Source organism: Caballeronia humi, assembly GCF_001544475.1.
GTDB classification, from domain to species: Bacteria; Pseudomonadota; Gammaproteobacteria; order Burkholderiales; family Burkholderiaceae; genus Caballeronia; species Caballeronia humi.
The window spans coordinates 1-114,549 of record NZ_FCNW02000011.1 but is presented as its reverse complement, the minus strand read 5'-3'; the positions used below and the strand labels follow the sequence as shown (position 1 = coordinate 114,549).

At 63.1% G+C, this 114,549-nt stretch carries 100 protein-coding genes, 3 tRNA genes, 2 pseudogenes and 1 riboswitch (1 of these 106 only partly in view); of the genes and pseudogenes, 40 read left to right on the top strand and 65 right to left on the bottom strand.

Going from position 1 to position 114,549, the window contains the following annotated elements; translation table 11 throughout:
- The 6 genes from pyrG to AWB65_RS13605 form a co-directional block, all read right to left on the bottom strand.
- Nucleotides 1-1,450: the 5' portion of a CTP synthase gene (pyrG, locus tag AWB65_RS13630; protein WP_087667655.1), read on the bottom strand. The gene continues 248 nt to the left of window position 1, outside the view; 1,450 of the gene's 1,698 nt are visible here — the first part of the coding sequence; its start codon is at nt 1,448-1,450; the stop codon falls past the left edge of the window.
- 101 nt (nt 1,451-1,551) lie between these two features.
- Nucleotides 1,552-2,379 carry an alpha/beta fold hydrolase gene (locus AWB65_RS13625; RefSeq protein ID WP_087667654.1) on the bottom strand — a complete coding sequence of 276 codons (828 nt, stop codon included), beginning with the start codon at nt 2,377-2,379 and terminating at the stop codon, nt 1,552-1,554.
- Between the two features lie 156 nt (nt 2,380-2,535).
- Entirely contained in the window at nt 2,536-5,004 is a 2,469-nt protein-coding gene (locus AWB65_RS13620; protein WP_087667653.1) for a DNA internalization-related competence protein ComEC/Rec2, read from the bottom strand.
- Nucleotides 5,005-5,085: 81 nt separating this feature from the next.
- On the bottom strand, nt 5,086-5,874 hold the full coding sequence (locus AWB65_RS13615) for a TatD family hydrolase (protein WP_087667652.1): 789 nt from the start codon (nt 5,872-5,874) through the stop codon (nt 5,086-5,088).
- Between the two features lie 4 nt (nt 5,875-5,878).
- A complete protein-coding gene (gene lolD, locus AWB65_RS13610; RefSeq protein ID WP_087667651.1) occupies nt 5,879-6,586 on the bottom strand; it encodes a lipoprotein-releasing ABC transporter ATP-binding protein LolD in 708 nt (235 codons plus the stop codon).
- Nucleotides 6,579-7,832: a lipoprotein-releasing ABC transporter permease subunit gene (locus tag AWB65_RS13605; protein WP_087667650.1), complete on the bottom strand. Its 1,254-nt coding sequence runs from the start codon at nt 7,830-7,832 to the stop codon at nt 6,579-6,581. Before AWB65_RS13605 ends, lolD begins: the two co-directional genes overlap by 8 nt.
- 289 nt (nt 7,833-8,121) lie before the next feature.
- Between AWB65_RS13605 and AWB65_RS13600 the strand changes: the two genes are divergently transcribed.
- The 8 genes from AWB65_RS13600 (at nt 8,122) to AWB65_RS13565 (ending at nt 18,030) form a co-directional block, all read left to right on the top strand.
- Nucleotides 8,122-8,517 carry a hypothetical protein gene (locus tag AWB65_RS13600; protein WP_125474127.1) on the top strand — a complete coding sequence of 132 codons (396 nt, stop codon included), beginning with the start codon at nt 8,122-8,124 and terminating at the stop codon, nt 8,515-8,517.
- 218 nt (nt 8,518-8,735) lie between these two features.
- Complete coding sequence (locus tag AWB65_RS13595; protein ID WP_087667648.1) at nt 8,736-9,998, top strand: FkbM family methyltransferase; 1,263 nt, start codon at nt 8,736-8,738, stop codon at nt 9,996-9,998.
- 111 nt (nt 9,999-10,109) lie between these two features.
- Complete coding sequence (locus AWB65_RS13590; protein ID WP_087667647.1) at nt 10,110-11,219, top strand: acyltransferase family protein; 1,110 nt, start codon at nt 10,110-10,112, stop codon at nt 11,217-11,219.
- A 197-nt stretch (nt 11,220-11,416) separates the two neighbouring features.
- The gene (locus AWB65_RS13585) at nt 11,417-12,514 is read left to right on the top strand and encodes a regulator (RefSeq protein WP_087667646.1); all 1,098 of its coding nucleotides are present in this window, start codon (nt 11,417-11,419) and stop codon (nt 12,512-12,514) included.
- 8 nt (nt 12,515-12,522) lie between these two features.
- Nucleotides 12,523-14,229 carry a single-stranded-DNA-specific exonuclease RecJ gene (recJ, locus tag AWB65_RS13580; RefSeq protein ID WP_087667697.1) on the top strand — a complete coding sequence of 569 codons (1,707 nt, stop codon included), beginning with the start codon at nt 12,523-12,525 and terminating at the stop codon, nt 14,227-14,229.
- 95 nt (nt 14,230-14,324) lie between these two features.
- A protein-coding gene (prfB, locus tag AWB65_RS13575) for a peptide chain release factor 2 (protein WP_125474126.1) occupies nt 14,325-15,429 on the top strand; the annotation gives its coding sequence in 2 pieces (ribosomal slippage) (nt 14,325-14,405 and nt 14,407-15,429; 1,104 coding nt in all).
- Between the two features lie 107 nt (nt 15,430-15,536).
- Entirely contained in the window at nt 15,537-17,063 is a 1,527-nt protein-coding gene (gene lysS / locus AWB65_RS13570) for a lysine--tRNA ligase (RefSeq protein WP_087667645.1), read from the top strand.
- Between the two features lie 253 nt (nt 17,064-17,316).
- Complete coding sequence (locus AWB65_RS13565) at nt 17,317-18,030, top strand: glycine zipper 2TM domain-containing protein (RefSeq protein ID WP_087667644.1); 714 nt, start codon at nt 17,317-17,319, stop codon at nt 18,028-18,030.
- An 88-nt stretch (nt 18,031-18,118) separates the two neighbouring features.
- Here the strand turns inward: AWB65_RS13565 and iscX are convergent, their stop codons facing one another.
- The 10 genes from iscX to AWB65_RS13515 form a co-directional block, all read right to left on the bottom strand.
- Nucleotides 18,119-18,316, bottom strand: coding sequence for a Fe-S cluster assembly protein IscX (gene iscX / locus AWB65_RS13560; protein WP_087657176.1), 198 nt, complete (start codon nt 18,314-18,316; stop codon nt 18,119-18,121).
- Between the two features lie 14 nt (nt 18,317-18,330).
- A complete protein-coding gene (gene fdx, locus AWB65_RS13555) occupies nt 18,331-18,672 on the bottom strand; it encodes an ISC system 2Fe-2S type ferredoxin (RefSeq protein WP_087667643.1) in 342 nt (113 codons plus the stop codon).
- 27 nt (nt 18,673-18,699) lie between these two features.
- Complete coding sequence (gene hscA / locus AWB65_RS13550; protein ID WP_087667642.1) at nt 18,700-20,565, bottom strand: Fe-S protein assembly chaperone HscA; 1,866 nt, start codon at nt 20,563-20,565, stop codon at nt 18,700-18,702.
- Between the two features lie 36 nt (nt 20,566-20,601).
- On the bottom strand, nt 20,602-21,132 hold the full coding sequence (hscB, locus tag AWB65_RS13545) for a Fe-S protein assembly co-chaperone HscB (RefSeq protein ID WP_087667641.1): 531 nt from the start codon (nt 21,130-21,132) through the stop codon (nt 20,602-20,604).
- A gap of 91 nt (nt 21,133-21,223) precedes the next feature.
- Entirely contained in the window at nt 21,224-21,547 is a 324-nt protein-coding gene (gene iscA, locus AWB65_RS13540; RefSeq protein WP_035937934.1) for an iron-sulfur cluster assembly protein IscA, read from the bottom strand.
- A gap of 121 nt (nt 21,548-21,668) precedes the next feature.
- Nucleotides 21,669-22,097, bottom strand: coding sequence for a Fe-S cluster assembly scaffold IscU (gene iscU, locus AWB65_RS13535; protein WP_087657172.1), 429 nt, complete (start codon nt 22,095-22,097; stop codon nt 21,669-21,671).
- Nucleotides 22,098-22,147: 50 nt separating this feature from the next.
- Nucleotides 22,148-23,371 (bottom strand): IscS subfamily cysteine desulfurase, encoded by a 1,224-nt coding sequence (locus AWB65_RS13530; RefSeq protein ID WP_087667640.1) that lies wholly within the window; start codon nt 23,369-23,371, stop codon nt 22,148-22,150.
- An 84-nt stretch (nt 23,372-23,455) separates the two neighbouring features.
- A complete protein-coding gene (iscR, locus tag AWB65_RS13525; protein WP_087667639.1) occupies nt 23,456-23,983 on the bottom strand; it encodes a Fe-S cluster assembly transcriptional regulator IscR in 528 nt (175 codons plus the stop codon).
- Nucleotides 23,984-24,104: 121 nt separating this feature from the next.
- Entirely contained in the window at nt 24,105-24,587 is a 483-nt protein-coding gene (locus tag AWB65_RS13520) for a low molecular weight protein-tyrosine-phosphatase (protein ID WP_087667638.1), read from the bottom strand.
- 131 nt (nt 24,588-24,718) lie between these two features.
- Complete coding sequence (locus AWB65_RS13515; protein ID WP_087667637.1) at nt 24,719-24,958, bottom strand: hypothetical protein; 240 nt, start codon at nt 24,956-24,958, stop codon at nt 24,719-24,721.
- A gap of 258 nt (nt 24,959-25,216) precedes the next feature.
- Here AWB65_RS13515 and AWB65_RS13510 point away from each other — a divergent pair, with 258 nt between their 5' ends.
- A complete protein-coding gene (locus AWB65_RS13510; protein ID WP_087667636.1) occupies nt 25,217-25,798 on the top strand; it encodes a hypothetical protein in 582 nt (193 codons plus the stop codon).
- 61 nt (nt 25,799-25,859) lie between these two features.
- Here the strand turns inward: AWB65_RS13510 and AWB65_RS13505 are convergent, their stop codons facing one another.
- Both AWB65_RS13505 and AWB65_RS13500 read right to left on the bottom strand, forming a co-directional pair.
- Nucleotides 25,860-27,272, bottom strand: a complete 1,413-nt coding sequence (locus AWB65_RS13505; protein ID WP_087667635.1) for a LutB/LldF family L-lactate oxidation iron-sulfur protein — start codon at nt 27,270-27,272, stop codon at nt 25,860-25,862.
- 18 nt (nt 27,273-27,290) lie between these two features.
- Nucleotides 27,291-28,013 (bottom strand): (Fe-S)-binding protein, encoded by a 723-nt coding sequence (locus AWB65_RS13500; protein WP_087667634.1) that lies wholly within the window; start codon nt 28,011-28,013, stop codon nt 27,291-27,293.
- A gap of 180 nt (nt 28,014-28,193) precedes the next feature.
- On the opposite strand from AWB65_RS13500, the gene AWB65_RS13495 reads away from it, so the two are divergent.
- On the top strand, nt 28,194-28,991 hold the full coding sequence (locus tag AWB65_RS13495) for an IclR family transcriptional regulator (RefSeq protein WP_087657164.1): 798 nt from the start codon (nt 28,194-28,196) through the stop codon (nt 28,989-28,991).
- A 76-nt stretch (nt 28,992-29,067) separates the two neighbouring features.
- Here AWB65_RS13495 and pbpG read toward each other — a convergent pair whose 3' ends face one another.
- Complete coding sequence (gene pbpG / locus AWB65_RS13490; RefSeq protein WP_087667633.1) at nt 29,068-30,264, bottom strand: D-alanyl-D-alanine endopeptidase; 1,197 nt, start codon at nt 30,262-30,264, stop codon at nt 29,068-29,070.
- 137 nt (nt 30,265-30,401) lie between these two features.
- Between pbpG and AWB65_RS13485 the strand changes: the two genes are divergently transcribed.
- Nucleotides 30,402-30,611: a hypothetical protein gene (locus tag AWB65_RS13485; protein WP_087667632.1), complete on the top strand. Its 210-nt coding sequence runs from the start codon at nt 30,402-30,404 to the stop codon at nt 30,609-30,611.
- Between the two features lie 47 nt (nt 30,612-30,658).
- On the opposite strand, the gene AWB65_RS13480 is transcribed toward AWB65_RS13485, so the two are convergent.
- Nucleotides 30,659-31,585 (bottom strand): histone deacetylase family protein, encoded by a 927-nt coding sequence (locus tag AWB65_RS13480; RefSeq protein ID WP_087667631.1) that lies wholly within the window; start codon nt 31,583-31,585, stop codon nt 30,659-30,661.
- A gap of 316 nt (nt 31,586-31,901) precedes the next feature.
- Between AWB65_RS13480 and AWB65_RS13475 the strand changes: the two genes are divergently transcribed.
- Nucleotides 31,902-32,477 carry a phasin family protein gene (locus tag AWB65_RS13475; RefSeq protein WP_087657161.1) on the top strand — a complete coding sequence of 192 codons (576 nt, stop codon included), beginning with the start codon at nt 31,902-31,904 and terminating at the stop codon, nt 32,475-32,477.
- Between the two features lie 130 nt (nt 32,478-32,607).
- On the opposite strand, the gene lpdA is transcribed toward AWB65_RS13475, so the two are convergent.
- The 4 genes and pseudogenes from lpdA to aceE form a co-directional block, all read right to left on the bottom strand.
- A complete protein-coding gene (lpdA, locus tag AWB65_RS13470; protein WP_327358026.1) occupies nt 32,608-34,350 on the bottom strand; it encodes a dihydrolipoyl dehydrogenase in 1,743 nt (580 codons plus the stop codon).
- A 159-nt stretch (nt 34,351-34,509) separates the two neighbouring features.
- Nucleotides 34,510-34,677 (bottom strand): annotated as a pseudogene (locus tag AWB65_RS37740) (biotin/lipoyl-containing protein); the annotation flags it as partial.
- A 217-nt stretch (nt 34,678-34,894) separates the two neighbouring features.
- The gene (aceF, locus tag AWB65_RS13465) at nt 34,895-36,550 is read right to left on the bottom strand and encodes a dihydrolipoyllysine-residue acetyltransferase (RefSeq protein WP_087667629.1); all 1,656 of its coding nucleotides are present in this window, start codon (nt 36,548-36,550) and stop codon (nt 34,895-34,897) included.
- A 79-nt stretch (nt 36,551-36,629) separates the two neighbouring features.
- The gene (aceE, locus tag AWB65_RS13460) at nt 36,630-39,326 is read right to left on the bottom strand and encodes a pyruvate dehydrogenase (acetyl-transferring), homodimeric type (protein ID WP_087667628.1); all 2,697 of its coding nucleotides are present in this window, start codon (nt 39,324-39,326) and stop codon (nt 36,630-36,632) included.
- Nucleotides 39,327-39,597: 271 nt separating this feature from the next.
- On the opposite strand from aceE, the gene fixL reads away from it, so the two are divergent.
- The 6 genes from fixL (at nt 39,598) to AWB65_RS13430 (ending at nt 48,926) form a co-directional block, all read left to right on the top strand.
- On the top strand, nt 39,598-42,126 hold the full coding sequence (gene fixL / locus AWB65_RS13455) for an oxygen sensor histidine kinase FixL (protein ID WP_087667627.1): 2,529 nt from the start codon (nt 39,598-39,600) through the stop codon (nt 42,124-42,126).
- Nucleotides 42,123-42,761 (top strand): oxygen response regulator transcription factor FixJ, encoded by a 639-nt coding sequence (fixJ, locus tag AWB65_RS13450; protein WP_087657156.1) that lies wholly within the window; start codon nt 42,123-42,125, stop codon nt 42,759-42,761. The genes fixL and fixJ overlap by 4 nt, the downstream gene beginning before the upstream one ends.
- A 504-nt stretch (nt 42,762-43,265) precedes the next feature.
- Nucleotides 43,266-44,588, top strand: a complete 1,323-nt coding sequence (locus AWB65_RS13445) for a DUF3300 domain-containing protein (protein WP_087667626.1) — start codon at nt 43,266-43,268, stop codon at nt 44,586-44,588.
- 48 nt (nt 44,589-44,636) lie between these two features.
- Nucleotides 44,637-45,560 (top strand): DUF2950 domain-containing protein, encoded by a 924-nt coding sequence (locus AWB65_RS13440; protein WP_087667625.1) that lies wholly within the window; start codon nt 44,637-44,639, stop codon nt 45,558-45,560.
- 225 nt (nt 45,561-45,785) lie between these two features.
- The gene (gene folD / locus AWB65_RS13435) at nt 45,786-46,640 is read left to right on the top strand and encodes a bifunctional methylenetetrahydrofolate dehydrogenase/methenyltetrahydrofolate cyclohydrolase FolD (protein ID WP_087667624.1); all 855 of its coding nucleotides are present in this window, start codon (nt 45,786-45,788) and stop codon (nt 46,638-46,640) included.
- Nucleotides 46,641-46,817: 177 nt separating this feature from the next.
- Nucleotides 46,818-48,926 carry a M3 family metallopeptidase gene (locus AWB65_RS13430; RefSeq protein ID WP_087667623.1) on the top strand — a complete coding sequence of 703 codons (2,109 nt, stop codon included), beginning with the start codon at nt 46,818-46,820 and terminating at the stop codon, nt 48,924-48,926.
- Between the two features lie 79 nt (nt 48,927-49,005).
- Here the strand turns inward: AWB65_RS13430 and AWB65_RS13425 are convergent, their stop codons facing one another.
- Nucleotides 49,006-50,280, bottom strand: coding sequence for an amidohydrolase family protein (locus AWB65_RS13425; RefSeq protein WP_087667622.1), 1,275 nt, complete (start codon nt 50,278-50,280; stop codon nt 49,006-49,008).
- 121 nt (nt 50,281-50,401) lie between these two features.
- On the opposite strand from AWB65_RS13425, the gene xth reads away from it, so the two are divergent.
- Complete coding sequence (gene xth / locus AWB65_RS13420) at nt 50,402-51,178, top strand: exodeoxyribonuclease III (protein ID WP_087667621.1); 777 nt, start codon at nt 50,402-50,404, stop codon at nt 51,176-51,178.
- Between the two features lie 20 nt (nt 51,179-51,198).
- Here the strand turns inward: xth and ntrC are convergent, their stop codons facing one another.
- The 3 genes from ntrC to glnA all read right to left on the bottom strand — a co-directional run bounded on the left by ntrC (nt 51,199) and on the right by glnA (nt 55,563).
- Entirely contained in the window at nt 51,199-52,704 is a 1,506-nt protein-coding gene (ntrC, locus tag AWB65_RS13415) for a nitrogen regulation protein NR(I) (protein ID WP_087667696.1), read from the bottom strand.
- 115 nt (nt 52,705-52,819) lie between these two features.
- Nucleotides 52,820-53,962: a nitrogen regulation protein NR(II) gene (gene glnL / locus AWB65_RS13410; protein WP_087667620.1), complete on the bottom strand. Its 1,143-nt coding sequence runs from the start codon at nt 53,960-53,962 to the stop codon at nt 52,820-52,822.
- 185 nt (nt 53,963-54,147) lie between these two features.
- Nucleotides 54,148-55,563 (bottom strand): type I glutamate--ammonia ligase, encoded by a 1,416-nt coding sequence (glnA, locus tag AWB65_RS13405; RefSeq protein ID WP_087667619.1) that lies wholly within the window; start codon nt 55,561-55,563, stop codon nt 54,148-54,150.
- A 369-nt stretch (nt 55,564-55,932) separates the two neighbouring features.
- Between glnA and AWB65_RS13400 the strand changes: the two genes are divergently transcribed.
- Entirely contained in the window at nt 55,933-56,397 is a 465-nt protein-coding gene (locus tag AWB65_RS13400) for a rhodanese-like domain-containing protein (RefSeq protein WP_087667618.1), read from the top strand.
- A 15-nt stretch (nt 56,398-56,412) separates the two neighbouring features.
- Here the strand turns inward: AWB65_RS13400 and AWB65_RS13395 are convergent, their stop codons facing one another.
- From AWB65_RS13395 to AWB65_RS13380, 4 genes are all read right to left on the bottom strand, one after another.
- Nucleotides 56,413-57,231, bottom strand: coding sequence for a competence/damage-inducible protein A (locus AWB65_RS13395; RefSeq protein WP_087667617.1), 819 nt, complete (start codon nt 57,229-57,231; stop codon nt 56,413-56,415).
- Nucleotides 57,232-57,240: 9 nt separating this feature from the next.
- A complete protein-coding gene (locus tag AWB65_RS13390) occupies nt 57,241-58,071 on the bottom strand; it encodes an EI24 domain-containing protein (protein ID WP_087667616.1) in 831 nt (276 codons plus the stop codon).
- A gap of 177 nt (nt 58,072-58,248) precedes the next feature.
- Nucleotides 58,249-59,262, bottom strand: coding sequence for a sterol desaturase family protein (locus AWB65_RS13385; protein ID WP_087667615.1), 1,014 nt, complete (start codon nt 59,260-59,262; stop codon nt 58,249-58,251).
- A gap of 80 nt (nt 59,263-59,342) precedes the next feature.
- A complete protein-coding gene (locus AWB65_RS13380) occupies nt 59,343-60,341 on the bottom strand; it encodes a YncE family protein (protein WP_087667614.1) in 999 nt (332 codons plus the stop codon).
- Nucleotides 60,342-60,888: 547 nt separating this feature from the next.
- On the opposite strand from AWB65_RS13380, the gene AWB65_RS13375 reads away from it, so the two are divergent.
- On the top strand, nt 60,889-63,639 hold the full coding sequence (locus AWB65_RS13375) for a YadA-like family protein (RefSeq protein ID WP_087667695.1): 2,751 nt from the start codon (nt 60,889-60,891) through the stop codon (nt 63,637-63,639).
- 107 nt (nt 63,640-63,746) lie between these two features.
- On the top strand, nt 63,747-64,322 hold the full coding sequence (locus tag AWB65_RS13370) for an outer membrane protein assembly factor BamE (protein WP_087667613.1): 576 nt from the start codon (nt 63,747-63,749) through the stop codon (nt 64,320-64,322).
- 80 nt (nt 64,323-64,402) lie between these two features.
- On the opposite strand, the gene hrpA is transcribed toward AWB65_RS13370, so the two are convergent.
- Entirely contained in the window at nt 64,403-68,752 is a 4,350-nt protein-coding gene (hrpA, locus tag AWB65_RS13365) for an ATP-dependent RNA helicase HrpA (RefSeq protein ID WP_087667694.1), read from the bottom strand.
- Nucleotides 68,753-69,263: 511 nt separating this feature from the next.
- On the opposite strand from hrpA, the gene argA reads away from it, so the two are divergent.
- The 3 genes from argA to proP all read left to right on the top strand — a co-directional run bounded on the left by argA (nt 69,264) and on the right by proP (nt 73,074).
- Nucleotides 69,264-70,634 (top strand): amino-acid N-acetyltransferase, encoded by a 1,371-nt coding sequence (gene argA / locus AWB65_RS13360; RefSeq protein ID WP_087657140.1) that lies wholly within the window; start codon nt 69,264-69,266, stop codon nt 70,632-70,634.
- A gap of 69 nt (nt 70,635-70,703) precedes the next feature.
- Nucleotides 70,704-70,976 (top strand): oxidative damage protection protein, encoded by a 273-nt coding sequence (locus AWB65_RS13355; protein WP_087657139.1) that lies wholly within the window; start codon nt 70,704-70,706, stop codon nt 70,974-70,976.
- A gap of 628 nt (nt 70,977-71,604) precedes the next feature.
- On the top strand, nt 71,605-73,074 hold the full coding sequence (proP, locus tag AWB65_RS13350; protein ID WP_087667612.1) for a glycine betaine/L-proline transporter ProP: 1,470 nt from the start codon (nt 71,605-71,607) through the stop codon (nt 73,072-73,074).
- Nucleotides 73,075-73,122: 48 nt separating this feature from the next.
- Here proP and AWB65_RS13345 read toward each other — a convergent pair whose 3' ends face one another.
- Nucleotides 73,123-73,587: a metallophosphoesterase family protein gene (locus tag AWB65_RS13345; RefSeq protein ID WP_087667611.1), complete on the bottom strand. Its 465-nt coding sequence runs from the start codon at nt 73,585-73,587 to the stop codon at nt 73,123-73,125.
- A 162-nt stretch (nt 73,588-73,749) separates the two neighbouring features.
- Between AWB65_RS13345 and AWB65_RS13340 the strand changes: the two genes are divergently transcribed.
- From AWB65_RS13340 to AWB65_RS13330, 3 genes are all read left to right on the top strand, one after another.
- Nucleotides 73,750-74,055, top strand: a complete 306-nt coding sequence (locus tag AWB65_RS13340) for a DUF4148 domain-containing protein (RefSeq protein WP_087667610.1) — start codon at nt 73,750-73,752, stop codon at nt 74,053-74,055.
- A gap of 284 nt (nt 74,056-74,339) precedes the next feature.
- Nucleotides 74,340-74,424, top strand: a tRNA-Leu gene (locus AWB65_RS13335).
- 106 nt (nt 74,425-74,530) lie between these two features.
- On the top strand, nt 74,531-74,923 hold the full coding sequence (locus tag AWB65_RS13330; RefSeq protein ID WP_087667609.1) for a hypothetical protein: 393 nt from the start codon (nt 74,531-74,533) through the stop codon (nt 74,921-74,923).
- 15 nt (nt 74,924-74,938) lie between these two features.
- On the opposite strand, the gene AWB65_RS13325 is transcribed toward AWB65_RS13330, so the two are convergent.
- The gene (locus AWB65_RS13325; RefSeq protein WP_087657134.1) at nt 74,939-75,151 is read right to left on the bottom strand and encodes a hypothetical protein; all 213 of its coding nucleotides are present in this window, start codon (nt 75,149-75,151) and stop codon (nt 74,939-74,941) included.
- Between the two features lie 197 nt (nt 75,152-75,348).
- Here AWB65_RS13325 and AWB65_RS13320 point away from each other — a divergent pair, with 197 nt between their 5' ends.
- Nucleotides 75,349-76,554, top strand: a complete 1,206-nt coding sequence (locus AWB65_RS13320; protein ID WP_087667608.1) for an MFS transporter — start codon at nt 75,349-75,351, stop codon at nt 76,552-76,554.
- Nucleotides 76,555-76,557: 3 nt separating this feature from the next.
- Here AWB65_RS13320 and AWB65_RS13315 read toward each other — a convergent pair whose 3' ends face one another.
- From AWB65_RS13315 to AWB65_RS13295, 5 genes are all read right to left on the bottom strand, one after another.
- The gene (locus AWB65_RS13315; RefSeq protein WP_087667607.1) at nt 76,558-76,986 is read right to left on the bottom strand and encodes a response regulator; all 429 of its coding nucleotides are present in this window, start codon (nt 76,984-76,986) and stop codon (nt 76,558-76,560) included.
- Nucleotides 76,987-77,048: 62 nt separating this feature from the next.
- On the bottom strand, nt 77,049-77,681 hold the full coding sequence (locus tag AWB65_RS13310) for a response regulator (protein WP_087667693.1): 633 nt from the start codon (nt 77,679-77,681) through the stop codon (nt 77,049-77,051).
- A gap of 45 nt (nt 77,682-77,726) precedes the next feature.
- Complete coding sequence (locus tag AWB65_RS13305) at nt 77,727-78,302, bottom strand: ferritin-like domain-containing protein (RefSeq protein ID WP_087667606.1); 576 nt, start codon at nt 78,300-78,302, stop codon at nt 77,727-77,729.
- A gap of 101 nt (nt 78,303-78,403) precedes the next feature.
- Entirely contained in the window at nt 78,404-78,565 is a 162-nt protein-coding gene (locus AWB65_RS13300) for a DUF1328 domain-containing protein (RefSeq protein WP_087667605.1), read from the bottom strand.
- A 77-nt stretch (nt 78,566-78,642) separates the two neighbouring features.
- On the bottom strand, nt 78,643-78,819 hold the full coding sequence (locus tag AWB65_RS13295) for a DUF1328 domain-containing protein (protein WP_087657130.1): 177 nt from the start codon (nt 78,817-78,819) through the stop codon (nt 78,643-78,645).
- Nucleotides 78,820-79,001: 182 nt separating this feature from the next.
- Between AWB65_RS13295 and AWB65_RS13290 the strand changes: the two genes are divergently transcribed.
- Nucleotides 79,002-80,474 (top strand): sensor histidine kinase, encoded by a 1,473-nt coding sequence (locus AWB65_RS13290; protein WP_087667604.1) that lies wholly within the window; start codon nt 79,002-79,004, stop codon nt 80,472-80,474.
- A 187-nt stretch (nt 80,475-80,661) separates the two neighbouring features.
- Nucleotides 80,662-80,796 (top strand): entericidin A/B family lipoprotein, encoded by a 135-nt coding sequence (locus tag AWB65_RS13285; protein WP_087657128.1) that lies wholly within the window; start codon nt 80,662-80,664, stop codon nt 80,794-80,796.
- A gap of 313 nt (nt 80,797-81,109) precedes the next feature.
- On the opposite strand, the gene AWB65_RS13280 is transcribed toward AWB65_RS13285, so the two are convergent.
- On the bottom strand, nt 81,110-82,063 hold the full coding sequence (locus tag AWB65_RS13280) for an EamA family transporter (protein WP_087667603.1): 954 nt from the start codon (nt 82,061-82,063) through the stop codon (nt 81,110-81,112).
- A 279-nt stretch (nt 82,064-82,342) separates the two neighbouring features.
- Nucleotides 82,343-82,472: riboswitch (TPP riboswitch) on the top strand.
- Between the two features lie 146 nt (nt 82,473-82,618).
- Here AWB65_RS13280 and thiC point away from each other — a divergent pair.
- The 3 genes from thiC (at nt 82,619) to AWB65_RS13265 (ending at nt 85,741) form a co-directional block, all read left to right on the top strand.
- Nucleotides 82,619-84,550, top strand: coding sequence for a phosphomethylpyrimidine synthase ThiC (gene thiC / locus AWB65_RS13275; RefSeq protein ID WP_087667602.1), 1,932 nt, complete (start codon nt 82,619-82,621; stop codon nt 84,548-84,550).
- A 298-nt stretch (nt 84,551-84,848) separates the two neighbouring features.
- Nucleotides 84,849-85,061 carry a YMGG-like glycine zipper-containing protein gene (locus AWB65_RS13270; RefSeq protein WP_087657122.1) on the top strand — a complete coding sequence of 71 codons (213 nt, stop codon included), beginning with the start codon at nt 84,849-84,851 and terminating at the stop codon, nt 85,059-85,061.
- A 212-nt stretch (nt 85,062-85,273) separates the two neighbouring features.
- Nucleotides 85,274-85,741 (top strand): hypothetical protein, encoded by a 468-nt coding sequence (locus tag AWB65_RS13265; protein ID WP_087667601.1) that lies wholly within the window; start codon nt 85,274-85,276, stop codon nt 85,739-85,741.
- Between the two features lie 665 nt (nt 85,742-86,406).
- Here AWB65_RS13265 and AWB65_RS36915 read toward each other — a convergent pair.
- The 8 genes and pseudogenes from AWB65_RS36915 to AWB65_RS13230 form a co-directional block, all read right to left on the bottom strand.
- Nucleotides 86,407-86,564: pseudogene (locus tag AWB65_RS36915) on the bottom strand (IS110 family transposase); the annotation flags it as partial.
- A 43-nt stretch (nt 86,565-86,607) separates the two neighbouring features.
- Nucleotides 86,608-88,713, bottom strand: a complete 2,106-nt coding sequence (locus tag AWB65_RS13260) for a YadA family autotransporter adhesin (RefSeq protein ID WP_159907627.1) — start codon at nt 88,711-88,713, stop codon at nt 86,608-86,610.
- Nucleotides 88,714-89,790: 1,077 nt separating this feature from the next.
- The gene (gene pcaC / locus AWB65_RS13255; RefSeq protein WP_087667599.1) at nt 89,791-90,183 is read right to left on the bottom strand and encodes a 4-carboxymuconolactone decarboxylase; all 393 of its coding nucleotides are present in this window, start codon (nt 90,181-90,183) and stop codon (nt 89,791-89,793) included.
- Nucleotides 90,180-90,974 (bottom strand): 3-oxoadipate enol-lactonase, encoded by a 795-nt coding sequence (pcaD, locus tag AWB65_RS13250; protein ID WP_087667598.1) that lies wholly within the window; start codon nt 90,972-90,974, stop codon nt 90,180-90,182. Before pcaD ends, pcaC begins: the two co-directional genes overlap by 4 nt.
- Before the next feature lie 34 nt (nt 90,975-91,008).
- Nucleotides 91,009-92,367 (bottom strand): 3-carboxy-cis,cis-muconate cycloisomerase, encoded by a 1,359-nt coding sequence (locus AWB65_RS13245; protein ID WP_087667597.1) that lies wholly within the window; start codon nt 92,365-92,367, stop codon nt 91,009-91,011.
- Between the two features lie 4 nt (nt 92,368-92,371).
- On the bottom strand, nt 92,372-93,574 hold the full coding sequence (pcaF, locus tag AWB65_RS13240; protein WP_087667596.1) for a 3-oxoadipyl-CoA thiolase: 1,203 nt from the start codon (nt 93,572-93,574) through the stop codon (nt 92,372-92,374).
- A 21-nt stretch (nt 93,575-93,595) separates the two neighbouring features.
- Nucleotides 93,596-94,252, bottom strand: coding sequence for a 3-oxoacid CoA-transferase subunit B (locus AWB65_RS13235; RefSeq protein WP_087659739.1), 657 nt, complete (start codon nt 94,250-94,252; stop codon nt 93,596-93,598).
- A gap of 16 nt (nt 94,253-94,268) precedes the next feature.
- Nucleotides 94,269-94,961 carry a 3-oxoacid CoA-transferase subunit A gene (locus AWB65_RS13230; RefSeq protein WP_087659738.1) on the bottom strand — a complete coding sequence of 231 codons (693 nt, stop codon included), beginning with the start codon at nt 94,959-94,961 and terminating at the stop codon, nt 94,269-94,271.
- Nucleotides 94,962-95,267: 306 nt separating this feature from the next.
- Between AWB65_RS13230 and AWB65_RS13225 the strand changes: the two genes are divergently transcribed.
- The 5 genes from AWB65_RS13225 (at nt 95,268) to AWB65_RS13205 (ending at nt 98,690) form a co-directional block, all read left to right on the top strand.
- The gene (locus AWB65_RS13225; protein WP_087667595.1) at nt 95,268-96,077 is read left to right on the top strand and encodes an IclR family transcriptional regulator; all 810 of its coding nucleotides are present in this window, start codon (nt 95,268-95,270) and stop codon (nt 96,075-96,077) included.
- Nucleotides 96,078-96,143: 66 nt separating this feature from the next.
- Entirely contained in the window at nt 96,144-97,067 is a 924-nt protein-coding gene (locus AWB65_RS13220) for a LysR family transcriptional regulator (protein ID WP_087659736.1), read from the top strand.
- 51 nt (nt 97,068-97,118) lie between these two features.
- Entirely contained in the window at nt 97,119-98,018 is a 900-nt protein-coding gene (locus AWB65_RS13215) for a LysR family transcriptional regulator (RefSeq protein ID WP_087667594.1), read from the top strand.
- Nucleotides 98,019-98,139: 121 nt separating this feature from the next.
- On the top strand, nt 98,140-98,514 hold the full coding sequence (locus AWB65_RS13210) for a hypothetical protein (RefSeq protein ID WP_087667593.1): 375 nt from the start codon (nt 98,140-98,142) through the stop codon (nt 98,512-98,514).
- Nucleotides 98,515-98,613: 99 nt separating this feature from the next.
- Nucleotides 98,614-98,690 (top strand) — tRNA-Pro (locus tag AWB65_RS13205).
- Nucleotides 98,691-98,806: 116 nt separating this feature from the next.
- Here the strand turns inward: AWB65_RS13205 and AWB65_RS13200 are convergent.
- The 14 genes from AWB65_RS13200 to AWB65_RS13130 form a co-directional block, all read right to left on the bottom strand.
- Nucleotides 98,807-99,208: a MerR family transcriptional regulator gene (locus AWB65_RS13200; RefSeq protein WP_087667592.1), complete on the bottom strand. Its 402-nt coding sequence runs from the start codon at nt 99,206-99,208 to the stop codon at nt 98,807-98,809.
- Between the two features lie 70 nt (nt 99,209-99,278).
- Nucleotides 99,279-99,689 (bottom strand): integration host factor subunit alpha, encoded by a 411-nt coding sequence (locus AWB65_RS13195; RefSeq protein WP_062637437.1) that lies wholly within the window; start codon nt 99,687-99,689, stop codon nt 99,279-99,281.
- A gap of 46 nt (nt 99,690-99,735) precedes the next feature.
- Nucleotides 99,736-102,168 carry a phenylalanine--tRNA ligase subunit beta gene (gene pheT / locus AWB65_RS13190; RefSeq protein ID WP_087667591.1) on the bottom strand — a complete coding sequence of 811 codons (2,433 nt, stop codon included), beginning with the start codon at nt 102,166-102,168 and terminating at the stop codon, nt 99,736-99,738.
- A gap of 74 nt (nt 102,169-102,242) precedes the next feature.
- Nucleotides 102,243-103,256 (bottom strand): phenylalanine--tRNA ligase subunit alpha, encoded by a 1,014-nt coding sequence (gene pheS / locus AWB65_RS13185; RefSeq protein WP_200821717.1) that lies wholly within the window; start codon nt 103,254-103,256, stop codon nt 102,243-102,245.
- Nucleotides 103,257-103,429: 173 nt separating this feature from the next.
- Entirely contained in the window at nt 103,430-103,789 is a 360-nt protein-coding gene (gene rplT, locus AWB65_RS13180; RefSeq protein ID WP_062637433.1) for a 50S ribosomal protein L20, read from the bottom strand.
- 29 nt (nt 103,790-103,818) lie between these two features.
- A complete protein-coding gene (gene rpmI, locus AWB65_RS13175) occupies nt 103,819-104,016 on the bottom strand; it encodes a 50S ribosomal protein L35 (protein ID WP_006052501.1) in 198 nt (65 codons plus the stop codon).
- Between the two features lie 190 nt (nt 104,017-104,206).
- Complete coding sequence (gene infC, locus AWB65_RS13170) at nt 104,207-104,731, bottom strand: translation initiation factor IF-3 (RefSeq protein WP_087646537.1); 525 nt, start codon at nt 104,729-104,731, stop codon at nt 104,207-104,209.
- Between the two features lie 48 nt (nt 104,732-104,779).
- Nucleotides 104,780-106,687, bottom strand: coding sequence for a threonine--tRNA ligase (thrS, locus tag AWB65_RS13165; RefSeq protein ID WP_087667590.1), 1,908 nt, complete (start codon nt 106,685-106,687; stop codon nt 104,780-104,782).
- 282 nt (nt 106,688-106,969) lie between these two features.
- Nucleotides 106,970-107,046, bottom strand: a tRNA-Val gene (locus tag AWB65_RS13155).
- A gap of 140 nt (nt 107,047-107,186) precedes the next feature.
- Nucleotides 107,187-109,415 carry a RelA/SpoT family protein gene (locus AWB65_RS13150; protein WP_087667589.1) on the bottom strand — a complete coding sequence of 743 codons (2,229 nt, stop codon included), beginning with the start codon at nt 109,413-109,415 and terminating at the stop codon, nt 107,187-107,189.
- 24 nt (nt 109,416-109,439) lie between these two features.
- Entirely contained in the window at nt 109,440-109,793 is a 354-nt protein-coding gene (locus AWB65_RS13145) for a RidA family protein (protein ID WP_087667588.1), read from the bottom strand.
- A 54-nt stretch (nt 109,794-109,847) separates the two neighbouring features.
- A complete protein-coding gene (locus tag AWB65_RS13140) occupies nt 109,848-110,774 on the bottom strand; it encodes an alpha/beta fold hydrolase (RefSeq protein WP_087667587.1) in 927 nt (308 codons plus the stop codon).
- Between the two features lie 151 nt (nt 110,775-110,925).
- The gene (locus tag AWB65_RS13135; protein WP_087667586.1) at nt 110,926-111,567 is read right to left on the bottom strand and encodes a CoA transferase subunit B; all 642 of its coding nucleotides are present in this window, start codon (nt 111,565-111,567) and stop codon (nt 110,926-110,928) included.
- 2 nt (nt 111,568-111,569) lie between these two features.
- Nucleotides 111,570-112,274, bottom strand: coding sequence for a CoA transferase subunit A (locus AWB65_RS13130; protein WP_087632133.1), 705 nt, complete (start codon nt 112,272-112,274; stop codon nt 111,570-111,572).
- Nucleotides 112,275-112,474: 200 nt separating this feature from the next.
- Between AWB65_RS13130 and AWB65_RS13125 the strand changes: the two genes are divergently transcribed.
- Nucleotides 112,475-113,020: a LuxR C-terminal-related transcriptional regulator gene (locus AWB65_RS13125; protein WP_087667585.1), complete on the top strand. Its 546-nt coding sequence runs from the start codon at nt 112,475-112,477 to the stop codon at nt 113,018-113,020.
- Here AWB65_RS13125 and AWB65_RS13120 read toward each other — a convergent pair.
- Nucleotides 113,017-113,454 carry an acyl-CoA thioesterase gene (locus tag AWB65_RS13120; RefSeq protein ID WP_087667584.1) on the bottom strand — a complete coding sequence of 146 codons (438 nt, stop codon included), beginning with the start codon at nt 113,452-113,454 and terminating at the stop codon, nt 113,017-113,019. The genes AWB65_RS13125 and AWB65_RS13120 overlap by 4 nt on opposite strands.
- A 27-nt stretch (nt 113,455-113,481) precedes the next feature.
- The gene (locus AWB65_RS13115) at nt 113,482-114,255 is read right to left on the bottom strand and encodes an SDR family oxidoreductase (protein ID WP_087667583.1); all 774 of its coding nucleotides are present in this window, start codon (nt 114,253-114,255) and stop codon (nt 113,482-113,484) included.
- Nucleotides 114,256-114,549: the final 294 nt, after the last annotated feature.

Here is a 114,549-nt window from a genome sequence, read left to right as displayed (position 1 = left end):
GTTGGGGCACGAAGCGGTTATTGACTTCATAACGGTGACGATGACGTTCGTTCACATCCGTGCCGTAAATGCGCGACGCCATCGTGCCCGGCTTGATCGGGCACTTTTGCGAACCGAGACGCATCGTACCGCCGAGATCGGATTCCTCGTTGCGCTTTTCGACGCGTCCCGCGCGGTCGTACCACTCGGTGATGAGCGCGACGACCGGGTTCTGCGTGCTTTGGTCGAATTCGGTGCTGTTCGCATCGGAGAGGCCGGCGACGTCGCGTGCGAATTCGATCACGGCCAACTGCATGCCGAGGCAGATGCCGAGGTACGGCGTCTTCGTTTCGCGTGCGTACTGAATCGCCTTGATCTTGCCTTCCGTGCCGCGGCGCCCGAAACCGCCCGGCACCAGCACGGCGTCGAGGTGCTTCAGCCCTTCGACGCCTTCCGTTTCGATCTGCTCGGAATCGATGTACTCGATGTTGACCTTCGTCGACGTGTGGATGGCCGCGTGGCGCAGCGCCTCGATCAGCGACTTGTACGACTCGGTGAGTTCGACGTACTTGCCGACCATGCCGATCGTCACTTCGCTCTTCGGGTTCTCCAGCTTCTCGACGAGCTGCGACCACATGCTCAGGTCAGCCGGCTGCGGCGAGAGCTTCAGCTCTTCGCAGATGATGTCGTCGAGGCCCTGGTCGTGCAGCATCTGCGGAATCTTGTAGATGCTGTCCACGTCCCACACCGAGATGACCGCGTCTTCCGGCACGTTCGAGAAGAGCGAGATCTTCTGCGATTCGTCGTCAGGAATGGGGCGATCCGCGCGGCACAGGAGCACGTGCGGCGAGATGCCGATCTCGCGCAGCTTTTGGACGCTGTGCTGCGTGGGCTTCGTCTTGAGTTCGCCGGCGGTGGCGATGTACGGCACGAGCGTCAGGTGCACGAAGCACGCGCTGTTGCGCCCGAGGCGCAGGCTCATCTGGCGCGCGGCTTCGAGGAACGGCAGCGATTCGATGTCGCCCACCGTGCCGCCGATCTCGACGATCGCCACGTCCGGCTCGCCGCTCGTCGCCGCTGCGGCGCCGCGTTCGAGGAAAGCCTGGATTTCGTTCGTGATGTGCGGGATGACCTGGACCGTCTTGCCGAGATATTCGCCGCGGCGTTCCTTGCGGATCACCGATTCGTAGATCTGGCCGGTCGTGAAGTTGTTGGCCTTGCGCATCTTCGTGCTGATGAAGCGCTCGTAATGGCCGAGATCCAGATCGGTTTCCGCGCCGTCTTCCGTCACGAACACTTCGCCGTGCTGAAACGGGCTCATCGTGCCGGGGTCGACGTTGATGTAGGGATCGAGCTTGAGGAGGGTGACTTTGAGGCCGCGCGATTCGAGGATCGCGGCGAGGGAAGCGGCGGCAATACCTTTGCCAAGTGAAGAAACTACGCCGCCGGTGACGAATACATATTTGGTCATCGCTAGGTGCTCGCGGGAAAAACGGATTATACCGTAAAGGCGGCCTCCCACCCAGCGCTCGCGCCGCGAGTTTTTGCACTGCAGCGCGGCATTTCAGCGCGTCACGCGGCGTCGCCCGAGAGCGCGTTAAGCATCCGTTGCACTGCGCGCGCGGTGTCGATCGGGCGTTCCATCGGGTACAAATGGCTGCCCTCGATCCACTCGAAATGCTCGCCCGCAATGCGTCGCGTGAGTCCAAGTCCCACTTGCCGCACTTCCTTCGATTGCGTCCCCGCGATGAAACCGACGGGCACTTGCCTGCCGTGCGCGCGGCGCGAGAGGCGCGCGCCGATCGTATGCGGCAGCGTGCGATAGACGAGATACTCGACTTCGCGTTCGAACGCGAGCGAGCGCGCGCCGTTGACGCCTGTCTGCGGGATCGCGTAGTCGATGTAATCCGAAAGCATGCGCTCGTCCCAGCGCGCGAACGCGGGCTTCGAGTGAAAGTGGCGCCAGGCTTCGTCGCGGCTCGCCCAGTGCGTGCGGCGCTTTTTCGTCGCGGCGGCGGGCGAAAGACGCTCGTCGAGACCCGTAAATTGCGACACGCGCAAGAGGCTGCTGCGCCACCCGCCGATCACCGGCGAATCGAGCATCACGACGCCCTTCACCCACTGCGGGCGCTTCATCGCCGCCATCAGTGAGAGGTATCCGCCGAGCGAATGGCCGACGAGCCACACCTTCGGGCGTTCCCCGTCGCGATGATGGCTCGCGATATCGTCGAGCAACTCGTCGACGAGATGCGGCCAGTCGCGCGTGACCGGATAGCGCGGATCGTGGCCGAAGCGCTCGACTGAGCGGATCTCGTAATCGTCGGCGAGTTCGGCGAAGATCGTGCGATACGTCGAGGCGGGGAAGCCGTTCGCGTGGGAGAAATGGATGATGTCTTTCAAGCGGTGTGGCCTCCTTTGTCGATCAGAGTTGGCGCTTACTCCGATCCCATGCGCTTGCTCCGGTCCCATGCAACGCATTTGCAGCAGGCGAGAGTCAGCGCCTGCTTTCGCAGCATGCAACGAAGTTGCCTTTTTGATTCTGTGCGAGTCACTGCGTCACCGCCCCATCCAGTACCGCGCGTGCGTCTGTCGATAGCGTTCGAGCGTAATCGTCGATGACACGTCGACGCGGACGGCGCCGTCGTTGTCGCTTTGCGAGAGTTCGATTGCGCGCAGGCGATAGCGCTCAAGCACAGTCGGATGCGGGTGGTGAAAGCGGTTGCGATAGCCTACCTGAAATACCGCGACGAGCGGCTCGACAGAGTCGAGGAAAGGCTCGGTCGACGACGTCTTGCTACCGTGATGAGGCACCAGCAGGACGTCGGCGCGCAATGCTTTGGCGTCGCGCTTGAGCAGCGTGCGCTCGACGTCGCTTTCGATGTCGGCGGCGAGGAGCGCCGAGCGGCCCGCCGCGCTCGTCACCTTCAATACGCACGACTGCGCGTTCGGCTTGCCTTCGAGCGGCTTGGGATCGGGCCAAAGAATCGCGAATTCCACACCGTCCCACGTCCAGCGCTGGCCCGCCGCGCAGCGCAGCGTCTCCGCCCCGCGCTCGTTCGCTGCTTGCCACAGCGCGTCCTGCGGCGGCAGCGACGCGAGCAGTTGACCCACGTCGATCGCCTGCAATACGGCCGTCGCGCCGCCCGCGTGATCCGAATCAGAATGGCTGATGACGAGCGTATCGATCGCCGGCAGCCCGTCCGCGAAAAGATACGGGACCACGATGCGCTCGCCCGCATGCGTCGATTCGGGACCGGGCCCGGCATCGAAAAGCAACGCGTGGCGCGCGGTCTCGACGACGATCGACGAGCCCTGCCCGATGTCGAGCGCCGTCAGGCGGAAGGCGCCCGGCGGGGGCGCGTGCGGCGCGGGCAGCAGCAATGGCAGCCACGTCAGCGGCGCGGCGAAACGCAGCGGCCAGCCGCGTGGCGCGAGCGCCCATGCCACGCCCACTGCCGCCGCGATCAGCGCGAACGCGCCGGGCTGCGGCAGCCGCCAGAGCGCCCACGCTGGGCCAGCGAGCCAGGTGAGGGCATCGCACATGATCGTGAGCAGATGGTGCGCGAGGCGATAGGCGAAGGCGTCGAGCGGCGCGGGCAGCAGGACGCCAGCAAGCACCACGGGCGTGACAAGGAGGCTGACCCACGGAATCGCTACGGCGTTTGCGAGCGGACCGATCAACGGGATCTGCGAGAACCAGTAGACGGTGAGCGGCGCGAGCGCGATCGTCACGGCGTACTGGACGCGCGTGCTCGACGCGATGGTCCGTCGCAAGCGATAGACGAACCGGCGCCAGAAAGGTAAAGGACGAGGCCCACGACGCGCCGCCGCCAACGCCTCCCCTGCTCTCTGCTGCGTTTCGTACTCGAAGGTGAACGCTTCCTCGCCGTCGTCGGGCCGCTTCGACGCGCGCCGGCCATACGCCGCCATCGCGTAAAGAATCGCCGCGACCGCGCAGAACGACAGCCAGAACCCCGCTGCCGTCAACGCCCACGGATCGGCGAGCAGTACCAACGCGAGCGCCCATGCCAGCACCAGAGACGACGCCATCCGCCGCCCCGTCACCCACGCGATGGCAACAAAACCCAGCATCCACAGCGAGCGCTGCGCCGGCACATTAAAACCCGCGAGGCCCGCGTAGAACGCGGCGAACGCCGCCGCGCCCGCCGCCGCCACTTTCTGCGCCGACACGTACAAGGGCAACAGCGTGCCGCGCCATCGCAGACGCCGCCACGCAAAGCCGATCGATAGCGCCGCCAGCCCCGCGACGAAGCCGATATGCAGCCCCGATATCGCCACGAGATGGCTCGTGCCGGTGGCGCGCATGAGCGTCCAGTCGCTGTCGCTGACGCTGTCCTGCGCGCCCACCGCCAGCGCCACGACGATGCCGCGATGTGCAGCGTCCCCAAGAACGCCTTCGATACGATCACGCAGATGCGCCCGCAGCCGGTCGATCGCGAGCGCGATGCCGATCACATCGCGCGGCAGTCGATGTGCGCGCGTCACATAGCCCGTCGCGCGGATATTGCGGGCGAGCAGCGCGGCTTCCGCGTCACGCGCGCCGAAGTTCGCGTTACCGTGCGCGCGTTTCAACCGCACGCCGAGCGACCAGCGCTGTCCGGCCCACAACTCGGGCGGCGGCGCCTCACCTTCAACTACCAGCCACGACAAACGCACGATGCGCGGAAAATTACGCAACCGCGCATCGTTCGATTCGACTTCGAAGAGAAAGCGCGTGCCGTGGGCGTCGATGGACGGCAGGCCGCGCACGAACCCCGCGACTTCGATCGTGCGTCCTTCGTAGGCCAATGGCAGTTGATCTTGCAGACGCACTTCGGCACGCAACGCCGCGTACGCAAAGCCAAAAGCGAACGCCGCAACGATCAGCGCCACGCGGCGCCATCGGAAGCAGCCGCAAGCTCCGCAAGACAACGCGCACAAAGCGAAGAAGCCCCATCCCGGCAACACGGCCTGCTGCTGCAGGCACCAGACGCCTGCCGCGAAGCCCAGCAAAACCCCACGCACACGCGCGCCCCTCACGTAACGGCGAGCGCATCCACACCGGATGACCGCTTCATCCGATGCCCGCATTCGACACGCAAACGATTATGAGGAGAGAAGCCCGAGACGGGGCAGCGCGGCGTGCGCGTTAGCCGTTGTGCCTACCGAAAGCGTCGCTTCGTCGATGCCACGCAACTCGGCCAGCACCTTCGCGATGCCCGCGACCTGGTCCGGCGCGTTGCGTCCCTTGTAGCACCACGAAGGCGCGATGTCCGGCGCATCGGTTTCGAGGACGATCGCCTCGAGCGGCAATTGCTCCGCGAGCCGGCGAATCTGCCGCGCGCGTTCGAACGTCAGGTTCCCGCCGAAGCCGAGATGCATGCCCTGCGCGATGAACGCCCCGGCCTGCTGGAAACTGCCGTTGAACGCGTGCGCGATGCCGCTTCGCACACCATTGACGCGCAGCCCTTTGAGCACCTTGTCCTGCGATTTGCGCACGTGGCAGATCACGGCCAACTCGAATTCGCGCGCGAGCTTGAGTTGCTCGTTGTAGAAGAATTGCTGGCGGGCGTCATCGAGACCGGGCACGAAATAGTCCAGCCCGATCTCGCCGATACCCACGAACCGCGGATCATCCAGACTCGCCGCGATTTCGTCGCGCAGCACGCGCAGATCGTCGTTTTGCGCGCGCGGCGTGAAAAGTGGATGGATGCCGAGCGCATACGCGCCGCCGTCGATACGATGCGCGAGTTCGCGCACCGTCGCAAAGTTCGCGCGCTCGACGCCCGGAATCACGATACGCGTCACGCCCGACCGCAGCGCCGAAGCCGCGACATCGTCGCGATCGGCGTCGAATTCGGAGGCATCGAGGTGACAGTGCGTATCGATCCACATGGCTTTACACCGGTACCGGCGGCTCTTCGTGCAGCACGCCGTCGCGCAGTCGCATGATGCGGTCGCAGCGCGCCGCGAGATCGGGATCGTGCGTGACGATCACGAAGCTCGTCTCCAGCGTCTGCGACAGTTCCAGCATCAGGTTGAACACCGTGTCCGCCGTGCCGCCGTCGAGGTTGCCGGTGGGTTCGTCGGCGAGCACGCAAGCCGGACGCGTCACGAGCGCCCGCGCGATCGCTACGCGCTGCCGCTCGCCGCCGGACAATTCGCCCGGCCGATGCTTCGCCCGATGGCCGATGCCCACGCGCTCCAGCATCTGCATCGCCTCCCGACGCGCTTCGTCCTCCGACTGGCGGCGGATGCGCAGCGGCATCGCGACGTTGTCGAGCGCGGTGAATTCCGCGAGCAGATGGTGAAACTGATACACGAAACCGAGCGCGCGGTTGCGCAGGTCGTTGCGCTCGCGCTCCTTCAGTTCGGTAAACGGCTTGCCAAGCAGCGAGACGCGACCCGCGCTTGGTTCGTCGAGGCCGCCGAGCACGTGCAGCAGCGTGCTCTTGCCCGAGCCCGACGCCCCGACAATCGCGAGCTTCTCACCGCGAAACACCTGCAACTGCGCGTTGTCGAGCACCTGCACATTGAAGCCGCCCTGCACGAACGTCTTCGAAATCGACGATGCCTCCAGCACGACGTCCTTGTTCACATCACTCATACCGCAGGGCCTCCGCCGGACGAACCTTCGCGCCGCGCCAGCTCGGATAGAGCGTCGCGAGCGACGACAACACAAACGCGATGATGCCGATCTTCGCGACATCGGCGGGGACGAGTTCCGACGGCAGCTCGCTGATGAAGTACACCGAAGGCGGCAGGAACTGCACGCCGATCATGTGCTCGATCATCGGCACGAGCCACGGAATGCTCCACGCGATCAGGCACCCGAGCGTCACGCCGAGCGCCGTGCCGATGAAGCCGATCGTCACGCCCTGCACCACGAAGATCTTCATGATCGAGCCCGGCTGCGCGCCGAGCGTGCGCAGGATCGCGATGTCGGCCTGTTTGTCGGTCACGGTCATCACGAGCGACGACACGAGGTTGAACGCCGCCACCGCGATGATCAGCGTGAGGATGATGAACATCATGCGCTTCTCGATCTGCACGGCGGAGAACCACGTCTTGTTCTGCTGCGTCCAGTCGCGGATGTAGAGATCGCCGGAGAGCATGCGCGCCAGTTGATGCGCGACTTCGGGCGCGCGCTGCATGTCTTTGAGCTTCAGGCGCACGCCGGTCGGCGCGGGCAGGCGGAACAGCGCCTGTGCGTCCTTGATCGAGATGAGCGCGAGCGTCGAGTCATACTCATAGTGCCCCGATTCGAACACGCCGACGACCGTGAACTGCTTCAGGCGCGGCATCATGCCGGCCGGCGTGATCGTGCCTTCGGGCGCGACGAGCGTGATTTTGTCGCCGGTGGTGACACCGAGGTTGGTCGCGAGATCGGCGCCGAGCACGATGCCGAATTCGCCCGGCACGAGGCTCGCGAGCGATCCGGCGCGCATTTCCTTGCCGATATCCGACACCTGCGGCTCGAGCGACGGCTCCACGCCGCGCAGCGCGACGCCGCTCACGGCACCCTGGCGCGTGAGGAGCGCCTGCGCCTCGACGTAGGGTGCCGCTCCGATCACCTCCGGATTGCGGCGCGCTTCCTGCGCGGTGAGTTCCCAGTTGGGCATCGAGCCGGTCGGCGAGAAGATTTCGACGTGCGAGAGCACCGACAGCATGCGGTCACGGACTTCCTTCTGGAAGCCGTTCATGACCGACAGCACCACGATCAGCGCCGCGACGCCGAGCGCGATGCCCGCCATCGACACGAGGGCGATGAACGAGATGAAGCCGTTGCCTGTCGTGCGTTTGCCGGCGCGGGTGTAGCGCCAGCCGATCTGCCATTCGTAGGGTAGTTTCAAGCGAATCCTTTCTTTATTGCAATTCATGCGCGCGAAGCGGCGGCGCGCTCCGAGCGCCCGACGCGAGCTGAGCTTATATACGCACGCGGGCGTCCGTCTACCGAACATCCGCGGCGCGAAAACCGGCCACCGATCAAGCCGGGAGTTTGCCATACATGGGAGGAGCAAGACGAAGCGGCGGCGTGGCCGAAGCATTGGTTCGGGAAGCGGAATATCGGGAAGCAGCAGAATCATTCTCTAAGTCGTTGATAATTATCGAGACAGCACGGTGACTTATTACGAAGATTTCATGACGATCCTCGCTGCGCTGCTTTCTCATCAGAATTTCCCGATCGCAGTCGACAAGCTTTTCGTCGGAATTTCGGTTCGACAAAGCGGAAATACGATCACTGAGCCGGACCGGTCGAAGTGGAACAGGTCGATGAGTGAAATGGTGTCGCATCTGGTCAATTTCCCCGAACTGACTCAGATGCTGTCTTTGCCGTCCCATGCACTCGCGACCGTCCCCTATCAGCAACTCGATCAAGATGTGCGACAGCTTCGCGCTGCGATAGCCGAGCGCAATCAGGTCATCGAACGGCTGGTCGGCTCAACGTCATGGAAACTGACGCGCCCGCTCCGTGCACCGCTCAGACTGCTAAGAGGTGAAGTCAGCATCCGGGATGCGCTGCGCTTTATCTTCTGAGGCAGTGAAAGTGACGCTTGCTGTCGCACGCGTCACTGCTGATAGCCGTACAAAGCACGCCCGACTCTGGTTACGGTGTGTCCGCGAGTTGCATGCGTGCATACCAGACCACCGGCCTTGCCAAGACAGCAACGTGCTTATATAAGCTTGGTGGCTGGGGAACGATATTTCGGGAATGTGTTCTCGGCGCTTAACCTATCATCAGCGGGTGACGATTCATGTTCGAAACAAAGGTCGGCTTCGCAAGCGAAATGGCGGACGAAGGCAGGAAATCCGAAGCCCTTGGCTGGAACGGCGTCAGCAAACCGTCTAACGAAAATCCACACGACGAAACTCTGATCTTCGATATTGGCGTAAATGCCGGGGAAGACACATCGTTCTATCTGGAAAAGGGCTTTCGGGTGGTCGGCGTGGAAGCCAATCCACGCATATTCGCGCAGTTGCAGGTCACGTTCGCTGCCGCCATCGCCGACGACTCTCTTACGCTCCTGAATATCGGCATCTGGAAGGAAGCCTCGACACTGCCCTTCTACGTCAACCTGGACAACGATCATTGGAGTTCGTTCGACCCGGCCTACGGATGTCGCGACAACACGCGTCACGAAATCATCAATGTGCCGTGCTTCACCATCGAATCTCTTGTGAAAAAATTCGGCGTTCCGAGATATTTGAAGGTCGATATCGAGGGTGGAGACAAACTTGTACTCGCTGATTTGGCGAAAATCCGGCATCTCCCTCCTTTCATATCGGTCGAGGAATTCGGCAATCACACGCTCCCTGAATTATTTAAAGCGGGATATCGGCAATTCAAAATCGTCCCTCAGCGAACAAAGGAACAGTCCACGTCCGGGGAGACGCAAAAGGAAGGCTTTCACGTCGAACGAGTATTCACCGGGAAAGATTCAGGCGTGTTCGGACTCGACCTCGCCGGCGACTGGCTGAACTACGATCAAGCGTTGCTCAGATTTCGACAATGCGTTCGTACGGCGGACGGAAAAAGCGCCGGTCCCGCGGATGAGTGGTTCGACGTTCATGCGGCGCTCGGCGAATCATCGATGACGCCACCCTCTTCGATCCGGTGGCTCTGGACATTGGCGCGCAAGCTTCGCGCGAAACTGGAGCAGCAAACACAAACCACCGAGCGGCACCTGCTCGACGCAGATCATCGCGTTCAGCACGCCGAGCAGGCACATGAAGCGACGAAGCGCGCGCTCGAGGATGAGCGGCGCCTTCGCATCGATGCCGAGCACGCTCTCGAAACGGCGCAGCGGATCTGCACTGACGAACAATACCTTCGCACGCAGGCCGAAGAGCAATCGGCGGTCTTGCGGCAAAAACTCCTCGCAGCCAACACGCATATCGCGGATCAGGGAGCGCAGTTGCGCACCGTGCAGTCCGATTTGGCGACAATCCGGTCCTCGCGCACGTGGCGTCTGTTTGCTCCTTATCGGCGCGTACGAGCACGTTTCTCGGCGCGGTGAGGTATGGTTCGACGTTGCATCGCTGAACAAGCCTTCGCTTCAATTCCCGTGAGGAAACGTCCCGGAGGCGGCTGTTAGAATTCGAGGTTCGCCGAGCCGAGTTGTGCGCACATGAAATCCGAGAGAAACGACGACCTGCAATGCCTGAGAGCCATAGCGATTCTGCTGGTGATCATGCAGCACTACCGGAGCAGGCTTCCGACTCCCGACATCTACGCGAAACTGTTTGATCACTTTGCATTTTGGCCTGGAGTCGACATTTTCTTCGCGATTTCGGGTTTCCTGATTTGCCACTCGTTTCTAAGGGACATTCATCAGACGTCCTCGCTGCGCGAAGCATCCATCACATTCTGGGCGCGGCGCTGGGGAAGACTCTTCCCGGCGGTTGCATTCTGGAGCGCAGCTTCAATCTGCATCGCGGCTTTCGTGCCATCCAGCCCGAACGTCGACGTCGGCAAGGTTGCCACTGGCGCTCTCGCTGCAATTTCCGGCATCTCTAACGCGTACTGGGTGCATTGCGTCCAGCTTGGCGGACTGACTTGCGGCAATGCAGATCTGAACGGCGTCACTTGGTCGCTATCGCTCGAATGGCAGTTGTATGCCGTGCTGACGGCGTTGATCTGCCTCATCGGCGCCCGATGGGCGGTTGCCACCATGCTGCTCGCGGCCGCCATCATGTCCCTGTTTCCTGCGCCCAGTTTTTCCGTGATGTGGGCATTCCGCCCTCAGGCGTTCGCACTCGGCGCACTCGCCTTTCTCGCGCTTCGTCAGAGTGACGCGTTGCCGGTGCTGCGCCTGCCGCGTTTTATCGCGACGGTTTTACTCATCGCCGGCGTTTTCGTGTGCATCACTGCCCCGCCACATTTGCCGCAGCCCTTGGTCGTTCCCGTGATCGCAGCGGGCGCGCTGCTGTGCCTGCTGTCAGGGCTGTCAGGGTCCGCTTACTCCGGGTCAGCGATGCTGTCGCCGATGATCTGGATCGGCGAACGCTCCTATTCGATTTACCTCTGCCACCTTCCGATGCTCCTCGTCACAAGGGAAATCATGGTGCGAACGGTAGGTCTGGCCGTCGATATTCCGCACGTGCTGGTCGCGGTGGCAGTGGGCGGGACACTGATCGCCACCTGCGGCGAACTCTCTTTCCGCTTCATCGAAGTGCCCTTTCAGAAGACGGTTCGACAAGCGCTCGTGCGCAGACGCATCTCGCGGCAAAGCGTTTGATTGATTTCGTGCTGGCCGCCTGTCGATTTGAGTTGCGCCTAGCCTGAACTATCGACGCAAACGCCCGCGGTGCTGCATCGCTTACATCGCCTTAACGGCGCGCTTCTCCTGTCGAAGATGCAGGCCGCAGTTCCGGCGGCGACATAAACGCCCGAGGCTCTTCCGCCTCGCTCGAACTGCCCCGCCTTTGCCCTACAATGCGCACCATCATGCCCGTTCACGACCTCCACCTCCTGCTCCCGTTCGCGCTGCCTGCCGCCGCGGACGCCGCGACCGCGCTGCACAACCTCGATACGCCCGCCCTCGAAAAGCTGCTCGCCCGAGCGACGCTCGACGAGCGCGTGATCGGCGAGGATTTTCAGCGCACTTTGCCGCACGAGCGCTGGATCGCGCGCCAGTTCGGCGTGGCGAACGCATCGGCCGAGGCTGCGGCGGACGAGGCACCGCTCGCGCCCTACATGCTCCTCGCCGACGGCGGCACGCCCGGCGATGCGCTCTGGGCCTGCATCGAGCCGGTGCACGTGCGTATCGCGCACGACCATCTGGTGCTGATCGACCCGGCGACGCTCGAAGTCTCCGACGACGAAGCCCGCACGCTTTTCCAGATCGTGAAGCCGCTTATAGAAGATCTGGACGTCGACGTCCAGGCGCCGCGCGCGACGCGCTGGTACGTCAGCGGCGCGAGCCTCGGCACGCTGACGGGCGCGTCACCGCTGCGGGCGAGCGGACGCAACATCGAAATCTGGCTGCCGCACGAAGCGAAGACCGGCCAGCGCTCGCGCGCGTGGATGAAGCTGCAGAACGAAGTGCAGATGGCGTGGTTCGAGCATCCACTGAACGAGTCGCGCGAGGCGCGCGGCCTGCCCGCGATCAACTCGATCTGGCTGCACGGACAAGGCGCGTACCGCACGGTCACAAGCCCGTTCGCCCGCGTGATGTCCGATGCCGCCGCGACGCGCGGCGTCGCGCTCGCCTCCGGTCTTTCTCCCGAGACACCGCCTACGTCGTTCGCGGCGCTGGCGTCGAGCAGCAGCGACACCGGCCGCACGCTCATCGAACTCGATCCATTCTCCGCGCCCTTCATCGAGCAGGACTGGGCGCGCTGGAATGCCTCGCTTCAGCAACTCGAAGCCGACTGGTTCGCGCCCGCCCTCGCCGCCTTGAACGACGGCTCGCTCGGCACGCTGCGCATGACGCTTTGCAGCGACACCGGCTCCGTCACGCTCACCGTCACGCGCGGCACCTTGCGCAAATTCTGGCGCCGCCGTCCGATCGCCGCACTTTTCATCGAATGAACGACAGCATGACTCGAATCATCACCCGCGCCTCTTCCCCCGCCGATGCCGAAGTGCTGATGCGCCACGGCCTGCATCCGGTGATCGCGCGGCTGTACGCGTCGCGTGGCGTGTCGTCGCCGGATGAGATCGAGATCGAGCTGAAGAAACTGCATGCGCCCGTCGGACTGAAAGGCTGCGACGAGGCCGCCGTCGTCCTCGCCGATGCGCTCGCCCAGAAGCGCCGGATGCTGGTCGTCGCCGACTACGACTGCGACGGCGCCACCGCCTGCGCCGTCGCCGTGCGCGGCCTGCGCATGTTCGGCGCGCAAATCGACTATCTCGTGCCGAACCGCTTCGAATACGGCTACGGCCTCACGCCGGAAATCGTCGAACTGGCGGCGCGACGCCCGGCCGGCAAGCCCGAACTGCTGATCACGGTGGACAACGGCATCGCGAGCGTCGACGGCGTTGAAGCGGCGAACGCGCTCGGCATCGACGTGCTCGTCACCGATCATCACCTGCCCGGCGACGAGTTGCCGCCCGCGCGCGCGATCGTCAATCCGAACCAGCCGGGCTGCTCGTTCCCGAGCAAATGCATCGCGGGCGTCGGCGTGATGTTTTACGTGCTGCTTGCACTGCGGGCCGAACTGCGCCGCCGCAACGCCTTCACCGATGCGAACCCCGAGCCGCGCTTGGATGGCCTGCTCGATCTCGTCGCGCTGGGTACGGTCGCGGACGTCGTCAAGCTCGATCCAAACAACCGGATTCTGGTCGCGCAAGGTCTCAAGCGGATTCGTGCGGGACGCATGCAGCCGGGCATCGCCGCGCTCTTTCGCGCAGCCGGCCGCGACGCGCGCGTGGCGTCGGGCTTCGACATGGGTTTCGCGCTCGGGCCGCGCCTGAACGCGGCGGGACGGCTCGCGGACATGTCGCTTGGCATCGAGTGCCTGACGACCGACGACATCGGCCGCGCGTGGGAACTCGCGCAGCAGCTCGATTCGATCAACCGCGAGCGTCGCGAGATCGAAGCGGGCATGCAGCAGCAGGCGCTCGACGAACTGCAATCGATCGATCCCGCCGATTCCGCCACCCTCACGCTCTTCAACCCTGACTGGCACCAGGGCGTGATCGGGATCGTCGCGGGGCGGTTGAAGGAGCGCTTCCATCGGCCGTCGTTCACGTTCGCGCACGCTGACGAAAGTGGCGTGCTGTCGAAGGGATCGGGGCGATCGATCCCTGGTTTTCATCTGCGCGACGCGGTCGATCTGATCTCGAAGCGCGAGCCGGGGATGATCGTCAAGTTCGGCGGCCACGCGATGGCGGCGGGCCTCACGATCGCCACCACGGACATCCCGCGCTTCACGACGGCGTTCGAGAAGATCGGGCGCGAATGGTTGACGGCTGAAGCGCTCTCGCGCGTCGTGGAGACGGACGGCGAACTCGAGGACGCGTATTTCACGCCGCAATTCGTAGAGTTGATCGATGCGGCGGTTTGGGGGCAAGGGTTTCCGGCGCCGGTGTTTTCGGGCGAATTCGACGTGGCGTCGCAGGCTCTGGTGAAGGACAAGCATCTGAAGCTACAGCTCGTACGCGGACGGCAGCGCTTCAACGCGATCTGGTTCAACCACGTCGATACGCTGCCCGCGCGAGCGATGGTGGCATACCGGCTCGTCAGCGATACGTGGAACGGCGTGGCTAGGGTGCAGATGGTCGTGGAGCATGCGGCAGGCTGAGCGCCGCCCTGCCGCCCCGCGCCGCTCCCGCCCGCGCTTCAGAAACATCCGATCGGCTATAATTTCCCCTTTTCATCAAGCCGAAAAGATCGAACATGGAAGCGGAACGTCTCAACTCGATCGAGAACCTTCTCGCCGACCTGCGCCGCCGCGCGGCCGAGCTTCGGGGGTATCTTTGACTACGACGCAAAAGCCCAGCGTCTAGAAGAAGTCAACAAGGTCCTCGAAGACCCGAACGTCTGGAACGACTCCAAGAACGCGCAGGCGCTTGGCCGGGAAAAGAAACTGCTCGACGGCGTCGTCACGACGCTCACCGATCTCGATAACGACCTGCGCGACACGCAGGATCTCTTCGACATGGCCCGCGAAGAAAGCGACGAGGAAACCCTCGTCGCCTGCGAAACAGATACGGCCGCGCTTGAAAAGCGCGTCGAAGACATGGAATTTCGCCGGATGTTCAGCAATCCGGCCGATCCGAACAACTGCTTCATCGATATTCAGGCCGGCGCCGGCGGCACCGAAGCGTGCGACTGGGCTGCGATGCTGCTGCGCCAGTACCTGCGCTACTGCGAGCGCAAGGGCTTCAAGACCGAAGTGCTCGAAGAATCCGAAGGCGACGTCGCGGGCATCAAGAGCGCGACCGTGAAAGTCGAGGGCGAATACGCCTACGGCTATTTGCGCAGCGAAACCGGCGTACACCGGCTCGTGCGCAAGTCACCGTTCGATTCGTCGGGGGGGCGGCATACGTCGTTTTCGTCGGTGTTCGTGTACCCGGAAATCGACGATTCGATCGAAATCGAGATCAATCCCGCCGATATCCGCACGGACACGTATCGCGCGTCCGGCGCGGGCGGCCAGCACATCAACAAGACCGATTCCGCGGTGCGTCTTACGCACGGGCCGACCGGCATCGTCGTGCAGTGCCAGAACGACCGCTCGCAGCACCGCAACCGGGCGGAAGCGATGCAAATGTTGAAGGCGAAGCTCTACGAGTTCGAAATGCGCAAGCGCCAGGTCGAACAGGACAAGCTCGAATCGAGCAAGACGGACGTGGGCTGGGGCCACCAGATCCGCTCCTACGTGCTCGACAACAGCCGCATCAAGGATCTGCGCACCAACGTCGAAATCAGCAACACGAAGGCTGTGCTCGACGGCGATCTCGACGACTTCATCAGCGCCAGCCTGAAACAGGGCGTGTAAGCGCAAGCGGCGCGGCTGATTCAAAGCCGCGCCGCGTCATTTTCAGCAGGCGCACTGCCCGGCTCGCACGCCGCGCCACCGCCCAACCGAATTCAAAGCCAACCAACATGACCGAACCGACCCAGACGAGCGCCGCTCCCGAACTGGAAGAAAACCAGATCGTCGCCGAGCGTCGCGAGAAACTGCGCGCGCTGCGCGAGCAAGGCATCGCGTATCCGAACGATTTCCGTCCGACGCATAAGGCCGCCGCGCTGCAATCCGAATATGCCGAGTCCGACAAGGAAGCGCTCGAAGCCAATCCGCTTCAGGTGGCGCTTGCCGGCCGGATGATGCTGAAGCGCGTGATGGGCAAGGCGAGCTTCGCGACCGTGCAGGACGGCAGCGGCCAGATCCAGTTCTTCATCACGCCGGCGGACGTCGGCGCGGAAGTCTACGACGCGTTCAAGAAGTGGGACCTGGGCGACATCGTCGCGGCGAAAGGCGTGCTGTTTCGCACGAACAAGGGGGAATTGTCGGTGCGTTGCACGGAATTGCGGCTGCTGTCGAAGGCGCTTCGCCCGCTGCCGGACAAGTTCCACGGGCTGGCCGACCAGGAAATGCGCTATCGCCAGCGCTACGTCGATCTGATCGTCACGCCGGAAGCGCGCCAGACGTTCATCGCGCGCACGAAGGCGTTCACGTCGATCCGCAATTTCATGGCGCGCGCGAACTTCATGGAAGTCGAAACGCCAATGCTGCATCCGATTCCCGGCGGCGCGGCGGCCAAGCCCTTCGTCACGCATCACAACGCGCTCGACATGCAGATGTTCCTGCGCATCGCGCCCGAGCTTTACCTGAAGCGGCTGATCGTCGGCGGCTTCGAGCGCGTGTTCGAGATCAACCGCAATTTCCGGAACGAAGGCGTGTCGCCGCGTCACAATCCGGAATTCACGATGATGGAGTTCTACGCCGCGTACACGGATTACCAGTGGCTGATGGACTTCACCGAAGCGCTGATCCGCGAGGCCGCGATCGACGCGCGCGGCACGGCGTCGATTACTTATCAGGGCCGCGAACTCGATCTCGGCAAGCCGTTCCATCGCTTGACGATCGTTCAGGCAATTCAGAAATTCGCGCCGCAGTACACCACCGGGCAACTCGCCGATAGCGCGTTTTTGCGTACGGAACTGAAGAAATTCGGCGTCGATGCGGGACAGCCGCAGTTTCTCAACGCGGGCGTCGGCGCGTTGCAACTCGCACTCTTCGAGGAAACGGCCGAGTCGCAATTGTGGGAGCCGACTTTCATCATCGACTATCCGATCGAGGTGTCGCCGCTGGCGCGCGCGTCGGATACGGTCGACGGCATCACCGAGCGGTTCGAACTGTTCATCACCGGCCGTGAGATCGCGAACGGTTTCTCGGAGCTGAACGATCCGGAAGACCAGGCCGCGCGCTTCCAGAAACAGGTCGACCAGAAAGACGCCGGCGACGAAGAAGCGATGTACTACGACGCCGACTACATCCGCGCACTCGAATACGGCATGCCGCCGACAGGCGGCTGCGGCATCGGTATCGACCGGCTGGTGATGCTGCTCACCGATAGCCCGAGCATCCGCGACGTCATTCTCTTTCCGCATCTGCGTCGCGAAGACTGACGCCGGTTCACCACCGCAAATCAGCGAAAACGCGCGCCCTAGGTGCGCGTTTTTTTTGCAGGGCATTTGTAACTAACGGTAAGACCTCGACGGTTCGCTCAGTCGGCGACGCGCGCAGAACATGCACTGGCATTCATCCTGCTTGTAAATGTAAAACGTAGCGCAGGGACTAGTTACAAAATGAAATGCCTGCCAGATCGTTTTCCCCGACACTACTTACCAACGACATCAAGCCTCGAAACGGAGGTCAAACATGGACAACATCAACGATAAAACGCCGCGTCGCCTGCATCCGCTGGTCGCGACTGCTGCGGGCGCCGTGATCGTCGCGAGCCTCGCCGCGACGGCCGCCATTACCGGCATCTTCCCGAAAGCGTCGAGCACTCTCGCGCAGAATGGGCAGACGCAATCGGCTGCAGTTTCGACTCAGCCCGCGGTCGATCCGAACCTGGCCCAGCAACAGGCAGCGCAGCAGCAAGCGGCGCAACAGCAAGCGGCACAACAGGCCGCCGCGCAGCAGCAAGCCGAACAACAACGCGCGGCCCAGCAAGCCGCAGCACAACAGCAACAACAACTGGCTCAACAAGCGGCTCAACAAGCGCCGCAGCCCTCTTACGCGCAAAAGCCGGCGTACTGCTCGACATGCGGCACGGTCGAAGCCATCAGCGCCGTGCGGCGCGAAGGACACGGCACAGGCATTGGTGCGGTGGGTGGAGCGGTTGCGGGCGGCGTGGTCGGCAATCAATTCGGCAGCGGGCACGGCAGAACCGCGATGACGTTGCTCGGCGCACTCGGTGGCGGTCTCGCGGGCAACTCCGTCGAAAAGCACATTCGCAGCGAAACCGATTACTCGGTGCGCGTTCACATGGAAAACGGCAAGACTCGCTATTTCACCTATCACGAAGCACCGCCGTTTCAACAAGGCCAACGCGTTCGCGTCCAAAATGGCGCGCTTGTCGCGGGATAATCTTTCAATCGAAGCCTGAAAAGCAAAACGGCGATTCCTGAAGGAATCGCCGTTTTGCCGCGTCTTGCTCTACACCTCGCCGCGCAAATCAATAATCCGCATCTTCGATCCACGCAGCCTGGATCGCCTCCAGAATTCTCTCATTCGACGCCTGAGGATCGTCGTCGAAGCCATCCAGTTCAGTGATCCAGCGATGCAAGTCCGTGAAGCGCACATTTTGCGGGTCCACGTCCTGATGCGCATCGGTGAGCGCCATCGCGATGTCCTGCGTGTCTGTCCACTTCATGGGCGTTTCTCCTGTCAGTGATTTTCTTTGGCGTGATTGATGGAGTAGCGCGGGATCTCGACCACCAGATCCTCTTCGGCCGGCACCATCGCCTGACATGATAACCGCGATGTCGGCTCGAGGCCCCAGGCCTTGTCGAGCAGATCATCCTCGTCTTCCTCCGACGGCACCAGCGCGTTGAACCCTTCCCGGATGATCACGTGGCAGGTCGTGCACGCGCACGACTTCTCGCAGGCGTGCTCGATCTCGATACCGTTATCCAGCAGGTTGTCGCAGATGCTTTTCGACAGATCCGCGTCAATCACGGCGCCGTCCGGGCACAGTTCCACATGAGGCAGTACAACGATTTGAGGCATGAGTGTTCCGTAGATTCGATGGTTCGATCAGACGTCGTCGAGCTTGCGGCCCGCGAGCGCGCGGCGAATGCTCTTGTTCATCCGGCGCGCGGCGAACTCGTCGGTGGCGACGGCGAGCGCCTTGGTCGCGGTGTCGATCGCGTCGAGATTGTCCGCGCTCGTGACGGCAGCCAGTTCGGCGACGAGGGCGTCGATTTGCGCGCGTTCGTCGTTGTCGAGGAGTTCGGCGTCGGCTTCCAGCGCCGCCTGGGTCGCGTCCACGAGACGTGTCGCATCGACTTGCGCTTCACGCAACGCGCGGGCGCGCATATCGACTTCGGCCGTCTTGAAGCTCTCTTCGAGCATGCGGGCGACGTCGTCGTCGGCGAGGCCGTAGGACGGCTTCACCACCACCGACGCCTCCACGCCCGATTCCTGTTCACGCGCGAAGACGGACAGCAAACCGTCCGCGTCGACCTGATATGTCACGCGGATGCGCGCCGCGCCCGCCGCCATCGGCGGGATGCCGCGCAGCTCGAAGCGCGCGAGCGACCGGCAATCGGCGACGAGTTCGCGCTCGCCCTGCACGACGTGGATCGCCATCGCGGTCTGGCCGTCCTTGAACGTCGTGAAATCCTGCGCGCGCGCGACGGGAATCGTCGAATTGCGCGGGATGATCTTTTCGGTCAGGCCACCCATCGTTTCGACGCCGAGCGACAGCGGGATCACGTCGAGCAGCAGCCATTCGTCGCCTTCGCCGCGACGGTTTCCCGCGAGCAGGTCGGCCTGGATCGCGGCGCCGAGCGCCACGACCTGATCCGGATCGAGATTCGTGAGCGGCGGCTGGCCGAAATACTGCTCGACCGCGCGCCGGATCACCGGCATGCGCGTCGCGCCGCCGACGAGCACGACGCCCTTGATGTCCGCCGGTGCGACTCTGGCGTCGCGCAGCGCCTTGCGCGTCGGCGTGAGCGTGCGGGCGACGAGCGCGTCGGTGAGCGTCGCGAATTGCGTTTCGGTGATCGTGATGTCGATGTGCTTGCCGTCCGACAGCGTCACGTCGAGGCGCGTTTCGGATGCTTCCGAAAGTGCTTCCTTCGCCGAACGCACACGGTCGAGCAGAAGGCGCACGTCCTCGGCCGTGTTCACCTGGAGACCCGCCTCGGCCACGGCGTGCCGATACAGCACGGCGTCGAAATCGTCGCCGCCGAGCGCGGAATCGCCGCCCGCCGCGAGCACTTCGAAGACGCCCTTGGTGAGCTTCAGAATCGACAGGTCGAAGGTGCCGCCGCCCAGGTCGTACACGGCGTACAGCCCTTCCGACGCGTTATCCAACCCGTAGGCAATCGCCGCCGCGGTCGGTTCGTTGAGAAGTCGCAGCACGTTCAGGCCGGCGAGCCGCGCGGCGTCCTTCGTCGCCTGGCGCTGCGCTTCGTCGAAATAGGCGGGCACCGTGATCACCGCGCCGACGAGATCGTCGCCGAGCGTATCTTCCGCGCGGTAGCGCAGCGTCGCCAGAATCTCCGCCGATACCTCGACCGGGCTCTTCACGCCGTCGATGGTCTGGATCTGCACCATGCCGGGCGCGTCGATGAAGTCGTACGGCGCGTTCTCCGCTCCTTCCACCTCGCTCTTGCCGCGTCCCATGAAGCGCTTGACCGACACGATCGTATTGAGCGGATCGATTGCCGCTTCGTCCTTCGCGATCCGGCCGATCCGCCGCCCGCCCTTCTCGAGATAACGCACAACGGACGGCAGCAGCACGTGGCCGTCCTCGTCGGGCAGAACTTCGGGCACGCTGTTGCGCACGGCGGCGACCAGCGAGTTGGTCGTCCCGAGATCGATGCCGATCGCCACGCGCCGCTGATGCGGCGCGGGCGCCATGCCGGGTTCTGATATTTGCAGTAAAGCCATCGTTGTTTTAGTGGGGGTTATTCGCGCAAGCCGCGCTCACGCGTGTTCGAGCTTTTCGATCTGCGCGCCGGTCTCGCTCGCCACGCGCTCGATGAACATCAACTGGCGCACGGCTTCGCCCGCCGCCTGGTCCGAATGGCTGTCGATCAGCGCCGCGAGCTTGTCGAAGCGGATGCGCTCTTCGTCGCGCAGTTCGTCGAGCAGCGCTTCGAGCGCGCCGAGATTCTTCGCGGCGGCCGCGTCCTCGATGCTCTCGCGCCATTCCATCTGCTGCATCAGGAACGCGGGTTCCATCGCCGTGTTGTTCTCCGCGCCAACATCGACGCCGCGCAGCGCCAGCATGTAGCGCGCGCGCTTCAACGGATCGCGCAGCGTCTGGTATGCCTCGTTCGCGCGCGTCGCCCATTGCATCGCGATGCGGCGCTGCGCGTCACCGGCCGCGGCGAAGCGGTCGGGATGCACCTGCGCCTGCACGGTGCGATAGGCGTCGTCGAGCGTGGGTTGATCGACGGCGTAGACCGGCGGCAGATGGAACAGGTCGAAGTGGCTGTCGTTGAGCGTTGCCATGATTTACCCAGTGAGCCGGATGCTTTAAACGATGCGGGACCACGAAAGAAAAAGGCGGCACATGCCGCCTCTTTGGCCGGTACTCCCGGCGTCAAACGCGAAACGACTCGCCGCAGCCGCACTCGTCTTTCGCGTTCGGATTGTTGAAGCGGAAGCCTTCGTTCAAGCCTTCTCGCGCGAAGTCGAGCTCGGTGCCATCGAGATAGGCGAGGCTCTTCGGATCGATGATGATCTTCACACCCGCCGACTCGAACACCTGGTCTTCCGGCGCGAGTTCATCGACATACTCGAGCTTGTACGCGAGGCCCGAGCAGCCCGTCGTGCGCACGCCCAGACGCAGGCCGACGCCCTTGCCGCGTCGCGCCAGATACTTCTGCACGTGCTGTGCTGCCTTATCCGTCAACGTGATTGCCATAGTCTCTTGTTCTCGCAGCCGCTCGTCCGCCGCTCGCCCCTTTCGGGCTGCGCGGTCGCAAGCTGCGGCCTTGCTTTAAGCATCGATCAAGGGTTTGCCGCCTGGCAGACCCGTCCACTCATTACGCTGCGTGCTGCTTCGCTTCGGCCGATGCCGCTTCCGGAGCCGCCGCGCCGTGACGCTGCTTGTAGTCGGCGACCGCTGCCTTGATCGCGTCTTCCGCGAGGATCGAGCAGTGGATCTTCACCGGCGGCAGCGCCAGTTCTTCGGCGATCTGCGTGTTCTTGATGGTGAGCGCCTGATCCAGCGTCTTGCCCTTCACCCACTCGGTCACGAGCGAGCTGGACGCGATCGCCGAGCCGCAGCCATACGTCTTGAACTTCGCGTCTTCGATGATGCCGTCCGCGCCCACGCGGATCTGCAGCTTCATCACGTCGCCGCAAGCCGGCGCGCCGACCATGCCCGTGCCGACGGTGTCATCGTCCTTGCCGAACGAGCCGACGTTGCGCGGGTTTTCGTAGTGGTCCAGAACCTTGTCGCTGTATGCCATGATTCAAACTCCTTTCGTATTCCGTGTGTGTCTGTCGCGGTCCGGAGCGCTCAGTGCGCGGCCCACTGGATGGACGAGATATCGATGCCGTCCTTGTGCATTTCCCAGAGCGGCGACAAATCGCGCAGCTTCGCAATCTTGCCTTTCAGCAGGTTGATCACGTAGTCGACGTCCTGCTCGGTCGTGAAGCGCCCGACCGTGAAGCGGATCGAGCTGTGCGCGAGTTCGTCGTTGCGGCCGAGCGCGCGCAGAACATATGACGGTTCCAGCGAAGCCGACGTGCAAGCCGATCCCGACGACACCGCCACGTCCTTCACCGCCATGATCAGCGACTCGCCTTCGACGAAGTTGAAGCTGATGTTCAGGTTGTGCGGCACGCGCTGTTCCATGTCGCCGTTGACATAGGTTTCTTCCATGTCCTGCAGGCCCGTCAGCAGCCGGTCGCGCAGCATGCGAACGCGCTCGTTCTCGGTCGCCATTTCCTCGCGCGCGATGCGAAACGCCTCGCCCATCCCGACGATCTGATGCGGCGCGAGCGTGCCCGAGCGCATGCCGCGTTCATGACCGCCACCGTGCATCTGCGCTTCGATACGCACGCGGGGCTTGCGACGCACATACAGCGCGCCGATGCCCTTCGGACCATACGTCTTGTGCGCCGAGAACGACATCAGGTCGACCTTGAGCTTTTGCAGATCGATCGTGATCTTGCCGGTGGCCTGCGCCGCGTCGACGTGAAAAATGATGCCCTTCTCGCGCGTGATCTCACCGATCGCGGCCACGTCCTGAATCACGCCGATCTCGTTGTTCACGTTCATCACCGAAACGAGGATCGTGTCCGGGCGGATCGCCGCCTTGAGCTTGTCCAGGTCGATGAGGCCGTTGTCCTTGACATCCAGATACGTGACTTCAAAGCCTTCGCGTTCCAGTTCGCGGCAGGTATCGAGCACGGCCTTGTGCTCGGTCTTCACCGTGATGACGTGCTTGCCACGGCTTTTGTAGAAGTGCGCGGCGCCCTTGATCGCAAGGTTGTCCGACTCCGTTGCACCCGACGTCCAGATGATTTCGCGCGGATCGCAATTCACCAGCGCCGCGACGTTCTCGCGCGCTTCCTCGACCGCACGCTCCGCGTCCCAGCCGTACTGATGGCTGCGCGACGCCGGATTGCCGAACTGCTCGCGCAGAAACGGAATCATCTTGTCCACCACACGCGGATCGACCGGCGTCGTCGCGCTGTAATCCATGTAAATGGGCAGGTGGGGAAACTCGTTGTTCATCTGTCGCTCCGGATAAATCTGTCAAATGGCGTTGTCGTCGACGCGTGGCGCATGGGCTCGCACCCGAAAAGCGAGCGCGCCGTGTCAGCCCGCCAGGTTGAAAACGGAATTGGGTCCCTTCGGCACGACGCGCGCGGCTTCGACGCCCGCGCTCTCGGTGCGCCGGTCGCGCAGCACCGCCGGCGAGCCTTCGCGCGCGCGCTGCTGATCGACGAGATCCTTCAGCGACACGGAATCGAGATACTCGACCATCTTCTGGTTAAGGGTTGCCCAGAGTTCGTGGGTCATGCAATGGCCGTCGTGCTGCTTCGTGCCTTCGCAGGTGCCCTTGCCGCCGCATTGAGTGGCGTCGATGGGTTCGTCGACCGCGATGATGATGTCCGCCACCGTGACGTTCTCGGCGCGACGCGCGAGGTTGTAACCGCCGCCCGGCCCGCGGACCGATTCGACGATTTCATGACGCCTCAGCTTGCCGAACAACTGTTCGAGATAGGAGAGCGAGATGCGCTGGCGCTGGCTGATGCCGGCCAGCGTCACCGGGCCCTGCTCCTGGCGCAAAGCCAGGTCGATCATCGCCGTGACGGCGAAACGGCCTTTCGTGGTGAGTCTCATAATTGGGGGCTACCGCTAATACTTGAGGATTTTCGTCCAGTATAAATAGCCTACGCTTTTAGTCAAGTATCCATCCCAAAAAATCTATAGGAAGTTACTTAAGGCGCGCCGACGACGCCCTCTAGGCGGCGAGTTGCGTGCGCAGCGCCTTCAGGAGGCCCTCGCAGGCGTCTTCGCACTGGTCGAGTACGCGCTCGAAGCCATCGTCGCCGCCGAAATACGGGTCGACTACCACACGGCTGTCGTCGCGCGTGGCGAACTCCATCAGCAGACGAATTTTGTCGCGATGCTCCGGCGGGCAGATTTCGCCGAGCGCGGCGGCGTTGGCGTCATCCATCGCGATCAGGAGGTCGAAGCGCGCGAAATCGGCGGCGGCGATCTGGCGGCCGCGCAACGACGAGAGATCGTAGCCACGGCGTTTCGCGGCCCGCTGGGCGCGGTCGTCGGGAGGCTGACCGATGTGCCAGTCGCCGGTGCCGGCCGAATCGACGACGATCCGGTCGCCGAGCTTCGCCTCCGCCACCTGGTGCACCATCACCGCCTCCGCGCTCGGCGAGCGGCAGATGTTGCCCAGACAGACGAAGCAAACGGCGATCGAGTTCATTCGGTTGGAAAGGAAGCGGCGTCGGTTGGGCGGGCACTGCGCGGGCCGCGTGCGATCGGGCCCTGCTTGCGGTTGCCGCGAATTATACAAAGAGTCGGAAAAATCTGCCCTGTTCGCCTATGCAGGCTCGCTTAGAGGACGCGTGCCGATGGTGCTTCTCCCGGCTTCGGATTAGCGGGCATCCAGTCGCCGTCCGGCTCGACGTAACCGAACGACACCGCCCGCGCCAGTTCGGCGCTGACGGTCGCGGCAGTCGTCATCTCGCGCGGCGCGGGCGCGGGTTCGGCGGCGTTCATCGCGTGCATGTATGCGGCAAGCGCGATCGGAACGAGGATCGCGATGGGCCAGTAGGTCGCTATTGTCTTTTTCATTGGATACCCCTGCTTCTAGGTCGCGTGGCCAAAGGGAAAGGCGCACCTGTCGACGCTTCGAAGTTTACGGGTTTCCCCGTATCTCATAAATACACCTGTAAGCAAAGGTATGTTGCGTTGGGAACAACAAGCCCTTGCGGCACGGTCGATGCGAAGATAATCCCAACCGACCGTCATAAAGGCTTACAAACTTTTCGCGACACCGCATCCCGGCGGGTGTCTTATTAACCAATCGGTCAACGTTCGTTCCCAAACATCATGAAACTCGCAGTCGCAGGACTTGTTGTCGCGTCGTCGGCCCTACTGGGCGGGTGCGCGGTTTATCCGGACGGCACGCCCGCCTACGGCGGCGGCTATCCGGCCGGTTACGATCCCGGCTATCCCGCGTATGGGTATGGCGCGCCCGCCGTGGTGCAGTCGGGCGTGTATGTCGGCGGAGGAAGCTATTACGGGCCGGGGTATTACGGCGGGCCGCCGCCGCGCCGGTATTGGGATGATGGTCCTGGATATCGTCGTGGCGGCGGGGGTTACTACGGTGGTGACAATTATCACGGCCGTGGCGGCGGCGGGGGTGGAAACGGCGGCGGGAATGGCGGTGGAAATCACGGCGGGCCTCCACCTGGACAGCAAGCAGGCGGTGGCGGTGGCGGCGGACAAGGCGGACCGCAAGCCGGAGGCGGCCGGCCGCCTCCGGTCGCTGTCGGCGGGCCGGCGCCCAGCCGTCCGAATGTCGCGCCGCCTCCTCAGCGTGGCAACAATGGCGGGGGCAATCAAGGCAACGGCGGGAACGGAGGTGGCAGGGGGAACTCGCAGCGTCAGTCGGGCCCCTTCGGCGGCTGACCACGTCGTGTCGAGTGAAAAAAACCGCGTGAGACCCAAAGGTCTCGCGCGGTTTTTCGCATCAGCCGATATGCGACCGGTGCGCCTTGTATAGCTCGCGAAACGTCCTGCCGACCGGCGCGGGGATGTCGCGCGTATTCGTCCAGCCGCCTCCAAGCGGCAGTCGCGAAATCGCCTTCTTGCTGCCGCCCATGCGCTCGAGAACCCGCACGGATAGTTTGGTGAATAGCGCATACCAGTCGGGATGCAGCGCGAGAAATCCCCAAACGGCGAGCGCCACGCGTTCGTTCCGCGGCCGCAAACGCCGCTCCACCTGCTTTTCCCGGAGCTTGCGCAGAAGGTCCGAAAGCGGAATACCCACCGGACACACGCTGTTGCACTCACCGCAGAGCGTCGCGGCCTGCGGCAGATCGAGCGCGCGATCGATGCCGACGTAAGCCGGCGTCAGCACCGATCCCATCGGCCCGGGATAGACCCAACCATAAGCATGTCCGCCGATCTTCTGATACACCGGACAGTGGTTCATGCACGCGCCGCACCGGATGCAGCGCAGCATCTCCTGAAACTCCCCGCCGACGAGCCCGGTACGCCCGCCATCGACGAGCACGAAGTACATATGTTCCGGCCCATCCAGCTCGCCCTCGCCGCGCGGCCCGGTCAGCAGCGAGAAATAGTTCGACATCGTCTGCCCGGTTGCCGAGCGGGGCAAGAGACGCATCGCGGTAGCGAGATCTTCGAGCGTCGGCAGCACCTTTTCGATGCCCGTTACCGCGACGTGCACGCGCGGCATGACCGTACACATGCCTTCATTGCCCTCGTTCGTTACGACCGCTACCGACCCGGTCTCCGCGATCACGAAATTGCCGCCCGTCACGCCCATGTCCGCCGACATGAAGTGCGGCCGCAGCACCTGGCGCGCCTCACGCGTCATGTCGGGGATTTCGGTGAGACGCGGCTTGCCGTGCGTCTTCGCGAAGAGATCGGCGATCTGCTCCTTGTCCTTGTGGACGACGGGCGCAATGATGTGGCTCGGCGGCTCGTTGTCGTTGATCTGGAGGATGTACTCGCCGAGGTCCGTCTCGATCGACTGCACGCCCATCTCGCCGAGCACGCGGTTCAACTGCATCTCTTCCGACACCATCGACTTCGTCTTGATGACCTTTTTCACGACGTGCTTGCGCGCGATGTCCGCGACGAGTCGCGCCGCGTCCTGCGTCGATTCCGCGTAGAGCACCGTCGCGCCGCGGCGAGTAGCCTCGCGCTCGAAGGTTTCGAGCCACACGTCAAGATTTTCGATCGCGCGATCGCGGCGTTCCTTCAGCGCGGCGCGCGTCGCTTCGAAGTCGATCGCGGTGATCGCGCTCGCGCGGGCGCTGACGAATTTCGTCGAGAGTTTCGTGAGGTTCTGCTGCAAACGCTCGTCAGCGAGCTTGCTGCCCGCGCGAGCCTTGAAGTGCATTGTTTGAACTTGCATCGTCGCCGCTCCGGTAGGTCAGGCGTCGCCTGCGAGAACTTGCGCGATGTGCAGCACGCGCGTCGTGGTGTCGCCAGTGCGGCGCAGGCGTCCCTCTATGTTCAGCATGCAGCCGAGATCGCCGAGTACGACGGCGTTCGACCCACTTTCGCGGATGTTCGCGCATTTTTCGTCGACGATAGCGGTCGAGATTGCGCCATATTTCACTGCGAACGTGCCGCCGAAGCCACAGCAGTGCTCGCAGCCTTTCATCTCCGTGACCGGCACGCCAGCCTGCGCGAGCAGCGCGCGCGGCTGCGTCTTGACGCCGAGTTCGCGCAGGCCCGAGCAGGAATCGTGATAGGTAACACCGCCTTCGAACACGCCTGCCTCTAGCTGAACCCTGGCGACCGTGACGAGGAAATCGGTCAGTTCGTAGACGCGCGGCTGCACGCGCGCGTAACGGCTCATCAACTCGGGATCGTCGCGAAAAAGATCGCCGTAATGCGAGCGGATCATCCCTCCGCACGATCCCGACGGCACGACCACGTAATCGAACTGCTCGAATTCGCGCAGCGTCTTTTCGGCGAGATCGCGGGCGAGCGGCCGGTCGCCGGAGTTATAGGCCGGCTGGCCGCAGCACGTCTGCGCAGGCGGCACGATTACTTCGAAGCCCGCCTTCTCGATCAGTTTGATGACGGAAAACCCGATCTCCGGGCGCATCAGGTCGATGAGACAGGTGACGAACAAACCGACTCGCATGGGGATTTTTCTCCTGAATTTCTCGCCGATTATCCGCGATTAACTCGACTGCGCGAGCCTCGCTTGCGAAAAAGGGCCGGAAGCGGCTCAAGTCGAAGCACCCTATCTCAATTTCGCTTTTTTCACATTATGAGATACAATTGCACTTCCGCTGTTTGACGCATCAACCGATTTTCCACGATGAGCGATACGAACCCGGAATCCAAAACCTCCATCCAGGTCATCGAGCGCATGATGCGTCTTCTCGATGCCCTTGCCGCGCACACCGATCCCGTCAGCCTCAAGGAACTCTCGCAGAGCACGGAATTGCATCCGTCGACCGCGCACCGCATCCTGAACGACATGGTGCTGTGCCGGCTCGTCGACCGCTCGGACCCAGGCACGTACCGGCTCGGCATGCGGCTGCTCGAACTCGGCAACCTGGTGAAGGCACGGCTCTCGGTGCGCGAAGCCGCGATGCCGCCGATGCGCGAACTGCACCGGCAGACGGGGCAGACGGTGAACCTGTCGGTGCGTCAGGGCGACGAGATCGTCTATATCGAGCGCGCGTATTCGGAGCGCTCGGGCATGCAGGTCGTGCGGGCGATCGGCGGGCGGGCGCCGCTGCATCTGACCTCGGTGGGCAAGCTCTTTCTCGCCGCCGACGAAGCCTCGCGCGTGCGCGCCTACGCCACGCGCACGGGCCTCTCGGGGCACACGCAGAACAGCATCACCGATCTCGCGAAGCTCGAGCGCGAGTTGACCTTCGTTCGCCAGCAGGCCTGCGCGCGCGATAACGAGGAACTGGAACTGGGCGTGCGCTGCATCGCCGCCGGCATTTACGACGATACGGGGCGGCTCGTGGCGGGACTGTCGCTGTCGGCGCCGGCTGATCGTCTGCAGGACGCGTGGCTCAAGCAGTTGAGCCATACGGCGCTCGAAATTTCGCAGTCGCTCGGGTATCGGCCGGATCAGGGCTCGGATTCACAGCAGCGCTGAAAAGCGTATTCCCAAGAGAAAAGCCGGATTCATCTCACGATGAATCCGGCTTTTTTATGCGCGGTGGCTTAAAACATCAGGCGCCGCCGCCTGCGTCGGCGCTGGTGATGCGCGGCTCGCCGGCTGTATCGAGATACGAGCGGATGCGGCCCGCATCGGCGAAACGCGAATACTTGCCCGACGAATCGAGCAGCACCATCACGACCGGACGGCCGTTGATGTTCGCCTGCATCACGAGGCACTCGCCCGCTTCGTTGATGAAGCCGGTCTTCTGCAGGCCGATATCCCACGTCGGATTGCGGATCAGCGCGTTCGTCGAGCGGTAGGCGATGTTGCGCTTGCCGGTATAGACGTCGTAGCTCGTATCGGTCGAGAAGCGGCGGATCAGCGGGTATTGATACGCCGCGTTGACCATCTTCACGAGGTCGCGCGCGCTCGATACGTTCTGGCTCGTCAAGCCCGTGGAGTTTTCGAAGTGCGTGTCGGTCATGCCGAGCGACTTCGCCTTCGCGTTCATCGCGGCGATGAAGCCGGGGCGGCCGTTCGCGTAATACCGCGACAACGCCGCTGCCGCGCGATTTTCCGACGCCATCAACGCGATATGCAGCATGTCCTCGCGATTCAGCACCGAGCCGACCGCGAGCCGCGAACCTGTGTACTTCTCGTAGTCGCGGTCTTCGTCAGTGACCATGAGTTCGTCGGTGAGCGGCTCGCGCGAATCGAGCACGACCATCGCGGTCATGAGCTTGGTGATCGACGCGATCGGCACGACGGCGCGCGAATTTTTGTCGAAGAGCGTTTCCTGCGTGTTCTGGTCGACGACGTACGCGACACTCGAACGCAGCGCGAGGCTGTCCGCCGTCTCGTGCAGGCCGAACGCCTGGCCGACGGTCGGCGTGCGCGGCTGGTATGCGACCGCGTGCACGGCGCTGCGGCGGTTGTGCGGGTCCATCTTGTAGCTGACGCGGCGTTTGCGCGATGCACGCGGAGCGTCATCGTCGTCGTTCGCGGCGGCTACTTTCGCGGCTTTGGCCGGCGCGGGCGCGCGCAGCTTGGCGGCTTTGGTGCCTTGAGCTTTAGGTGATTCTGCGGTGGAGGGGGTCTTGCTGGCTTTCTTGACCGTGGCTTTCGATTGCGCCGCGGTCTTGGCGAAGGCTTCGCCGGGCATTGCCGCAAAGGAGGTCGCCACGGCGACGGACACCGCGACCGACATCACGGTGCGTAGCGCCACGCCTTGCATCACCTTTAGCGGCGAAAACATTTCGGTTTTCATTAGTGTTCTGTTCTGGGAGCGGCGTGAGAGTACCGCAAGTGTAGTAAAGCTGCGAAATTTAAGCAATATTAAGCACTTATCGACGCTCTTTAAACCGAGTTGTAAGCCTCGATTGCAAAAACACAATAAGGTTCTGGATGTTGATCGTCAAAAACGATCGTGATCCGGAAATTCGTTCGCCGATTTGCGCAGACGCCTTGCGGGCTTTCCAGGCATATCGGCAATTAATTCTGAATCTTGAGAGAAATGTCGACTCTGCGGTTTCCGAAACCGTTTCGCGCGCAATCGATGATTGTCGGAAACGGCTGGAACGCGTGTCGCCGAACGGCAACGGGCGTTTCGACTAAGACGAAATGTTAACGTTCCTTGAACAAGTTTGGTTTACGGCGCCATCCTAAAAAGCCGCGCCGCGTCGGCGGGCACAGGCCGCGGCGGCGAGCTGAATCGTGTGAAGGTGGACTTCGACCGTGTCGTCGATGTCGCGGCCGTAGCCGCCCGCCATCGCTATCGCGACCGGCAGGTTGCGGGCCGCCCCGGCGTCGAACACAAGCTGGTCGCGGCGCCCGAGGCCGTCGAAGCTCAGCGACAGCCGGCCGAGACGGTCGCCCGCGTGCGGATCGGCGCCTGCCAAGTAGATGATCAGCATCGGTTCGACGCGCTCGAACATCGTCGCAAGCGCGCGGGAGAGCGCGTCGGCGTAGGCGTCGTCATCGCAGCCGTCGGGGAGCGCGACGTCGAGATCGCTCGTTTCCTTCGAAAACGGATAGTTCGACTCGCCGTGCAATGACAGCGTGAAGACGCTCGGGTCGTCGCGGAAGATTGACGCCGTGCCGTTGCCCTGGTGCACGTCGAGATCGACGATGGCAATTTGCGCGCGGCCGCCCTGCCCGCACGCGTCGTACTGCATCGCGCGGGCAGCGACGGCGGCGTCGTTGAAGACGCAAAAACCCGCGCCGTGTGCCGCGTACGAATGATGCGTGCCGCCCGCGAGATTTACCGCGAAGCCGTCGATGAGCGCCGCACGGCAGGCGGCGATCGTCGCGCCAACGGACCGTCGCGAGCGCTCCACCATCTCCGGCGACCACGGAAAGCCGATTTCCCGTTGCTCGCGGATATCAAGCGCACCCGTCGCGACCCGTTCGACATAGTCCGCACGATGCACGCGCACGAGTTCGCTATCGCTCGCGATGGGCGCTTCGTGCAGCGCCACACCGCGCAATTCGGCTTCCACTCGCTCCCGCAGCAAACGATATTTCTGCATCGGAAAGCGATGGCCGGCCGGGAGCGGCAACACGAAACGGTCACTATAAAATGCTTTCATCACGTACTGGGCAGGTTCTCAGACGCCCGATCGTAGCATCGGAATAGTCTTGTAATCCTTGTCCCATCTTGGTGCATACGGGTTTTCCCGTATTCGTTCCGAGAGCCCGTCCCCACATATAAGCCTTTGTTTAACAAATAACTTAACGATTTTGTGCACCGCAACAAAAAGCGCTTGACACGCTTAGGAATTTGGCTAAAATAAGCTTCATGTTGCGACGCACCAATCGCACTAGCTTCATCCGGTAGCCGGATTTCCGGCATCCGTCACAAAACCACGACCCGCGCGCTGCTGGGTCGAATTTCAGGAGTGTGATATGACCCTGTTGACCCCCGAACAAATCGCCGCCGCACAAAAAGCTCAATTCGACACGCTCTTCGGCCTGACGAACAAGGCATTCGAAGGCATCGAAAAGCTGGTCGAACTGAACCTGCAAGTCGTGAAGTCGACGCTGGCAGAAAGCCAGGAAAACACGCAACGCGCCCTGTCGGTCAAGGACGCGCAAGAACTGCTGTCGCTGCAAGCCAGCCTGACGCAGCCGGTCGCCGAGAAGGTTCTCTCGTATGGCCGTCACCTGTATGAAATCGCATCGGCCACGCAAGCTGAATTCGCCCGTGTCGCTGAAGCGCAATACGAAGAGCAAAACCGCAAGGTGCAAACGCTCGTCGACAACGTCGCGAAGAACGCACCGGCAGGCTCGGAAACGGCTGTCGCCGTGATGAAGTCGGCAATCACCGCCGCCAACACCACGTACGAAACGGTTCACAAGGCAACGAAGCAAGCTGTTGAAATCGCTGAAAGCAACTTCAACGCAGCCGCTACGGCCGCCACGAAGGCCGCTACGCAAGCGACCGAGCAAGCTACCCGCACCGCCAAGAAGTCGGTTGCCTAAGGTATTTGCCTGAATCTCAGAAAAACCGGCTTCGGCCGGTTTTTTTGTGTCTTCGGACTTCGCTTCATGCGATAAAAAAACGGCGCACCCCCTAAAAGGTGCGCCGTTTTTGCGTTGCCGCGCCGAAACCTTACTTCTTTTTCTGCGGCGGCAGGTCGGTACAAACGCCTTCGTACAGCTCCGCAGCCATGCCGATCGATTCGCCGAGCGTCGGATGCGGGTGGATCGTCTTGCCGATGTCCGTCGCGTCCGCGCCCATTTCGACCGCGAGACACACTTCGCTGATCAGATCGCCCGCGTTCAACCCGACGATCCCGCCGCCGATCACGCGATGCGTCGCTTCGTCGAAGATCAGCTTGGTGAAGCCTTCATCGCGGCCGTTGGCGATCGCGCGACCCGATGCGGCCCACGGGAACACTGCCTTGCCATACTTGATGCCCTGCGCCTTGCACTCGTCTTCGGTCTTGCCGGCCCAGGCCACTTCCGGATCGGTGTAGGCCACCGACGGAATCTGGATCGCATCGAAATACGCCTTCTCGCCGTGCGCCGCTTCAGCCGCGACGTGCGCCTCGTGCACGGCCTTGTGCGCGAGCATCGGCTGGCCGACGAGATCGCCGATCGCGAAGATGTGCGGCACGTTGGTGCGCAACTGCTTGTCGACGTTGATGAACCCGCGCTCCGTCACCGCGACGCCCGCCTTGTCCGCGCCGATCTTGCCGCCGTTCGGGCTGCGTCCAACCGCGACGAGCACGAGGTCGTAGCGCTGCGCTTCGGCCGGTGCCTTCTCGCCTTCGAACGACACGTAGATGCCGTCGTCCTTGGCTTCGGCCTTGGTCGTCTTGGTCTTGAGCATGACGTTCGCGAAGCGCTTCGCGTTGTACTTCTCCCAAACCTTCACGAGATCGCGGTCGGCGCCCGTCATCAAGCCGTCGAGCATTTCGACCACATCGATCTGCGAGCCGAGCGCCGCGTACACCGTCGCCATTTCGAGACCGATAATGCCGCCGCCGATCACGAGCATGCGCTTCGGAATCTGGCGCAGTTCGAGCGCGCCGGTCGAATCGACGACGCGCGGGTCTTCCGGCATGAACGGCAGCTTTACCGCCTGCGACCCCGCCGCGATGATGGCTTTCGCGAACTTCACGACTTTCTTGCCATCGGCGGTGGCGACTTCCAGGTGATTCGGATCGACGAACGTACCGACGCCGTTGACCACCTGCACCTTGCGCGCCTTCGCCATGCCGGCCAGGCCGCCGGTCAGCTTCTTGACGACGCCTTCCTTGAAGCCGCGCAGCTTGTCGAGATCGACCGACGGCGCGCCGAACGTGATGCCGTGGTGTTCGAGCGCTTTCGCTTCATCGAGCACGAGCGCCGTATGCAGCAACGCCTTCGACGGAATACAGCCGACGTTCAGACACACGCCGCCGAGCGTCGCGTAGCGTTCCACGAGCACGGTCTTCATGCCAAGGTCGGCCGAGCGGAACGCGGCGGAATAGCCGCCGGGGCCCGCGCCGAGCACGAGCATGTCGCATTCGAAGTCAGCTGCGCCCGAGTAGCTGCCGGCCTTCGGGGCAGGAGCAGCCGGCGCGGCTGCCGCTTGCGGCGCGGCCTGTTGCGGTTTGGCTTCGGCAGCCGGTGCTGCGCCGCCGCCCGCGCCTTCGAGCGTCAGGATGACGACGCCTTCCGACACGTTGTCGCCGATCTTGACCTTCAGTTCCTTGACGGTGCCGGCCGCAGGCGACGGCACGTCCATCGTGGCCTTGTCGGATTCGAGCGTGACGAGCGACTGCTCTTTCTCGACGGTGTCACCCGGCTTCACGTGGATTTCGATGACCGGGATATCGGAGAAATCGCCGATGTCCGGCACCTTCACGTCCTGCGTGCCACCACCGCCAGCGGGCTTCGCGGCGGGTGCTTCCTTGGGCGCTTCGGCCTTCGGAGCGGGCGCGGCGGCGCCGGCGCCTTCGGTCTCGATCATCGCGATGACCGAACCCTGCGATACTTTGTCACCCGCTTTGACCTTCACTTCCTTGATGGTGCCTGCAACGTCGGCGGGCACTTCCATCGTGGCCTTGTCGGTTTCGAGGGTGATGACGCCTTGTTCTTTTTCGATGGCGTCGCCGGCTTTGATATTGACTTCGATGACATCGACGTCAGTGAAGTCGCCGATATCGGGTACTTTTAGTTCGACGAGACTCATGTTGTCCCCTAAGAATGAAGCGGAGAGAACCGAAGGCCAAACGAAGCGATCGGTTCTGCCGTCGGCAGACGCGCCGTTCTTTGCTCACCTTCCCTGGCCGTAGGCCAAAAAAAGCAAGTGCCGCCCCGCACGAGGGCTAACGTTGAAAGACCGGCGCGAATGCAAGTTCAATGACACGCGTTGCTGGCCGCCGAAGCAGCCAGCCAAGGCGAAAAAATCAAAGAATCACCCGACGGAAATCCGCCAGAATCCCCGACAAATACGCATTGAAGCGCGCAGCTTCCGCCCCGTCGATGACGCGATGGTCATAGGAGAGGGAAAGCGGCAGCGTCAGGCGCGGCACGAACTGCTTGCCGTCCCAGACGGGCTTCATGGCGCCCCGCGACAACCCGAGAATCGCGACTTCCGGCGCGTTGATGATCGGCGTGAAGTTCGTCCCGCCGATCCCGCCGAGCGACGAAATCGAGAAGCATCCGCCTTGCATCTGGTCGGGCTTCAGCTTGCCGTCGCGTGCCGCCTTCGACAGGTCCGCCATTTCCTTGGCGATGTCGAGCAGGCCCTTCTTGTCGCAATCGCGAATGACCGGGACCATCAGGCCATTCGGCGTATCGGCGGCGAAACCAACGTTGTAGTACTGCTTGAACACGAGGTTGTCGCCGTCGAGGCTCGCGTTGAACGTCGGGAACTTCTTGAGCGCCGACACGACCGCCTTGATGACGAACGCGAGCATCGTGATCTTGATGCCGGCCTTCTCGTTTTCCTTGTTCAGCTTCACGCGCAGCGCTTCCAGCTCGGTGATGTCCGCTTCGTCGTTGTTCGTGACGTGCGGGATCATGACCCAGTTGCGATGCAGGTTCGCGCCCGAAATCTTCTTGATGCGCGAAAGCGGCTTCGGCTCGACCGGACCGAACTTCGTGAAGTCGACCTTCGGCCACGGCAGCAGGCCCAACTCGCCGCCGCCACCGCCAGCCGGTGCGGCAGCCGCCGCCGGCGCCTTGCCCTGACCGGACATCACGCCCTTGACGAACGCGGTGATGTCGCCTTGCGTGATGCGTCCCTTCGGACCCGAACCCGTGACGCGCGACACGTCGACGCCCAGTTCGCGCGCGAACTTGCGCACCGACGGCGACGCGTGGCTCGACGTGTGCGTGCCGTCGCCGGCAGGCATTGCGGGCGCTTGAGCGAGCGCGGACGGCGCTTCCTTCTGCGCGGCGGGCTTCGCGGGCGCATCGGACGGAACGGTTTTCGGCTCCTCCTGCTTCGCGGCCGGTGCGGCCGGCGCGGCAGCAGCACCGCCGCCGCCTTCCAGCACGACGATCAGCGTGCCCTCGGAGACCGTGTCGCCGAGCTTGACCTTCAGTTCCTTGACCGTGCCGGCAGCGGGCGATGGCACGTCCATCGTCGCCTTGTCGGATTCGAGCGTGATGAGCGACTGCTCTTTTTCGACCTTGTCGCCGACCTTCACGCCGATCTCGATGACCGGAATGTCCGTGAAATCGCCGATGTCCGGCACTTTCACGTCGATCGTGCCGCCGCCCGACGCGGGGGCCGCAGCAGCCGGAGCAGCAGCAGGCGCCGCATCGGCCTTGGCGGGTGCAGCGGCCGGCGCCGCCGCGGAAGACCCCGCGTTCGCGCCGCCTTCCAGCACGACGATCAGCGTGCCTTCCGACACGTTGTCGCCAATCTTGACCTTCACTTCCTTGACGGTGCCAGCGGCTGAACTGGGCACGTCCATCGTGGCTTTATCGGATTCGAGCGTGACGAGCGACTGCTCCTTCTCGACGGTGTCACCCGCCTTCACATGGATTTCGATGACCGGGATATCGGAGAAATCGCCGATGTCCGGCACTTTGATTTCGATCGCTTGACTCATTATTAGTGTCTCCTGAGTTGCACGGCGCGCCGCTTCGCTTCGAAGCGGCGCGCCGTCACAACGCTCGGGGGCGATGCCTTTAAACGGTCATCGGGTTGGGTTTGGACGGGTCGAGGCTGTACTTCTTGATCGCCTCGCCGACGACCTTGCGGTCGATCGTGCCTTCGTCCGCGAGCGCGTTGAGCGCGGCGAGCGTGACCCAGTAGCGGTCGACTTCGAAGAAATGACGCAGCGCCTCACGCGTGTCCGAGCGGCCGAAGCCATCGGTGCCGAGCACGACGAACTTCTGCGGCACGAACGCACGGATCTGGTCGACGAGCGCGCGGATGTAGTCCGTCGATGCGATCACCGGGCCCGGCGCGTCCTTCAGCAGCTTCGTGACGTGCGCGACCTTCTTCTCTTCGGTCGGATGCAGGAGGTTGTAGCGCTCGACGGCCTGACCTTCGCGGGCCAGTTCCGTGAAGCTCGGCACGCTCCAGAGGTCGGCAGCGACGCCCCAGTCGGTTTTCAGCAACTCAGCGGCGGCGATGACTTCGTTGAAGATCGTGCCCGCGCCCATCAGTTGCACGCGCGGCGCCTTCTTGTCGGCCTCGGCCTTCCTGAACGAGTACATCCCCTTGATGATGTCCGCGGCAACAGACTCGCTTTCCGGGATCGCCGGATGCTCGTAGTTCTCGTTCATCACCGTGATGTAGTAGTACACGTCCTCCTGGTCCGCCACCATGCGGCGCAGGCCGTCCTGCATGATCACGGCGAGTTCGTAGCCGAACGTCGGGTCGTAGCTCACGCAGTTCGGGATCGATGCCGCCCACAGGAGCGAATGGCCGTCTTCGTGCTGCAGGCCTTCGCCGTTCAGCGTCGTGCGTCCCGCCGTGCCGCCGAGCAGGAAGCCGCGCGAACGCATGTCGCCCGCCGCCCACGCCAGATCGCCGATACGCTGGAAGCCGAACATCGAATAGAAGATGTAGAACGGGATCATGATCTCGCCGTGCGTCGAATACGACGTCGCGGCCGCGATCCAGTCACACATCCCGCCGGCTTCGTTGATGCCTTCCTGCAGGATCTGCCCGGTTTCCGACTCGCGATAGAACATGAGCTGGTCGGAATCTTCCGGCACGTACTTCTGGCCTTCCTGATTCCAGATGCCGATCTGGCGGAACAGACCTTCCATGCCGAACGTGCGCGATTCGTCCGGGACGATCGGCACGATGCGCTTGCCGAGCGCCTTGTCCTTCAAGAGGATGTTCAGGACGCGCACGAATGCCATCGTCGTGGAGATTTCACGACCCGGGCCCGTGCCCTTCAGCACCGCGTCGAACGCCGAGAGTTCCGGCACCGGCAGCGATTCCGCCTTCTCGCGACGCGTCGGCAGGTAGCCGCCAAGCGCCTGACGCTGGGCGCGCATGTACTCGAGTTCCTTCGAGCCTTCCTCGAAGGTGAGATACGGCACGTCCTCGATCTTGTCGTCGGCAATCGGCAGCTTGAACTGGTCGCGGAATTTCTTCAGCGTCTCGATCGGCAGCTTCTTCTGCTGGTGGGTGATGTTCATCGCCTGACCGTGCTCGCCCATGCCGTAGCCCTTGATGGTCTTGGCAAGGATGACAGTCGGCGCGTGCGTCGCCTTCTGCGCCTGGTCGTACGCCGCGTAGATCTTGTGCGGATCGTGGCCGCCACGGTTCAGGTTCCAGATGTCTTCATCGGACCAGTCCGAAACGAGCGCCTTCAGTTCCGGCGTGTTGAAGAAGTGCTCGCGAACGAACGCGCCCGACTCCGACTTGTACGTCTGATATTCGCCGTCGACGACTTCCATCATGCGACGCATCAGCGCGCCGGTCTTGTCGCGGGCGAAGAGCGCGTCCCAGCGGCTGCCCCACACCACCTTGATCACGTTCCAGCCCGCGCCACGGAATTCCGATTCCAGTTCCTGGATGATCTTGCCGTTGCCGCGCACCGGGCCGTCGAGACGCTGCAAGTTGCAGTTGATCACGAACACGAGGTTGCCGAGGCGCTCGCGGCCGGCCATGCCGATCGCGCCGAGCGATTCCGGCTCGTCGGTTTCGCCGTCGCCGAGGAACGCCCAGACCTTGCGGCCGGCCGTCTTCGCGATGCCGCGGGCTTCCATGTACTTCATGAAGCGCGCCTGATAGATCGCCATGATCGGGCCGAGGCCCATCGAGACGGTCGGGAACTGCCAGAAATCAGGCATCAGCCACGGATGCGGATACGACGAAATGCCCTCGCCGCCCACTTCCTGGCGGAAGTTGTTCAATTGCTTTTCGGTCAGGCGCCCGAGCAGGAACGCGCGCGAATACACGCCCGGTGACGAGTGGCCCTGCACGAACACGAGGTCGCCGCCGTGATCCTTCGAAGGCGCGTGCCAGAAGTGGTTGAACCCGACGTCGTACAGCGTGGCGGCGGAAGCGAACGAAGCGATGTGGCCGCCGACGTTCGTGTCCTTGCCGGCGCGCAGCACCATCGCGATGGCGTTCCAGCGCGTGTACGAGCGGATGCGGTGTTCGAGGTCCTGGTCGCCCGGAATCTTCGCCTGGTTGGCGACCGGGATCGTGTTGATGTACGGGGTGTTCGCGGAAAAAGGCAGATGTTCGCCATGGACGCGGGCGAACTCGATTTGTTTCTCGATCAGGTAATGCGCGCGATCAGGGCCAACTGCCGAAATCACGCCGTCTAGCGCTTCGAGCCACTCGGCGGTTTCCTGGGGATCGTCGTCGTTGGCATTGGCGACATATTTCAGAACTTCGTCGGGTACAGCGGACATGCTCGTCTCCTGATTTGAGGAACGCTCTATGAACTGACATCACGCGCCAATACGGCGCCGGCCGCGTGCGGCAATTCTAATGAGGGTCCGGACCATCACGCAAGGAATTTTTCAAATCACGATATTGAATCTCATAATACGAAAAATTGCTGCGGCGCACCGTCCGACAAGACTTTTTCGGTAGACGTTTCGCTCCCTTGCGACCATTTGAAGGCTGTTTCCTGTCTTTTTACGCCATTTAACAATCAAACGCTGCGTTACAATTGCCGCCATGTTGACCGATCGGCTTTTCGCACGTTCGGCGAAGTCGTCGCGCAAGCCGACAGACTCGTCGCCGTCCCGCTGGCACCACGGACCGTGGTGGTCGAACTCCTATTTACTCACGCCGCTCATTTCGATCCTGGTCTTTCTGATCGTCATGAGCCTGATCTTGTGGAGTCTCAATCGGCGCGAGCAGCAGCAACAGGAAGACACGCTTTACAGAAACGTCGCGTGGGCCCAGCAGCAGATTCGTCTTTCCATGACGGGAGCGCAAGAACAAATTCAGGCGCTCGCTCGCGACATCGCCACCGGACACGGTGATCCGCAGACTTTCCAGACCTCCTCCACCGACATCATGCAGGGTCATCCCGAGATCCTGTACATGAACTGGTACACGAGCGAGCACAAGCCGCGCTGGCCCAGCACGCCTTTGCCGGTGCTGGGTTCGCGCCTCGCCAAGCCGAACGAAACGCAGATGGACGAAGCCGTCCAGGCCGCCTTCGACGAAGCGCGCACGACCCGCCGCCAGGTCTATTCCCCCCTTCTCTACGACGATCTCGGCAACGGCTACATCACGCTGCAGACGCCGGTTTTTCGCGACCGCGAATTCCTCGGATCGATCGCGGCGGTATTTTCGATCGAAGGAATCCTGAAGCACGACATCCCAAGTGAGCTGTCGGCGAAGTACAAGATTTCGATCACCGATCTCAACAATCGCGAACTCGCCACCACGTCGAGCCGTCCGCGCCTGCCGCGCGACATGTTCTACGACCTGCCACTCGACCCGCCGGGACAAGGCGTTTCGGTGCGCGTGTATTCGTACCCGCAGCTCACGAATTTCACGAACAACACGCTCGTGTGGCTCGTCGCGGGCCTGTCGTGCTTCGTGCTGTGGAGCCTGTGGAGCCTCTGGAAACACACCCGGCAGCGTTTCGAGGCGCAGCAGGCGCTCTACGCCGAAGCGTTTTTCCGCCGCGCGATGGAAAACTCGGTGCTGATCGGCATGCGCGTGCTCGACATGCACGGCCGCATCACGCACGTGAATCCCGCGTTCTGCCGGATGACCGGCTGGGACGAAAACGACCTCGTCGGCAAAACGAAGCCGTTTCCGTACTGGCCGCGCGACGCGTATCCCGAAATGCAGCGCCAGCTCGACATGACGCTGCGCGGCAAGGCGCCCTCGTCCGGCTTCGAACTGCGCGTGCGCCGCAAGGACGGCTCGTTCTTCCACGCGCGGCTCTACGTGTCGCCGCTGATCGACAGCTCGGGGAGGCAGACCGGCTGGATGTCGTCGATGACGGACATCACCGAGCCGAAACGCGCCCGCGAAGAACTCGCCGCCGCGCACGAGCGCTTCACGACCGTCCTCGAAAGCCTTGATGCCGCCGTCTCCGTGCTCGCCGCCGACGAAGCCGAATTGCTCTTTGCGAACCGCTATTACCGGCATCTGTTCGGCATCCGTCCGGACGGTCACCTGCAACTCGCGGGCGCGGGGTTCGACGGCGCACAGACATCGTCGGACACCATCGACATGGTGGATACCTATGCGGGCCTGCCCGCCACCGCGCTCACGGAGAGCTCGGCGGACGCGCAGGAAGTCTATGTCGACGGTATCCAGAAGTGGTTCGAAGTGCGGCGCCAGTACATCCAATGGGTCGACGGCCATCTCGCGCAGATGCAGATCGCGACCGACATCACGCAGCGCAAGCAGGCGCAGGAACTCGCGCATCAGCAGGAAGAAAAGCTCCAGTTCACGAGCCGGCTGATGACGATGGGCGAAATGGCGTCGTCGCTCGCGCACGAGCTGAACCAGCCGCTCGCCGCGATCAACAACTACTGCTCGGGCTGCGTCGCGATGGTGAAATCGGGCCGCATGACGCAGGAAAACCTGCTGCCCGTGCTCGAGAAGACCGCACAGCAGGCCGTGCGCGCCGGGATGATCATCAAGCGCATCCGCGAGTTCGTGAAGCGCAGCGAGCCGAAGCGCCAGGCATCGCGCGTCGCCGATATCGTCGCCGATGCGGTTGGTCTCGCCGAGATCGAGGCGCGGAAGCGCAAGATCCGCATCGTGACGGAAATACGCTCGCGCATGCCCGTGATCTACGTCGATCCGGTGCTGATCGAGCAAGTATTGGTGAACCTGTTGAAAAACGCGGCCGAAGCGATGCATGATGCGAAACCGAACGCCGTCGATCCGGTGATTCGCGTGATCGTGCAGCGCACCGACGGCAACTTCGTGTGCGTAAGCGTCGTGGACCAGGGGCCAGGCGTCGACGAAGCCACCGCCGAGCGCCTCTTCGAGCCGTTCTACAGCACCAAGTCCGACGGCATGGGCATGGGGCTGAACATTTGCCGTTCGATCATCGAATCGCATCGCGGGCGCCTGTGGGTGGTCAATAACGTCGAATCCGACGGCCACATCACGGGCGCCACGTTCCACTGCAGTCTGCCGATTGGAGAGTCCGACAGCCCGAGCAACGGCGGGCAGGACGCTCTCGATGAACACACCAGACAACAAACCGTTACGGGAGAGCTATGAGCAGTCCAGTTACCACCCAGGAAACCGTCTTCGTCGTCGACGATGACGAGGCCGTGCGCGATTCTTTGCGCTGGCTGCTCGAGGCCAATGGCTATCGCGTGCAGTGTTTCGCGAGCGCGGAGACCTATCTCGACGCCTATCTGCCGATCGCGCATTCCGGCGCGATCTCGTGCCTGATCCTCGACGTGCGCATGGCCGGCATGACGGGCCTCGAATTGCAGGAACGCCTGATCGCCGAAAATTCGCTGCTGCCGATCATCTTCGTGACGGGTCACGGCGACGTGCCGATGGCCGTCTCGACCATGAAAAAAGGCGCGATGGACTTCATCGAAAAGCCGTTCGACGAAGCCGAACTGCGCAAGCTCGTGGAGCGCATGCTGGAGAAGGCGCGCAGCGAGAGCACGAGCGTCCAGCAGCAGCGCGCGGCCGCCGAGCGTCTCGGCAAGCTGACGGCGCGCGAGCATCAAGTACTCGAACGGATCATCGCGGGGCGCCTGAACAAGCAGATCGCCGACGATCTCGGCATCAGCATCAAGACCGTGGAAGCGCATCGCGCGAACATCATGGAGAAGCTGAGCGTGAATACCGTCGCCGATCTTCTCAGACTCGCGCTGTCGAACAAGCCGCAGCAGTAAGCCTCTTCGCAACGCACGTTGCACGCGCGCCGGAAGGCCCCAAGGTCCGGCGCGCTTCGTGTTTCTCACCCTCCCGTCAACTCCTCTTTTCCTAGTTCCCGCATTTTCGGAAACGTGATATTTCTGCATTCACGTTGACACGACGTGTCCCCGGCCCTAATTTGGCCGAACCGAAACTTCAGGAACCGGGTCATGCGCAATCAGGCGCCCATTCACGCCTCGTCTTCCCCGGCAAACGTTTCCGTCGCCGATATTGTTTCGCTTGTCACCGGCCGGCGTGCTCTCGTTTCTGCCGTACATGCGCTTTCTTCCGTGGCTTCAAATTTCCCCGCTGCAGCGCAGGCCCGCCCCACTCCCGGCGATGCCCCCGCGAGCGCCCCGTCATCGGCTGTCGCCGCGCGCGACGGCCGGGAGGACCCGATCGTGACTCCAATTCGCTCACTCGCCGACGCCCGTCCGGCCTCGCGAGTCCTGCTGCTGTGCGCGGCACTCTGTGCTTCGCCGATGCTCGCGCTTTACGCGCCGCCCGCTTTCGCGCAGACGCAGGCGCAGCCGAGCGCGCCGGCCGCCGCCAAACTCTCGAAGCAGCAGCTCGACTCGTTGACGGCCCCCATCGCGCTCTACCCCGACGCGCTGCTCGCGCAGGTGCTGATGGCGACGACGTATCCGTCGGAAGTGACCGCGGCGGCGGCGTGGTCGAGCTCGCACACGAACGTCAAGGGCGACGACGCGGTGAAGGCCGTCGCCTCGGAGCCGTGGGACCCGAGCGTGCAGTCGCTCGTCGCGTTCCCGCAGGTCCTCGCGACGATGAATTCGAAGCCCGACTGGGTTTCTCAGCTCGGCAACGCGTTCCTAGCGCAGCCGAACGACGTGATGGATTCCGTGCAGCGGCTGAGAAAGCAGGCGCAGCAAGCCGGCAACCTGAAGACGAACGAGCAGCAGAAGGTGATCGTCGAGCAGAGCACGATCCAGATCGTGCCGGCGAATCCGCAAGTCGTGTACGTGCCGACCTATAACCCGACGGTCGTCTACGGCGCGTGGGCGTATCCCGCCTATCCGCCGGTCTACATTCCGCCGCCGGTCGGCTATTACGCCGGCTCGGCGCTGGTCGCCGGGCTCGCGTTCGGCACCGGCATCGCGATCACGAATGCGCTCTGGGGCGGCTTCAACTGGAATTCGCACGACGTCAACGTGAACGTCAATCGGTATAACAACATCAACGTCAACAACCGGCTGAACGCAAACAACACGACAGCGAACTGGAACCGCAACGACCCGCAGTTCAATCGCAACGTCGATCGCAGCAACCGGCAGAACAACATAAATACAGGCAACATCGGCAGCGGAAACCGCGCGCAAGCCGACCAGTTCCGCGGCCGCGAAGACCCGCGCGCGCAGGCGCGGCAGACGCTGGAAACGCGTACCGGGCAGGATGTCACCGGCTCCGCGAGCCAGCGCGTGCAGGACATCAAGCAGGGTGGCGAGCGCGGCAATCGTGGCGGCGGGGCTGGCGGCGCTGGGAGTGCTAACCGCAACGATTTGCAGCAGCGCGCGCAGGGCGTGAATCGCGACAACGCGTTGCGCGGCGCCGGCGACGGCGATGCAGCCCGGCGCGACATGCAGCGCGGCCAGGGAAGCCGCGACCAGCTTGCCAACCGTGGCGGAGGCGGAGGCAATCTCGGAGCGGGCGGTGGCGGACGTGAATTCGGAGGCGGTGGCGGAGGTGGCGGCCGTGAATTCGGCGGTGGAGGCGGTGGAGGCGGCGGCATGCGCGGAGGCGGAGGCGGATTTGGCGGCGGACACGGCGGCGGCATGCGCCGCCGGTAATCCTGTACACGCCTCAAACCCTCGCCCAACCCGATTCAGGAGCCCGTGATGAATCACACATCCGCACACGCCACATCGAAGACACTGCGCGCACGCGCCATTGCGTGGGTCGCAGCGGCTGCATTCGGCGCGTTTTCCGCGCCTGCCATCCACGCACAAGCCGTCTACCCGACGCCCGACGCCGCCGCCGACGCGTTCGCCGACGCCCTCGCCATCAACGACCACGCCGCCTTACGCCACGTGCTCGGCAACGACTATCCGCGCTTCATTCCGACCGACGACATCGGCGAGCAGGACATCTACGACTTCCTCGGCGCGTGGTCGAAGGAGCACAAGATCGTCAACGACGCCGCGCCGCTGGGCGGCGCGGCGCGCGCGCACATCGAGGCGGGCGGGAACGGCTGGACGCTGCCGATCCCGCTCGTGCAGGGATCGAAGGGATGGAAGTTCGACCTGCCCGCCGCGCGCGACGAAATCCTGACGCGGCGCATCGGCCGCAACGAGCGCTCGGTGATGCTCGCGGCGCTCGGCTATGTCGATGCCCAGCGCGATTACCAGAAACAGCAGCAGCACTACGCGCAGCGCTTCGTCAGCGCGCCCGGCAAGCGCGACGGCCTCTACTGGGACAGCGCGCCCGGCGAGCCCGAAAGCCCGCTCGGGCCGCTCGCCGCGACGATGCCGAACCACACGCTCCCCGCTGATGCCTATCACGGCTATCACTACAAGATCCTGACCGCGCAGGGGCCGAGCGCGCAGGGCGGCGCGCAGAACTACATCACCGATGGCGAGATGTCGAAGGGATTCGGCCTCGTCGCGTGGCCGGCGGAATATGGCAAGACCGGCGTGATGACCTTCATCGTCAATCAGGACGGGCAGGTTTATCAGAAGAACCTCGGGCGCTCGACGGCAAAGGCTGCCGCCGCGCTGCGAACCTTCAATCCCGACGATACCTGGCAGCCCGTTTCGCCCTGAATCGCCTGAAGGACACTGAGGCCCCGTAAAGGGGCCTCTTGCAATTCGGCGACCGGCAATCCGCCCGAGGCAGGCAAACCACCCGAAGCGGTATAATTTCGGCCTTCCCCATCAGCGCCTTCCGAAAAGCGCTCCGCATCCGTTCGGACGATTCCGGAAGCGCTTCGCGCGCGCCGCTCAAGGCCGCCGCGCCGCCCCACTTGCCTACTCTCGACCCGACTCACGATGACTGCCCAACTGATCGACGGCACCGCCCTTTCCAAGAAACTTCGCGCCGATGTCGCCACCCGCGCCGCCGCCCTCAATGCACGCGGCCATCAGCCGGGTCTCGCCGTCGTGCTCGTCGGCGACAATCCGGCGAGCGAGGTCTACGTGCGCAACAAGGTGAAGGCGTGTCAGGACAACGGCCTCCATTCGGTGTTCGACCGCTTCCCCGCGACGCTTTCCGAAGCCGATCTCCTCGCGCACATCAACGCGCTGAACCGCAATCCGACGATCCACGGCATTCTCGTGCAGTTGCCGCTGCCGGCGCATATCGACAGCCACAAGGTCATCGAGGCGATCGCGCCCGAAAAAGACGTCGACGGGTTCCACGTCGCGAACGCGGGCGCGCTGCTCACCGGCAAGCCGCTCTTTCGCCCGTGCACGCCGTATGGCGTGATGCAAATGTTCAAGGAATACGAGATTCCGCTTCAGGGCGCGAACGCGGTCGTGATCGGCCGCTCGAACATCGTCGGCAAACCCATGGCGCTCTTGCTGCTCGAAGCCGGCGCGACTGTCACGATCTGTCACAGCAAGACGCGCGATCTGGCCGCCCATACGAGGAACGCGGACGTGGTGGTCGCGGCGGTCGGGCGACGCAATGTGCTGACGGCCGACATGGTCAAGCCGGGCGCCACGGTGATCGACGTCGGCATGAATCGCGACGACGCGGGCAAACTGTGCGGCGACGTCGATTTCGCGGGCGTGCTCGACGTGGCCGGCTTCATCACGCCGGTGCCGGGCGGCGTCGGCCCGATGACGATCACGATGCTGCTCGTCAACACGATCGAAGCCGCCGAGCGCGCTGCGCCTGGCTGAACGCGCTAACGCGGCGAGCGCCTTAAATCGCATCCGTAGGCAGAATCGATTGGAAATTGCCCGCGTCGCCCCAATAATGATTCCCTGACGTTCGCCTGCGATTCATCACTCTGAAATGCGCAGCGAACGACCGAAACAAGGGCGGACCCGCCCCTTTTACACGAGACCGGGAGAGCCATGAGCGACACCACGTTAGCCACGTCAGCAACCCACGCCAACCCGCTGCTCGATTTCTCCGACTTGCCGCGTTTCGGCGAGATCAGACCCGACCACGTCACACCGGCGCTCGACGAACTGCTCGCTGCCGCGAAAGCCGCCGTCGATCACGCGAGCGCGCCCGATACCCCCGCCACCTGGAACGACATCGTCGGATCGGTCGAGAGCGCGTCCGAGCGGCTGTCGCGCGCGTGGGGCGTCGCGGGCCACCTGAACGCCGTCGCCGATACGCCCGAACTGCGCGCCGCCTACGGCGAAAACCTGCCGCGCGTGACGGAATTCTGGGCGAGCGTCGGCCAGAATCTCGCGCTTTACGATAAGTACAAGGCGATCGCCGCGGGTGAGGAATTCGCGGGCCTCTCGAAAGAGCGCAAGAAGATTCTTGAAAATTCGCTGCGCAGCTTCCGCCTCTCCGGCGCCGAACTGCCCGAAGACCGCAAGCCGCGCTTCGCGCAATTGCAGGAAGAACAGGCGGCGCTCTCGAAGGCGTTCTCCGACCACGTTCTCGACGCGACCAACGCGTTCGCCTACATCGTCACGAAGGAAAGCGAGCTGGCGGGTCTGCCTGAAGACGTGATCCAGGCGGCGCGCGAAGCCGCGCAGAAAGACGGCAAGGACGGCTGGAAATTCACGCTGCACTTCCCGTCTTATTTCCCCGTAATGCAGTACGCCGAACACCGGCCGCTGCGCGAAGCGATGTATCGCGCTTACGTGACGCGCGCGTCGGAACTCGGCGAGATGTACGGCAACGGCAAAGCCGAATGGGACAACACGGCGAACGTCGCCGAGCATCTGAAGCTGCGCGCCGAAGAAGCGCACACGCTCGGCTATCAGAATTTCGCGGAAGTGTCGCTGGCGCCGAAGATGGCGGAATCGCCCGCGCAGGTCATCTCGTTCCTCGAAGACCTCGCGAAGCGCGCGCGCCCGCACGCCGAAAACGACTGGATGGAACTGCGCGCGTTCGCCGCGACCGAACTTGGCATGCCCGAGTTGCTGCCGTGGGACGCGACCTTCGCCGCCGAGCGCCTGCGCCAGCAGCGCTATTCGTTCTCGGAAAACGAGGTGAAGCAGTACTTTCCTCAGGAAGCGGTGTTGAAGGGCCTGTTCAAAGTCACCGAGACGCTCTTCGGCGTGTCGATCCGGCGCGACGAAGCGGCAGTCTGGAATCCCGAAGTGCGGTTCTTCCGCGTCGAGAACAAGGATGGCGCGCTGATCGCGCAGTTCTATCTCGACCTCTATGCGCGCGAAGGCAAGCGCGGCGGCGCCTGGATGGACGATGCGCGCTCGCGTCACAAGCTCACGAGCGGCAACGTGCAGACGCCGGTCGCGTATCTGACGTGCAATTTCTCCGCGCCGGTCGGCGGCAAGCCCGCCTGCTTCACGCACGACGAAGTCATCACGCTTTTCCACGAATTCGGTCACGGGCTGCATCACATGCTGACGCGCGTCGATGAAATGGGCGTGTCGGGCATCAACGGCGTCGAATGGGACGCGGTCGAACTGCCGTCGCAGTTCATGGAGAACTTCGCGTGGGAGTGGGACGTGCTGACCGACATGTCCGCCCACGTCGATACCGGCGCCCCGCTGCCGCGCGATCTCTTCGACAAGATGCTCGCCGCGAAGAATTTCCAGAGCGGCCTGGGCACGCTGCGCCAGATCGTGTTCTCGATGTTCGACATGGTGCTGCACACGTCCTACGATCCGGCGCGCGACGAAGGCAAGAGCGTCACCGACGTCGCTCGCGAGATCAACGAGAAGTTCCACGTCGTGCCGCAGGCACCGTTTTCGCGCTGGCCCAACACGTTCAGCCACGTGTTCGCGGGCGGGTATGCCGCCGGGTACTACAGCTACAAGTGGGCGGAAGTGCTGTCGGCGGATGCTTATGCGGCGTTCGAAGAGGCGGCGCAGTCGTCGAATCGATCGGTGCTCGATTCCGAGACCGGCATCCGCTACCGCCGCGAAATTCTGGAAGTGGGCGGCAGCAGGCCCGCGATGGAATCGTTCAAGGCGTTCCGCGGACGCGAGCCGAATATCGACGCGTTGCTGCGCCATAACGGCATGACGGCATGACGGCCCACGCAGTGCATACGCGCTTCGATTGATTGAAGTTTGAGAGCCGTTCCCGCGTGAGCTGGAACGGCTTTTTTGTTCAGCGCTCCAGCCTGAAATTCACCTCGGCGGGCCGCCCTTCGAGCGCAAGACTCGCGCGCACCGACGGCGAGCGGCTCACGACTTCACCGCGCCGGATCACCGCCGTGCGCGCGGCGCGCAGCCGGATCGCCTCGATCGGATCGCGCGCGTCGAGCACCACGCAATCCGCGTTGCAGCCCACTTCGATCCCGTACCCTTCGATGCCGAGAATCCGCGCGGGCGTCGTAGTCACGGCGTCGAATGCGGCGCGCATGCCGTCCACGCCCGTCATCTGCGCGACGTGCAGCCCCATGTGCGCGACTTCGAGCATGTCGCCGGAGCCCAGGCTGTACCACGGGTCCATCACGCAATCATGGCCGAACGCGACATCGATGCCCGCCGCGAGCAGTTCCGGCACGCGCGTCATGCCGCGCCGCTTCGGATATGTCTCGGCGCGGCCCTGCAGCGTAATGTTGATGAGCGGATTCGCGATCGCCGCGACGCCTGACTCGCGCATCAGCGGAATCAGCTTGCTCACGTAGTAGTTGTCCATCGAATGCATCGACGTGAGGTGCGAGCCGGTCACTCGCCCTTGCAGACCGAGCCGATGCGTCTCGGCGGCGAGCGTTTCGATGTGGCGCGACATCGGATCGTCGGTTTCGTCGCAGTGCATGTCCACGCGAAGACCCTTCTCCGCCGCGAATTCGCAGAGCAGCTTCACCGACGCCGCGCCGTCCGCCATCGTGCGCTCGAAGTGCGGAATGCCGCCGACCACATCGACGCCGAGCGCGATCGCGCGCGTCAGGTTTTCAAAAGCGCCCGCACTGCGCAATATGCCGTCCTGCGGAAACGCGACGAGTTGCAGGTCGAGATACGGCTTCACGCGGCGTTTCACTTCGAGCAACGCCTCGACGGCGAGCAAACGCGGATCGCAGACATCGACGTGCGAGCGGATCGCAAGCAGCCCGCGGGCGACGGCCCAGTCGCAGTACTGCATCGCGCGCTCGACCAGCGCCTCCTGCGTCAGGTCCGGCTTCAGTTCACCCCACAACGCGATGCCTTCGAGCAGCGTCCCCGACGCGTTCACGCGCGGCAAGCCGTAGGACAGCGTGGCGTCCATGTGGAAATGCGCATCGACGAAGGGCGCGGTGACGAGCGAACCGTTGGCGTCGATCTCCTCGCGGGCGGTGGCTTCGAGCCGCGGCTCGATCGCGGCGATGCGCCCCGCTTCCATGCCGATGTCGACCAGTTCGCGGGAACGTGCAGTCGCTGCGCGTCGGATGATGAGGTCCATACGATTCCTTGAGCGGTTGGGCTTTTCGGGATGATTGTAGCGGGACAAAATCGCCTGGCTGTCGTGTATGCGCCAGACGGTTATCATTGCCGCCAACGCCTTTTCACTCTTTCGACCCCGCATGAAAATCGCCACCTGGAACGTCAATTCCCTGAAAGTCCGCCAGCAGCACGTCCTCGACTGGCTCCAGTTGAGCCAGTGCGACGTCCTGTGCCTGCAGGAACTCAAGCTCACCGACGACAAATTCCCCCGAGCCGACTTCGAAGCCGCCGGCTACAAAAGCTGGTTCGCCGGCCAGAAGACGTATAACGGCGTCGGCATTCTCGTGCGCGACGGCGTAACGGTCGATGAAGGCAGCGTCGTGCGCAACATCCCCGGCTTCGACGACCCGCAGCAGCGCGTAATCGCCGCGACCATTGACGGCGTGCGGATCGTGTCGGCGTACTTTCCGAACGGGCAGGCCGTCGGCAGCGAGAAATTTGCCTACAAGATGCGCTGGCTGGACGCGCTGCACGACTGGCTCATCGACGAGATGAAGGTGCACCCGAAGCTCGCGCTTCTCGGCGACTACAACATCGCGCCCGAAGACCGCGACGTGCATGATCCGAAAGCGTGGGAGGGCCAGAACCTCGTTTCGCCGGAAGAGCGCGCGCAATTCGTGCGGCTCGTCGGGCTCGGCCTGACCGATTCCTTCCGCCAGTTCGAGCAGCCCGAAAAACTCTTTACGTGGTGGGACTACCGGATGCTCGCGTTCCGCCGCAATGCGGGGCTGCGGATCGATCACATTTTGTTGTCGGCGGAACTTGCTGCGACGTGCTCGGCCTGCGAAGTCGATAAAGTGCCGCGCAAGTGGGAGCAGCCGTCGGATCACGCGCCCGTGATCGCGACGATCGGCTGATTTTTTGAGACGCCCGTCAATCAGGCGTCGAGATGCAGTTCCTGGATCTTGCGTGTGATCGTGTTGCGTCCGATGCCGAGCCGCTCCGCCGCCTCGACCTTGCGGCCGCGCGTGAAATCGAGCGCCTCGCGGATCACGGCTGCCTCGAACCGGCGCGCGAGTTCGTCCATGACATCGGCCGTGTTCTCGCGCAACAGCCGCGCGACTTCCGTGCGCAAACCGTTCTCCCACACGCTGACCGGCACGCCCGGCGGCGCGGCGTTGAGCGTCGCGGGCGCGCTCGACGTGCCGTTAAGCCCGGTGCTTGCGGACACCGCGCCGCTCGTCTCGGAATTCGCCGTGAGCGACGTGCTCTCGCCGGCGTATTCCTGCGTCGGCGTGAGATCGGGCGGCAGGTCCTTCTGCTCGATCGTCTGCGCGGGCGCCATCACCGTCAGCCAGTTGCACAGGTTTTCGAGTTGCCGCACGTTGCCCGGAAACGGCAGCGAAGCAAGATAAGCCAACGCCTCCTCCGAAACGCGTTTCGGCTCGACACCGAGATCGCGCGCGCTTTTCTGCAGGAAGTGACGCGTGAGCAGCGGAATGTCTTCGCTACGTTCGCGCAGCGCGGGCAATCGCAGCCGGATCACGTTGAGCCGGTGATACAAGTCCTCGCGAAACAACCCTTGCCGCACGCGCGATTCCAGATTCTGGTGCGTCGCGGCGATCACGCGGACGTTCGCCTTCAGCGGGTTGTGGCCGCCGACGCGATAAAACTGCCCGTCGGAGAGCACGCGCAACAGCCGCGTCTGCAGGTCGAACGGCATGTCGCCGATTTCGTCGAGAAAGAGCGTGCCGTTCTCCGCCTGCTCGAAGCGACCCTGGCGCATCGCCTGCGCGCCGGTAAACGCGCCGCGCTCGTGCCCGAAAAGTTCGGATTCCAGCAGGTCCTTCGGGATCGCCGCCGTGTTGAGCGCGATGAACGGACCGTTCGCGCGCGGGCTATGTCGGTGCAGCGCGCGGGCGACAAGCTCCTTTCCGGTGCCTGATTCGCCCGTGATGAGCACGGTCGCGGCCGAATGCGACAGACGTCCGATTGCGCGGAACATATCCTGCATCGCCGGCGCCTGGCCGAGCATCTCGGGCGTCTCGGTGACGCGGTCGTCATAGGCCGCTTCGCCGCGCATGCTTTCGTCGACGGCGCGGCGGATCAGCTCCACCGCCTTGTCGACGTCGAAGGGTTTCGCGAGGTACTCGAACGCGCCGCCCTGGAACGCGGCGACGGCGCTGTCGAGGTCCGAGAACGCGGTCATGATGATGACCGGCAGCCCTGGTAGCCGGTCGCGCACGGTTTGCAGCAATTCGAGCCCCGAGCCACCCGGCATGCGGATGTCGGACACGAGCACTTGCGGGCTCTCCTGCTCGAGCGCGGCGAGAGCGTCGCGCACGCCGGAAAAGCTGCGCGTCGCGAAATTCTCGCGTGCCAGGGCTTTTTCGAGCACCCAGCGGATGGATTGGTCGTCGTCTACTATCCAGATCGGCTTCATATCGTTCGGCGAGAAGTCTTCGTGTGGTTCGGTGAGCCCGTCGAAACGGTCAGGCGTCAAAGCATGATTCGGAATGTTGGCTCTGGATAATCAACCTTCGGTCATGGGTCCCAGATTAGTTTCCAAAAGGCAAAAGGATCGTGAACTCGGTGCAGCCCGGCCTGCTCTCCACTTCGATCAGCCCATCGTGCTGCTGCACGAACGACTGCGCGAGCGTGAGGCCGAGTCCGCTGCCGTCTTCCCGGCCCGACACGAGCGGATAAAAGATGCGGTCGCGGATATCGGCGGGGATGCCCGGGCCGTTGTCAGTGATATGCAAGTCCAGTGCCAGTTTGTGCAGGCGCTTGCCGATCGTGACCTTGCGCGCGATGCGCGTGCGCAATTCGATCTTCGCATCGCCCTGCGAAATGCGTTCGCGCAGCGCTTCTGCCGCGTTGCGCACGATGTTCAGCAGCGCCTGGATCAGCTGCTCCTTGTCGCCGCGCAGGTCGGGCACGGAGACGTCATAGTCGCGCTCAATCGTGAGGCCGCGCGGAAACTCCGCGAGGATCACCTGCCGCACGCGCTCGCAGACTTCGTGGATATTCACGTCGCCGACGATGTGCGGATGCCGGTGCGGTTCCAGCAACCGGTCGACGAGCGTCTGCAGCCGGTCCGATTCCTTGATGATGACCTGCGTGTATTCACGCAATTCGTCGCGTTCGCGCGCGCCGAGTTCGAATTCGAGCAGTTGCGCAGCACCTCGAATCCCGCCGAGCGGATTCTTGATCTCGTGCGCGAGATTGCGTATCAGCTGCTTGTTGACCGCGGTCAGGTCGTGAATGCGCTCCTCACGATCACTTTTGAGATGCCGCTCGTTCTCAAAAAGCTCGAGCAGCACGTAGTCCGCCGCACTTTCGAGATACGCGACGACCGCATGCACATGCAGCGGCTCGCGTCCCGCGCGTTCCAGCACGGCGTCGAGATGGGTCGCGTTGAAACGGTTCTCGGCGATCGACGCGATCGTGCTCACGAGCTCCTCAGCGTTGGCGAAGAGTTCGGGCCAGTGCGTTTGCGTGAGCTGTTTGCGCGACATCTCCAGCATCGACTCCGCCGATGGATTCGCATACGCGATCTTCAGGCTGCGCTTGTCGAGGACGAGCACGACGGTCGGCAGCGCTTCGAGCCCCGGCAGCAAGCCGGTGTGCACGAGCTGCGCATCGTCCGATAGCGCATCGGCCTGCGGCTTTCTCGACTTGATCAGATTCTTGAGCACCATCTTTGCGGTGAGGCCTCGCTCGTTGAGTCGGTATCTTGAAATTCAGGCGCGCGCACTTGCGGCGCATTAAAGCGCGGTGATTAAAAAAAGGGACGGCGCGCCGTCCCTTTTCGTCATCCCGCGTGGCTCGCAAAACGGCGCGCTTCACTGGCAGGCCGCCGATGAAGCGTCGCCATCCGGCGTGCTTACAGCGAGTAGTACATTTCGAACTCGATCGGATGCACCGACTGACGGAAGCGTTGCAGCTCGCCCGTCTTCAGTTCGATGTACGCGTCGAGCATCGAATCCGTGAACACGCCACCGCGCGTCAGGAACTCGCGGTCGCCATCCAGCGCGTCGAGCGCTTCGTCGAGGCCGGCACACACGGTCGGGATCTTTGCATCCTCTTCCGGCGGCAGGTCGTACAGGTTCTTGTCGGCCGCTTCGCCCGGGTGGATCTTGTTCTGCACGCCGTCGAGACCGGCCATCATCAGCGCCGAGAAGCACAGGTACGGGTTCGCGAGCGGATCCGGGAAGCGCGTTTCGATACGGCGGCCCTTCGGGTTCGGCACGTGCGGAATGCGGATCGATGCCGAGCGGTTACGCGCCGAGTAGGCGAGCTTGACCGGCGCTTCGAAGTGCGGCACGAGACGCTTGTACGAGTTCGTACCCGGGTTCGTGATCGCGTTCAGCGCGCGTGCATGCTTGATGATCCCGCCGATGTAAAACAGCGCGAATTCCGACAGACCCGCGTAGCCATTGCCCGCGAACAGGTTCACACCGTCCTTCCAGATCGACTGGTGAACGTGCATGCCCGAACCGTTGTCACCGACGACCGGCTTCGGCATGAACGTCGCCGTCTTGCCGTACGTGTGCGCCACGTTGTGGATGATGTACTTCATCTGCTGCAGCCAGTCGGCGCGCTGAACAAGCGTCGAGAACTTCGTGCCGATTTCGTTCTGGCCCTGACCCGCCACTTCGTGGTGGTGCACTTCGACCGGAATGCCGATCTGTTCGAGCAGCAGACACATTTCCGAGCGGATGTCCTGGAACGTGTCCACTGGGGCGACCGGGAAGTAGCCGCCCTTCGTGCCCGGACGGTGGCCCGTATTGCCGCCTTCGAAGTCCATCGCCGACGACCACGGCGCTTCTTCCGAGCCGATCTTGACGAACGTGCCCGATTGATCCGTGCCCCACTTGATCGAGTCGAAAATAAAGAATTCCGGCTCCGGACCGAAGAAGGCCGTGTCGCCGAGGCCCGAGCTCTTCAGGTACGCTTCGGCGCGCTTCGCGAGCGAACGCGGGTCGCGTTCGTAGCCCTTGCCGTCAGCCGGTTCGACGACGTCACACGACAGCACGAGCGTTGATTCTTCGTAGAACGGGTCGATGAAAGCCGTGTCGGCATCCGGCACGAGCAGCATGTCCGACGCTTCGATGCCCTTCCAGCCAGCGATGGAGGAACCGTCGAAAGCGTGGCCGCTTTCAAATTTGTCTTCGTCGAATGCCGATACCGGCACCGATACGTGTTGTTCTTTACCGCGCGTGTCGGTGAAACGGAAATCGACAAACTTGACGTCCTCGTCCTTGACGAGTTGCATGACGTCGGCCACGGATTTACTCATTACCTATCTCCTGATTAACAAAAGTCGGCGAACGGCTTCGCCGCCCCGTACCGATCCGAAAACTATCGGCGTCTAAAAAGCAGCTTCCGTGCCAGGCGCACCATCCTTGCGCCAAGCGATTGAAGCAGCGCGCATTTTCGGTGAAGGATCATTTTGCTCTGCGTCGACGTCTCGAATGAGGCCGCCGTGCATGCACAAAAATAGTGCCTCCTTCCGATACTCTTCTTACGTTAGCACCAAAATTGAGCATCACTCTTTTGTCGCACCAACTTGATGCATAGCGTCACTCCCTTGCTTCTCGACGCTGAGGTGTTTCAAGCGCCAACGCCACGCTAGAATGAATCTTTAAGCTTTCCGGAGACCTGCGTCATGAGCACGCTCGAGCAGTTGTACAGTCAGGCCACGGCCCGTGGCACTGAAAGCCGCTTGCCGTATGCGGGCGCGATCCTGCCCGCCGAGGCGTTCGAACTGTTGCAGCTCGACCCACGCGTAAAGCTCGTCGATGTCCGCACCCGCGCGGAACTCGACTGGGTCGGCCGCCCGGGAATCGACGGCGCGCAGTACGCCCACATCGAATGGATCCGCTACCCGGGCTCGGTTCCGAACGCCGAGTTTATCGAACAACTGCGGCAAGTCGCCACCCCGGATACCCCCGTCCTGTTTCTTTGCCGCAGCGCGGCGCGTTCGAAGCTCGCCGCAGTCGCCGCGCAGAAGGAAGGTTACACGCAGGCGTTCGACCTGCTGGAAGGCTTCGAGGGCGACAAGGACGGCCAAGGTCATCGCAAGACCGTTTCCGGCTGGTGCTTCCGCGGCTTGCCCTGGATCGGCGCTTGACGAGCCAACAAGCCGTCAACTCTGCGTCGCCTCGCTTGGCGGCGCTTCCACTATTTCGCCGCCGAGGGCGTTCACGCCATCGCGCAGCGCCTCGAAGGCCGCATTAGCGCAATCCGGATCGCCCTTCACGCCCAGATCGATGTGCGCGCGCGTGTAAATCGCGCCGCGCGACGCATCGCCCACGCTCGGCAGGCTGAACACACGCACGCCGGGAAAATCCTGTTCGATCGTGACCATCAGCGGCGTGATGCGCGACTCGGGCAGCCCGAACACCAGCACCGACCGCTCGACATAAGGCTTCGCGTGATGCAGATGCGCGTACTTCGTGTCGAGCACCCACTCCATCATCGGCCACGCCATTACCGGGAAACCGGGCACGAAATGATGGTCGGCGACTGAAAAGCCCGGAATTCGGTTGTAGCTGTTCGGAATGATCGACGCGCCCTTCGGAAACGTCCCCATGTTCAGCCGGTGCAGGTTTTCGGGCGATTCAAGATCGATCGGCTTGCCCGCCGCCATCTCGATCACGCGCGCGCGGATCAGTTCCGCGGCTTCCGGATGCAGCTCGAGCGACACGCCGAGCGCTCGCGCGGCGCATTGCCGCGTGTGATCGTCGGGCGTGGCGCCGATCCCGCCAGTCGAAAAGACGACGTCATCCGCGGCGAAGGTGCGCGCGAGCGTCGCGGTAATGCGTTCGGGGTCGTCGCCGATGTACTCAGCCCAGTCGAGCGCGAGGCCGCGCGACGCGAGCAGTTCGATGATTTTCGGCAGATGCTTGTCCGCGCGCCGCCCGGACAGGATCTCGTCGCCGATGATGATTACGCCAAAGCCCATAAAGACCCCTCAGGATTGAAGCGGCACAACGGCCGTGCTCGCCGCCGTCTCGGCCCGCAGGCGCTCGAGCGCGTGCAGGCAGTAGTGCGCGAACCAGAGCTCCGAAAAGACGAGGATGTACGCGTAAATCCAGATCGTCACCGCGGCCACGACCGGAAAGAGCGGCAAAAGCCATACCGACCACGCCCAGAGCATCGTCGGAAGCGAGCTCAGGAGTCCGCTCGCGATGCCGATGCCGAGCAGCGGCCAGCGCGCGCCCTTCACGATCGCGCGGCGCTCGGCGGCGCTGGCGTGCACGGCGAGCGCGTCGTAGGTCATCACGCGGTACGTGAGCCAGCCCCACAGGAGCGGCGGGATCAGCGCGAAGAACGGCGGGATCAGCCACAGCGGCAGCGTCACCACGAGCAGCACGAGGCATACCACCGTCGTGACCACCGAATGGCCGAGGCTGCCGTACCACGAGCCGCCGTGCCGCTCCTCCAGCGTGGCGTATTGCCGGCGCGTGAGCAGTTTGATGACCGACGGCATCGACATCGTCGCGATCAGCAGCAACACGGTCACCACGATCAGCGGAATCGTCATCACGACCACCAGGAACGGCGCGATCACCGAATGCAGCGACGAAAAGCCGAACGAATCGAAGAGCCGGTACATCATCGATGTGAGCGCCCAGCCGTCGAGCCAGCCGCTCGCCGCGCCCGTCAGCGTCTGCCAGAAGTACCACAAAAGCACGCCCCACCCCGCCGTCGCGACGGCGAACGGCATGAAGGTAAGCCAGAGCATCTTGGGGTGAAAGGCGTTCGCGAGCGCGCGCACGAACGAACGCAGCAAGTCATTCATCCGAATCGTCTTGGTAGGGAAATTAAGGAGCAACTTCGTTGCATGGGTGCCAGAGCTAGCCCTGGAGCTCTAGCTCTGGCCGACAAGAATAAACCAGCGAAGCCGGTCCGCGCAGTTGGCCGAATGGCCAATACGCGCCGGATGGAGCCGCACGGGCCCGTGCGGCATGGACATACGTCAGACAGCGGCGGTGTCCGTGTCGGAGTTTTGCCGGCGCGTAACGAGACGCGCGCCGATGCGCTTGAACGCGAGCCAGTGCTGCTCAAAAAAGCCCTCGCCGTAGTTCACGGGCGTCACACCCGGCGCGGCGAGTTGATCACGAATACCAGTCGGCTCCACCTCCCGGTTCCACGACACGCTCCGGAAAAGCATGTCCCACCACGGAAACAGCACGCCGAAGTTGCAGCCGTATTTCGTGCCTTCGTGGCCGAACCCGATCGCGTGATGCCGGCGATGAAACGCCGGGCTCACCAGCAGACGGTCACCGAGCCAGCCGTAGTGAATGCGGATATTCGCGTGCTGCACGCTTTGCATCAGGTTCGTGATCGCCACCAGCACCACGAACTGCGCCGGCTCCACGCCGATCACGAGCGCGATCGACGCGAAAAAGCTCGCCTGAAGGACGTCGTCGAGCAGGTGGTTGCGGTCGTCGGACCAGAGCGACATCTGCTGCTGGCTGTGGTGGACGGCGTGCAACTCCCACCAGATGCCGATCCTGTGTTCCAGCCGGTGATACCAGTAACCGGCGAAATCGAGCACGACGAGATAGATGACGAACGCGACGAGCGGCTGCGTCGTTACGCCAGGCCAGAGATTGTCGATTTCGAGATTGGGCACGCTGTGCAGGCGTAACCAGCTTTGCAGCGAATCGAAGAGCGGCTGGAACGTGAAGAAGAAGAACAGATTCAGGATGCCGAGCTTCACGATCCACGTGTACAGCACGTCCACCCGCACGCCCTTTCGGTGCTCCCACTGCTCCGCCGGCCGCAGCGCCTCGAGCGGGCGCAAGAGCGCGTACATCGCGAGCACTTCCATGACGCCGACGATCACCCAGTAGAGCGCGTCGTAGGTGTCCTCGTCATAGTCCATCAGGCCGACCTTGAACAGGAACGGCTGGATGACGTCGACGTACAGAAGCGTCTGCACCGCCGAAACAAAGTTATCGAGAGACGAAAAAATGAACTGAAACATGGTGCTCCGTGACATGCGCTGCGGGCCTATCCCTATAGGGTAGTACAGACGCGCCTTTCAAAGACCCTTCAAAACCCGAATCACGCGCCGTTCGGTGCCGTCACCGGCGCGCGATTCTGGAAGTAGATGCCGTGCGGCGAGCGGCCCACGGCGATCGTCTGAATCAGCTTGCGATTCGTCAGGTCGATGATGCCGATGTGCTTCGCGAAACGGAACGTAACCCACAGATAGCGTTTGTCGGCGGAAAGTTCCATGTCGTCGGGGCCGGGCATGAGGCCGGTGATGTCGCCGACGTTCGTGAGCGTGTCCTCGTCGATGATGCTGATCGTGCTCGCCACCCGGTTCGACACCGCGACGTGCTTGCCGTCCGCGAGCGAGCGGAAGTTGTGCGCGCCGTTGCCCGTCTTGATCGTCTTCACGATCTTCTGGTTGCGCCAGTCGATGACCGCGACGTAATCCGCGCCCGTCATGCCCACCAGCATGTATTTGTCGCCGGGCGTCATCCAGAGTCCGGCCGGCACCTTGCCGACCTTCATCTTCCACTTGACCGTCTGCGTCGGCAGGTCGATCGCGGCGATCTCGCCCGACACCTGCAGCGAGATGAACGCCGTTTGACTATCCGACGTGAACGCGATGTGGCTCGGCATGACCGCGAGCGGCAGGCGCTTCGCGATGGAAATGTCCTTGCCGTCGTACTTGTAGATGTCGAGGCGGTCGAGGCGCAGGCCGGTCGAGACGAACCACTTGCGGTCCGGCGAGAAACCGATCTGGTACGGGTCCTCGATGTTTTCCATCCAGCGCTGCGTTTTGCCCGTCTTCGGGTCGACGAACATCAGGTTGTTCGACACCGAGTTCGCGACGATCAGCGACGTGCCGTCGGGCGTGGGCATCAGGTGATGCGGTTCCTTGCCGGTGGGCACGGTGCCCACGACCTGGTGCGTGGTTTCGTCGATGAGGCTCAACGTTGCCTCGCCGGAATTCAGCACGATGACGTTGTTGGCGCTCGCTGCGGTGGCCAGGAAGGCGGCGCCGGCGGCGAGCGCCGAGCGAACGAGACGGGAAAGCGGGAAATTGCGCATACATGCTCGGGTGGGAAAACAGGGCGTCATTGTAGAACGTTTGCTCCACGCAAAGCGTTGACGGTGGCCAAGGCGCGAGGGTTTCGGGTACCGAGGGTCGGGACGAATTCGGCGTGCATGTCGGAACACCTTGGACGTATGCGCACTCTCCGTCGGCTCAGGCGCGTTTGTCCATGTCGCGCGGTCGCGTTCGTCTTGCCGATTCGCCATCTCTGCCTTGTCGTATCTGCGGCTTTTCCATTTTTTACAAACACGTTCTCCGTTATGTCGGCAGTGCGCGCTAAAGCCTGCGCCCGGCGCCTGCGCACTGACAAATTTACCTTTATCCAGCGCAAATTAGGAAAAAACGCGTATTGACCGAGCCGAATAAGACCGAACATTCCGCGCGTCAAGGTCTGTGAGGAAGCAACCGTCCAAATCCGAATTTTTCGACGTGGACCGCAGTACCTCGAAGACGGAGGACGTCGTTCGACTTGACGACGTCAATCCGACGGCGACAGATCCGCTCGTTGGCAATTTTTTCAATCTCGCTGGACATTCTCTTTACATGAACAAAATCTTCAAGGCAGTGTGGAACGAATCGTTGGGAACGTGGGTTGCCGCTTCGGAGACGTCGCGCTCGAAAACCAAACGGAACAGCTCACGCGGCAAGCTCGCGATCGTATGCGCGGTCGTGGCCGGCGGCGCGGTGAGCGGGCAGGTGTTTGCCGACAACACGGACTGGACGGTAGGTACAAGTGGTTTGGAATCGCTCGAGGTGGGCACGGCTGCGCGCGCCACCGAGGACTATGCACTTGCCATCGGCACGATAGCGACGGCTTCCGGGAACGCCGCCGTAGCACTGGGTGCGGGCGCAAAAGCCTTGCAAACGTCCAGCGTCGCCATGGGTGACGCAGCTCTTGCGTCAGGGGAAAGTTCGACCGCAGTAGGGGATTCCTCCAAAGCCACGGCGCTCGACGCAACCGCCATGGGCGCGCGCGCGGAAGCATCGGCTACGAAGGCGTCGGCGTTCGGTGCTGATGCGAAGGCGACGGGTACATCGAGTCTCGCTCTCGGCGACGGCGCGCAAGCCAACGGCAATCAATCAGTTGCTGCCGGCATGAATGCCGTGGCGAGTGCTCAGGGCGTGGCTATGGGGTCAAGCTCCGCAGCAGGGGCCGGTGCAACTGCTGCTGGCGATCACGCCAAGGCAACGGGCGAAAACTCCGTCGCAGTCGGAGGATTCTCGACGGCGACAAAACTGGACGCGATCGCCGTCGGTGACAGCGCGGCAGCGACCGGCGAATCGAGCATCGCCGTAGGCGCGGGCGCGGCCGCTTCGGCCGACAACGCGATCGCCGTGGGCAACGGTGCGCAAGCGAAAGGCGCGCAGTCGGTTGCTGCGGGCCTCAATGCGGCAGCGGACGCGCAGGGCGTGGCCGTGGGTTCGAGCTCCGCAGCCGGAGTCGGTGCAACCGCTGCCGGCGATAACGCCAAGGCAACGGGCGCAAGCTCCGTCGCAGTCGGAGAATTCTCGACGGCAACGGGCGAATCGAGCGTCGCAGCGGGCGCGGGCGCGGCCGCGTCGGCTGAGAGCGCGATCGCAGTAGGCGACCGCGCGAAAGCAAATGGCAAGAACAGCTTCGCAGCCGGAACCAACGCCGTTGCAGACAAGACCGACTCCATCGCCATCGGTACTGGAGCGATGGCGGACGTCCAAGGGAAAGCTTCGACCGGTTCCGTCGCGGTCGGCACAGCCGCGACGGCGGCAGGCAAGGGTTCCGTAGCGTTAGGAATGGGCGCGGTGGGCAACGCCAGAGAAGGCGCTATCGCGATCGGCCGCGAGGCGGACGCCCAATTCGACAACGCGGTTGCACTAGGAAATAACGCCTTGGCGAAGGGCGCGAGCGGCACAGCCATCGGCGCCAACGCGCAAGCCAACGCTGGCGCGACAGCCGTCGGCAAGGACGCCAAGGCAAACGGCGGAAGTTCCATCGCGGCAGGCGACGGGTCGCTTGCCGCCAATACGAACAGCATCGCCATCGGCACGGGTACGGCCGCGAGCGGACGTGGAACGATCGCCTTCGGCGAACGCAGCACGGCCGACGGTATAACCGCCGCCGCATTCGGGGTGCGAGCGACTGCAACGGGCGACAACGCCCTCGCAATCGGCACGGCGGCGCAGGCGACGGCGAACAGCGTCGCACTCGGCGCCGGCTCGGTGACGACGATCGGCGCGCGTAGTTCCTACACCGGCTACAACCTGACCGGCACGCAGTCGTCGATGGGCGAAGTGAACGTCGGCAATCGCACGATCAGCGGCGTGGCTCCCGGCCTGAACGACGACGAAGCCGTCAACGTGGCGCAGTTGAAAGGCGTGACGGCCAAGGTCGACGAAGTCGCGACCAGCGTAGACGGCGCGGTGAAGTACGACCGCAACCCCGACGGCACCGTCAACAAGAATAGCGTCACGCTCGAAGGTGACCCCGCAGCGGGCGGAACGGCGATCCACAACGTTGCCGCCGGCGTGAATGTCACCGACGCCGTGAACCTCGGCCAGTTGAACGACGCCATTGGTCAGGTCAACAACGCCGTGATCAACGCCGCGAACCCGTTCTTCAGCGCGGAAGGCGAGCGCGACACCGAAGGCGCATCGGTCACGGGCACGCATGCCGTGGCGGCGGGGGCGAGTGCCTCAGCGTCCGGCACGGACGCGACAGCCTTCGGCGCACGCGCCTCGGCTTCGGGCGCGGGCGCGACCGCGATCGGCGCGGGCGCGTCCGCCTCCGGCGCGGGTGCGCTTGCCGCCGGTCAGAACGCGGCAGCCTCGGGCAACGGCGCTACGGCGTTCGGCAACGGCGCGCGGGCCTCCGCCGACAATTCCGTGGCACTCGGCCAGAACTCGGTCGCCGATCGCGCGAACTCCGTTTCGGTCGGTACGGCCGGACAGGAACGCCAGATCACCAACGTCGCGGCGGGCACGCGAGGCACGGACGCCGTGAACGTCAACCAGTTGAGCCAGTCGTCGTCGAATACGCTCAAGCAGGCCAACGACTACACCGATTCGAAGTCGGAATCCACCCGCCGCGACGCCTACGCCGGCACGGCGGCGGCGCTGGCTGTCGCGGGTCTGCCGCAAGCCGTCCTGCCGGGTCGAGGCATGGTGGCGATCGGCGGCGGCACGTACGGCGGCCAGTCGGCGGTCGCACTCGGCGTGTCGCAGTTGTCGGATAACGGCATCTGGGCCTACAAGGTCACCGGCACGACGAGCACGCGCGGCGAGTTCGGCGTATCGCTCGGCGCAGGCATGCACTGGTGAGGCGCTGCTGAACGCCCTCACCGGCCTCCTTTGCACAAGGGCAGGCGCGGGATCGGCGCAATTGCCGATCCCGCGCACGGTTCCCGTCAATCATCGGAATTGAACACATGAGCACGATGAAACACACACTCCGCACGCATTTCCGCCGCGCGCCCGCATGGGCCGCCTTCGCTGCAACGCTCGGCGCCGCCGTGCTGCTGCAGGGCTGTGGCACGCGCAGCACGTTGTCCGCAGACGGCATGCACGATCAACTCGTTTTCCCCGGCGCGGATACGCCGACGTGGTTCCGCAACGGCACCTATCCGCTCGTCGAATCGCTGCGCAAGCTGAAGCCCGGCATGACGAAGGAACAGGTTGCCGGGCTGATCGGCCGGCCGCAGTATGACGAAGGCTTTTTCGCCGTACGCGAATGGGACTACCGCGTGAACGTGACGAACGAAGCCGGCGCACCGCAATTCATCTGCCAGTTGAAGGTGCTCTTCAATTCGCACAACGAGGCGCGCAGCTTCTATCGCCAGTGCGGCGGAAATGTCGAAACGCTGCTCGACGGCAAATGGCGCAAGTACGAGCCGCCCGTCGAAGTAACCGTGCCCGTTGCCGCGGCGGCTCCCGAGCGCGCCGCGGCCGAGGCCAGTACGACGGCAGTCGCCGAAGACGCGGTCCGCGTAGTCAACCTCAAGTAAGCACGCGCAGCCCACGCGACAAGGCCGACGTCATGAGCGCCGGCCTTGTCATTTGGAACGCATGAGCGTCCTGCAAGGCGTCACCGCTGCATCGATTCCCACACTTTATGCAGGCGTTTCACCGATATCGGCATCGGCGTGCGCAATTCCTGCGCGAACAGCGACACGCGCAATTCCTCCAGCAGCCATCGATACTCCGCCAGCCGCGCGTCCGCGACGCCACCGCGCTGCGCAATCGCGCGCTGATAGTGTTGCGCGAGCGGCTGCAAGTCAGCGGAAAGACGCACATCGCGCGCCGGATCGGCTTTCAGCTTGTCGATGCGCAGCGCGATGCCCTTCAGATAGCGCGGAAAATGCGCAAGCTGCACATAGGACGTATCGATCACGAAGCGCTTTCCGATCAACGCGTTCAATTGCGCGAGCATGTCGGAATGGGCCGCGCCGAATAACTTCGCCTGCACGAGCTTCTTCTGCACCGATGCGTATTCGCCGAGAATCTGCCCCGTCAGCCGCGCGATTTCCTGCGCGAGAAGCGTCAGACGCCCCTTCCCTTCGTCGCGACGCTTGTGAAAACCGGCGTCGTCGTCGGGGAGCGGGTCTTGCAGGCACGCGCGATCCAGCGCCGTCTCGATAATCTGATCGCGCAAGTCCTCTTGAGTGCCGAGCGCCATGTACTGCAGCGACATCTCGCGCAACCCGCCGAGGTTCTTCTCCAGATACTTGATCGGCTCGCGCAGTTGCAGCCCGAAAAGCCGCCGCAGCCCCGCGCGATGAATCCGCGCCGCTTCCTCCGGCGAATCGAAGACTTCGACGTCGCAATGCGTGCCGCGATCGACGAGCGCCGGATAGCCGAAAAGCGTCTGTCCGCGGCGACGGATTTCGAGCAATTCGGGCAGCTTGCCGAAGTTCCACGTCGTGAGGTTTTCGTAGAGCGCGGTGCTCGACGGATCGCTCGACGGCGTCGCGACCGATGTCTGCGGCGCGGCATCGTCGCCGAGATCGAGCGTCGCGCCCGCCGCGAGCTTCTGGAAATGCTGTTGCGCCTGGCCGCCGAGTTCCGCGCGCAACTGCGCGAGATTGCGTCCCATCGCGAGTTGGCGGCCGTGCTCGTCGATCACCTTGAAGTTCATGAAAAGGTGCGCCGGCAGCGTTTCGAGCTTGAAGTCGGAGCCTTTCATCGCGACTTGCGTCTGCGCGCGAATATCGGCGATCAGCGCTTCGAGCAGGCCGCCCGCGCCGAGCTTCGGCCCGCTGTGCCGGTCGACGAAACCCGCCGCGAACTCGGGCAGCGGCACCACGTGCCGGCGCAGCTTCTGCGGCAGCGACTTCATCAGCAACTGCGCCTTTTCCTTCAGCATGCCGCGCGCGAGCCATTCGGCGCGGCGCGCGTCGACCTGATTCAGGCCGTAGAGCGGCACCGTCAGCGTTACGCCGTCGCGCGGCGAACCGGGCTCGAAGTGATAGGTCAGCGTCATCTCGATGCCGGCCATCGTCATGCGCTTCGGGAACAGGTCGGTCGTGATGCCGGCGGCTTCGTGGCGCATCAGGTCGTCGCGTGAGAGGAAGAGGAGGCGCGTCTTGCCCGCCTTCTCCTCGTCGCGATACCAGCGCTCGAACGCCGCGCCCGTGTAAATGCCCTTGGGCACGAGCGAATCGTAGAATGCGAAGATCAACTCGTCGTCGACGAGCACGTCTTGTCGGCGCGACTTGTGCTCCAGTTGCTCGATATCCGCAACCAGTTTGCGGTTATGCGTAAAAAACGGCAGTTTCGTCTCGAATTCGCCTTCGACGAGAGCCCCGCGGATGAACAATTCCCGAGCGCGCGCCGGGTCCTGCTTGCCGAAACTCACGCGTCGCCGCGCGTAGACGGTCAAGCCGTGCAGCGTCGCGCGCTCGAACGCCGCGACCTGCGCCGCCTTTTTCTCCCAGTGCGGCTCGGAAAGCGAGCGGCGCAACAAATGAGCGCCGACCTGCTCCAGCCATTCGGGCTCGATTTTCGCGATCGTGCGCGCGTAAAGACGGCTCGTCTCGACGAGTTCGCCCGCCATCACCCAGCGTCCCGCCTTTTTGAGAAGCGCGGAGCCCGGCCAGAGATAGAACTTGATGCCGCGCGCGCCGAGGTAATACGGCTCGTCGTCGGCTTTGAGGCCCACGTTGCCGAGAAGCCCTGTCAGCAGGGAGAGATGCACCTGCTCGAAGGTCGCTTCGACTTCGTTCAGCCGCCAGCCATGCTCGCGCACGACCGTCAGCAACTGCGAATGCACGTCGCGCCATTCGCGCAAGCGCAGATGCGACAAAAAGTTCGCGCGGCACACGTCGGTGAGCTGCTTGTTCGACTTCTTGTGCGCGATCGCGTCCTCGAACCACGCCCAGATGCGCGTCCATTGCAGGAACTCGGAACGCTCGTCGACGAACCGGCGATGCGCCTGGTCCGCCTGCTCCTGCGCTTCGATAGGCCGGTCGCGCGGGTCCTGCACGGACAGCGCCGCCGCGATGATGAGCACCTCGCGCAGCGCCTGATGATCGCGCGCGGCGAGAATCATTCGCCCGACGCGCGGGTCGAGCGGCAGGCGCGCGAGTTCGCGGCCGAGCGGCGTAAGCGCGTTGTCGTCATCGACGGCGCCGAGTTCGTTCAGCAACTGATAGCCGTCGGCGACTGCGCGGCCCGGCGGCGGCTCGATGAACGGGAAGGTTTCGATCGCCGTCAGATGCAGCGACTTCATGCGCAAGATGACGGCCGCGAGCGACGAGCGCAGGATTTCGGGGTCGGTAAAGCGCACCCGCGACTGGAAATCGGCTTCTTCGTAGAGACGGATGCACACGCCGTCCGCGACGCGCCCGCAGCGCCCCGCGCGCTGGTTCGCCGCGGCCTGTGACACCGGCTCGACCTGCAACTGCTCGACCTTGTTCCGGTACGAATAGCGCTTGACACGCGCCATCCCCGCATCCACGACGTAGCGGATGCCCGGCACCGTCAGCGACGTCTCCGCGACGTTGGTCGCGAGCACGATGCGACGCGCGTTCGACGGCTTGAATACGCGCTCCTGTTCGGCCGCCGAGAGGCGCGCGAAGAGCGGCAGGATTTCGGTATGCGGCGGATGGTGCTTGCGCAGCGCCTCGGCGGTGTCGCGAATCTCGCGCTCGCCGGGGAGGAACACGAGGACGTCGCCGGGGCCTTCGCGGCAGAGTTCATCGACGGCATCGACGATGGCTTCCATCAGGTCGCGGTCGGTCTCGCGCTGGGTTTTCTGGCGCGGCTCCTTCTGCGGCGTGCCCTGCGCGTTCTTCACGGCGGGGCTGTCTTCCTGCACCGGCCGGTAGCGCACTTCCACCGGGAACATGCGCCCGCTCACTTCGATCACGGGCGCGGGTTTGTCGTCGCTGCCGAAGTGGCGCGCGAAACGGTCGGCGTCGATGGTCGCCGAGGTCACGATCAGCTTCAAATCGGGCCGGCGCGGCAGGATTTCCTTCAAATAGCCGAGCAGGAAATCGATGTTGAGACTGCGCTCGTGCGCCTCGTCGATGATGATCGTGTCGTAGGCCTTGAGCAGCGGGTCGGTTTGCGTTTCGGCGAGCAGGATACCGTCGGTCATCAGCTTGACCGACGCGCCGGGCGAGAGGTTGTCCGTAAAGCGCACCTTGTAGCCGACGACTTCACCGAACGGCGTCCCGAGCTCTTCGGCGATACGCCGTCCCGTCGCCGATGCCGCGATCCGGCGCGGTTGCGTGTGGCCGATCAGGCCCGCGCCCCCGGCGCCCAGGCCGCGCCCGAGCGAGAGACAGATTTTGGGAAGCTGGGTCGTTTTGCCGGAGCCGGTTTCGCCGCTGACGATGACGACCTGATGCGCTGTAATCGCACGCGCGATCTCCTCGCGACGGCCCGAGACCGGGAGCGCTTCAGGGAAGGTTATCGGCGGGATCGGATTTGGCTCGACGACGCGGCGCTCGCGGGGGGTGTCGCGGCGGGGTGTTTGCGCTTCGATACGAGGCGGGCGCGGATCGGCGGAATGTGCGGCATGCTCGCCGCGCGAGCCACGATTTTGCTGGCGCGGCTTGGATTCGCGTTCAATGTTTTGCTCGTCGCCTTGTGCAGCTTGCGTTCGTGCCTCGGAGCGAGTCGCGCGCGCGTCGGAGAGATTGGCGCCGCTTTCGCCGCGCGGGCCACGATTTTCGACACGCGGTTTGGTCTCGCGCTCAGTGCGCTGGTCGTCTCGTCGTGGTGATTCTGCTTGCGCTTCGAAACGCTGGCCGGCAGGCTTCGCGGCGTTCCCGCGTCGCGATTGGTCGGGTTGTAGCGCGTCTACCTGGGTTTCGGAGTGAAGCGGACGCGTGTCCGCGGTCTTCGCAGCATCTTCACGGCGCGGGCTGCGATTGTCCTGACGCGGCGGCTTGGACTCGCGTCCGGCGGGTTCATCGCGCGCTGCGGACACTTGAGGTCTCGCTTGGCGTTGCGCCCTAGGCGGACGATCGGCGGATGCCTGCGCGGCTTGCGCCGTCACGACTTTTTCCTGACGCGGCTTGCTCCCACGCTCATCCCGCGAAACAGACGGCTGCGGTCGCGACTCGCGCTGCGCATTGGGCGCACGATCGCCGGGAGAAGGTTTCGGCGCCTCCGGTGCTTTCGCCGACTCAACGCGCGCTTGCGCGCCCACCCGCGGCTGCGCATCGCGCAAAGACACTTCACTTTCCGTAGATACTGTGCGCGCCCGCCCAGCGTCATCGCGATCAGACGCAGCTGGTGTCGCAGCCCTCCCCGCCGCAAACCGCCGTGCAGCGGCCTCCTTCTTGCTCAGCGCTTTGTCACCACCAGAATCCGCCCGCGCCTCCCCCTCGCGCAGCAGACTTTCACGCAGCTTCTTCAACTGTTCCTGGGGATCGGACTTGCCGGCATCGGCGGGGTGTTTGGAAACATTCGGCATAGCGTCGCATTATAATCCCCGCATGAATTCTCAAACCGACCTCCCCACCGTGCCGTCGCCGGTTGCAGCCGAACCGGACACGCCGAATCAGCACGCCCAGTTCGTCGAATGGATGCGCTCCGTCGCACCGTATATCCATGCGTTTCGCAACAAGACGTTCGTCGTCGCGTTCGGCGGCGAGCTGGTGCAGGAAGGCCGGCTCAACGCGCTCGTGCAGGACGTCGGCCTCTTGCACGCGATGGGCATCCACGTCGTCCTGGTGCACGGCTCGCGCCCGCAGGTCGAAGAGCAATTGAGCCTGCACGGCGTCGAATCGTCGTTTTCGCACGGCCTGCGCATCACCGATGCCCGCGCCCTCGAATCCGCGAAGGAAGCCGCCGGCGAAGTGCGCCTCGACATCGAGGCCGCCATCAGCCAGGGCTTGCCGAATACGCCGATGGCGCACGCGCACATCAGCGTGGTGTCGGGCAATTTCGTGACAGCGCGGCCGGTCGGCATCCTCGATGGCGTCGATTTTCAGCACACGGGCGTCGTGCGGAAGATCGACGGCGATTCGGTCCGTCATTCGCTCGCGAGCAACAAGCTCGTGCTGCTCTCCCCGCTCGGCTTCTCGCCGACGGGCGAAGCGTTCAACCTGTCGATGGAAGATGTGGCCTCGGCGGCGGCGATCGCCCTGCGCGCCGACAAGATCATCTTCCTGACCGAAACGCCGGGTCTCGTCGACGAAAGCGGCGAGTTGGTGCGCGAAATGTCGCTCGACGACGCGTATCGCCTTCATGAAGGCGGCGAGCTACAGGGCGACGCCGCGTTCTACCTGAAGCACACGATCCGCGCGTGCCGCGGCGGCGTGGCGCGGGCGCACATCATCCCTTACGCGCTCGATGGCAGCGTGCTGCTGGAACTCTTCCTGCACGACGGCGTCGGCACGATGATCTCGTACGAGAACCTCGAAAGCCTGCGCGAAGCGACGCCGGACGACGTCGGCGGCATTCTCACGCTGATCGAACCGCTCGAATCGGACGGCACACTCGTGCGGCGCGGGCGTCACCAGATCGAACGCGACATCGACCACTTCTCGGTGATCGAGCACGATGGCGTGCTGTTCGGCTGCGCGGCGCTCTATCCGTACACACAGGAGCGTATCGGCGAGATGGCGTGCCTGACGGTCGCGCCCGAGGCACAAGGCTCCGGCGACGGCGAGCGGCTGCTGAAGCGCATCGAGCAGCGCGCGCGGGCACGCGGCCTGACGCACATTTTCGTGCTGACGACGCGCACCGAACACTGGTTCCTGAAACGCGGCTTCGTGAAGGTGACCGTCGACGATCTGCCGGAAGACCGGCGCCGTCTATATAACTGGCAACGCAAGTCGCTCGTACTGAAAAAGCAGCTTTAACCGATTGCGGCCGTTCGCAAACTAAGACGAATGCCCGATACCCCGATACTGGATTAGGAGAAACACAAGATGGCCCGAATGATTCAATGCGCAAAGCTCGGCAAGGAAGCCGAGGGACTCGATTTTCCGCCGCTGCCGGGCGAACTCGGCAAACGGATTTACGAGACGGTGTCGAAGGAAGCGTGGCAAGGGTGGCTCAAGCAACAGACCATGCTGATCAACGAAAATCGTCTGAACATGGCCGATCCGCGCGCGCGTCAATATCTGCTCAAGCAAACGGAGAAGTATTTCTTCGGCGAAGGCGCAGATACCGCGCAGGGGTACGTCCCGCCGCAGGGCTGAAATTCGCACTCGGTTGCCATCGAAAACCGGTCCTTCAGGGCCGGTTTTTTTACGCCCGCGAACTGTGTTAAGCAGATGCTCACAAATCGCGCGATCGCCCGCCGCATAAGGACTTCAAGACATTTCAAGAAGACCGGCAGACACGTCGGTTTGCGCTTCGTCTGTCATCGTGTTATCATCTTCTTCTTTCGAACAGTAATTCACCTTCATTCACGCGCATGCGTTCTGGTCAAGCAACCTACCGGCACCCTGCGATTCGTGACAGTTTTATACAAAGAGGCGCGTCGGTTTTAGCTGTTTTTCAGCTTCACGCCGGCCTTTTTCGTTCCAAGCCCTCTTCGTCGACGTAGCGGCACACCTCGCACCAGTCTCCGAGTTCGCCGTCCGCTTTCGTCGATTCGCGCTGTTTTCATCGAGTGCACTTTCGCGACCCTCGCCGCGATCCATTGGCTTTGCTTTTTCACATGAATTCGCGAAGCCCCCTGCCCGGGCGACCCGAGCGACATCTGCTTTCCGGCACCGTCGCGAAACTGCACTTTGAAACAGCACTCCCGGCAACACGCGCTCGAACGAGCGCGCCGGTTGCGTCCCTCGCGGACCCCGGCATCGACACGGAGCATTCCCGCCTATGACCGCCTTACACGACGGCCTCTGGAACAAACGCGACCAGCAATCATCCCTCGACATCGATGACATCACCATCGTCGACCAATCGCTTCTGAAACGCGCGGTCGGCGCGATGGCGATCGGCAACGCGATGGAATGGTTCGACTTCGGCGTCTACAGCTATATCGCCGTGACGCTTGGCAAGGTCTTCTTCCCGTCGAGCAATCCGACCGCGCAGTTGCTCGCCACTTTCGGCACATTCGCCGCCGCGTTCCTCGTGCGCCCGCTCGGCGGCATGGTGTTCGGGCCGCTCGGCGACCGCATCGGCCGCAAGCGTGTACTCGCGATGACCATGATCATGATGGCGATCGGCACGTTCTGTATCGGCCTGATCCCGAGCTACGCGACGATCGGCATCTTCGCGCCGATCCTTCTGCTCGTCGCGCGCCTGCTGCAAGGTTTCTCGACCGGCGGCGAGTACGGCGGCGCGGCGACCTTCATCGCCGAATTCTCGCCGGACAAGAAGCGCGGTTTCATGGCGAGCTTTCTGGAATTCGGCACGCTCGTCGGCTACGTGCTCGGCGCCGGTGTGGTCGCAGTGCTGACGGCGACGCTCTCGCAGGAATCGCTGCTGTCGTGGGGCTGGCGCATTCCGTTTCTCGTCGCCGGACCGCTCGGGCTGATCGGGCTCTATATCCGGATGAAGCTCGAAGAAACGCCCGCGTTCCAGCGCGAAGCCGACAAGCGCGAATCCGAAGCGCATGCGACGCCCAAACGCCAGTTCCGCGAAACGCTGGTGCAGCAATGGAAGCCGCTTCTGCTGTGCGTCGGCCTCGTGCTGATCTTCAACGTGACCGACTACATGGCGCTCTCGTACCTGCCGAGCTACCTGTCGGCGACCCTCAAGTTCAACGAGACGCATGGCCTTTTCATCGTGCTCGTCGTGATGGTGCTGATGATGCCGATGACGCTCTTCGCAGGCCATCTCTCCGACAAGATCGGCCGGAAGCCCGTGATGCTGGCGGGTTGTGTGGGCTTGCTGGTACTGTCGATTCCGGCGCTCCAACTGATTCGCATGGGCACGATCGCGCCGATTTTCAGCGGCATGCTGATCCTCGGTGTGATGCTGTCGTGCTTTACCGGCGTGATGCCGTCGACGCTGCCGGCGCTCTTTCCGACAAAGATCCGCTATGGCGCGCTCGCGATCGGCTTCAATGTGTCCGTTTCTCTGTTCGGCGGGACGACGCCGCTCGTCACCGCGTGGCTCGTCGATGCGACCGGCAATCTGATGATGCCCGCGTACTACCTGATGGGCGCGTCGGTGATCGGAATCGTGTCGGTGCTCGCGCTGCACGAGACGGCTCGCAAGCCGCTGAAGGGCTCGCCGCCCGCCGTCGCGACCCGCGCGGAAGCGCATGCTGTGCTGCGCGGTGCGCGCGTGGCGGCCGAAATGGACGACGAGCGCCTGCCTGAAGGCACGGTCCGCGCGTAAGCGTATTTCATCGAAGAAAAGCCGGCGACCACGCCGGCTTTTCTCGTTTTAGTCGAGCAAAGGGACGATGCGGGCGTCGATCTTGCCCCCGCCGATCGTCAGCATGCCGAGCGTGACCGGCAGCGTGAAACGCCGCGGCCCCGCGCTGCCTGGGTTCACGAACAACACGCCGCTGCGGCGTTCGACGAGCGGCTTGTGCGAATGCCCCGTCACGACGACGTCGATGCCGGCAAGGTCGCGCGGCACGTCGGCGATGTCGTGGACGACGAAGATCGTCGCGCCGCCGACAGTGAGCGTCGTCGCTTCGGGGAGTTCGTCGATGCTTGGGCCGGAGTCGTTATTGCCGCGTACGACGGTGAGCGGCGCGAGATCGGCAAGCGCATCGAGGACGGCCGGGCGGCAGATGTCGCCTGCATGGATGATCTGCGCGCAGCCTTCAAGTGCCGCGAGCGCTTCGGGACGCAAAAGGTTGTGCGTATCGGAGATCAAGCCGATGCGGATCGCTGGGGACATGATCTTCAGAGCCGAGAGAACGTCATCTCATTATTGCAGGATTCGCAAGGATGATTCGTCGGATGCGCGGTTAAATCTTCTTAATCATCTACTTACAATGTAATCACTGGCTGCGGACAACGGTGTTCACAGCAAAGAAAAACCATCTGGAGGTAGTTGATCATGAAATCGCTCATTCAAGCCGTCGTCGTTGCCGCTGTTCTCGCGGCTCCCGTCGCTTCGTTCGCTCAGTCGAACGCGCCGCTGACCCGCGCGCAAGTCCGCGCCGAACTGGTCCAGCTCGAAAAGGCCGGCTACAACCCGAACGCCAGCGATCCGGCGTACCCGGCCGACATCCAGGCTGCGCAAGCGCGGGTCGTCGCGCAGAACGACGCGACGCAAACGAGCTATGGAGCTTCGATCAATGGATCGGCGCAGTCGGGCAAGGTCGCCTCGCCGGTGTCGCAAGGGATTTACTTTGGTCAGTAAGCAGGAGCGTCGTGCGGATGAAGGTATCGTCCGCGGCTCCTGAAAACCGGCCCGGTCGCGGCATTGTCGCGACCGGGCCGGTTTTTTGTATTTGAAAGAACCTCCGTCGCCGGAATCCCGGCGGCTTTGCCCAGTTCTCGTCGGAGCACTGGGCTCTTTTTATGTCTATCGCGCGGTGGAGCGGTCGCGGTTTAAAACCACCGAACCACCCGTCCCGACTGGCTCCGCACGGCTCGGCGGCGTTTTGCCGCGCCGACGCGCAATGGTAGAATCGCGTCCGCCCTGCCGGGGTGATGAAATTGGTAAACATAGCGGACTTAAAATCCGCCGCCTAACGGCTTGCCGGTTCAAGTCCGGTCCCCGGCACCATAGTCAGGTTTCGCACAGAATCGAAGCCGCGACCCGGAATCTGTCGTGTGCATTTCGCACCCTTCATTCGTCCCGCCCGGGACACGTCATCGAACACGAGAGCCGCATGACCACTCGATTGCCAATCGTCGCTCTTTCCGCATTGCTCCTTGCGATCACGACCGGCTGTACGAGCGCCTATAAGAATGCCGGCGTCTGCAAGCAAAAGATGATCGCGACGTATCCGGATTCCGAGCCGCCTTTGTCGTTCGATAGAACCGGCGTGGCCCACAAAGGATCGCGTGTGGTGGTCGAGGCAACCTACGGCGCCACGGTCAAGTCGCTTGAGACTAAACCTGTGAAAAACGGCGAGATCAAGACCGTGAAGGCGACTCGAGTGAAACTTCCGGCCGCTGTCGAATGCACGTTCCGGGGCGAAACGCTCGACACCTTCCGGTGGCTCGCGCCGGAAAAATTCGCGCGCGTGTACGACGCCGTGCCGGAAGGCGGCCAGGAATAAGGGCGGCGCGATCCGCTAAACCGCCCGCAGCAACCGCTCGGCGTCTCTCACCGCATCGAATAACGCTTCGATCGCCGTATCGCGATCGAGCAGGCAAACGTGCTCGATGTTGAACGGCAGCGCCTCGACGTCGATGAACCGCACCGTGCCTTCGAAGCAGGCGCGGCCCCGGCCGGTGCGGACCGAAGCGATGTACTGCGGGGTGATGTAAAGCGCAACGGGCGTCATGGAGGCCTCCGCAGCCTGTGACTTCATCGTGCCCAGAGTTTAGGCAAGTCGACCGCGTGCGAGCACCCCCGTCGCGTGGGGAACGCCACCCCCGATTCGCGGACGAGCCTTCTGCAAGACCCAAGCGTCTCCAGTATGATCGGCGGCTCGGCTATCAGGCCGTCAGTGCACCTTCCCCGCCGTCACCCGATCCCGACATGCCCTCATCCTCGCCGGCACCGCACCACCATCCGCACTACTCGCGCGCCACGCTGTGGCTGCTCGCCACGATCGCGGGCGTGTCGGTCGCGAACATCTACTTCAACCAGCCGCTGCTCGAAGACTTCCGCGCGTCGTTTCCCGAGAGCGCGTGGCTGATCGGCGCGGTGCCGGCGGCGACGCAACTCGGCTACGCCCTTGGGATGTTCTTCCTGGCTCCGCTCGGCGACCGCTTCGACCGGCGCCTGCTGATCCTGCTGCAACTCGCGGCGCTCGCCATCGCGCTCGTCGGGGCGGCCGGCGCACCCACCCTCGCCGTGCTGATCGCGGCGAGCTTCACGATCGGCGTCGTCGCGACGATCGCGCAGCAGGCCGTGCCGTTTTCCGCCGAACTCGCGCCGGCCGCCGAACGCGGCCACGCCGTCGGCACGGTGATGAGCGGGCTTCTGCTCGGCATCCTGCTCGCGCGCACGGTGTCGGGGGTCGTCGCGCAGTATTTCGGCTGGCGGGCGGTGTTCGGGGCGTCCGTCGTGGCGACGATCCTGCTTGCCGTTGTCGTCATCACGCGCTTGCCGAAGAGCCGGCCGACCTCGACGCTGCCCTACGGCAAGCTGCTCGTATCGATGTGGCATCTCGTCGCCGAGCATCCGGGGCTGCGCGAGGCGTCACTCACGGGCGGCGCGATGTTCGCGGCGTTCAGCATCTTCTGGTCGGTGCTCACGCTGCTGCTCGCGGGCGAACCTTTCCACATGGGGCCGCAGGCGGCAGGATTGTTCGGGATCGTCGGCGCGGCGGGCGCGCTCGCGGCGCCGCTCGCGGGCAAAACGGCCGACAGGCGCGGACCGCGCGCGGTCATCTCGCTGTCGATCGCGTTGGTTGCGCTGTCGTTCGTGGTGTTTGCGTTCTCGGGACGGAGCATCGCGGGGCTCGTGATCGGCGTGATCGTGCTCGATGTCGGCGTGCAGGCCGCGCAGATCTCGAACCAGACGCGCATCTACGCGCTCGCACCCGAAGCGCGCAGCCGCGTGAACACCGTCTACATGGTCGCGTATTTCATCGGCGGGGCGGCGGGGTCGGCGGTGGCGTCGCTGGCGTGGCATGCGTTCGGATGGACGGGCGTATGTGTCGCGGGTCTGGCCGCAGTCGGGCTCGCTGCGTTGAGCCATCGGCGCGGGCGCGTGGGAGCGGAGTCGCAGCTAGGATGAACGTCAGCCCCGCTCTCTCGCGTAATCATGCAATGCATCAATCACGCGATCAAACTCAAGCGATTTATCGAAGAAATGCTGCACGCCGTATTGCAGACAGCGCTCGCGATACGCAGGCAGCGCGTGATTCGTCAGCACAGCGGCAAACGATGAATTCACGAGTCCTTTTTCCTGCAGATAAGCCAGCACCTCGACGCCTGACCCATGCTTGAGTTGCAGGTCGACGATCACCGCATCGAACGATTCCGACGCCAGCAGCGCAATGGCGTCATCGGGCGAATCGGCGAAAGCGGTTACGCGCAACTGGCCGGACGCATCGATCGCCTCAACCAGACTGCGCCGGATCAGCGGCGAGTCCTCGATCAAAAGCACCCGCAGCGGCCGCCTGGGCGCGCCGGAGCCTGCGTCGTCGATGATCGTCTGATTGCCCACGGCGGGCGCCTCCTGTTAGCCGATCCGTTGTCCCCGCTCCTCCAAGCAACGCGCCGTCGCCGCTACTCGATCAGGCCGTTCTTGATCGCGTAGTACGTAAGGTCGGCGTTGTTCGACAGCCGCATTTTCTCGAGCACCCGCGCCCGATACGTGCTGACCGTCTTCACCGACAGGTGCAGTTCCTCCGCGATTTCGGTCGGAATACGCCCGCCCGCGAGTTTGCAGAAGATCTGGAATTCGCGTTCCGAGAGCGCCTCGTGTGGACGCTCGGACGCGGGTTTCTCGAGTTTATCGGCGAGCGCATCGGCGATGAATTCCGACAGATACCGATGCCCGCGCGCCACCGTGCGGATCGCGCGCACGATCTCGCCGGGCGCCGCGTCCTTGTTCAGATAGCCGTTGGCGCCCGCGCGCAGGAGGTTGATCGCGTACTGGCTCTCCGGAAAGCCCGAGAGCATCAGCACGCCCTGCTCCGGCCGCAACTGCTTGATGACGCGCAACGTATCGATGCCGTTCTTGTCCGGCATCGCGATGTCGAGCAGGACGACGTCGAACGATCCGGCGCGCACGAGCGCGATCGTTTCGTCGCCGGTGGACGCTTCCCCTGCGACTTCCATGTCGGGTTCGTCGGCGACGAACTGCTTGAACCCGCTCCGGACGATCGCATGATCGTCCGCTATCAGCACTCGAATCATCGGCGGCATCCGCGCGGCACACGCATCCTGAAGCGCGAACGGCCCTCAGCCATTGCGGCCTTCGAGCAGGTCGGCCATGTCGTCGGCATGCTCTTCTTCGACCGCCAGGATGTCCTCGAACATACGGCGCGTCGTCACGTCCTTGTCGCCGAGGTAGCGAATGATCTCGCGATACGTATCGATGGCGATGCGCTCGGCGATCAGGTTCTCGCGGATCATGTCGATCAGGTTCGCGCCTTCCTTGTATTCGGAGTGCGAGCGCGACTTGAGGCTGTCCGGCGCGAAGTTCGGCTCGCCGCCCAACTGGACGATGCGCTCGGCGATCGTATCGGCGTGTTCCTGCTCCTCGGCCGCGTGTTCACCGAACTCGGTGGCGACCGCTTCCGAATGGATGCCCTTCGCCATGAAATAGTGGCGCTTGTAGCGCAGCACGCAGACGATTTCCGTCGCGAGCGAGTCGTTCAGCAGCTTCAGCACGACTTCGCGATCGGCGCCGTAGGTCGACGTAACCGCGCCTTCATCCATGTGCTGACGCGCTTCCGCGCGAATTTTTTCGACATCCAGGACAAACGCGTCCTTCGATTGGGCCGGTTCAGCCTTTGCTGCAGACGATTTCGACATTTAGATACTCCTCGAAAGGGATGTTGTGTGGCGGTGTTCAAGCAGCGCTTGTATTCGCGCTCAATCTTCGCCACTCAAGCACGCGGCGTGCCCGGACTCGCTCAGGTCCGAACGACGCCGAGCAGCAACGTGACCGCAAAAACCACGAGAAAAATATAGAACAGGATCTTGGCGATTTCTGCCGCGCCCGTCGCGATGCCTGTGAAGCCGAACACGGCGGCAATGATCGCGATAACGAAGAAAACGGCGGCGTAATGAAGCATGGCGACTCTCCCTATGCCTAAGGTCCGGACCGGCCACTGCCGGCCCTGTCCCGATGAATCCCGGCTCGCGAGTGCCGCTAATCCACGACTTTTTTCGTGATGACGAACCCGAGCACGAGGAACACCACGCACAGGATCAGGAACAGCACGAACAGGAACTTGGCGATGCTCGCGGCGCCCGCCGCGATGCCGGTAAAGCCCAGAAGGCCAGCGACCACGGCCACGATCGCGAAAAACAATGCCCACTTCAACATGATCGACCCCGCTTAAAGTTTGTCTGCCCAGTCCATGTTAGTAGGGCCCGAGGGGCAATACACTCGGGCAGGCGCCTTTTTTGCTGTGGGAATCGACTGACACGCGCTTTCAACCCGCCTGACGCCTTCTCTCCCGCGTCGGCAGCGGCTACCAAGCGAATTACTACAAACGACCGATCGACATGACCAAGGCAATGGCAGCCGCCTCCGCCCAGAGCGCGCCCAAAAAAAAGAGCGCAAACCCCGGCCGCGCGACGCGGTTGAACGACTTCATGCGCCGCTGGAGCTGGGCCGTCGCGATGACGGTCGCAATCGTCATTACGGTGGGCGGCCTCGTGATCCTGGAATCGGGGCGCATGCGCATCGCCGCTGAGTACGAAGTCGCGCTCGACGCGAAAGGCGCGACGACGCAACTGACCGCGCTCGCCGCCGACATCGCCACTCTTACCGCCGACGAGCGCGCCTATGTCCTCGCGCCGCCACCCGCGCGCGCGGCCTACGCGGAACATTTCCGGCAAGCGGCGACGCGCATCCGTCAGACGATCGCCTCGCTCGACGGCTACTACCACCGCAAGGCCGACGACACCGCGCTCGCGAGTTTCGCGCAGGTGAGCGGCGCGGTCGATACGCAGATCGCCGCCGGCATAGCGACGCTCTCCGGCCCGGCGGACACGATCGATCAGGCTCGCGCGCTTGCCTTGAAGCCCCCGGAAGGCGGCGACATCCTCGATACGACGCTCGCCCTCCTGCGCCTGAACGAAGAGCGCCGCGCGCAGCACGCGCTCGATTCGAGCCGCGCCGATCAGCGCATCTCGACCTTCTGCGTCGGCGCGCTGTGTGCGCTGAACATCGTGCTGTTCCTGCTGTTGTTTCGCAATCTCGGCATCCAGCTCGACAAGCAGGATCGCGTGCAGAAGAAGCTCATCACGCAGCAGGAAGAACTCGATCAGCTCGTCTTCGAGCGCACGCGTCAGCTCGAAGCGCTCGCGTGGCATTTGCAATCGGTGAGCGAAAACGAGAAGACCGAACTGGCGCGCGAACTGCACGATGAACTCGGCTCGATTCTTACTGCGAGCAAGATGGACGTTGCGTGGGTCAACAACAAACTGCGGCAAAGCGAACCGGCGATGGTCGAGAAGCTCTCGCGCGCGCTCGCGAACCTCGATCAGGGCATTGCGCTCAAGCGGCGCATCATCGAGGACATGCGCCCGACCGTGCTCGCCAACTTCGGGCTCGTCACTGCGCTGCGCACCCTCGCCGATGAAGCCGCGCAGCGCAACGGCTGGACGCTCGAACTCGCGCTGCCGGAGAACGACGTGAAGCTCGGCGGCGACATTGAGATCGCGCTCTTTCGCGTGGCGCAGGAATCGCTGACGAACGCGGCGAAGTACGCGCGGGCGACGAGCATCGCGATCAATCTGACGCTCGACGACGAACGCGTGTCGCTCAGCATCGCGGATGACGGCGTCGGCATTCGCCCGCAGGATTTGAAGCGCACGCACACGCATGGGCTGCTCGGCATGCGCCAGCGCGTCAGCGCGCGCGGCGGGCGCATCGAGATCGAACCGCGCGAGCCGCACGGCACGAGCATCCGCGCGACGATGCCGCGCGAGCGCAGCACCGATGCGAGCGCCGTGATCCTGCCTGTCGCCTAGGCGTCCATCACGTAGGACGATGCCGACATGAATAGCGGAAGCGGCCGACAAGAAAAACGCGGACGCGCCTACAGCCTGAGCACGATGGTTTTTTTATGATGGTCTCGACCGGTAGTCGATCCGGGCTGATCCAACACGATGCGCGACCCGATTCCAATTACGCATCCAACTTCAAAGGGGAATACTCATGACTCGACTCATCGCTTTGCTGCTGATCGCTGGCACCGCTGCGCTCGCGGGCTGCAACACGGTCTCCGGCGCGGGCCAGGACATCTCGAAGGGCGGTAAAGCCATCACGAATTCGGCCGAGCAAAACAAGTAAAAACCCAGTCGGACCCGGCTGATGTCTTGATGCCGTGAGTTTCCTGTCAGCCCGTCGCTTTTAGCGGCGGGTTTTTTTTGCGTCCCGCTGTTTCGTGCATGTGAAATCGGCGAACTTCGCTTTTGGCAAAGTCCGCCGATTTTCTTTTGGCTAGTGCCTGATGCTTAGTGCTTATCGGGCAATTCGATCGCCGGGGTCTGCATATTACCGCCCTGCAAATGCTCGCTCTCTTTTTCAAGCGAGTTGATGCGCTTGGGGTTATACGGAACTTGCAGCCCAAGCGAAGCTCGGACTCCATCCCCAGGCGCCGGCGTTAAACAAGTCCTCTGCGCCGGTAATCAAACCAAAACGACAATCCAACGCTAAGCAAGATAATGACTGTCGCTATGACGGTCCACCGCGTAATGACTTCGCCGAGCAACAGCGCACCAAGTGCCACTGCCACGATTGGATTTACATACATGCAACTGCTGGCGATGATCGGACTGGTATGTCGAATGAGATACCCATAGGCGACATAAGCCGCCATCGTCCCGATCAGCATCAAATAAAGAAACGAAGCCGCCGGCACCAATCCGATACTTATGATCCGCTCGCCGGAAAACCACGCGACCATCGTCGAAATGGAGCCACCGAGTCCGATCTGCAGGGCGGTCGAAACGAAGAGATCCGACGGCAACTTGAGCCGACCGGCGAGATGCGCGCCGCCGGCCCAAAAAATCGCGCCGCAGAGAATCGCGAGCGATCCAGCCGTCGACCCCGCCGACGTATCGCCGTGATTGAGGAGCGCGATACCGACGAGTCCCAGCCCAACCGCGACCCACTCCCCCTTCGCGATACTGCGCCCGGTGAACGCCGCGATGATCGTCGCAAATAGCGGAACCGTCGCGACCATGACGGCGGCCGTGCCGGTCTCGACCGTGCGCATGCCAAAAGCGAGCATCCCGCTCGACAGCCCGACGAGCAGCGTCCCGACAATCGCCGCATTGCGGATCTCAGCGCCCGAAGGCCAGATCGGCTTCTTGCGTGCCGCGAAAATAAAGAGGCCGATGCCGGCAAAAAGGTTACGCAACCCCGACAGCATCAACGGCGGAAAAGACTCGAGGGACAGATGCACCGCCATATACGTCGAGCCCCAGACGATATAGACGACAGCGAGCGCAAGCGCGACGCGTCCCTTCTGAGTCTGCGGGAGTCGAAACGCAAACCGGTCGGGGAAATTGAGCGGCAGGCTGGGCGGAAACTTCGGCGACGGGAGAGCAGACATTCAACGCTCCGCAGCAGCCGGAAATACAGAAGCGTTGCAACGACGGCAACGCACGAGGAAACGCGCATGCCGCAAAGGCGTCGCGGCAAGACGGGCAAGGCAGGACAACATGACGGAGCGCAGAACACAGAAGGGAGTTCGGCCGGAAAACCGGGCCGCCGCGCGGACGGGAAAGTACTGAAATCGCGGCGTCCGACATTATGCAGTAAGCGCTGTACGCACGCCGCCGGAGTGTCACAAAAGGTTGCCAAGACGCCACGGTGCGGTGTAACGTAGCGGCTGCTAACGCGGGGGTCCTGCGTCGTGCATCGCAATCCACAAAACGGATTGCCCGCGCGGCGTGGGTGAGAAATACCCTTTGAACCTGATCTGGATAATGCCAGCGCAGGGAAGCGTTCGGGTTTCACCGCGCCGGGGTCCTCTCACTCACGCAAGCCAGAAACCCGCAACTCCTTCCGTCTCGTTCCTCCCTGTTTAGCTCCTGAATCAGTCGCCGCCGGACGTTGTCGCGTCCGTCGGCTGGCTGGATAAAACCGTCCCCAGGAGAGACAGCACATGAATGCCAACCCGAAGTTCCTGTCCGCCGATGCCGTCGTCGATGCGGCGGCCGTCGCCCCGTTGCCGAATTCGCGCAAGGTCTACGTGACCGGCTCGCAACCCGACATCCGCGTGCCGATGCGCGAAATCACCCAGTCCGACACGCCCGACAGTTTCGGCGGCGAGAAAAATCCGCCGGTCTACGTCTACGACACCTCGGGCCCGTACACCGATCCCGACGCGACCATCGACATCCGTTCGGGCCTCCCGGCACTCCGCGCCCGCTGGATCGAAGCGCGCGGCGACACGGAGAGCCTGACGGGCCTCTCGAGCGATTTCGGGCGCGAGCGCGCCGCCGATCCCGCCACCGTCGAGTTGCGCTTTCCCGGCCTGCATCGCACGCCACGCCGCGCGGTCGCGGGCAAGAACGTCTCGCAGATGCACTACGCGCGCCAGGGCATCGTCACGCCGGAGATGGAATACATCGCGATCCGCGAGAACCAGCGCCGCGCCGAGTATCTCGAAAGTCTGAAGACGAGCGGCCCGAACGGCGAAAAGCTCGCGAAGATGATGGGCCGCCAGCATCCGGGCCAGGCGTTCGGCGCGACCGCGTTCGGTCCCGACGCATTGCAAGCGATCACGCCCGAATTCGTGCGCGAGGAAGTGGCGCGCGGCCGCGCGATCATCCCGGCGAACATCAATCACCCGGAATCGGAGCCGATGATCATCGGCCGCAACTTCCTCGTGAAGATCAACGCGAACATCGGCAATTCGGCAGTGACGTCCTCCATCGGCGAGGAAGTCGACAAGATGACCTGGGCGATCCGCTGGGGCGGCGACACGGTCATGGACCTCTCGACCGGCAAGCATATTCACGAGACACGTGAGTGGATCATCCGCAATTCGCCGGTGCCGATCGGCACGGTGCCGATCTATCAGGCGCTCGAAAAAGTCAACGGCAAGGCCGAGGACCTGACCTGGGAAATCTTCCGCGACACGCTGATCGAACAGGCGGAACAAGGCGTCGATTACTTCACGATCCACGCCGGTGTGCGTCTGCAATACGTGCCGCTGACGGCGAACCGCATGACGGGCATCGTCTCGCGCGGCGGCTCGATCATGGCGAAGTGGTGTCTCGCGCATCACAAGGAAAGCTTCCTCTACGAGCATTTCGAGGACATCTGCGAAATCATGAAGGCGTATGACGTCAGCTTCTCGCTCGGCGACGGCCTGCGCCCCGGCTCGATCTACGACGCCAACGACGAAGCCCAGCTCGGCGAACTGAAGACGCTCGGCGAGCTCACGCAGATCGCGTGGAAGCACGACGTGCAGGTGATGATCGAAGGCCCCGGGCACGTGCCGATGCAGCTCATCAAGGAGAACATGGACCTGCAGCTCGAATGGTGCGACGAAGCGCCCTTCTACACGCTCGGGCCGCTCACGACCGACATCGCGCCCGGCTACGACCACATCACGTCGGGCATCGGCGCGGCGATGATCGGCTGGTTCGGCACGGCGATGCTCTGCTACGTGACGCCGAAGGAACATCTGGGCCTGCCGAACAAGGACGACGTCAAGACCGGCATCATCACGTACAAGCTCGCCGCGCACGCCGCCGATCTGGCGAAGGGCCATCCGGGCGCGCAGGTGCGGGACAACGCGCTGTCGAAGGCGCGCTTCGAGTTCCGCTGGGAGGACCAGTTCAACCTCGGCCTCGATCCGGACAAAGCGCGCGAATTCCACGACGAAACGCTGCCGAAGGATTCCGCAAAGGTCGCGCATTTCTGTTCGATGTGCGGTCCGCACTTCTGCTCGATGAAGATCACGCAGGACGTGCGCGACTACGCGGCCAAGCAAGGCGTCACCGATACGGAGGCGCTCAAGCAAGGCATGCAGACGAAGGCAATCGAGTTCGTGAAGAGGGGCGCGGAGATTTATCAGCGGACTTGACGCTTCGGTTGGCCGCTGAAGAAATTTACAACGCAAGCTGACAAAACGGCCTGTCGCGCATCGCGCGCGACAGGCCGTTTCTTTTGGCGCGAACGCCCGTGCACAAAGCGCTCCACGCTTCATCCGCAATCTGGCACTTTTCCTGCTTCAACCATGATGAACCGGCAATAAACCTTCCGTCGCTGCAACGCTACTACAACGATCAGCCGCTCAAGCGGCGACCTCGGCCCGGCGCCCGATGGACACCCAAGCCGCTTCAGCCTGGCCGTACCCCTTCATCACGTAATGGAGAGTCAAAATGAAAAATATCAGACAGATCAGCGCCGCTGCACTCGTTGTCGCACTGCTCGGCGGCCTCAGTGCGTGCGACAGCATGACTACGCGGCAACGCGATACCGCGGTTGGCGCGGGCGTCGGCGGCGTGGCGGGGGCGGCGATAGGCGGCAGTGCGCTCTCGACGCTCGGTGGCGCGGCGGTCGGCGGGGTGATCGGAAACCAGGTCGGCAAGTAGGCCGTCGGGGTAATTCGGGGTAACAAAGCGGATCGCGCGGGGTCGCACGATCCGCGCTATCTTTAAAACACATCGACCAATCCGAACTCAGCCGCGAGCCGCCACGCTTTTCCTCAAGCCGCCGACGTTGCGCCGAGCTCTTTTCGCCGACCGTTCGATGCCTCGCACGAACACAGCACGATAGAAGGCAGTTGCACGAAAGGAGCAGCATCATGAATCCGAAACTCACGCTGACGGCTCTCGGGGGCGTCGCGCTGCTGAGCGGATGTTATTACGTCGGCTATCCGGCCTATCCTGCTTATCCGTCTTATCCGGTAGTCGGCGCGGCTTATACGCAGCGGGAATTCGCCGTCGGCACGCAGGAAGCTTCATCGGCCGTGGTCTCGTCTTACACGACGACGCCCGTCGCCGCGCAGTATCCGGTCGCGCAACCGCCCGTGACCTACGCAACATATCCGGCTTATTACCCTGCGTATCCCTACCCTGCTTATCCGGCTTACCCGTATGCGGCGTACCCCGGGTATTACGGATACGGCTATCCGTCGATCTCGGTCGGGTTCGGATACTGGGGCGGCGGTGGCTGCTGCTGGGGTGGACACGGATGGCACGGCGGTGGCGGAGGCTGGCACGGCGGTGGGGGCGGCAACTGGCACGGCGGCGGTTCGGGACACAGCCATTAGCGTCGTGACCTTTACAAAAATTTGGCGTTTTACTGTCAGCGTTTCGTTTCTGTAACGTTTTTTAGCTAATGTGCGAAAAGCGCGGACGGTCACACTCGATGTGGCCGCCGCCCTATCCTTTTCCGACAAGGCTCTGCCATTTTCCGCCTGCGTTCAGGCACGATTTTCGCTATATGTTCTTCCTCATAATGCCGATAAGGCGACGGGCCATTTCCCGAGCGCCAAAGCGGCACCAACCAGCCTGAGGGGACGGAGATGATGGCCTTTGCGTTTTTCCTGCTGTGGATGATTGCTTCCCTTGGCTTGCTGACGGTCTGGGTATTTCGTAGCGCGCCTGCCACCGAGCGCGATACGGCTGAGACGGCCAAGACCTGATTTATCGGCGTTGAAACAAAGCGCCCCGACGTATCCGCCGCTTATGAAATGTATGGTCGCCCTGTTGTCTGCAACCTCGGCCTGTGACATAAAAGGGCTTGCGCAAATGTATTCGGGCTCGAATTGGGAGCGGATCAGAACGCCCGGCCCTCGATGAAAAGCTGCACAAAACTGTCCTCAAAAGCCCTCGTCCTAAAGGGGACTGAATTTCATGTCAGGTCTTAAGTTGAGCCGTGTGCCGTTTGTCTTCATCTCAGGTCAGTGGTCGCAAACGCAGGCGGGAAAGTTGTTCAAACGATAGGCGGTTGCGCCCGGTACTCATGACCCTTGGCCAGAATCGCCCAACCGATCCTGGCCACTTTGTTGCCTGTGCGCAGGCGACAACGTTGCTGTGACGGCGTCGCAGCAGCGCTTGTAGCCCGTGACCGAGCGCATCCGTTCGCCGCTCGGCGTACCGCTGGAATGCCGGGAACGCGTCGCTGCGCAACCACTTATCCGCCGAACACATAGCCGATGCCAGCGCGAACAATAGTACTGTTGCCTCCTGACGTCGATACGCCGGCGTTGAGGTTCAAGTTCCCCTTTTCGTTCCAACGCGACACGCCGATTCCAAGCGCCGCCTGTCCCCGATACGCGGCAATACCGGCGTTGAGCGCGGTGCGGCCGGGCAGATAAGGCGTGACCACATTGAGCGCCGACGCCGCCGCGATACCCTTGCGCGTGTCGCGGTCGAGGTCGCGAATTTGCTGCTGCGCGTTGTTGAAGCGCTGATCGGTGTAACTGGCCGCCTGGGCCACCGAGTTGGTCGACACGCGGTTCAACTGGTCGAGGTTCACCGCATCGGTGCCCGCCGTGCCGGCCGCGACGCTGGTGATCTGCCGCTGTCCGCCTTCCGATCCGACCGACACGCTGTTCGCCCGATTCGCGACCGACCCTGCGCCCAGTGCCACCGAGTTGTCGGCGCTCGCAGTCGCGCCCGCGCCAAACGCCACCGCGTTCTCACCGCTTGCGAGCGCGCTTGCGCCGGCAGCGACCGTATGCGTGCCAGTCGACACCGCCGCATCCCTTGACGCATTACCGTCGGCGCTGAAGAACGCCGTGCTCACGGCGGTTGTGTTCGTGACCTTGCTGATCGCGTTGCTCAACTGCCCGACAGCATTGTTCAACTGTCCAACGTTGACGGCGTCGTTGACAAGCACCCCGCTCGCGACGTTGTGCAGCGTCGAGCCACCCTCGATGCCATTGCCGAGCGTCACGCTCGCGTAGTCGGTCGCGCCGCTAGTGGTTTTGTCGTAGATCAACGTCGCCGTGGCGTTGCCCATGCTGTCGATGAGGCCTGTGCTCTTCAACTGTGCGACATTGACTGCGTCGGTATCGGCCGTACCCGCTTTGACGTTCGTGATCTGGCGCTCTTGTCCCTTCGACCCGACCGACACAGAATTTGCGCGATCCGCCAAGGAGTTGGTTCCGAGTGCGACGGAGTTTCTACCGCTTGCGCGCGCTTCGCCGCCGATAGCGAGTGCATCCGAGCCCAACGCCTGGGCGGCGCCGAGCGTTGAAGTCGTCGAGAGATACTTGAATGCACCTACACTCTGAAGATCGTCGACTATCTTCACGGTCTGGTACAACTGATCGCCGTTTACCGCATCGGTGCTGCCCTCCTTCACGCGACCCGCTGCGACGTTGCGCAGCGCCACGGGAGCCGGCGCCGAGGCGCCGCCGAGTGTGATACTGCCTGAATTTGGACTTCCGTCGGGCAAAGTGTCGTAGACGACAGCCGACAGCGCTGTACCGCCAGCGCCGATCAAACCGTTGCTCTTCAATTGGGATACGTTGACAGCATCTGTATCGGCGACGCCCGACTTCACATTCGAGATGATCGTGCCTTTCGATCCACCGAGCGAAATTCGATCGTTGCTGAGCGTATCGTAGGCGACCACTGCATTCGTCGGGTCGCCGTTCGAATCGAGCGTCAGGCCGGCATTCTTCAGCTGTCGAATGTTGACTGCATCGGTATCTGCCTTGCCTTGCGCGACTTTCGACAGAATGGTCCCAGCGGTACCGCCAAACGTGATTTGATTCTTTTGGGCGTCGACGTAGGAAACCAGCGCGTTGACCGCGTTGCCGCTTGCATCGAGCGTCAAACCGGCGTCCTTCAACTGTCGGACGTTGACCGCGTCACTATCAGCCCTGCCCTTGGCAACATTCGAGAGTAACGTGCCTTTCGCGTCGCCGCGCAAAGTCATTCGCTCTTTATTGATGTCGTCATAGGTGACGAGTGTGTTCGCGGCGTTACCGCTTGAGTCAATGGTGATCCCCGCTTCCCTGAGCTGACTCACATTGACAGCCTCCATGTCCCGGCGGCCTTTTGCCAGATTCGCCAGGCGGGTACCCTGAATCCCGCCATGAAGCGTTATCGTGTGCCGGGTTTCGTCATCGTAAGCGACGAAGGAGTTCATCGTATTGCCGCGAGAATCGACCGCGATCCCCGCAGCCTTCAACTGACCGATATTGACGGCGTCCATCTCCTTCGTGCCCGCCGCGACGTTCGACAAAACCGTTCCCTCTGCGCCGGCGAACGTAACCGCTCTCTGCACCGCGCTGTCGTATGCGACAAATGGGCCGGGCGCTTCAGCACGTGCATCGCCCAATATGCGACTCGACTCGGTGGCGAATATCTGACTCGCACTCCGATCAGCTGCGGCATTTTCCTCACGACGTAGCTCGCCGCCAGTTGTTCGACGCAATGCGACATCATCGAGCGGCCTCAACCGATCGTCTTTGCTATCAACGGCGTCGCCGCCGTTCGCGCGATACGAGTGAATGCTCACGGCGGGCGCAACCAGCCGATTGAGTGAGGTGGAAATCCCGTTCCTCACTGGCGTCCCGAGAGCAAAGGCCGTGCTCGCTTTTGGAGCGACCTCCTGAATAATCTCCATCTTTGGCAGCGTGTTCGAGTGGCCGCCCGCTCGGCTCAAATCCCGTTCGTCAGAAAGCGGACGCTGCAATTGCGAAGAACGCGAGTCCAAAAAGGAAGCAATACGTTCGGATGCCGCCCAGGATGCCTGTAGCTCTTCCGCGTAGACCGCATTCGGCAAACCGAAGATAGTCAGTACCGCAAGCGCCGCTCCGCAAGACGACGCCCCACCCACGTCTTTACAGCTTCTGGCAAGAGCGAGTATCTCCGCGTCAGATCGGGAAACTGACAGTGGCGCCTGCAACGCGCTGGTCTGCTTTATCTTCGTCATTTTTCTTGGTTCTCTCGGTTTTTAGGAAACTTAGTGGGTCGTTGATTTTTGATAGCTATCCTAACCGTGATGAAGGCGCGCCTTCTATTGTCCAAACGGCCAAAACGCCACGGCTGTTTCGCGCCTGCTCGCAGCAGCATGTTTTTGCGACCTACCAACTAGCTAAATTTAGCTTGATAAGGATACTTCAAGCGGGTTGAGTTTTGAACCCAGAAAACTCTTAATGGGACAAAGGGGCATGCTTTGTGACCGACAACCAGCGGGTAACGCATGTCCGCCGATAGCCAAGATCGCCTGCATTGACGTTTGGAAAAAAATCCCGCACGCAGAACTCACAAGATAAAAAGCCGTTCCGATAACCCGGAACGGCTTCTGTCAAATTTCGTGCAACTGTCAATCAACGGCCTAAAAGCCGCCTTACACCCTTCACCCCTTCGCCACCTCGTCCATCTCATCGAAAATCTTTTGCGCCAGATGAAACGCGGAATTTGCCGCCGGCACGCCACAGTAAATCGCTGTCTGCATCAGCACTTCCTTCATCTCGTCGCGCGAGACGCCGTTGTTCTTCGCCGCCCGCAGATGCAGCGCCAGTTCCTCGCTGCGATTCAACGCGACCATCATCGCGATCGTCAGAAGACTGCGCGTATGACGCGGCAAACCCGGCCGCGTCCAGATCTCGCCCCACGCATAGCGCGTGATCAGGTTCTGGAACTCCGTCGTGAGGTCCGTGCGGTTCGCAAGCGACCGGTCCACGTGGGCATCGCCCAGCACCGCGCGGCGCACTTCCAGTCCGGCGTCGTAACGTTCGTCTTCGGTCATGCGTGTTCTCCCAGGAATTGCAGCACGGTGCGGGTGTAATCCGACGACTTCTCGATGTTCGACAAATGCGCTGCGTCGAGCTCCACGTAGCGCGACCCTTCTATGTAGCCAGCCAGTTCGCGGCCCTGCTCCGCCGTCGTCGACAGATCGTGCGTGCCGGCGATCACCAGCACCGGCGCCTTGATCGTCTTCGCTTCGCCGCGCAGGTCGGCGTCGCGGATCGCTTCGCAGTTCGACGCGTAGCCGTCGCCCGAGGTGTGGCGGAACACGTCGCGGATCGGCGCAAGCACGAGCGGCTGGCTCTCAATGAAGCCCGCCGTGAACCAGCGCGGGATGACGGCGTCGGTCAGCGAGACCATGCCGTGGACCTCGCGCGCCTTTGCGGCACGCGGCGTCCAGACGGCGTCCGAGCCGATCAGCGCCGCCGTGTTCGACAGCACCACGCGCTCGAAGCGCTCCGGATGGCGCGCGGCCAGCCCGACGCCGGTCAGCCCGCCCATCGACAGCCCGCAATAGTGCGCGCGCTTGATCTTCAGGACGTCCATCAGGCCGATCACGTCGCCGATCAACTGGTCGATCGTGTACGGGCCCTGCGGCGCGTCGGAGTGGCCGTGGCCGCGCGTGTCATAGCGCAGCACGCGATATTTTTTTGCAAACGCCTCGACTTGCGGCGACCACATCGACATGTCGCTGCCGAGCGAGTTGGACAGCACGAGCCACGGGGCGTCGTCGCCCGCGTCGGCGTCGATGCGATAGTAAATATGGATACCGTTGACGGCGGCGAGAGGCATGGGCGTTTTGCTCCTGATTGGGTTGTCGCGAGGATCACGCGTTCGCGTGATGAAGCTCGAGCGCGGCATCGATGAATGCCTGCGCGCAACCGGCGTAATTCACCGGATCGAGCAAGTGTTGCAACTGATCGGTTGAAAGATGCTGGGTGACGGTGGGCTCGGCTGAGAGCACGTCGAAGAGCGTCCGGCCGCTTGCCACGGCCTCCTTCGACGACTTCTCGACCAGCTTGTGGGCATCCAGCCGGCCGATCCGGTCGCCGAGCGCGAGCATCACGGCCTCGCCGAGCACGAGTCCGCGCGTCGCGTTGAGATTCGCGGCGAGCCGTTCGGTGTTCACTTCGAGGTCCGGCACGATCGACTTCATCTGCGCGAGCGCGCCTGCCGTCAGGCGCGCCAGGTCGGGCAGCGCTTCCCACTCGGCCTGCCAGCCGCCGAGCGCGCGCTCGTGCTCCTGCACCATGCCCGCGAAAATCGTCGCGACGAGGTTGGGCGCGCGCGTCGCGGCCGTGAGCACGGCCGCGCAGCCGACCGGGTTGCGCTTGTGCGGCATCGTCGAGGAGCCGCCTTTGCCCGCCGCGGCCGGTTCCGCGAGTTCGCCGACTTCAGTCTGCATCGACAGCGAGATGTCACGGGCGATCTTGCCGAGCGTGCCGGTCAGCATGCCGAGGCACGCTGCCGCTTCCGCGATGCGGTCGCGCTGCGTGTGCCACGGCAGCGCGGGAAGCGCCAGGCCGAGTTCGTCGGCGAGCGTCTGCGCGACCGGCTGCGCCTTGTCGCGCAGGCTCGCGAGCGTGCCCGCCGCGCCGCCGAACTGCAGCGCGAGCGCGCGCGAGCGCAGCGTTGAAAGACGCTCGCGATGGCGCGTCAGCGCGTCGAGCCATTGCGCGAACTTGAGGCCGAGCGTGACCGGCAGCGCCTGCTGCAACCACGTCCGGCCGATCATCGGCGTGACGCGATGCTTCCTCGCCTGGCCGGCGAGCGCGGCGCAGAGGTCGCGCAGATCGGCGTCGATCAGGTCGAGCGTCGCGCGCAATTGCAGAACCGCGCCCGTATCGATGATGTCCTGGCTCGTCGCGCCCCAATGCACGTATTTGGCGGCTTCGGGGTCGGCGGCCTTGACCACCGCCGTCAATTGCTTGACGAGCGGAATCGCAAGATTGCCGCCTTGCGCCGCGCCCGCCATCAGCGCTTGCGCGTCGATGGTGTCGGCGTTGCAGGCGGCTTCGATCGCGGCGACCGCCGCAGCCGGAATCACGCCGTGCGCGGCCGAGGCCCGCGCAAGCGCGGCCTCGACGTCGAGCATCGCCTGCACGGTGTGACGCGGCGACCAGACGGCGTTCGCCGCTTCGGTCCCGCAGATGAGATCGGTCAGGCGTCCGGTGGCGGCGAACATGGCCTCAGACACGCTCGATTGCGATCGCGATGCCCTGCCCCACGCCGATGCACATCGTGCAGAGCGCGAAGCGGCCGCCGGTGCGTTGCAACTGATAGCTCGCGGTCGTGACGAGGCGCGCGCCGCTCATGCCGAGCGGGTGGCCGAGCGCGATCGCGCCGCCGTTCGGGTTGACGCGGGGATCGTCGTCGGCGACGCCGAGCATGCGCAGAACGGCCAGTCCTTGCGACGCGAACGCTTCGTTCAGTTCGATCACGTCGAACTGGTCGATCGTCATGTTCAAACGCTTCAGAAGTTTCTGAGTCGCGGGCGCCGGGCCGATGCCCATCACGCGCGGCGGCACGCCGGCCGTCGCGAGACCCAGAATGCGCGCACGCGGCACGAGGCCGAACCGCTTCGCGCTGTCTTCGTCAGCGAGCAAAAGCGCGGCCGCGCCGTCGTTCACGCCTGACGCATTGCCCGCCGTCACGCTGCCATCCGGGCGCACGACGCCCTTCAGCTTCGCCAGCGCCTCGATGCTCGTCTCGCGCGGATGCTCGTCCTGCGAAACGACGATCGGATCGCCCTTCTTCTGCGCGATCGTCACCGCGACGATTTCCTGCGCGAACGTGCCGTCGGCCTTCGCGCGCGCCGCCTTCTGCTGGCTGCGCACGGCGAACGCGTCCTGATCGGCGCGGCTTACCTTATAGTCATCCGCGACGTTTTCCGCCGTTTCCGGCATCGAATCGACGCCGTGAAGCTTTTTCATCAGCGGATTGACGAAGCGCCAGCCGATGGTCGTGTCGTAGATGTCGGCCTGACGCGAGAACGCCGAGGTCGCCTTGCCTTGCACAAACGGCGCGCGGCTCATGCTCTCCACGCCGCCCGCGATCAGGAAACTCGCCTCGCCCGACTTGATCGCCCGCGCGGCAATGCCGATCGCGTCCATGCCCGAGCCGCACAGGCGGTTCACCGTCGTGCCCGGAATGCCTTCGGGCAAGCCGGCGAGCAACGTCGACATGCGCGCGACGTTGCGATTGTCTTCACCCGCCTGATTCGCGCAGCCGAAAATCACTTCCTCGACGGCGTTCCAGTCGACGTCTTTATTGCGCTCCATCAGCGCGCGCAGCGGCACGGCGCCGAGATCGTCGGCCCGCACCGACGACAGCGCACCGGCATAGCGGCCAATCGGCGTACGAATCGCGTCACACAAAAATGCTTCTTTCATTAGTGTCTCCAGTTATCGGGATCAGGCGGCTTCAGTCAGGGGCGCGTATTGCAGCGGCACCTTGGCGAGCTGCTGGAGTTCCTCGAAGGTCAGCCCCTCGACCATTTCGCGCACGACGAAGCCTTCCGGCGTCACGTCAAACACAGCGAGATCGGTGTACACGCGATTCACGCAGTTGACGCCGGTCACCGGATACGAGCATTCGTCGACGAGCTTGCTTTCGCCCTGCTTCGTCAGCAGTTCCATCATCACGTAGACCTGCTTCGCGCCGATCGCGAGGTCCATCGCGCCGCCGACGGCCGGAATCGCGTCGGGCGCGCCGGTGTGCCAGTTCGCGAGATCGCCTTTCGCCGACACCTGGAACGCGCCGAGCACGCAAAAATCGAGATGGCCGCCGCGCATCATCGCGAACGAATCGGCGTGATGGAAATAGGCACCGCCGGTCAGCAGCGTGACGTGCTGCTTGCCGGCGTTGATGAGTTCGTCGTCTTCCTCGCCTTTCGCGGGCGCCGGGCCCATGCCGAGCAGACCGTTTTCGCTGTGCAGGAAGATTTCACGGTCCGCGGCCAGATGGTTGGCGACGAGCGTCGGGACGCCGATGCCGAGGTTCACGTACGCGCCTTCGGGAATGTCGAGCGCGACGCGCTTCGCCATTTCGTCACGAGTCAGTTTTTTCATGGCTTTTCCTTATCTCTCAGGCTGCGAGTTCGGCTTGATGGACGGCTTGCGGCACTTCGACCACGCGTTGCACGAAGATGCCCGGCGTGACGATGTTCTCGGGATCGAGTTCGCCCAGTTCGACGATCTGCGACACCTGCACGATCGCAGTCTTCGCCGCGCTCGCCATGATCGGCCCGAAGTTGCGCGCAGTTTTACGATAGACCAGATTGCCCCAGCGGTCGCCCTTGAATGCCTTGATCAGCGCGAAATCCGCGTGCAGCGGCGCTTCGAGCACGTACTGCTTGCCGTCTATCAGGCGCGTTTCCTTGCCTTCCGCGAGTTTCGTGCCGAAACCGGTCGGCGTGAAGAATCCGCCGATGCCCGCGCCCGCCGCGCGAATCCGCTCCGCCAGGTTGCCCTGCGGCACGAGTTCGAGCTCGATTTCACCCGCACGGTAAAGCGCATCGAAGATGTGCGAATCCGCCTGGCGCGGGAACGAGCAGATGATCTTGCGCACGCGCTTCGCTTTCAGCAAGGCGGCCAAGCCGGTTTCACCGTTGCCGGCGTTGTTGTTGACGATCGTGAGCTCGCGCGCGCCCTGCTCGATGAGCGCGTCGATCAGTTCGGACGGCATGCCCGCCGTGCCGAAGCCGCCGATCATGATGGTCGCGCCGTCGTTCACATCTTTCACCGCCGACGCCAGCGAGTCGAAAATCTTGTTGATCATGCCGTTCCTCTCTTGTGTCGATGAGAGTTAGCGCTTTAGCGCTTACTCTCGTCCCATGCAGAGCATGTCGGGCACAGTTAGCGCTTTAGCGCTTCCTCTGGCCCCATGCAAGGTGGTTGGTACGAGTACTCCGGATCGGCTTAAGCGATACCGGCGTCGAACCCGGGTTAACCTGCTTGTCTGAAAATGTTCGTCATGCGAACATGGATTCGATTAGCGAACAACGTGATGTTATTACTGCATTCGTTGTCGTGTCAACGAACTACGGGTATTCACCGACTGGCTGGTTCCACTTGGTTCGACTTCATGAAAAAAGATCCGCTCAACTCTTCCGATGCTGACGAAACGTCGCGCCCCGGCGATTCCTACGTGCAATCGTTCGCGCGCGGGCTCGCGGTGATCCGCTCGTTCGACGCAGGCCGTCCCGCGCAGACGCTGACCGAAGTCGCCGCCGCGTCAGGTCTCACGCGCGCGGGCGCCCGGCGCATTCTGCTGACGCTGCAGGCGCTCGGCTACGTCGAAGCCGACGGCCGCCTCTTCCAGCTTACGCCGAAGATCCTCGACCTGGGTTTCGCCTATCTCACGTCGATGCCGTTCTGGAATCTCGCCGAGCCGGTCATGGAGGAACTCGTCGAGCAAGTGCACGAAAGCTGCTCGGCGGCCGTGCTGAACGGCACGGACATCGTCTACGTGCTGCGCGTGCCGACGCACAAGATCATCACGCAAAACCTGTCGATCGGAAGCCGGTTGCCGGCGTTCTGCACGTCGATGGGCCGCATGCTGCTCGCCGCCCTCGACGACGACAAGCTCGACGCCGTCCTCGGCGCCAGCGACCTCACCGCCCGCACGCCGCGCACCGTCATCGACAAGGCGGCGCTGAAGGAAGCGATCGACGTCGTGCGCAGCCAGGGCTGGGCGATCGTGGATCAGGAACTGGAGGAAGGGCTGATTTCGATGTCGGCGCCGATCCGCGACCGGCAGGGGCGCATCATCGCGGCGCTCAATCTCAGCGGGAACGCGCAGCGAAAGAGCGCGAGGCAGATGGTGAAGGCGTATCTCGAACCGTTGCAGGCGGCGGCGGTACGCGTCTCGGAGATGGTCGCGCGGCGCGGATAAACGCCACTATTCGCGATCGCGAATCCGGCGTTACCCTCTATCTCGCCCATCGATAACGCCGCGCGCATGAACGACCTCGATCTGAACCTCATCCCGTATCTCGTCGCCATCGAGGAGACGCGCAACGTGAGCCGCGCCGCCGAGCGGCTTGGCGTGAGCCAGCCGCGCGTGAGCACGGCGCTCGGACGGCTGCGCGAGTATTTCAACGATCCGCTCTTCGTGCGCACGTCGCGCGGCATGGAGCCGACACCGCGCGCGCTCGCGCTCGTGCCCGCCGCGCGCGAGGCGCTGAGCCGTATCGAGCGCGGCCTGCTCGACACGCAGCACTTCGACCCCGCCACCACGAGCGACACCTTTTCGATCGCCCTTTCCGATGTCGGCGAGATCGTCTTTCTGCCGCGCCTGCTGCAAGCGCTTTCGGTCCAGGCGCCGCACGCGAATCTGCGTTCGGTGTCGCTGTCGCACGGCGATGTCGAACGCGGACTCGAAGCCGGCGACGTCGACCTCGCCGTCGGCTATTTCCCCGATCTCTCCGGCAACAATTTTTTCCAGCAACGCCTCTTCTCCCATCGATTCATCTGCCTGATGCGCCGCGATCATCCTTTCGCGAGCGGCCCGCTGACGCTCGAACGGTTTATCGAATGCGGCCACGCCGTCGTGCGCGCTGAGGGACGCAGCCAGGAAATCCTTGAGAATTTTCTCGACAAGCAGCGCATCCGTCGACGCGCCGTGCTGGAAACGCCTCACTTCATGAGCTTGCCGTTCATCCTCTCCCGGACGGACCTCATCGCGACGGTCCCGCACGCGATCGGTTTCGCGTACGTGGCGGAACACGCGTCGATCACGCTCGCCGAACCACCGCTGCCGTTGCCGCGCTTCGATCTGCGGCAGCACTGGCATCGCAAGTTCCACAACGACGCCCGCACGATGTGGTTGCGCGGCGTGGTCGCGTCGCTCTTCAACGACGCGCTCGATGAATGGCCGAAATGATTGCGAGTTGCGGCTAGAATGACCTTTTTATTTCCGGGCAGGAAATGATCGATGGATGCGCTCACCAGCCTGCGCGTGTTTCGCGAGGTCGTCGAGGCGGGAAGTTTCGTGAAGGCCGCCGAACGGCTCGACATTTCGACCGCGATGACGAGCAAGCACGTCGCGAATCTGGAGCGCCAGCTCGGCGTGCGCCTGCTCAACCGGACGACGCGCCACCTGAGCCTGACCGAAGCCGGCAGCGTGTACTTCGAGCAATGCAGTGAGGCGCTCGATATTCTGTCGGCGGCCGAATCCGCGGTTGGCGTGCAGACGGCGCATCCACAGGGCGTGCTCAAGGTGACGGCGCCGGGCTGGTTCGCGACGCGCAAGTTCGCCGATATTCTCGTCGCGTACCGGCAGCGCTATCCGGACGTGCTCGTCGACTTGCGGCTGGAGAACCGCTTCGTCGATCTGGTGGAAGAAGGCTACGACATGGCGCTCCGGGCGACTTCGGAGCCATCGCCGTCGCTGATCGTGCGGCCGCTGTGCAAGGTGCCGTTCGTGCTGTCGGGCGCGCCGGCCTATCTGGAACGGCACGGCAATCCGCGCCATCCTGACGACCTCGCCCGCCATCAAATCATCCTGCCGACTTACACCAATATCGAGATGGTCGAACTCACCGGTCCGGACGGCGCGTTCGCGGTGAAGAACCACGCGGTGCTGAAGACCAACGACACGTCGATGTCGCTGCAGCTTGTGCTCGCGGGCCTCGGGCTCGCGTACTTCCCCGAGTGGATAGTGGCGGCGGAACTGGCGTCGGGCGGGCTCGTGCGCGTGTTGCCGGAGTACGCGGCGTTCGCACCATCGGTTTACGCCGTCTACACGAGCCGCAAATACATGACGACGAAGGTGCGTACCTTCATCGATTTCCTGTCCGAGTCGCTAGCCGACCGGCCTAGTCAATTAGGATAACTCGTATTCAAGCGCGTCCTCCGGCATGTGATGATCCCGCCCGATTTTCGCCTCTTGCGGCGCTTCAAGCGATCGACGGAGGGGACGGCCATCACCCTTTCAACTGCCAAGCGGGCGCGCGATGAATTTTCCCTGGTTTCCACTGTGTCTCAATTTCCTGTTGCTGGGCGCCACGGTATTCATCTGCGACAGGATCAACGCAAGTCAACGCGAGGCGAGATGGAACGGCGCACTGATGTTCGTCGGCTTTTGCCTGCTCGCGATGATTCTCGATCTGCTGTTGACGAGCATATTTGCGTCGGTGCCTGACATGGACCGGATGAACTACGTGACTCTTGCGTCGCGGTCGGCGTGGGCGGAACGCGCTATCGCCTACCTGATTCCGTGCGTGGTGGGCGTGTTCCTCGCGATGCGGTTCCGTCAACGCCAACATCGAAGGGATGATCCGGTGCGAATCAAGACGTCGGACTATACGCACTCGGAACTGTCGGTTTGATGAAGACGACTGTGCTGCGAGTCGATATGCGAAGCGCGATTGCGAAAGTCGCCTGATGGGTTCTCAGCATCAAAGCGGTCTGATATAATTTCGCTCTTTCGGGGCGTAGCGCAGCCTGGTAGCGTACCTGCATGGGGTGCAGGTGGTCGGAGGTTCAAATCCTCTCGCCCCGACCAGAAAATGAGGCCTTACGGACGCAAGTCCGTAAGGCCTTTTGGTTTTTGCGGCGCGTTTTCAGAGCACAAAAAAACGCCGCGACTCACGTCACGGCGTCTCGCATTCATCAGGCCACTCAGATCTGTTTCGCCGCTGACCCGCCAAGCAGATCGATCACCTGCAGGATCTCCTTCCTCAGCGCCTCGACATCAACCGAGGCCTGCGGGGACGCCTCCACCTTCATCTCATCAGCTTCATCGGCCTCGGCGCCATTCGCGCGCCCGTGCGAATCGAGCCGATTGCGCGCGCCGTTGATCGTGAAGCCCTGCTCGTAAAGCAACTCGCGAATACGCCGGATCAGCAGCACTTCATGATGCTGATAATACCGACGATTGCCGCGCCTTTTGACCGGCCGCAACTGCGTGAACTCCTGCTCCCAATAGCGCAGCACATGCGGCTTCACGCCGCATAGCTCGCTGACTTCACCGATCGTGAAGTAGCGCTTGGCCGGGATCGGAGGCAAGACGACTTTTTCCATCGTCAATCAACCATCGTGGTGAGTGTCGCAGAGGCGCTGAATGACGACGAACGGCAGCGCAGTCCGTTCGTCAGCGGCCGAAGCTGGTTTCCGCGCCGGTCTCCACCAGCGCCTTCAACTTCTGACTCGCGTGAAACGTGACAACACGGCGCGCGGCAATCGGAATCGCTTCGCCGGTCTTCGGATTGCGACCCGGGCGCTGCGGTTTGTCACGCAACTGGAAGTTGCCGAAGCCCGACAGCTTCACGCTGTCGCCGCTTTCGAGCGCGTCGCGAATGACCTCGAAGAAGGCTTCGACCATGTCTTTCGCTTCGCGCTTGTTGAGTCCGACGTGGTCGAACAGCATCTCGGCCAGTTCGGCTTTCGTGAGCGTCGGCGTCTCGTTGGACGCCGCGCCATTCGAAGTCGGGATATCTCGGATCATGGCGCTGCGTTGCGCCGAAAGAAGGGCTTCGAAATCACTCGAGTTCATTTGGTTCATATCAGAAAAATGGCGTGACGATTAAGACGGAGGGGCCCATCAAAGGCTATCCGCGCAATCGCGCGCCATGTACTCGAGCCAAGCGATCCACCAGCGTTTTGATGGCCGTTTCGACCGTTTCGTCCTGAAGCGTCCCGCCAGTATCTTGCAACGTTACACGGAAGGCAAGGCTTTTCTCGTGCGCCCCCAAACCACCGGAAGTGCTTGATTTTGGACGAAATTCATCGAATAGCGCAACCCTCGTGACGGTCTTGCAGGCGGGCTCGGAACGAGCGTTTTCGAGCTCGTCGAGGAGTGTCTGGGCCTCGACTTTCTGGTCGACCACGATCGCGATATCACGCCGAACTGGCGGAAATTTCGACACTTCCGCCGGCACCGGCAACGCGCGCGCCATCAACGCGTCAGCTTCGATTTCGAACAGTATCGGAGCCTGAAGAAGATCATATTTTTGCAGCCAGCGCGGATGCAACTCGCCGATCCAGCCGGCCTTGCGTCCATCGATCTCGATACGCGCGCTGCGTCCCGGATGCAGCGCGGGATGCTCGGCCTTCACGAAGCGCGGCACGACCGGCGCAAAGAACGCTTCGATGTCGCCCTTCACGTCGAAGAAATCGACGGGACGCGACTGCGCGCCCCATTGCTCATCGAGCGCCGGCCCATAGGCGAGGCCGCCGATCATCTTCGGCTGCGCGAAGCCTTCGACCGCCAGCTCGCCCGCCTTGATCGACGGATCGTGCAGGAAAACGCGGCCCGCCTCGAACACGCGAATGCGATCAGCGCGACGGTTCAGGTTGTAGCGCAGCACGCTGATCAGGCTGCCGAAGAGCGTCGTGCGCATGACCGACAACTGGCTCGCGATCGGATTGATCAGCTTGACCGGGTTGTCGTTGCCGGCGAAATCCTGCTCCCACTCGGCATCGACGAAACTGAAGTTCACCGTCTCCGAGTAGTCGCGCGCGGCGACCGCGTGGCGGATCGCATGGATCGATCGCTTCGTCTCATTGGTCGGACGCATCTCGCTCGTAGCGACCGGCGGGCGCGCCGGAATCTTCTCGAAACCGTAGATGCGCGCAACTTCCTCGATCAGGTCCTCTTCGATCTCGATGTCGAAGCGATACGCCGGCGGTGTCACGGAGAACGTGTCGCCGTCGCGTTCGAAGGAAAGACCGAGTCGCGTGAAAATCTGTGCGATCTCGTCGACATCGATCGGCACGCCGATGATCCGATGTGCGCGCGAGACGCGCATCGTAACCGGCACACGCGTCGGCAGATTGACGATCTGGTCGTCGACCGGACCGGCCTTTCCGCCACAGATGTCGAGGATCAATTTCGAGATGCGCTCGATATGCTCGACGGTCGTCGAGTAGTCCACGCCACGTTCGAAGCGATGCGCCGCGTCAGTCGAGAAATTGTACTTGCGCGCGCGGCCGCGGATCGCGTCCGGCCACCAGAACGCGGCTTCGAGATAGATGTTGGTCGTGTCGAGCGAGACGGCCGTGCTGTCGCCGCCCATGATGCCGGCGAGGCTTTCGACGTGCCGGTCATCGGCGATCACGCCGACGGTTTCATCGAGTTCGACGGTGTTGCCGTTCAACAGCTTCAGCGATTCGCCCTTGCGGCCCCAGCGCACTTCGATGCCGCCGTGGATCTTGTCGAGATCGAACACGTGCGTCGGACGGCCGAGCTCGAGCATCACGTAATTTGAGATATCGACGAGTGCGGAGATGCTGCGCTGGCCCGAGCGTTCCAGGCGTTCGATCATCCATTGCGGCGTCTTTGCATGGGCGTTCACGCCGCGAATCACGCGGCCGGAGAAGCGGCCGCAGAGGTCCGGCGCGAGGATCTTCACCGGCAGTTTTTCGTCGAGCGTGGCGTGGACCGGCGGCATGTCGAGCGCCTTGAGCGGAGCGCCGGTGATCGCCGCGGTTTCGCGCGCGACGCCGAACACCGACAGGCAATCCGCCTTGTTTGGCGTGAGCTTGATCTCGAAGACAGTGTCGTCGAGATTGAGCGTCTCGCGAATGTCCTGGCCGATCGGCGTATCGGCGGGCAGGATCAGCAGACCACTATGATCTTCGGAGAGCTTCAGTTCACGCGCGGAGCACAGCATGCCCTGGCTCTCGACGCCGCGCAGCGTCGACAGCTTGATCGCGAACGGCACTCCGCCCGCTTCCGCCGCCGGCAACTCGGCGCCGACCAGCGCGACCGGCACCTTGATGCCCGGCGACACGTTCGGCGCGCCGCACACGATGTTGAGCGTCTCGCCCGTGCCGGCATCGACCTGACAGACGTTGAGCTTGTCCGCGTTCGGGTGCTTCGCGACCTCGAGCACCTGCCCGACGACGATCTTCGTGGTCGGTGGCGCGACCGGCTGCAAGCCTTCGACTTCGAGACCGGCCATCGTCAGCGCGTGAGACAGTTCGTCGGTGGAGAGCGTCGGGTCGACGAAACTTCTGAGCCAGGATTCAGGGAATTGCATGTGTGTCTACGTTCGAAATGAGGGGTGTCTGCGCCCGGCTTCGTGCGCACCGGGCATCGTGGGCAATGACCGCTTTAAGCGAATTGCCGCAGGAAACGCAGATCGTTTTCGAAGAAAAGGCGCAGGTCCTGCACGCCGTAACGCAGCATCGTCAGGCGCTCGAGGCCGCTGCCGAACGCAAAGCCGATAAAGCGCTCCGGGTCGAGGCCCATGTTGCGGATGACGGTCGGGTGCACCTGACCGGAGCCCGAAATCTCGAGCCATTTGCCGGCGTTCTTGCCGTGCTCGAACATCATGTCGATCTCCGCCGACGGCTCCGTGAACGGGAAATACGACGGCCGAAAACGCACGAGAATATCGTCGCGCTCGAAAAATTTCTTGAGGAAGTCGGTGTAGACGCCCTTCAGGTCCGCGAAGCTGATGTTCTCTTCGATCCACAAGCCTTCGACCTGGTTGAACATCGGCGAATGCGTGGCGTCGCTGTCCACGCGATACGTGCGGCCCGGCACGATCACCTTGATCGGCGGCTTGTTCATGCGCGCGTAGCGCACCTGCATCGGGCTCGTGTGCGTGCGCAAAAGGAGCGGCCGGCCGTCGGCATCCTTGCCGTCGACGTAGAACGTGTCCTGCATCGAACGCGCCGGATGGTTTTCGGGGCTGTTCAATGCGGTGAAGTTGTACCAGTCGGTTTCGATCTCGGGGCCGTCGGCCACATCAAAACCAATCGTGCTGAAGATCTGCTCGACGCGCTCCCACGTGCGCATCACCGGATGCAGCGTGCCGGCGCCGTTACCGCGCCCGGGCAGCGTCACATCGATGGCTTCGGCCGCGAGACGCTGGTTGAGCAGCACATCGGCGAGCGCCTGACGGCGCGCGTTCAGCGCGGCTTCGACCTTGCCCTTGACGACGTTGATGCGCGCGCCTTCGGTCTTGCGCGTGTCGGGATCGAGCTTGCCGAGGCCTTTGAGCAACTCGGTGAGCGCACCCGACTTGCCGAGAAAGCGCGCCTTCTCGTTTTCGAGCGTGGCGACATCGGACGCGTTTTCGAAGGCGCTTTGCGCGTCGGAGACAATCTGATCCAGGTCCATTGATCCCATCATTTCAACGTCGTAGTTCAACTGCTTAACTGAACGGGCGAACTCGCGTGCAAATCCGCTCGACCAACGAAAACGGGGCTCGGTGAGAGCCCCGTTTTCTGCCGCCGCGTCACCGAAACTACCGGATGTTCGCGACGACTGACCACGCAGTACTAATTTCGCAATTAGGCTGCAACGGCGGCTTTCACCTGCTTGACGATCGCAGCAAAAGCAGCCTTGTCGAACACAGCCATGTCAGCCAGAACCTTGCGGTCGAGTTCGATCTGAGCCTTCTTCAAGCCGTTGATGAACACGCTGTAGGTCATGTCGTGCTGACGCACCGCTGCATTGATACGCGTGATCCACAGTGCGCGGAACACACGCTTCTTGTTGCGACGATCGCGATAGGCGTATTGCCCGGCGCGCATGACCGCTTGCTTGGCGATGCGATAGACGTTATTGCGACGGCCGCGGTAACCCTTGGCCAGCTTGATGACTTTCTTGTGACGGGCCCGTGCGGTAACCCCACGTTTTACTCGAGGCATGTTGCGCTCCTATGAGTTTCGGTTAAGGGTTAGGCGAACGGCAGCATTGCGCGCACGGAGTTCAGATCGGAATCGTGAACAGCCGTGGAGCCACGCAAATGGCGTTTGTTCTTGGTGGTTTTCTTGGTAAGAATGTGGCGCTTGAAGGCCTGACCGCGCTTGACGGTACCGCCCGGACGCACCACGAAGCGCTTTGCAGCACTCTTCTTGGTCTTCATCTTCGGCATGAAACTACTCCAATTATTAGATGGTCATGGGTGTGCGGTTGATCCAGCGATCCTGTCCCGCCCTTCGAAACCCAAGAACCACTTATGTGCGGACGGTTTGAAACCGCCGCATTTTCATGAGTGACGACGCACTTCCGACGTCACCCTGAAACCTGCCCGATGCCGCGCCAGACAAGGCGCGATCCATCGATTACTTCTTTTTCTTCGGCGCCAGAACCATGATCATCTGGCGGCCTTCCATCTTTGGCATCTGCTCGACCTGACCGAATTCGTCGAGGTCCGTCTTTAGACGTTCGAGCATGCGCATGCCGATTTCCTGGTGGGCCATTTCGCGCCCACGGAAACGCAACGTGATTTTCGTCTTGTCGCCGTCTTCGAGGAAACGCGTGAGGTTGCGCAGCTTCACGTTGTAGTCACCGTCATCGGTGCCCGGCCGGAACTTGACTTCCTTGACCTGAACGATCTTCTGCTTGAGTTTCGCCTCGTGCTGCTTCTTCGCTTCCGAGTACTTGAACTTGCCGTAATCCATCAAACGGCAGACAGGCGGGACGGCCTGCGGCGCGATTTCGACGAGATCCACGTCCTGCTGTTCCGACATGCGGAAAGCATCGGCGAGTTTCACGATTCCGAGCGGCTCGTTGTCCACTCCGACCAAGCGCACCTCGGGTGCGGTAATTTCACCGTTGATGCGATGCGACGACTTATCAGTAGCGATGTTACGTTTCCTCTAAAAATTAAAAAACAAGCCGCGCTGCGGGTGGCCTTACTTGAACGAATGCACGTCCTGCTGCAAACGTTCGAGGAATGCGCCGACCGGCATGGAACCCAGATCGACACCGCCACGAGCACGCACGGCTACGGTTTGCGCCTCACGCTCCTTGTCACCGACGACCAGCAAATACGGGATCTTCTGAAGCGTGTGCTCGCGTATTTTATAGCTAATCTTCTCATTGCGCAAATCGCTCTCTACTCTAAGCCCTTGTTTTTGCAACGATTGGGCCACTTCGCGAGCATAATCGGTCTGATTTTCGGCGATATTCAGGACAACCGCCTGCACCGGCGCGAGCCAGGAAGGCATTGCACCGGCGTGGTGCTCGATCAGGATGCCGAGGAAGCGCTCCATCGAGCCGACGATCGCTCGATGCAGCATCACCGGACGCTTGCGGCTGTTGTCCTCCGACACGTACTCCGCGTCGAGGCGCTCCGGCAGCACCATGTCGAGCTGCAGCGTGCCGCATTGCCACGAACGGCCGAGCGCATCCTTGATGTGGTATTCAATCTTCGGACCGTAGAAAGCGCCCTCACCCGGCAATTCTTCCCACTGCAGGTCGCACGCGGTCAGTGCGTCGCGCAGGCCTTGTTCGGCGCGATCCCAGATTTCATCAGTGCCGGCCCGCTGATCCGGACGCAGCGCCAGCTTGATACCGATGTTGTCGAAGCCGAAATCCTTATAGACGCTCATCGCGAGCGTGTTGAAGGAAATCGATTCCGAGATGAACTGATCTTCGGTACAGAAGATGTGAGCGTCGTCCTGGACGAAGCCGCGCACGCGCATCAGTCCGTGCAGCGAACCCGACGGCTCGTTGCGGTGGCACGAACCGAACTCGGCATAACGCAGCGGCAGATCGCGATACGAACGCAGTCCATGATTGAACACCTGCACATGGCCCGGGCAATTCATCGGCTTGATCGCGTAGTCGCGCGTCTCCGACTCGGTCGTGAACATGTTTTCACGATAGTTCTGCCAGTGGCCCGAGGCTTCCCACAGCGAGCGGTCCATGACCATCGGGGTCTTGATTTCAAGATAACCGGCGTCGTTCACGCGACGGCGCATGTATTGCTCGACCTGCTGCCACAGCGACCAACCCTTCGGATGCCAGAACACCATGCCGGGCGCCTCGTCCTGCAGGTGGAAGAAGTCAAGTTGCTTGCCGAGCTTGCGGTGATCGCGCTTCTCGGCTTCTTCGAGCATGTGCAGATAGGCTTCCTGGTCTTCCTTTTTGGTCCACGCGGTGCCGTAAATGCGCTGAAGCTGCTCGTTCTTCGAGTCGCCGCGCCAGTACGCGCCCGCGACCTTCATCAACTTGAAGACCTTCAGCTTGCCGGTCGACGGCACGTGCGGGCCGCGGCACAGATCGGTGAAACCGCCATGTGAGTAGAGCTTGATCTCGTCCGTAGCCGGGATCGATTCGATGATCTCAGCCTTGTACTTCTCGCCGATGCTCTTGAAGTATTCGACCGCTTCGTCACGCGAGACCACGCGGCGCGACACCGGCTCGTCCTTCTTTGCCAGTTCCTGCATGCGCTTTTCGATCTTTTCGAGATCTTCGGGCGTGAAGGGACGGCTGTACGCGAAGTCGTAGTAGAAACCGTTGTCGATAACGGGGCCGATCGTGACCTGAGCTTCCGGGAAGAGATCCTTCACCGCGTACGCAAGCAAGTGCGCCGCGGAATGGCGGACGATGTCGAGGCCGTCGACGTCCTTCTCGGTGACGATGGCCAGCGACGCGTCATGGTCGATCAGCGCCGACGTATCGACGAGTTCCCCGTCCAGGCGGCCGCCGAGCGCAGCCTTGGCGAGACCCGCGCCGATCGAGGCCGCGACTTCGGCGACCGTCACCGGGTGGTCGTACTGTCGGACGGAGCCGTCTGGCAAGCGTATCGAAACCATTTCATTCTCCAGGACGCCGGCGCGCGGCGATCGAGTTCAATCAGCGATGCCCGCGAGACAAACGCGAGGCAAATAAAGCAAATGGGCAAAAAAAATGCGGCCCCACGAATCGAGGGGCCGCATTCACTTTCATACAAACCACAAGGGCGAAAGAGGTCCTCGACTAGCGTCGCTCCGAAGTTGTTTCGGTCAACGTTCGCGGTGCCATCTCTTTGTTCGCCTTTAGCGCCGAGGCGCTTACTGCGGTTTTGAAATCCCGGCGAACCGGTATTTCGCTTTCGTTGGTAGGCTCGATTGGACTCGAACCAACGACCCCCACCATGTCAAGGTGGTGCTCTAACCAGCTGAGCTACGAGCCTGAAGAAACGAAATTATATGGACCGTTTTGAATCTTGGCAAGTGTTTTTATGCAGCGGCTGTGAAAAAGTTCGTCGATACGTTTAACTTCTTCGCGAATACGCTTCAAATTCAAAGTCTTACGCGCGCCCGAAACAGCGCTTTACGCCCGCCGCGAAGCACGAATCACGCCCTGAACCTCGCCGAGCAGCGCGCAGGCGCGCTGAATCTGGGCGGCATTTGACACCTCCACCGTGAACTGCATGTACGCGATGTTGCGTCGGCTCTGGCTTTTCACGCCGATCACGTTGATCTTTTCCCGCGCGAAGACTTCGGAAATGTCGCGCAGCAGGCCCTGACGGTCGCTCGATTCCACCGCGAGATCGACGGGATAGACCGACGAACCGCGCCCGCCCATCACGTCGGCGGACCAAGTGGTGTGCAGTACGCGCTCCGGTGAGCGCTCGGCCATGCGCTTGAACGTCGCGCAGTCGCTGCGGTGAATCGACATGCCCTTGCCGCGCGTGACGAAGCCCGCGATCGGATCGGGCGGCGCCGGGCGGCAGCAGCGCGCGAGCTGCGTCAGCAATGCATCGACGCCGACGACCAGCACGCCCGCCGACGCCCCCTGCGCCACGCTCTGCCCGCTGCTGCGCTTTTCGAACTGCGCGGGCGCCTCGGGTTCGGGCTCGGGCGGCGGCGTGTCCTTGAGCGCGTGCTCGATGTTGCGCAGGCTAAACTCTTCCTTCGCGACCAGCGCGTAGAGCTCATCGGGCGTCTTGAACCCGAGCTTCGCCGCGAGCTGATCGAGATTGACCGACGTCCTGCCTTCGCGTTGCAGCGTCTTTTCGACGATCGCGCGGCCCGCCGTGATGTTCTCTTCGGCCTCGACCGAGTTGAACCACGCGCGCACCTTCTGCCGCGCACGCGCGCTATGCAGATAGCCGAGCTGCGGATTGAGCCAGTCGCGCGACGGGCCGCCCTCCTTCACCGCGACGATCTCCACCGTCTGGCCGTTCTGCAGCGGCGTGTTGAGCGGCACCATCGCCCCGTCGACGCGTGCGCCGCGGCAGCGGTGGCCGAGTTCGCTGTGCAGGTGATAGGCGAAATCGACGGCGGTCGCGCCCTGCGGCAACGCAATCACGCGTGCTTGCGGCGTGAGCACGTAGATGTGGTCGTCGTCGAGCGTGGCGTCGCGCAGTTGCTGCCAGCCGCCGGGCCGCTCGGTGTCCGACACATCGTCTTTCCAGGCGAGCAGTTGCCGCAGCCAGGCGATCTTTTCGTCGTACTTTTCGCTTGCCGTCACCTGCCCGGCGTAGGCGCGCGTACCCGCTTCCTTGTAGCGCCAATGCGCCGCCACGCCGTATTCGGCGAACCGGTGCATCTCCTGGGTGCGGATCTGGACTTCGAACGCGCGGCCGTCGTCGCCGATCACGACCGTGTGCAGCGACTTGTAGCCATTCGGCTTCGGCCGCGAGATGTAGTCGTCGAATTCGCGCGGCACCGGCTGCCACAGGTTGTGCACGATGCCGAGCACGGTGTAGCAATCCTTGATGTCGTCGACGATCACGCGAAACGCGCGCACGTCGTTGAGCTCCGAGAAATCGAGCTCCTTGCCGCGCATCTTCTTCCAGATACTGTAGATATGCTTCGGCCGGCCGCTCACCTCGGCGTTGATGTGCGCCGTCGCGAGTTCGGTCTGCAGCCGCGCGATCGCGCTCGTCACATACGACTCGCGCTCGACGCGCCGCTCATCGAGCAGCTTCGCGATGCGCTTGTAGGTGACGGGGTCCTCGAAGCGGAACGCGAGGTCTTCGAGTTCCCACTTCAGTTGCCAGATGCCCAGGCGGTTCGCGAGGGGCGCATAGATTTCGAGCGTCTCGCGCGGCACGTCGCGCGACGGCTCCAGCTTGTGCGCCGCGTAATAGCGCAGCGACTGCACACGCGACGCGAGCCGGATCAGCACGACGCGGATGTCCTGCGCGAACGCGAGGAACATCTTGCGCAGCGCCTCGACTTGCGCCCGGCGGGCCGCTTGCGCGTCGCGGCCGGTTTCGGGCAGCGCCGCCTGCGTCGCGCGCGAACTGACCGAGCCGAGCCGCGCGAGCTTTCTCACGTCGCTGACGAGCGCCTCCACCTCCGGTCCGAAGCGCTCGGCGATGGCGCGCGATGGATCGTCGAGATGCGGCGCCAGCGTGAAAAGCGCCGCCGCCGCGACCGCCTGCGGATCGATATTGAGCGACTGAACAATACGCGCCGTGCCCACCGCGTGGTCGACGAGCGCCTCGCCGCTCACGAGCCGCGCTTCGCCCGCGTGCTCGCGCACGAACGCGAGCGCATCGTCGAAGGACGGCTCGGGCAACAGTTCGGGGGAAACGGCGGTGTCGGTCATGACTGCGACGTGACTGCTAACGCCTTAGCTGCGCTGCGCCGCCACCACCACAACTTCGACGAGGCACGCCGGATTCGCGAGCTTGGCTTCGACGGTCGCGCGCGGCGGCGTGTTGCCGGCGGCGACCCACGTGTCCCACAGCGCGTTCATCGCGGGGAAATTGGCCATGTCGGAGATGTAGATCTGGACCGACAGCAGGTGCGACTTGTCGCTGTTCGCTTCTTCGAGCAACCGGTCGATGTGGCCGAGCACTTCGCGAGTCTGGCCGGTGATGTCCTGCTCCGTGTCTTCGGCGATCTGGCCCGCCAGATACACCGTGCCGTTATGAATAGCGATCTCGGAAAGACGCGCGCCGACGTGATGACGAGTAACTGCCATGAGTGTCCCTTTTCTGTGGGCGCGCCCGGGATGAGCGCGACACCGAGCCCAATATTATGCCCCGTCCGCCTTGTTTTCGAGAAAGAAGCGCCTGGCGACGTCGATCTGGTCCGGTGACAAAAACGCCGGCGCGTGGCCTACGCCCGGAACCTCGTAACTGCTCGCCGCCTGGCCCCGCGCGACCATTTGCTCAACCGTTTCGCGCGACAGCAAATCCGACGTTTCGCCACGCACGACGAGCACCGGCGCCTTTATCGAGACAAACGAATGCCACAGGAACGCCTCGCCAGCGGCGTTGGTTTCGTCGGTTGCGGCGACAAACGGCAGCGCGATGCCCGGATCGTAGCGGAAGCTCCAGCGGCCTTCGCGCTCGCGCAAGAGCGGCGTGTTGATCGCGGCCCATTCCGCGGCGGTCAGCGGTCCGAAGGTTGCCGCGAGCGCCGCCGCGTGGACGATGCCTTCGTCGAGCGTCGCGAAATCGGTGGGCTTGCCGAGGTATTCGCCGATGCGGTCCAGCGCCACCCGTTCAATATGCGGCCCGACGTCGTTCAACAGGAGCTTGTGGATCGGCGAATTCGGCAGGCCCGCGAACGCCATGCCGATCAGTCCACCCATCGACGTGCCGAACCAGTCGACGGTTTCCACGTTCAGTCGCGCGACGAGCGTCACCATGTCGGCGACGTATTGCGGGATGCCGTAGTACTTCGGGTCGGCGAGCCAGTCGGAGAGGCCGCGCCCCGCGACGTCCGGACACACCACACGGTATTCGCCGCACAGCGCCTCGGCGACCTTGTCGAAATCGCGGCCCGAGCGCGTCAGGCCATGCACGCAGACGAGCACGCGCGGATTGGCCGGATCGCCCCACTCGGTGTACGCCACGCGATGCAGCCCGGCGGGGCTCGCGCACTGCACGTAGCGCTGGCGCGGGCCGAAAGCTTCGGAGGGAGCAGACGTTGCGGCTTCGACGATAGGCGTGGACATTGGATTTCCTCGGATGGAGTCGAATCGATTGTAAACAGATTGCCAGCGGCATTTCGGCCGCTCAAAAAACGTTAGCCGAACGGATAAGGCGTGCAAAAAAAACGGGCGAAGCATCCGCTTCGCCCGTTCTTCGTAGCAAGAATCGCCGCGCTTACTTCACGCCGCTCACATCCAGAGGCGCGCCGGTCTTCTGCTGAATCTCTTCCGCAGTAACGCCAGTCGCCAGTTCGATGACCTTCAGCCCGTTCTCAGTGACATCGATCACGCCCAGATCGGTGATGATCCGGTTCACGACGCCTACGCCCGTCAGCGGCAGCGTGCATTCCTCCAGAATCTTGTGCTGGTCGCCCTTCGCGACGTGCTCCATCAGCACGACCACGCGCTTGACGCCCGCCACGAGATCCATCGCGCCGCCCATGCCCTTGATCATCTTGCCGGGGATCATCCAGTTCGCGAGATCGCCCTTCTTGCTGATCTGCATCGCGCCGAGGATCGCCAGGTTGATATGGCCGCCCCGGATCATCGCGAACGAATCCGCCGACGAAAAGATCGACGAGCCCGGCAGCGTCGTCACAGTCTGCTTGCCGGCGTTGATGAGGTCGGCGTCGACTTCTTCTTCCGTCGGCGACGGTCCGATACCCAGCAGCCCGTTCTCCGACTGCAGCCACACTTCGACGCCCGGGGGCACGAAGTTCGCCACCAGCGTCGGCAGACCGATGCCGAGGTTCACGTAGAAGCCGTCCTGCAGTTCCTGCGCCGCGCGGGCGGCCATCTGATCACGATTCCATGCCATGGTCATTCTCCTTTCGCGCGGACGATGCGTTGTTCGATACGTTTCTCGGGATTCGCGTTCAGCACGATGCGCTGCACGAAGATGCCCGGCGTATGGATCGCGTCCGGATCGAGTTCGCCCGTCTCGACGATTTCCTCGACTTCGACCACGGTAATCTTGCCGGCCATCGCGCACATCGGGTTGAAGTTGCGCGCCGTGCGGCGATAGATCAGGTTGCCCGACTTGTCGGCCTTCCACGCCTTGACGAGCGCGACGTCCGCCGTCAGCGAATGTTCGAGCACGTAGTGGTTTTCACCGAACTGACGCGTTTCCTTGCCGTCCGCGATGATCGTGCCGAAGCCGGTATTCGTGAAGAAAGCGGGGATACCCGAGCCGCCCGCGCGGAGCTTTTCGGCGAGCGTGCCTTGCGGCGTGAATTCGAGTTCGAGTTCGCCGGCGAGGTATTGCCGCTCGAATTCCTTGTTCTCGCCCACGTATGAAGAAATCATCTTCTTGATCTGGCGAGTCTCGAGCAAGAGACCGAGGCCGAAACCATCGACGCCCGCGTTATTGCTGATGCAGGTGATGTCCTTGACGCCCGAGTCGCGCAACGCGGCGATCAGGGCTTCCGGGATGCCGCACAGCCCGAAGCCGCCGACGGCAAATGTCTGACCGTCCTTGACGATGCCATCGAGCGCCTCTTTGGCGCCGGGATAGACCTTGTTCATCTGTTTGTCCCTTCCATGATGTGAACCCACTGTGAATCGGCTTTTTGCCGCTGCACTTCGCTCTCAGCGGCGTTTTGGTGTGTCCAGAGAGTACGACGGCGCGTCGATCCGGCACAATACGCAAAAATACATAAGCAATCGCCGCGCCGTTTTGCGTTTTTCGCTTCTGAAGCGGTATCTCGCGGTTCACCTCATCGAAAATGCCCGAACTGGATTACCAAACAGCGTTCCATCTTGCGCCCGTCGGACTGGTTTTGTCGCGCGAAAGGATCATCGAGGATTGCAACGAGCAGCTTTGCGCGATCTTCGGCGCGCCGCGCGAGGCGTTGATCGGGCAGTCGTTTCAGGTGCTCTATCCATCGTCCGACGAATTCGAGCGGATCGGCGAACGGATCGCCGCGCTGATGGCGGCGCAAGGCAGCTACGCCGACGACCGCATCATGAAGCGTGAAAACGGCGAGCTCTTCTGGTGCCATGTGACCGGCCGTTCGCTCGATCTGGCGGCGCCGCACGCGGCGGGCGTCTGGACGTTCGAGGACTTGAGCGCGACGCGGCGGGTCGCGATCGAACTGACGCCGCGCGAGCGGGAAATCGCCGCGCAGCTCGTGACAGGCAAGACCAGCAAGCAGATCGGCCGGGTGCTGGATATCAGCGCGCGCACTGTCGATATCTATCGCGCGCGGCTGATGAGGAAGTACGAAACGCGTAACGCTACCGAACTGCTGCAGCGCTTGCTGGGAACCTAGAGTGTGGCGGGCGTCGCCGTCTCGATCGTATGGCGCAGCAAGTCGGGAATCGGCACCGATTTGCCCGCCGCGTAGTCGATCCAGACGCATTTCGCGGCGCCCTTCGCGTAGAGCGTAGCGCGATCGTCGGCGCGATAAAGCTCGAAACGCGTGTCGAAACTGCTGCGGCCCGGCTTGCCGACCGACATCCTTCCGATGATGTCGCCCGGATAGTGAAGCTGCTTCAGAAACTCCATCGATGCGTTGACGATCACCGGCCCCTGCCCCTCGCCATTGCCGCCCGCGATGCCGATCTGCTCGAACCACGAGATTCGCACCTGCTCCATGTAGCGAAAATAGACCGTGTTGTTGACGTGCCCGAAGGCGTCCATGTCGCCCCAGCGGATCGGCATCGACATCTCAAAAACCGCGTGGAACCCACTTTCGTCGCTCATTGCTTCTGTCCGTAAATCTCGAAAAAGTCAGAGGGAAAAGCCGTCGTCGGCGGAGATCACCGAGCCGTTGATGAATTGCGATTCGTCGGCGCACAGGAGCAGCAGGAGACCGTCGAGGTCTTCCGGCTTGCCGACGCGGCGGCGCGGCAGCAGCGACATCAGCTTCTGGCCCTGCTCGGTCTTCCAGTGATGGTGGTTGATCTCGGTATCGATATAGCCCGGGCAGATCGCGTTCACGTTGATGCCGTGGCGGCCCCATTCGAGCGCCATCGCCTTCGTCATCTGGACGACGGCGGCCTTGCTCATCGCGTAAAGGCCGATCTGCGGAAACACGCGCAGCCCCGCCACCGACGCCACGTTGATGATCCGGTACCCTGGCTTCGACGTGCTGCTGCCGCGCATGATCATCCGTTTCGCGACTTCCTGCGCGACGAAAAACGCGCCGCGTGTGTTCGTGTCGAAGACAAATTCGAAGTCGGCGGGGGTGACGTCGGTTAGCTTTTGGGTGGTCGAAACACCCGAGTTGTTCACGAGGATGTCGATGGTGCCCGCTTCCGTCTCCGCATGCGCGACGGCGGCCTTGATGCTTTGATAATCCGTGACATCGAGCGAGACGACGTGTGCCGCGCCGCCCGACGCCTCGATTTCGGCGCGCAATTCCTTCAACCGCTCGGTACGGCGGCTCGCAAGCACGACCTTCGCGCCCGCTTGCGACAACACTTGCGCGAAACGCTTGCCCAGCCCGCTGGAGGCGCCGGTGATCAGCGCGACCTTGCCTTCCAGGTTGATCGAACGGCCCATTGTGATTCCCTTTTTGTTCGGTTGATCAAGCCGCAGCTGCCCAAAAATGCAGCACGGCGATTCAATGTTCTGTTACGCTATCACGAAATAGCACGATCGTTCTAATTAAGAGAGGGTTGGTTGCACCCTCCGGAGCCATCGCTGACAATACGCGATCGCTGAAAAAAGCATTCTAACGGTACATAGGAGCATTGCATGACCCCGGAGAGTCTCATCGAGCAGTACGGTCCCCGCGAGTCGATGGAATATGACGTCGTGATCGTTGGCGGTGGCCCGGCTGGACTGTCGGCGGCC

What these genes read in the sequence shown, in the direction of transcription:
- AWB65_RS13615 (WP_087667652.1), bottom strand. Translation starts at nt 5,874, where the DNA reads ATGTGGATCGATACGCACTGTCACCTCGATGCCTCCGAATTCGACGCC.
- lolD (WP_087667651.1), bottom strand. Translation starts at nt 6,586, where the DNA reads ATGAGTGATGTGAACAAGGACGTCGTGCTGGAGGCATCGTCGATTTCG.
- AWB65_RS13600 (WP_125474127.1), top strand. Translation starts at nt 8,122, where the DNA reads ATGACGATCCTCGCTGCGCTGCTTTCTCATCAGAATTTCCCGATCGCA.
- AWB65_RS13595 (WP_087667648.1), top strand. Translation starts at nt 8,736, where the DNA reads ATGTTCGAAACAAAGGTCGGCTTCGCAAGCGAAATGGCGGACGAAGGC.
- AWB65_RS13590 (WP_087667647.1), top strand. Translation starts at nt 10,110, where the DNA reads ATGAAATCCGAGAGAAACGACGACCTGCAATGCCTGAGAGCCATAGCG.
- AWB65_RS13585 (WP_087667646.1), top strand. Translation starts at nt 11,417, where the DNA reads ATGCGCACCATCATGCCCGTTCACGACCTCCACCTCCTGCTCCCGTTC.
- recJ (WP_087667697.1), top strand. Translation starts at nt 12,523, where the DNA reads ATGACTCGAATCATCACCCGCGCCTCTTCCCCCGCCGATGCCGAAGTG.
- lysS (WP_087667645.1), top strand. Translation starts at nt 15,537, where the DNA reads ATGACCGAACCGACCCAGACGAGCGCCGCTCCCGAACTGGAAGAAAAC.
- AWB65_RS13565 (WP_087667644.1), top strand. Translation starts at nt 17,317, where the DNA reads ATGGACAACATCAACGATAAAACGCCGCGTCGCCTGCATCCGCTGGTC.
- iscX (WP_087657176.1), bottom strand. Translation starts at nt 18,316, where the DNA reads ATGAAGTGGACAGACACGCAGGACATCGCGATGGCGCTCACCGATGCG.
- fdx (WP_087667643.1), bottom strand. Translation starts at nt 18,672, where the DNA reads ATGCCTCAAATCGTTGTACTGCCTCATGTGGAACTGTGCCCGGACGGC.
- hscA (WP_087667642.1), bottom strand. Translation starts at nt 20,565, where the DNA reads ATGGCTTTACTGCAAATATCAGAACCCGGCATGGCGCCCGCGCCGCAT.
- hscB (WP_087667641.1), bottom strand. Translation starts at nt 21,132, where the DNA reads ATGGCAACGCTCAACGACAGCCACTTCGACCTGTTCCATCTGCCGCCG.
- iscA (WP_035937934.1), bottom strand. Translation starts at nt 21,547, where the DNA reads ATGGCAATCACGTTGACGGATAAGGCAGCACAGCACGTGCAGAAGTAT.
- iscU (WP_087657172.1), bottom strand. Translation starts at nt 22,097, where the DNA reads ATGGCATACAGCGACAAGGTTCTGGACCACTACGAAAACCCGCGCAAC.
- AWB65_RS13530 (WP_087667640.1), bottom strand. Translation starts at nt 23,371, where the DNA reads ATGAACAACGAGTTTCCCCACCTGCCCATTTACATGGATTACAGCGCG.
- iscR (WP_087667639.1), bottom strand. Translation starts at nt 23,983, where the DNA reads ATGAGACTCACCACGAAAGGCCGTTTCGCCGTCACGGCGATGATCGAC.
- AWB65_RS13520 (WP_087667638.1), bottom strand. Translation starts at nt 24,587, where the DNA reads ATGAACTCGATCGCCGTTTGCTTCGTCTGTCTGGGCAACATCTGCCGC.
- AWB65_RS13515 (WP_087667637.1), bottom strand. Translation starts at nt 24,958, where the DNA reads ATGAAAAAGACAATAGCGACCTACTGGCCCATCGCGATCCTCGTTCCG.
- AWB65_RS13510 (WP_087667636.1), top strand. Translation starts at nt 25,217, where the DNA reads ATGAAACTCGCAGTCGCAGGACTTGTTGTCGCGTCGTCGGCCCTACTG.
- AWB65_RS13505 (WP_087667635.1), bottom strand. Translation starts at nt 27,272, where the DNA reads ATGCAAGTTCAAACAATGCACTTCAAGGCTCGCGCGGGCAGCAAGCTC.
- AWB65_RS13500 (WP_087667634.1), bottom strand. Translation starts at nt 28,013, where the DNA reads ATGCGAGTCGGTTTGTTCGTCACCTGTCTCATCGACCTGATGCGCCCG.
- AWB65_RS13495 (WP_087657164.1), top strand. Translation starts at nt 28,194, where the DNA reads ATGAGCGATACGAACCCGGAATCCAAAACCTCCATCCAGGTCATCGAG.
- pbpG (WP_087667633.1), bottom strand. Translation starts at nt 30,264, where the DNA reads ATGAAAACCGAAATGTTTTCGCCGCTAAAGGTGATGCAAGGCGTGGCG.
- AWB65_RS13485 (WP_087667632.1), top strand. Translation starts at nt 30,402, where the DNA reads ATGTTGATCGTCAAAAACGATCGTGATCCGGAAATTCGTTCGCCGATT.
- AWB65_RS13480 (WP_087667631.1), bottom strand. Translation starts at nt 31,585, where the DNA reads ATGAAAGCATTTTATAGTGACCGTTTCGTGTTGCCGCTCCCGGCCGGC.
- AWB65_RS13475 (WP_087657161.1), top strand. Translation starts at nt 31,902, where the DNA reads ATGACCCTGTTGACCCCCGAACAAATCGCCGCCGCACAAAAAGCTCAA.
- aceF (WP_087667629.1), bottom strand. Translation starts at nt 36,550, where the DNA reads ATGAGTCAAGCGATCGAAATCAAAGTGCCGGACATCGGCGATTTCTCC.
- aceE (WP_087667628.1), bottom strand. Translation starts at nt 39,326, where the DNA reads ATGTCCGCTGTACCCGACGAAGTTCTGAAATATGTCGCCAATGCCAAC.
- fixL (WP_087667627.1), top strand. Translation starts at nt 39,598, where the DNA reads ATGTTGACCGATCGGCTTTTCGCACGTTCGGCGAAGTCGTCGCGCAAG.
- fixJ (WP_087657156.1), top strand. Translation starts at nt 42,123, where the DNA reads ATGAGCAGTCCAGTTACCACCCAGGAAACCGTCTTCGTCGTCGACGAT.
- AWB65_RS13445 (WP_087667626.1), top strand. Translation starts at nt 43,266, where the DNA reads ATGCTCGCGCTTTACGCGCCGCCCGCTTTCGCGCAGACGCAGGCGCAG.
- AWB65_RS13440 (WP_087667625.1), top strand. Translation starts at nt 44,637, where the DNA reads ATGAATCACACATCCGCACACGCCACATCGAAGACACTGCGCGCACGC.
- folD (WP_087667624.1), top strand. Translation starts at nt 45,786, where the DNA reads ATGACTGCCCAACTGATCGACGGCACCGCCCTTTCCAAGAAACTTCGC.
- AWB65_RS13430 (WP_087667623.1), top strand. Translation starts at nt 46,818, where the DNA reads ATGAGCGACACCACGTTAGCCACGTCAGCAACCCACGCCAACCCGCTG.
- AWB65_RS13425 (WP_087667622.1), bottom strand. Translation starts at nt 50,280, where the DNA reads ATGGACCTCATCATCCGACGCGCAGCGACTGCACGTTCCCGCGAACTG.
- xth (WP_087667621.1), top strand. Translation starts at nt 50,402, where the DNA reads ATGAAAATCGCCACCTGGAACGTCAATTCCCTGAAAGTCCGCCAGCAG.
- ntrC (WP_087667696.1), bottom strand. Translation starts at nt 52,704, where the DNA reads ATGAAGCCGATCTGGATAGTAGACGACGACCAATCCATCCGCTGGGTG.
- glnL (WP_087667620.1), bottom strand. Translation starts at nt 53,962, where the DNA reads ATGGTGCTCAAGAATCTGATCAAGTCGAGAAAGCCGCAGGCCGATGCG.
- glnA (WP_087667619.1), bottom strand. Translation starts at nt 55,563, where the DNA reads ATGAGTAAATCCGTGGCCGACGTCATGCAACTCGTCAAGGACGAGGAC.
- AWB65_RS13400 (WP_087667618.1), top strand. Translation starts at nt 55,933, where the DNA reads ATGAGCACGCTCGAGCAGTTGTACAGTCAGGCCACGGCCCGTGGCACT.
- AWB65_RS13395 (WP_087667617.1), bottom strand. Translation starts at nt 57,231, where the DNA reads ATGGGCTTTGGCGTAATCATCATCGGCGACGAGATCCTGTCCGGGCGG.
- AWB65_RS13390 (WP_087667616.1), bottom strand. Translation starts at nt 58,071, where the DNA reads ATGAATGACTTGCTGCGTTCGTTCGTGCGCGCGCTCGCGAACGCCTTT.
- AWB65_RS13385 (WP_087667615.1), bottom strand. Translation starts at nt 59,262, where the DNA reads ATGTTTCAGTTCATTTTTTCGTCTCTCGATAACTTTGTTTCGGCGGTG.
- AWB65_RS13380 (WP_087667614.1), bottom strand. Translation starts at nt 60,341, where the DNA reads ATGCGCAATTTCCCGCTTTCCCGTCTCGTTCGCTCGGCGCTCGCCGCC.
- AWB65_RS13375 (WP_087667695.1), top strand. Translation starts at nt 60,889, where the DNA reads ATGAACAAAATCTTCAAGGCAGTGTGGAACGAATCGTTGGGAACGTGG.
- AWB65_RS13370 (WP_087667613.1), top strand. Translation starts at nt 63,747, where the DNA reads ATGAGCACGATGAAACACACACTCCGCACGCATTTCCGCCGCGCGCCC.
- argA (WP_087657140.1), top strand. Translation starts at nt 69,264, where the DNA reads ATGAATTCTCAAACCGACCTCCCCACCGTGCCGTCGCCGGTTGCAGCC.
- AWB65_RS13355 (WP_087657139.1), top strand. Translation starts at nt 70,704, where the DNA reads ATGGCCCGAATGATTCAATGCGCAAAGCTCGGCAAGGAAGCCGAGGGA.
- proP (WP_087667612.1), top strand. Translation starts at nt 71,605, where the DNA reads ATGACCGCCTTACACGACGGCCTCTGGAACAAACGCGACCAGCAATCA.
- AWB65_RS13345 (WP_087667611.1), bottom strand. Translation starts at nt 73,587, where the DNA reads ATGTCCCCAGCGATCCGCATCGGCTTGATCTCCGATACGCACAACCTT.
- AWB65_RS13340 (WP_087667610.1), top strand. Translation starts at nt 73,750, where the DNA reads ATGAAATCGCTCATTCAAGCCGTCGTCGTTGCCGCTGTTCTCGCGGCT.
- AWB65_RS13330 (WP_087667609.1), top strand. Translation starts at nt 74,531, where the DNA reads ATGACCACTCGATTGCCAATCGTCGCTCTTTCCGCATTGCTCCTTGCG.
- AWB65_RS13325 (WP_087657134.1), bottom strand. Translation starts at nt 75,151, where the DNA reads ATGACGCCCGTTGCGCTTTACATCACCCCGCAGTACATCGCTTCGGTC.
- AWB65_RS13320 (WP_087667608.1), top strand. Translation starts at nt 75,349, where the DNA reads ATGCCCTCATCCTCGCCGGCACCGCACCACCATCCGCACTACTCGCGC.
- AWB65_RS13310 (WP_087667693.1), bottom strand. Translation starts at nt 77,681, where the DNA reads ATGATTCGAGTGCTGATAGCGGACGATCATGCGATCGTCCGGAGCGGG.
- AWB65_RS13305 (WP_087667606.1), bottom strand. Translation starts at nt 78,302, where the DNA reads ATGTCGAAATCGTCTGCAGCAAAGGCTGAACCGGCCCAATCGAAGGAC.
- AWB65_RS13300 (WP_087667605.1), bottom strand. Translation starts at nt 78,565, where the DNA reads ATGCTTCATTACGCCGCCGTTTTCTTCGTTATCGCGATCATTGCCGCC.
- AWB65_RS13295 (WP_087657130.1), bottom strand. Translation starts at nt 78,819, where the DNA reads ATGTTGAAGTGGGCATTGTTTTTCGCGATCGTGGCCGTGGTCGCTGGC.
- AWB65_RS13290 (WP_087667604.1), top strand. Translation starts at nt 79,002, where the DNA reads ATGACCAAGGCAATGGCAGCCGCCTCCGCCCAGAGCGCGCCCAAAAAA.
- AWB65_RS13285 (WP_087657128.1), top strand. Translation starts at nt 80,662, where the DNA reads ATGACTCGACTCATCGCTTTGCTGCTGATCGCTGGCACCGCTGCGCTC.
- AWB65_RS13280 (WP_087667603.1), bottom strand. Translation starts at nt 82,063, where the DNA reads ATGTCTGCTCTCCCGTCGCCGAAGTTTCCGCCCAGCCTGCCGCTCAAT.
- thiC (WP_087667602.1), top strand. Translation starts at nt 82,619, where the DNA reads ATGAATGCCAACCCGAAGTTCCTGTCCGCCGATGCCGTCGTCGATGCG.
- AWB65_RS13270 (WP_087657122.1), top strand. Translation starts at nt 84,849, where the DNA reads ATGAAAAATATCAGACAGATCAGCGCCGCTGCACTCGTTGTCGCACTG.
- AWB65_RS13265 (WP_087667601.1), top strand. Translation starts at nt 85,274, where the DNA reads ATGAATCCGAAACTCACGCTGACGGCTCTCGGGGGCGTCGCGCTGCTG.
- pcaC (WP_087667599.1), bottom strand. Translation starts at nt 90,183, where the DNA reads ATGACCGAAGACGAACGTTACGACGCCGGACTGGAAGTGCGCCGCGCG.
- pcaD (WP_087667598.1), bottom strand. Translation starts at nt 90,974, where the DNA reads ATGCCTCTCGCCGCCGTCAACGGTATCCATATTTACTATCGCATCGAC.
- AWB65_RS13245 (WP_087667597.1), bottom strand. Translation starts at nt 92,367, where the DNA reads ATGTTCGCCGCCACCGGACGCCTGACCGATCTCATCTGCGGGACCGAA.
- pcaF (WP_087667596.1), bottom strand. Translation starts at nt 93,574, where the DNA reads ATGAAAGAAGCATTTTTGTGTGACGCGATTCGTACGCCGATTGGCCGC.
- AWB65_RS13235 (WP_087659739.1), bottom strand. Translation starts at nt 94,252, where the DNA reads ATGAAAAAACTGACTCGTGACGAAATGGCGAAGCGCGTCGCGCTCGAC.
- AWB65_RS13230 (WP_087659738.1), bottom strand. Translation starts at nt 94,961, where the DNA reads ATGATCAACAAGATTTTCGACTCGCTGGCGTCGGCGGTGAAAGATGTG.
- AWB65_RS13225 (WP_087667595.1), top strand. Translation starts at nt 95,268, where the DNA reads ATGAAAAAAGATCCGCTCAACTCTTCCGATGCTGACGAAACGTCGCGC.
- AWB65_RS13220 (WP_087659736.1), top strand. Translation starts at nt 96,144, where the DNA reads ATGAACGACCTCGATCTGAACCTCATCCCGTATCTCGTCGCCATCGAG.
- AWB65_RS13215 (WP_087667594.1), top strand. Translation starts at nt 97,119, where the DNA reads ATGGATGCGCTCACCAGCCTGCGCGTGTTTCGCGAGGTCGTCGAGGCG.
- AWB65_RS13210 (WP_087667593.1), top strand. Translation starts at nt 98,140, where the DNA reads ATGAATTTTCCCTGGTTTCCACTGTGTCTCAATTTCCTGTTGCTGGGC.
- AWB65_RS13200 (WP_087667592.1), bottom strand. Translation starts at nt 99,208, where the DNA reads ATGGAAAAAGTCGTCTTGCCTCCGATCCCGGCCAAGCGCTACTTCACG.
- AWB65_RS13195 (WP_062637437.1), bottom strand. Translation starts at nt 99,689, where the DNA reads ATGAACCAAATGAACTCGAGTGATTTCGAAGCCCTTCTTTCGGCGCAA.
- pheT (WP_087667591.1), bottom strand. Translation starts at nt 102,168, where the DNA reads ATGCAATTCCCTGAATCCTGGCTCAGAAGTTTCGTCGACCCGACGCTC.
- pheS (WP_200821717.1), bottom strand. Translation starts at nt 103,256, where the DNA reads ATGGACCTGGATCAGATTGTCTCCGACGCGCAAAGCGCCTTCGAAAAC.
- rplT (WP_062637433.1), bottom strand. Translation starts at nt 103,789, where the DNA reads ATGCCTCGAGTAAAACGTGGGGTTACCGCACGGGCCCGTCACAAGAAA.
- rpmI (WP_006052501.1), bottom strand. Translation starts at nt 104,016, where the DNA reads ATGCCGAAGATGAAGACCAAGAAGAGTGCTGCAAAGCGCTTCGTGGTG.
- thrS (WP_087667590.1), bottom strand. Translation starts at nt 106,687, where the DNA reads ATGGTTTCGATACGCTTGCCAGACGGCTCCGTCCGACAGTACGACCAC.
- AWB65_RS13150 (WP_087667589.1), bottom strand. Translation starts at nt 109,415, where the DNA reads ATGACCGACACCGCCGTTTCCCCCGAACTGTTGCCCGAGCCGTCCTTC.
- AWB65_RS13145 (WP_087667588.1), bottom strand. Translation starts at nt 109,793, where the DNA reads ATGGCAGTTACTCGTCATCACGTCGGCGCGCGTCTTTCCGAGATCGCT.
- AWB65_RS13140 (WP_087667587.1), bottom strand. Translation starts at nt 110,774, where the DNA reads ATGTCCACGCCTATCGTCGAAGCCGCAACGTCTGCTCCCTCCGAAGCT.
- AWB65_RS13135 (WP_087667586.1), bottom strand. Translation starts at nt 111,567, where the DNA reads ATGGCATGGAATCGTGATCAGATGGCCGCCCGCGCGGCGCAGGAACTG.
- AWB65_RS13130 (WP_087632133.1), bottom strand. Translation starts at nt 112,274, where the DNA reads ATGAACAAGGTCTATCCCGGCGCCAAAGAGGCGCTCGATGGCATCGTC.
- AWB65_RS13125 (WP_087667585.1), top strand. Translation starts at nt 112,475, where the DNA reads ATGCCCGAACTGGATTACCAAACAGCGTTCCATCTTGCGCCCGTCGGA.
- AWB65_RS13120 (WP_087667584.1), bottom strand. Translation starts at nt 113,454, where the DNA reads ATGAGCGACGAAAGTGGGTTCCACGCGGTTTTTGAGATGTCGATGCCG.
- AWB65_RS13115 (WP_087667583.1), bottom strand. Translation starts at nt 114,255, where the DNA reads ATGGGCCGTTCGATCAACCTGGAAGGCAAGGTCGCGCTGATCACCGGC.